The sequence below is a fragment of the Pseudomonas sp. SORGH_AS_0199 genome (assembly GCF_031453735.1).
GTDB lineage: Bacteria > Pseudomonadota > Gammaproteobacteria > Pseudomonadales > Pseudomonadaceae > Chryseomonas > Chryseomonas aestiva.
Genome location: NZ_JAVJAE010000001.1, coordinates 3,457,058 through 3,569,156 on the forward strand (window position 1 = coordinate 3,457,058; position 112,099 = coordinate 3,569,156).

General features: G+C 66.2%; 103 protein-coding genes and 2 pseudogenes (2 of these 105 cut by a window edge). 70 read left to right on the plus strand and 35 right to left on the minus strand.

The window, feature by feature from the left end; translation table 11 throughout:
* The 6 genes from QE444_RS16240 to QE444_RS16265 all read left to right on the plus strand — a co-directional run.
* Window positions 1–3: the 3' end of an ABC transporter permease gene (locus QE444_RS16240; protein ID WP_027602020.1), read on the plus strand. Its footprint begins 984 nt before the window's first position; only the last 3 of its 987 coding nucleotides appear in the window; its start codon lies beyond the left edge, outside the window; its stop codon occupies window positions 1–3.
* Between the two features lie 30 nt (window positions 4–33).
* Complete coding sequence (locus QE444_RS16245) at window positions 34–978, plus strand: ABC transporter substrate-binding protein (protein WP_133860903.1); 945 nt, start codon at window positions 34–36, stop codon at window positions 976–978.
* A gap of 14 nt (window positions 979–992) precedes the next feature.
* The gene (locus tag QE444_RS16250; protein WP_309739899.1) at window positions 993–2,009 is read left to right on the plus strand and encodes an aldo/keto reductase; all 1,017 of its coding nucleotides are present in this window, start codon (window positions 993–995) and stop codon (window positions 2,007–2,009) included.
* 111 nt (window positions 2,010–2,120) lie between these two features.
* A complete protein-coding gene (locus QE444_RS16255) occupies window positions 2,121–3,131 on the plus strand; it encodes a zinc-binding alcohol dehydrogenase family protein (protein WP_309739902.1) in 1,011 nt (336 codons plus the stop codon).
* A 38-nt stretch (window positions 3,132–3,169) separates the two neighbouring features.
* Complete coding sequence (locus tag QE444_RS16260; RefSeq protein ID WP_187979547.1) at window positions 3,170–3,508, plus strand: L-rhamnose mutarotase; 339 nt, start codon at window positions 3,170–3,172, stop codon at window positions 3,506–3,508.
* Window positions 3,509–3,572: 64 nt separating this feature from the next.
* Entirely contained in the window at window positions 3,573–4,280 is a 708-nt protein-coding gene (locus QE444_RS16265) for a FadR/GntR family transcriptional regulator (RefSeq protein WP_158897078.1), read from the plus strand.
* 23 nt (window positions 4,281–4,303) lie between these two features.
* Here QE444_RS16265 and QE444_RS16270 read toward each other — a convergent pair whose 3' ends face one another.
* Window positions 4,304–4,912 (minus strand): TetR/AcrR family transcriptional regulator, encoded by a 609-nt coding sequence (locus QE444_RS16270; RefSeq protein WP_309739907.1) that lies wholly within the window; start codon window positions 4,910–4,912, stop codon window positions 4,304–4,306.
* Between the two features lie 87 nt (window positions 4,913–4,999).
* Here QE444_RS16270 and QE444_RS16275 point away from each other — a divergent pair, with 87 nt between their 5' ends.
* Window positions 5,000–6,154 (plus strand): epoxide hydrolase family protein, encoded by a 1,155-nt coding sequence (locus QE444_RS16275; RefSeq protein WP_187979549.1) that lies wholly within the window; start codon window positions 5,000–5,002, stop codon window positions 6,152–6,154.
* Between the two features lie 102 nt (window positions 6,155–6,256).
* On the opposite strand, the gene QE444_RS16280 is transcribed toward QE444_RS16275, so the two are convergent.
* From QE444_RS16280 to QE444_RS16290, 3 genes are all read right to left on the minus strand, one after another.
* The gene (locus QE444_RS16280) at window positions 6,257–7,180 is read right to left on the minus strand and encodes a DMT family transporter (protein ID WP_309739911.1); all 924 of its coding nucleotides are present in this window, start codon (window positions 7,178–7,180) and stop codon (window positions 6,257–6,259) included.
* A gap of 213 nt (window positions 7,181–7,393) precedes the next feature.
* Window positions 7,394–9,196, minus strand: coding sequence for an ABC transporter ATP-binding protein (locus tag QE444_RS16285; protein WP_309739914.1), 1,803 nt, complete (start codon window positions 9,194–9,196; stop codon window positions 7,394–7,396).
* A gap of 84 nt (window positions 9,197–9,280) precedes the next feature.
* Window positions 9,281–10,588, minus strand: a complete 1,308-nt coding sequence (locus QE444_RS16290) for an ATP-binding protein (protein WP_309739917.1) — start codon at window positions 10,586–10,588, stop codon at window positions 9,281–9,283.
* Window positions 10,589–11,077: 489 nt separating this feature from the next.
* Here QE444_RS16290 and QE444_RS16295 point away from each other — a divergent pair, with 489 nt between their 5' ends.
* The 5 genes from QE444_RS16295 to QE444_RS16315 all read left to right on the plus strand — a co-directional run bounded on the left by QE444_RS16295 (window position 11,078) and on the right by QE444_RS16315 (window position 14,190).
* Window positions 11,078–11,395, plus strand: a complete 318-nt coding sequence (locus tag QE444_RS16295) for a hypothetical protein (protein ID WP_309739919.1) — start codon at window positions 11,078–11,080, stop codon at window positions 11,393–11,395.
* A gap of 61 nt (window positions 11,396–11,456) precedes the next feature.
* Complete coding sequence (locus QE444_RS16300) at window positions 11,457–12,524, plus strand: efflux transporter outer membrane subunit (protein ID WP_309739922.1); 1,068 nt, start codon at window positions 11,457–11,459, stop codon at window positions 12,522–12,524.
* A gap of 107 nt (window positions 12,525–12,631) precedes the next feature.
* Complete coding sequence (locus QE444_RS16305; RefSeq protein WP_133860929.1) at window positions 12,632–12,847, plus strand: hypothetical protein; 216 nt, start codon at window positions 12,632–12,634, stop codon at window positions 12,845–12,847.
* Between the two features lie 75 nt (window positions 12,848–12,922).
* Complete coding sequence (locus tag QE444_RS16310) at window positions 12,923–13,666, plus strand: BPL-N domain-containing protein (protein WP_309739926.1); 744 nt, start codon at window positions 12,923–12,925, stop codon at window positions 13,664–13,666.
* Between the two features lie 107 nt (window positions 13,667–13,773).
* Window positions 13,774–14,190, plus strand: coding sequence for an NUDIX domain-containing protein (locus QE444_RS16315; RefSeq protein ID WP_309739929.1), 417 nt, complete (start codon window positions 13,774–13,776; stop codon window positions 14,188–14,190).
* 49 nt (window positions 14,191–14,239) lie between these two features.
* Here the strand turns inward: QE444_RS16315 and QE444_RS16320 are convergent, their stop codons facing one another.
* On the minus strand, window positions 14,240–16,687 hold the full coding sequence (locus QE444_RS16320) for a DUF2309 domain-containing protein (RefSeq protein ID WP_309739932.1): 2,448 nt from the start codon (window positions 16,685–16,687) through the stop codon (window positions 14,240–14,242).
* Window positions 16,684–18,210 carry an NADH-quinone oxidoreductase subunit L gene (locus QE444_RS16325; RefSeq protein ID WP_273862170.1) on the minus strand — a complete coding sequence of 509 codons (1,527 nt, stop codon included), beginning with the start codon at window positions 18,208–18,210 and terminating at the stop codon, window positions 16,684–16,686. Before QE444_RS16325 ends, QE444_RS16320 begins: the two co-directional genes overlap by 4 nt.
* Before the next feature lie 103 nt (window positions 18,211–18,313).
* On the opposite strand from QE444_RS16325, the gene QE444_RS16330 reads away from it, so the two are divergent.
* Window positions 18,314–19,222, plus strand: a complete 909-nt coding sequence (locus QE444_RS16330) for a LysR family transcriptional regulator (protein WP_280306580.1) — start codon at window positions 18,314–18,316, stop codon at window positions 19,220–19,222.
* A 58-nt stretch (window positions 19,223–19,280) separates the two neighbouring features.
* Here QE444_RS16330 and QE444_RS16335 read toward each other — a convergent pair whose 3' ends face one another.
* Together QE444_RS16335 and QE444_RS16340 are read right to left on the minus strand one after the other, a co-directional pair.
* Window positions 19,281–20,150, minus strand: a complete 870-nt coding sequence (locus tag QE444_RS16335) for an NAD(P)-binding domain-containing protein (RefSeq protein ID WP_309739939.1) — start codon at window positions 20,148–20,150, stop codon at window positions 19,281–19,283.
* A 15-nt stretch (window positions 20,151–20,165) separates the two neighbouring features.
* Window positions 20,166–20,786: an RraA family protein gene (locus QE444_RS16340; RefSeq protein ID WP_133860938.1), complete on the minus strand. Its 621-nt coding sequence runs from the start codon at window positions 20,784–20,786 to the stop codon at window positions 20,166–20,168.
* Between the two features lie 97 nt (window positions 20,787–20,883).
* On the opposite strand from QE444_RS16340, the gene QE444_RS16345 reads away from it, so the two are divergent.
* Entirely contained in the window at window positions 20,884–21,783 is a 900-nt protein-coding gene (locus QE444_RS16345) for a LysR family transcriptional regulator (RefSeq protein ID WP_058790481.1), read from the plus strand.
* A gap of 75 nt (window positions 21,784–21,858) precedes the next feature.
* Here QE444_RS16345 and QE444_RS16350 read toward each other — a convergent pair whose 3' ends face one another.
* A complete protein-coding gene (locus QE444_RS16350; RefSeq protein WP_309739948.1) occupies window positions 21,859–23,232 on the minus strand; it encodes an MFS transporter in 1,374 nt (457 codons plus the stop codon).
* Window positions 23,233–23,591: 359 nt separating this feature from the next.
* On the opposite strand from QE444_RS16350, the gene QE444_RS16355 reads away from it, so the two are divergent.
* Window positions 23,592–25,607 (plus strand): U32 family peptidase, encoded by a 2,016-nt coding sequence (locus tag QE444_RS16355; protein ID WP_309739951.1) that lies wholly within the window; start codon window positions 23,592–23,594, stop codon window positions 25,605–25,607.
* A 495-nt stretch (window positions 25,608–26,102) separates the two neighbouring features.
* Window positions 26,103–27,248, plus strand: coding sequence for a mechanosensitive ion channel family protein (locus QE444_RS16360; protein ID WP_309739954.1), 1,146 nt, complete (start codon window positions 26,103–26,105; stop codon window positions 27,246–27,248).
* Between the two features lie 108 nt (window positions 27,249–27,356).
* On the opposite strand, the gene QE444_RS16365 is transcribed toward QE444_RS16360, so the two are convergent.
* On the minus strand, window positions 27,357–28,064 hold the full coding sequence (locus QE444_RS16365; RefSeq protein ID WP_309739957.1) for a glutathione S-transferase family protein: 708 nt from the start codon (window positions 28,062–28,064) through the stop codon (window positions 27,357–27,359).
* A gap of 306 nt (window positions 28,065–28,370) precedes the next feature.
* On the opposite strand from QE444_RS16365, the gene QE444_RS16370 reads away from it, so the two are divergent.
* Entirely contained in the window at window positions 28,371–29,003 is a 633-nt protein-coding gene (locus tag QE444_RS16370) for a pyridoxamine 5'-phosphate oxidase family protein (protein WP_280306568.1), read from the plus strand.
* A 38-nt stretch (window positions 29,004–29,041) separates the two neighbouring features.
* Window positions 29,042–29,602, plus strand: coding sequence for a DUF1993 domain-containing protein (locus QE444_RS16375; protein ID WP_309739960.1), 561 nt, complete (start codon window positions 29,042–29,044; stop codon window positions 29,600–29,602).
* A gap of 36 nt (window positions 29,603–29,638) precedes the next feature.
* Here QE444_RS16375 and QE444_RS16380 read toward each other — a convergent pair whose 3' ends face one another.
* Window positions 29,639–30,235 (minus strand): NUDIX domain-containing protein, encoded by a 597-nt coding sequence (locus QE444_RS16380; RefSeq protein ID WP_309739963.1) that lies wholly within the window; start codon window positions 30,233–30,235, stop codon window positions 29,639–29,641.
* A gap of 104 nt (window positions 30,236–30,339) precedes the next feature.
* Here QE444_RS16380 and QE444_RS16385 point away from each other — a divergent pair, with 104 nt between their 5' ends.
* The 3 genes from QE444_RS16385 to QE444_RS16395 all read left to right on the plus strand — a co-directional run bounded on the left by QE444_RS16385 (window position 30,340) and on the right by QE444_RS16395 (window position 34,186).
* Window positions 30,340–31,092 carry a DeoR/GlpR family DNA-binding transcription regulator gene (locus QE444_RS16385; RefSeq protein WP_309739966.1) on the plus strand — a complete coding sequence of 251 codons (753 nt, stop codon included), beginning with the start codon at window positions 30,340–30,342 and terminating at the stop codon, window positions 31,090–31,092.
* 72 nt (window positions 31,093–31,164) lie between these two features.
* Window positions 31,165–32,175: an alpha/beta hydrolase gene (locus QE444_RS16390; protein WP_309739969.1), complete on the plus strand. Its 1,011-nt coding sequence runs from the start codon at window positions 31,165–31,167 to the stop codon at window positions 32,173–32,175.
* A 352-nt stretch (window positions 32,176–32,527) separates the two neighbouring features.
* Entirely contained in the window at window positions 32,528–34,186 is a 1,659-nt protein-coding gene (locus tag QE444_RS16395; RefSeq protein ID WP_309739973.1) for a methyl-accepting chemotaxis protein, read from the plus strand.
* 120 nt (window positions 34,187–34,306) lie between these two features.
* Here the strand turns inward: QE444_RS16395 and QE444_RS16400 are convergent, their stop codons facing one another.
* The gene (locus tag QE444_RS16400; RefSeq protein WP_309739976.1) at window positions 34,307–34,678 is read right to left on the minus strand and encodes a hypothetical protein; all 372 of its coding nucleotides are present in this window, start codon (window positions 34,676–34,678) and stop codon (window positions 34,307–34,309) included.
* 337 nt (window positions 34,679–35,015) lie between these two features.
* Window positions 35,016–35,642, minus strand: a complete 627-nt coding sequence (gene rlmE, locus QE444_RS16405; protein ID WP_309739979.1) for a 23S rRNA (uridine(2552)-2'-O)-methyltransferase RlmE — start codon at window positions 35,640–35,642, stop codon at window positions 35,016–35,018.
* A 245-nt stretch (window positions 35,643–35,887) separates the two neighbouring features.
* Here rlmE and QE444_RS16410 point away from each other — a divergent pair, with 245 nt between their 5' ends.
* The 6 genes and pseudogenes from QE444_RS16410 to QE444_RS16435 all read left to right on the plus strand — a co-directional run bounded on the left by QE444_RS16410 (window position 35,888) and on the right by QE444_RS16435 (window position 40,607).
* The gene (locus tag QE444_RS16410) at window positions 35,888–37,537 is read left to right on the plus strand and encodes an NAD(P)/FAD-dependent oxidoreductase (RefSeq protein ID WP_309739982.1); all 1,650 of its coding nucleotides are present in this window, start codon (window positions 35,888–35,890) and stop codon (window positions 37,535–37,537) included.
* Complete coding sequence (locus QE444_RS16415; protein WP_273862190.1) at window positions 37,537–38,262, plus strand: RNA methyltransferase; 726 nt, start codon at window positions 37,537–37,539, stop codon at window positions 38,260–38,262. Before QE444_RS16410 ends, QE444_RS16415 begins: the two co-directional genes overlap by 1 nt.
* A 343-nt stretch (window positions 38,263–38,605) precedes the next feature.
* Complete coding sequence (locus QE444_RS16420) at window positions 38,606–39,034, plus strand: nuclear transport factor 2 family protein (RefSeq protein WP_187979577.1); 429 nt, start codon at window positions 38,606–38,608, stop codon at window positions 39,032–39,034.
* Between the two features lie 168 nt (window positions 39,035–39,202).
* Window positions 39,203–39,693, plus strand: a pseudogene (locus tag QE444_RS16425) (DUF4126 domain-containing protein).
* Window positions 39,694–39,762: 69 nt separating this feature from the next.
* Window positions 39,763–39,999, plus strand: a pseudogene (locus QE444_RS16430) (SDR family NAD(P)-dependent oxidoreductase); the annotation flags it as partial.
* 362 nt (window positions 40,000–40,361) lie between these two features.
* Entirely contained in the window at window positions 40,362–40,607 is a 246-nt protein-coding gene (locus QE444_RS16435; protein WP_208691586.1) for a hypothetical protein, read from the plus strand.
* A 138-nt stretch (window positions 40,608–40,745) separates the two neighbouring features.
* Here the strand turns inward: QE444_RS16435 and QE444_RS16440 are convergent, their stop codons facing one another.
* The 4 genes from QE444_RS16440 to QE444_RS16455 all read right to left on the minus strand — a co-directional run bounded on the left by QE444_RS16440 (window position 40,746) and on the right by QE444_RS16455 (window position 43,189).
* Window positions 40,746–40,967 carry a hypothetical protein gene (locus tag QE444_RS16440; protein WP_133860976.1) on the minus strand — a complete coding sequence of 74 codons (222 nt, stop codon included), beginning with the start codon at window positions 40,965–40,967 and terminating at the stop codon, window positions 40,746–40,748.
* Window positions 40,968–41,155: 188 nt separating this feature from the next.
* A complete protein-coding gene (locus tag QE444_RS16445) occupies window positions 41,156–41,839 on the minus strand; it encodes an LrgB family protein (protein WP_133860977.1) in 684 nt (227 codons plus the stop codon).
* Complete coding sequence (locus QE444_RS16450; RefSeq protein WP_187979581.1) at window positions 41,832–42,182, minus strand: CidA/LrgA family protein; 351 nt, start codon at window positions 42,180–42,182, stop codon at window positions 41,832–41,834. Before QE444_RS16450 ends, QE444_RS16445 begins: the two co-directional genes overlap by 8 nt.
* 386 nt (window positions 42,183–42,568) lie before the next feature.
* Window positions 42,569–43,189 carry a helix-turn-helix domain-containing protein gene (locus tag QE444_RS16455; protein WP_309739997.1) on the minus strand — a complete coding sequence of 207 codons (621 nt, stop codon included), beginning with the start codon at window positions 43,187–43,189 and terminating at the stop codon, window positions 42,569–42,571.
* A 144-nt stretch (window positions 43,190–43,333) separates the two neighbouring features.
* Between QE444_RS16455 and QE444_RS16460 the strand changes: the two genes are divergently transcribed.
* The 5 genes from QE444_RS16460 to QE444_RS16480 all read left to right on the plus strand — a co-directional run bounded on the left by QE444_RS16460 (window position 43,334) and on the right by QE444_RS16480 (window position 48,258).
* Window positions 43,334–44,596, plus strand: a complete 1,263-nt coding sequence (locus tag QE444_RS16460; RefSeq protein WP_405046437.1) for a serine hydrolase domain-containing protein — start codon at window positions 43,334–43,336, stop codon at window positions 44,594–44,596.
* 127 nt (window positions 44,597–44,723) lie between these two features.
* Entirely contained in the window at window positions 44,724–46,058 is a 1,335-nt protein-coding gene (locus QE444_RS16465; RefSeq protein WP_309740003.1) for an alginate export family protein, read from the plus strand.
* Between the two features lie 41 nt (window positions 46,059–46,099).
* Window positions 46,100–46,588: a DUF3237 domain-containing protein gene (locus QE444_RS16470; protein ID WP_187979585.1), complete on the plus strand. Its 489-nt coding sequence runs from the start codon at window positions 46,100–46,102 to the stop codon at window positions 46,586–46,588.
* Window positions 46,589–46,665: 77 nt separating this feature from the next.
* On the plus strand, window positions 46,666–47,838 hold the full coding sequence (locus tag QE444_RS16475; RefSeq protein WP_309740007.1) for an MFS transporter: 1,173 nt from the start codon (window positions 46,666–46,668) through the stop codon (window positions 47,836–47,838).
* A 165-nt stretch (window positions 47,839–48,003) separates the two neighbouring features.
* Window positions 48,004–48,258: a DUF2790 domain-containing protein gene (locus tag QE444_RS16480; protein WP_273862200.1), complete on the plus strand. Its 255-nt coding sequence runs from the start codon at window positions 48,004–48,006 to the stop codon at window positions 48,256–48,258.
* Between the two features lie 137 nt (window positions 48,259–48,395).
* Here QE444_RS16480 and QE444_RS16485 read toward each other — a convergent pair whose 3' ends face one another.
* Complete coding sequence (locus QE444_RS16485) at window positions 48,396–48,590, minus strand: hypothetical protein (RefSeq protein ID WP_187979588.1); 195 nt, start codon at window positions 48,588–48,590, stop codon at window positions 48,396–48,398.
* 230 nt (window positions 48,591–48,820) lie between these two features.
* Between QE444_RS16485 and QE444_RS16490 the strand changes: the two genes are divergently transcribed.
* A complete protein-coding gene (locus QE444_RS16490) occupies window positions 48,821–49,792 on the plus strand; it encodes an endonuclease (RefSeq protein WP_280306766.1) in 972 nt (323 codons plus the stop codon).
* Between the two features lie 56 nt (window positions 49,793–49,848).
* On the opposite strand, the gene QE444_RS16495 is transcribed toward QE444_RS16490, so the two are convergent.
* The gene (locus QE444_RS16495) at window positions 49,849–51,081 is read right to left on the minus strand and encodes a glutamate carboxypeptidase (protein ID WP_280306542.1); all 1,233 of its coding nucleotides are present in this window, start codon (window positions 51,079–51,081) and stop codon (window positions 49,849–49,851) included.
* Window positions 51,082–51,588: 507 nt separating this feature from the next.
* Between QE444_RS16495 and QE444_RS16500 the strand changes: the two genes are divergently transcribed.
* From QE444_RS16500 to QE444_RS16525, 6 genes are all read left to right on the plus strand, one after another.
* Complete coding sequence (locus QE444_RS16500) at window positions 51,589–52,365, plus strand: transporter substrate-binding domain-containing protein (protein ID WP_309740016.1); 777 nt, start codon at window positions 51,589–51,591, stop codon at window positions 52,363–52,365.
* Window positions 52,366–52,429: 64 nt separating this feature from the next.
* On the plus strand, window positions 52,430–53,107 hold the full coding sequence (locus QE444_RS16505; RefSeq protein ID WP_280306540.1) for an amino acid ABC transporter permease: 678 nt from the start codon (window positions 52,430–52,432) through the stop codon (window positions 53,105–53,107).
* Window positions 53,104–53,838: an amino acid ABC transporter ATP-binding protein gene (locus QE444_RS16510; RefSeq protein WP_309740019.1), complete on the plus strand. Its 735-nt coding sequence runs from the start codon at window positions 53,104–53,106 to the stop codon at window positions 53,836–53,838. Before QE444_RS16505 ends, QE444_RS16510 begins: the two co-directional genes overlap by 4 nt.
* 20 nt (window positions 53,839–53,858) lie before the next feature.
* Complete coding sequence (locus QE444_RS16515; protein ID WP_187979592.1) at window positions 53,859–55,094, plus strand: cysteine desulfurase-like protein; 1,236 nt, start codon at window positions 53,859–53,861, stop codon at window positions 55,092–55,094.
* Between the two features lie 36 nt (window positions 55,095–55,130).
* A complete protein-coding gene (locus QE444_RS16520) occupies window positions 55,131–56,000 on the plus strand; it encodes a MurR/RpiR family transcriptional regulator (RefSeq protein ID WP_158890436.1) in 870 nt (289 codons plus the stop codon).
* A 52-nt stretch (window positions 56,001–56,052) separates the two neighbouring features.
* On the plus strand, window positions 56,053–56,955 hold the full coding sequence (locus QE444_RS16525; protein WP_187979593.1) for an allantoinase PuuE: 903 nt from the start codon (window positions 56,053–56,055) through the stop codon (window positions 56,953–56,955).
* A 128-nt stretch (window positions 56,956–57,083) separates the two neighbouring features.
* On the opposite strand, the gene QE444_RS16530 is transcribed toward QE444_RS16525, so the two are convergent.
* Together QE444_RS16530 and QE444_RS16535 are read right to left on the minus strand one after the other, a co-directional pair.
* On the minus strand, window positions 57,084–57,533 hold the full coding sequence (locus QE444_RS16530; RefSeq protein ID WP_133860994.1) for a DMT family transporter: 450 nt from the start codon (window positions 57,531–57,533) through the stop codon (window positions 57,084–57,086).
* A 260-nt stretch (window positions 57,534–57,793) separates the two neighbouring features.
* Window positions 57,794–58,786: a dienelactone hydrolase family protein gene (locus QE444_RS16535; protein ID WP_309740025.1), complete on the minus strand. Its 993-nt coding sequence runs from the start codon at window positions 58,784–58,786 to the stop codon at window positions 57,794–57,796.
* 183 nt (window positions 58,787–58,969) lie between these two features.
* Here QE444_RS16535 and QE444_RS16540 point away from each other — a divergent pair, with 183 nt between their 5' ends.
* The 6 genes from QE444_RS16540 (at window position 58,970) to QE444_RS16565 (ending at window position 67,656) form a co-directional block, all read left to right on the plus strand.
* Window positions 58,970–59,938, plus strand: a complete 969-nt coding sequence (locus QE444_RS16540) for a helix-turn-helix domain-containing protein (protein WP_187979594.1) — start codon at window positions 58,970–58,972, stop codon at window positions 59,936–59,938.
* A gap of 65 nt (window positions 59,939–60,003) precedes the next feature.
* Window positions 60,004–60,930 carry a transporter gene (locus tag QE444_RS16545; RefSeq protein WP_187979595.1) on the plus strand — a complete coding sequence of 309 codons (927 nt, stop codon included), beginning with the start codon at window positions 60,004–60,006 and terminating at the stop codon, window positions 60,928–60,930.
* A 10-nt stretch (window positions 60,931–60,940) separates the two neighbouring features.
* Complete coding sequence (locus QE444_RS16550) at window positions 60,941–62,158, plus strand: MFS transporter (protein ID WP_187979596.1); 1,218 nt, start codon at window positions 60,941–60,943, stop codon at window positions 62,156–62,158.
* Window positions 62,159–62,179: 21 nt separating this feature from the next.
* A complete protein-coding gene (locus QE444_RS16555) occupies window positions 62,180–63,628 on the plus strand; it encodes an amidase (RefSeq protein WP_309740029.1) in 1,449 nt (482 codons plus the stop codon).
* A gap of 218 nt (window positions 63,629–63,846) precedes the next feature.
* On the plus strand, window positions 63,847–66,315 hold the full coding sequence (locus tag QE444_RS16560; protein ID WP_273862209.1) for a PAS domain-containing protein: 2,469 nt from the start codon (window positions 63,847–63,849) through the stop codon (window positions 66,313–66,315).
* 153 nt (window positions 66,316–66,468) lie between these two features.
* A complete protein-coding gene (locus QE444_RS16565; RefSeq protein ID WP_309740034.1) occupies window positions 66,469–67,656 on the plus strand; it encodes an NAD(P)/FAD-dependent oxidoreductase in 1,188 nt (395 codons plus the stop codon).
* A 27-nt stretch (window positions 67,657–67,683) separates the two neighbouring features.
* Here QE444_RS16565 and QE444_RS16570 read toward each other — a convergent pair whose 3' ends face one another.
* Entirely contained in the window at window positions 67,684–68,685 is a 1,002-nt protein-coding gene (locus QE444_RS16570) for a membrane dipeptidase (RefSeq protein WP_309740037.1), read from the minus strand.
* A 56-nt stretch (window positions 68,686–68,741) separates the two neighbouring features.
* Window positions 68,742–69,002 carry a hypothetical protein gene (locus tag QE444_RS16575; protein WP_309740040.1) on the minus strand — a complete coding sequence of 87 codons (261 nt, stop codon included), beginning with the start codon at window positions 69,000–69,002 and terminating at the stop codon, window positions 68,742–68,744.
* A gap of 260 nt (window positions 69,003–69,262) precedes the next feature.
* On the opposite strand from QE444_RS16575, the gene cydP reads away from it, so the two are divergent.
* From cydP to QE444_RS16610, 7 genes are all read left to right on the plus strand, one after another.
* Window positions 69,263–69,406 (plus strand): cytochrome oxidase putative small subunit CydP, encoded by a 144-nt coding sequence (cydP, locus tag QE444_RS16580; protein WP_166655895.1) that lies wholly within the window; start codon window positions 69,263–69,265, stop codon window positions 69,404–69,406.
* A 33-nt stretch (window positions 69,407–69,439) separates the two neighbouring features.
* Window positions 69,440–71,053, plus strand: coding sequence for a cytochrome ubiquinol oxidase subunit I (locus QE444_RS16585; RefSeq protein ID WP_273862213.1), 1,614 nt, complete (start codon window positions 69,440–69,442; stop codon window positions 71,051–71,053).
* Between the two features lie 10 nt (window positions 71,054–71,063).
* On the plus strand, window positions 71,064–72,203 hold the full coding sequence (gene cydB / locus QE444_RS16590; protein ID WP_273862214.1) for a cytochrome d ubiquinol oxidase subunit II: 1,140 nt from the start codon (window positions 71,064–71,066) through the stop codon (window positions 72,201–72,203).
* Window positions 72,204–72,228: 25 nt separating this feature from the next.
* A complete protein-coding gene (gene cydX / locus QE444_RS16595; RefSeq protein ID WP_007158843.1) occupies window positions 72,229–72,345 on the plus strand; it encodes a cytochrome bd-I oxidase subunit CydX in 117 nt (38 codons plus the stop codon).
* Window positions 72,332–72,628 carry a cyd operon YbgE family protein gene (locus QE444_RS16600; protein ID WP_133861251.1) on the plus strand — a complete coding sequence of 99 codons (297 nt, stop codon included), beginning with the start codon at window positions 72,332–72,334 and terminating at the stop codon, window positions 72,626–72,628. The genes cydX and QE444_RS16600 overlap by 14 nt, the downstream gene beginning before the upstream one ends.
* 216 nt (window positions 72,629–72,844) lie before the next feature.
* The gene (locus tag QE444_RS16605) at window positions 72,845–74,806 is read left to right on the plus strand and encodes a methyl-accepting chemotaxis protein (protein WP_280306513.1); all 1,962 of its coding nucleotides are present in this window, start codon (window positions 72,845–72,847) and stop codon (window positions 74,804–74,806) included.
* 435 nt (window positions 74,807–75,241) lie between these two features.
* Window positions 75,242–77,203: a methyl-accepting chemotaxis protein gene (locus tag QE444_RS16610; protein ID WP_309740065.1), complete on the plus strand. Its 1,962-nt coding sequence runs from the start codon at window positions 75,242–75,244 to the stop codon at window positions 77,201–77,203.
* Between the two features lie 72 nt (window positions 77,204–77,275).
* On the opposite strand, the gene QE444_RS16615 is transcribed toward QE444_RS16610, so the two are convergent.
* A complete protein-coding gene (locus QE444_RS16615) occupies window positions 77,276–79,261 on the minus strand; it encodes a sigma-54-dependent Fis family transcriptional regulator (protein ID WP_273862217.1) in 1,986 nt (661 codons plus the stop codon).
* 182 nt (window positions 79,262–79,443) lie between these two features.
* Between QE444_RS16615 and QE444_RS16620 the strand changes: the two genes are divergently transcribed.
* Genes QE444_RS16620 through QE444_RS16630 form a run of 3 tightly spaced genes read left to right on the plus strand, consistent with a single transcriptional unit; the run spans window position 79,444 to window position 82,227 of the window.
* Entirely contained in the window at window positions 79,444–80,460 is a 1,017-nt protein-coding gene (locus QE444_RS16620) for a Gfo/Idh/MocA family oxidoreductase (protein WP_309740071.1), read from the plus strand.
* 5 nt (window positions 80,461–80,465) lie between these two features.
* Window positions 80,466–81,254, plus strand: a complete 789-nt coding sequence (locus QE444_RS16625; RefSeq protein ID WP_309740074.1) for a TIM barrel protein — start codon at window positions 80,466–80,468, stop codon at window positions 81,252–81,254.
* A 46-nt stretch (window positions 81,255–81,300) separates the two neighbouring features.
* Window positions 81,301–82,227 (plus strand): sugar ABC transporter substrate-binding protein, encoded by a 927-nt coding sequence (locus QE444_RS16630; RefSeq protein WP_309740077.1) that lies wholly within the window; start codon window positions 81,301–81,303, stop codon window positions 82,225–82,227.
* A 143-nt stretch (window positions 82,228–82,370) separates the two neighbouring features.
* On the opposite strand, the gene QE444_RS16635 is transcribed toward QE444_RS16630, so the two are convergent.
* The 5 genes from QE444_RS16635 to QE444_RS16655 all read right to left on the minus strand — a co-directional run bounded on the left by QE444_RS16635 (window position 82,371) and on the right by QE444_RS16655 (window position 89,580).
* Window positions 82,371–82,985: a TetR family transcriptional regulator gene (locus tag QE444_RS16635; RefSeq protein WP_309740080.1), complete on the minus strand. Its 615-nt coding sequence runs from the start codon at window positions 82,983–82,985 to the stop codon at window positions 82,371–82,373.
* A 338-nt stretch (window positions 82,986–83,323) separates the two neighbouring features.
* Window positions 83,324–84,610, minus strand: coding sequence for a beta-ketoacyl-ACP synthase II (gene fabF, locus QE444_RS16640; protein WP_309740083.1), 1,287 nt, complete (start codon window positions 84,608–84,610; stop codon window positions 83,324–83,326).
* 65 nt (window positions 84,611–84,675) lie between these two features.
* The gene (locus tag QE444_RS16645) at window positions 84,676–87,774 is read right to left on the minus strand and encodes an efflux RND transporter permease subunit (RefSeq protein ID WP_309740087.1); all 3,099 of its coding nucleotides are present in this window, start codon (window positions 87,772–87,774) and stop codon (window positions 84,676–84,678) included.
* Window positions 87,771–88,886 carry an efflux RND transporter periplasmic adaptor subunit gene (locus QE444_RS16650; protein ID WP_309740089.1) on the minus strand — a complete coding sequence of 372 codons (1,116 nt, stop codon included), beginning with the start codon at window positions 88,884–88,886 and terminating at the stop codon, window positions 87,771–87,773. Before QE444_RS16650 ends, QE444_RS16645 begins: the two co-directional genes overlap by 4 nt.
* Before the next feature lie 76 nt (window positions 88,887–88,962).
* Window positions 88,963–89,580 (minus strand): TetR/AcrR family transcriptional regulator, encoded by a 618-nt coding sequence (locus QE444_RS16655; RefSeq protein WP_133861015.1) that lies wholly within the window; start codon window positions 89,578–89,580, stop codon window positions 88,963–88,965.
* 98 nt (window positions 89,581–89,678) lie between these two features.
* Between QE444_RS16655 and QE444_RS16660 the strand changes: the two genes are divergently transcribed.
* Both QE444_RS16660 and QE444_RS16665 read left to right on the plus strand, forming a co-directional pair.
* Window positions 89,679–91,130, plus strand: coding sequence for an efflux transporter outer membrane subunit (locus tag QE444_RS16660; RefSeq protein ID WP_309740093.1), 1,452 nt, complete (start codon window positions 89,679–89,681; stop codon window positions 91,128–91,130).
* Window positions 91,131–91,311: 181 nt separating this feature from the next.
* The gene (locus QE444_RS16665) at window positions 91,312–91,944 is read left to right on the plus strand and encodes a LysE family translocator (RefSeq protein ID WP_187979614.1); all 633 of its coding nucleotides are present in this window, start codon (window positions 91,312–91,314) and stop codon (window positions 91,942–91,944) included.
* Here the strand turns inward: QE444_RS16665 and QE444_RS16670 are convergent.
* Window positions 91,941–94,511, minus strand: a complete 2,571-nt coding sequence (locus tag QE444_RS16670) for an EAL domain-containing protein (protein WP_280306497.1) — start codon at window positions 94,509–94,511, stop codon at window positions 91,941–91,943. The two genes, QE444_RS16665 and QE444_RS16670, sit on opposite strands and share 4 nt — an antisense overlap.
* Before the next feature lie 312 nt (window positions 94,512–94,823).
* On the opposite strand from QE444_RS16670, the gene xdhA reads away from it, so the two are divergent.
* From xdhA to guaD, 4 genes are read left to right on the plus strand one after another with little or no spacing between them, the layout of a single operon-like run.
* Window positions 94,824–96,263, plus strand: a complete 1,440-nt coding sequence (xdhA, locus tag QE444_RS16675; protein WP_309740100.1) for a xanthine dehydrogenase small subunit — start codon at window positions 94,824–94,826, stop codon at window positions 96,261–96,263.
* Window positions 96,256–98,655, plus strand: coding sequence for a xanthine dehydrogenase molybdopterin binding subunit (gene xdhB, locus QE444_RS16680; protein ID WP_309740103.1), 2,400 nt, complete (start codon window positions 96,256–96,258; stop codon window positions 98,653–98,655). Before xdhA ends, xdhB begins: the two co-directional genes overlap by 8 nt.
* Window positions 98,652–99,476 (plus strand): xanthine dehydrogenase accessory protein XdhC, encoded by an 825-nt coding sequence (gene xdhC / locus QE444_RS16685; RefSeq protein WP_309740106.1) that lies wholly within the window; start codon window positions 98,652–98,654, stop codon window positions 99,474–99,476. Before xdhB ends, xdhC begins: the two co-directional genes overlap by 4 nt.
* 23 nt (window positions 99,477–99,499) lie before the next feature.
* The gene (guaD, locus tag QE444_RS16690; RefSeq protein ID WP_405046441.1) at window positions 99,500–100,804 is read left to right on the plus strand and encodes a guanine deaminase; all 1,305 of its coding nucleotides are present in this window, start codon (window positions 99,500–99,502) and stop codon (window positions 100,802–100,804) included.
* A gap of 213 nt (window positions 100,805–101,017) precedes the next feature.
* On the opposite strand, the gene QE444_RS16695 is transcribed toward guaD, so the two are convergent.
* Window positions 101,018–102,115, minus strand: a complete 1,098-nt coding sequence (locus QE444_RS16695; protein WP_133861022.1) for an NADH:flavin oxidoreductase/NADH oxidase — start codon at window positions 102,113–102,115, stop codon at window positions 101,018–101,020.
* Window positions 102,116–102,207: 92 nt separating this feature from the next.
* On the opposite strand from QE444_RS16695, the gene QE444_RS16700 reads away from it, so the two are divergent.
* Both QE444_RS16700 and QE444_RS16705 read left to right on the plus strand, forming a co-directional pair.
* The gene (locus tag QE444_RS16700; protein ID WP_309740110.1) at window positions 102,208–102,531 is read left to right on the plus strand and encodes a helix-turn-helix domain-containing protein; all 324 of its coding nucleotides are present in this window, start codon (window positions 102,208–102,210) and stop codon (window positions 102,529–102,531) included.
* Between the two features lie 256 nt (window positions 102,532–102,787).
* Complete coding sequence (locus QE444_RS16705; protein WP_309740113.1) at window positions 102,788–103,786, plus strand: SGNH/GDSL hydrolase family protein; 999 nt, start codon at window positions 102,788–102,790, stop codon at window positions 103,784–103,786.
* Window positions 103,787–103,855: 69 nt separating this feature from the next.
* Here the strand turns inward: QE444_RS16705 and uraH are convergent, their stop codons facing one another.
* The gene (gene uraH / locus QE444_RS16710; protein ID WP_273862232.1) at window positions 103,856–104,227 is read right to left on the minus strand and encodes a hydroxyisourate hydrolase; all 372 of its coding nucleotides are present in this window, start codon (window positions 104,225–104,227) and stop codon (window positions 103,856–103,858) included.
* Between the two features lie 216 nt (window positions 104,228–104,443).
* Here uraH and puuE point away from each other — a divergent pair, with 216 nt between their 5' ends.
* Genes puuE through QE444_RS16730 form a run of 4 tightly spaced genes read left to right on the plus strand, consistent with a single transcriptional unit; the run spans window position 104,444 to window position 107,389 of the window.
* On the plus strand, window positions 104,444–105,352 hold the full coding sequence (puuE, locus tag QE444_RS16715; protein ID WP_187979621.1) for an allantoinase PuuE: 909 nt from the start codon (window positions 104,444–104,446) through the stop codon (window positions 105,350–105,352).
* On the plus strand, window positions 105,349–105,861 hold the full coding sequence (gene uraD, locus QE444_RS16720; RefSeq protein ID WP_133861027.1) for a 2-oxo-4-hydroxy-4-carboxy-5-ureidoimidazoline decarboxylase: 513 nt from the start codon (window positions 105,349–105,351) through the stop codon (window positions 105,859–105,861). Before puuE ends, uraD begins: the two co-directional genes overlap by 4 nt.
* Window positions 105,862–105,884: 23 nt before the next feature.
* Window positions 105,885–106,892, plus strand: coding sequence for an allantoicase (gene alc / locus QE444_RS16725; protein ID WP_133861028.1), 1,008 nt, complete (start codon window positions 105,885–105,887; stop codon window positions 106,890–106,892).
* Entirely contained in the window at window positions 106,889–107,389 is a 501-nt protein-coding gene (locus QE444_RS16730; protein ID WP_133861029.1) for an ureidoglycolate lyase, read from the plus strand. Before alc ends, QE444_RS16730 begins: the two co-directional genes overlap by 4 nt.
* Here QE444_RS16730 and rarD read toward each other — a convergent pair.
* The 3 genes from rarD to QE444_RS16745 all read right to left on the minus strand — a co-directional run bounded on the left by rarD (window position 107,386) and on the right by QE444_RS16745 (window position 109,807).
* On the minus strand, window positions 107,386–108,294 hold the full coding sequence (gene rarD / locus QE444_RS16735; protein WP_309740125.1) for an EamA family transporter RarD: 909 nt from the start codon (window positions 108,292–108,294) through the stop codon (window positions 107,386–107,388). The genes QE444_RS16730 and rarD overlap by 4 nt on opposite strands.
* Window positions 108,291–109,142, minus strand: a complete 852-nt coding sequence (locus QE444_RS16740) for an EamA family transporter (protein WP_280306482.1) — start codon at window positions 109,140–109,142, stop codon at window positions 108,291–108,293. The genes rarD and QE444_RS16740 overlap by 4 nt, the downstream gene beginning before the upstream one ends.
* A gap of 74 nt (window positions 109,143–109,216) precedes the next feature.
* Window positions 109,217–109,807 carry a DUF3060 domain-containing protein gene (locus QE444_RS16745; protein ID WP_309740129.1) on the minus strand — a complete coding sequence of 197 codons (591 nt, stop codon included), beginning with the start codon at window positions 109,805–109,807 and terminating at the stop codon, window positions 109,217–109,219.
* Between the two features lie 172 nt (window positions 109,808–109,979).
* Here QE444_RS16745 and QE444_RS16750 point away from each other — a divergent pair, with 172 nt between their 5' ends.
* The 3 genes from QE444_RS16750 to QE444_RS16760 all read left to right on the plus strand — a co-directional run.
* A complete protein-coding gene (locus QE444_RS16750; protein WP_133861033.1) occupies window positions 109,980–110,870 on the plus strand; it encodes a LysR family transcriptional regulator in 891 nt (296 codons plus the stop codon).
* 65 nt (window positions 110,871–110,935) lie between these two features.
* Complete coding sequence (locus QE444_RS16755) at window positions 110,936–111,487, plus strand: peptidylprolyl isomerase (RefSeq protein ID WP_309740132.1); 552 nt, start codon at window positions 110,936–110,938, stop codon at window positions 111,485–111,487.
* A gap of 94 nt (window positions 111,488–111,581) precedes the next feature.
* Window positions 111,582–112,099, plus strand: partial view of an ABC transporter ATP-binding protein gene (locus QE444_RS16760; protein ID WP_280306478.1) — the start only. It continues 1,354 nt past the right edge of the window; only the first 518 of its 1,872 coding nucleotides appear in the window; it begins with the start codon at window positions 111,582–111,584; the stop codon falls past the right edge of the window.

A 112,099-nucleotide genomic window follows, 5' to 3' on the forward strand; every position in this document is an offset into this window, starting at 1 on the left:
TGAACCCTCGATAACAACAACAAGGAACGACCGATGAAAAACTTCAAGAAAGTGGTCCTGGGTGTCGCCCTCTCCGCCGCGACCTCCCTGGCGCTGGCCGGTAACGGCGAGATCGCCGTCATCGTCAAGAGTGCCAACTCCAACTACTGGCAGAACGTGCAGAAGGGCGTGCAGGAGACGGCCAAGCAACACACCAGCTACAAGGTCACCTTCCAGGGACCGGCCTCGGAATCGGCGATCGCCGACGAGGTGAACATGGTGGTCAATGCCGTCAACCGCGGCGTCTCGGGCATCGTGCTGGCGCCGTCCGACCCGGACGCCCTGGTGCCGGCCATCAAGCAGGCCTGGGAAGCCCATATCCCGGTGGTGCTGATCGACTCCTCGGTCGCGGAAAGCGGCGCGCCCTACTACCAGTCCTTTCTCTCCACCGACAACAACAAGGCCGGCGAGCTGTCCGCCCAGCGCATGATCGAGAAGGTCGGCAAGACCGGCAAGATCGCCATCATGTCCTATGTGCCGGGCACCGGCTCGGAAACGGGCCGGGTCGGCGGCTTCCGCAAATACCTGGAGCAGCATTCGCAGCTGACCGTGGTGGGCCCCTTCTATTCCCAGTCGCAGATGGCCAACGCCCTCAACCAGACCACCGACGTCCTGGCCTCCAATCCTGACCTCAAGGGCATCTACGGCGCCAACGAACCCACCGCGGTCGGCATGGCGCGGGCCATCGCCCAGTCCGGCAAGGCCGGCAAGCTGCAGGCCATCGGCTTCGACGGCAACGAAGATCTGCAGGGCTTCGTGCGCGACGGCACCCTGGACGCCATCGTGGTGCAGAGTTCCTATCGCATGGGCCTGGAATCGGTCGCCACGGTGATCAAGGTCATCGAGAAGCAGAAGGTACCCAAGTTCATCGACACCGGCGTCCTGCTCATCGACAAGGCCAACCTGGACAGCCCTGACGCACGCAACGTGCTCTATTGAGCGGAGGCCTGGCGATGAATCTCTCCGAACGGCGTCCCCTGGCGAAAAGCCCGCTGGCCCTGCCGGTGCTCGGACTCGGCTGCTCCCAGCTGGGCGGACTGTACCGGGACATGCCCCTGCAGCAGGCCGTCGACACCCTGGCCGGCGCCTGGCGGCAGGGCATCCGCTATTTCGATACGGCGCCCTTCTATGGCTATGGCCGCTCGGAGCATCGCCTCGGGGCCTTTCTCGACGAATTGCCGCGGGATGAAGTCGTGCTCAGCAGCAAGGTGGGCCGGCTGCTCGCGCCCAACGGCAGCGAGCGCGCCAACGACGACGGCTGGGCCCGGCCACTGCCCTTCAAGCCGGTCTACGACTACAGCTACGACGCCATCCTCAGGTCCCATGAAGACAGCCTGCAGCGACTGGGGCTGGCGCGGATCGACATCCTCTATGTGCACGACATCGGCCGCCGCACCCATGGCGAGCGGCATGACCGGCACTGGCAGGCGCTGACCCGCGGCGGCGGTTTCCGCGCGCTGGAGGAGTTGCGCAGCGGAGGCCAGATCCAGGCCATCGGCCTGGGCGTCAACGAATGGGAGGTCGTGGTCGACAGCCTCGACGAGTGCCCGCTGGACTGCACCCTGCTGGCCGGTCGCTACACCCTGCTGGAGCAGGAGAGCCTGAGACCCCTGCTCGATCGCTGCCTGGCCCAGGGCCACGCCATCGTCGCCGGCGGGGTGTTCAACTCCGGGATCCTAGCCGGTGGCCAGCACTTCGACTATGGCGCCGCGCCGCCAGCGGTGGTGGCCAAGGTGCGGGCCCTGCAGGCTGTCTGCGCCGATTTCGCGATCCCGCTGGCCGCCGCGGCCCTGCAATTTCCCCTGGCGCATCCGGCGGTCGCCTCCGCGGTCATCGGCGCGCGCAGCGCCGAGCAGGTGGCCAGCAACCTGGCCTGGCTGCAGACGCCTATTCCGGCGGAATTCTGGAGCACCCTCAAGCAGCGCGGCCTGCTGGACGCCGATGCCCCCGTGGCAGGAGCCCCGGCATGAAATTGCACAGCCCTTGCCGCCCCGCTCCCGGGCGCCGGACGCTGGCTGCCATTCCCGGCGCGCGCCGCACCATGAATCCAATGTGCATCCCGAGCGATGCGGAGTCTTCCTATGCTGACCGTCATCTGTGAAAAACCCGGCCTGCTGGTCTCCCGCGATACCCCCAAGCCCGCCCGTGGCGCAGGCGAAACCCTGATCCGTATCCGCCGGGTCGGCGTCTGCGGGACCGACCTGCACATCTACGAAGGCAACCAGCCCTATCTGGAATACCCACGGGTGATGGGCCACGAGATTTCCGGCGTCGTCGAGGAAACCGACGACAGCGGGCGCCTGCAGGCGGGGGACATCGTCTACGTGGTGCCCTATCTGTCCTGTGGCCAGTGCATCGCCTGCCGCCAGGGCAAGACCAACTGCTGCACCAAAATCGCGGTCCTGGGCGTGCATCGCGACGGCGCCCTGACCGAATACCTCAGTCTGCCCGACCGCTTCGTCTTCAAGGCCGAAGGCCTCACCCTCGACCAGGCGGCCATGGTGGAATTTCTCGCCATCGGCGCCCATGCCGTGCGCCGTTCGGGCCTGGGCCAGGCACAGCGCGTGCTGGTGGTGGGCGCCGGGCCCATCGGTATGGCGGCGGCGATCTTCGCCGGTATCGCCGGGGCCCAGGTCACCGTCCTGGACACCCGCAGCGATCGCCTGGAATTCTGTCGCCAGCACCTGCAGGTCGCGGCCACGGTCACCGTCGGTGACAGCGACAAGGACGAACTGGCGCGGCTGACCGATGGCGACTTCTTCGACGTGGTGTTCGACGCCACCGGCAACGCCCGCGCGATCGAGCGGGGTTTCGAATTCGTCGCCCATGCCGGCAGCTATGTGCTGATCTCGGTGGTCAAGGATCACATCCGCTTCGCCGATCCCGAGTTCCACAAGCGCGAGACCACCCTGCTGGGCAGTCGCAACGCCACCGCCGAGGATTTTCAGCACGTCGAGCGCTGCCTGCGCGAGGGCCTGATCCCGGACGCGGCACTCAATACCCACCGCCTGCAACTGGCCGAGCTGCCCAACCGTTTCGCCGAGCTGCTGGACCCGGCCCGGGGCGTCGTCAAAGCCATCGTCGAAATCTGAACGGTCTGATCGGCCGCCACCGGCCGAGGAGCAAGAACATGACACGCTACTGTCTGCTGCTGGACCTGCGGGACGACCCCGCGCTCATCGCCGAATACGAACGCCAGCACGCGGCGGTCTGGCCCGAGGTCATCGCCCACCTGCGCGAAGCCGGCGTCGCCAACATGACCATCTGGCGCCTCGGCTGTCGGCTGACCATGCTGCTCGAAGCCGGGCCGGGCTTCTCCTTCGACCGCCTGCACCAGCTGGAACAGCGCAATCCCAGAATCCAGGAATGGGAAACCCTGATGGCGCGCTATCAGCTGTCCTCGCCCGAGGCGGGATCGGAGAAATGGCAGCTGGCGACCCCGCTGTTCGAGCTGGCCGCCCTGCCCTGAGCCGCTGGCGCCGAACCGGGTAGCCCATGAGATACTGAAGCCCTTGAAGATGCAGGTTTCATCGATGACGCTGCCCACTGCCACCACCGAAAGAAAGCTCTACCAGAAGATCGCGGATCGCCTGCGCCAGCATATCCGCGAGGGCGCCATCGAAGCCGGTACCCGCCTGCCGCCGGAGCGCGACCTGGCGCTGTTGCTGGGCGTCTCCCGGCCGTCGCTGCGCGAAGCCCTGATCGCCCTGGAAATCGAAGGCAGCATCGAGGTCCGCCAGGGCTCCGGGATCTATGTGAACGCCGCGCTGCTGAACAATGGCGCCCGGACCTCCACCCTTGGCGAAAGTCCTTCGGAGTTGATGCACGCCCGGGCCATGATCGAGGGCGCGACCATCGTGCTGGCCTGTTCCCTGGGTGGCAAGGCCGATTACCGCTACCTGGCGAAGTGCATCCAGAACATGAGCGACAAGATCGCCCAGGGGCTTTCGCCCATGGAGGACGATCGCAAGTTCCACTGCCGCCTGGCCAGGATGAGCGGCAACTCCACCCTGGTGCGCATCATCACCTCGCTGTTCGACGAGCGTCACAGCCCCCTCTCCACCCACGTCGCCGAGCAGACCGAAAGCCAGAAGACCTGGGGCGTCGCCGTGGCCGAACACGAAGCCATCCTGCGTGCGGTGGAAGCCCGCGACCTGATCGGTGCCCAGACAGCCATGCGCCACCACCTGCTCTGTTCGGAAGCGCGCTGGCTCGAGGGCTTCGCCTCCAGCGAGGATTGAGGACCGTAGGCCGCCAGACATCCTCACCCCAGCAACAGCCGAATGGCCCGCTCGATCCGCTCCGCCGCCTGAGCCCGCAGTGCCCTGGGATCATCGCCCAGCAGCGCCCGCAACTGATGCGGCGCGAAGACCAGATCGATGAATCCCTCGAGCAGCCGCTCGACATCGTCCGGCTGATCCGGGCCCGCCTCGATGGCCTGTCGCACCCGCAGGCGACCCGCCTCCCAGCCGATCCGGGTCGCCTCGGCCGCTACTGCCGGAAAGCGATCGGCCGTGGCGATCACCAGGCGCATCATCGCCAGGGTCTCCTGCCGCGAGGCGTGCTCCAGCATGTCCTGACCGGCCAGCCGCAGACGCTCCGCGAGCGGCAGGCCGGAGGGCACGGGTTCGAGCTGCGGCAGGGTTGCCGAATGACGGCGGATCACCGCCTCGAACAGCTGATCCTTGTTGGCGAAGCGCGCATAGAGGCTGGCCTTGCCCGCACCGGCCAGCCGCGCCACCGCCTCGCAGGAGGTCCCGGCAAAGCCCTGGGCGAGGAAGAGTTCGAAGGCAGCGTCCAGCAGGCGGCGATCGACAGCGCCGGCCTCTTCGCGCCGGGGTCGCCCGCCGCGTGGTTTGGTCATTTCGGTCATGGGCAAACCTTAAGCGGATTGACAGCGCCTGTAAACTGAACGATAACGTTCAGTTATTCGACTGCGCCCTTCCTTGCGAGGCTCTCCATGACCGATCTCATCCAGCCCTTTCCCATCCACGTACCCCAAGCCCAGCTCGATGAGCTGGCGGCAAGACTCCGGCTTACACGCTGGCCCGACCGCGAGACCGTCCACGATGGCAGTCAGGGGCCGCAACGGGAGCGCCTGCAGGCCCTGGTGGAGCGCTGGCGCGGCGGGTACGACTGGCGGGCGGCCGAGACCCTGCTGAACGGCTGGGGCAGCAGCCGCACCGAGATCGACGGCCTCGGCATCCACTTTCTGCATGTGCGCTCTCCCGAACCGACGGCTACACCCCTGCTGCTCACCCACGGTTGGCCAGGCTCTGTGCTGGAGTTTCGCGACGTGATAGGGCCGCTGAGCGATCCAGTCGCCCATGGCGGTGAAGCCGCGGACGCCTTTCACCTGGTCATTCCCGCGCTACCCGGCTTCGGCTTCTCGAATCAGCCCAGCGAGCCCGGCTGGGGAGTGAGCCGCACCGCCCTGGCCTGGATCGAACTCATGCGCCGACTCGGCTACGGCGATCACTGGCTGGCCCAGGGCGGCGACTGGGGCGCCGCGGTGACCACCGCCCTGGCCCATATGCGCCCGGCGGGCCTGGCCGGCGTGCACCTGAACATGGTGATGTTCCAGCCCACTGCCGAGGAGGTCGCGGCGGCCACGCCGGACGAGCAGCGGATGCTCGCCGACGCCGCCCGCTACGAGCGTGAATACTCGGGCTACATGAAGGTGCAGACCACCCGCCCGCAATCGGTGGGCTTCGCCCTGGCCGATTCGCCGGTAGGCCTGGCGGCCTGGATCTACGCCCTGTTCCAGGACGTCTCGGACAGCGCGGGCGAACCGGAGTGCGTCCTGCCGCTGGATCATCTGCTCGATGACATCATGCTCTACTGGCTGCCCAATGCCGGCGCCAGTTCGGCGCGTTTCTACTGGGAGGCCAGGCGCGAGATGGCGAACGGCATGGCCAGCGCGTTGCTGCCCCTGCCCGCGGGCGTCAGCATGTTCCCTGGCGAGCAATTGCGGCTGTCGCGCCGCTGGGCCGAGCGGCGCTTCGCCGATCTGCGGTTCTTCGCGGAAGCCGATCGGGGTGGGCACTTCGCGGCGATGGAGAATCCGCGAGAATTCGTCGGTCACCTGCGGGAGGCCTTCCGGACGATGCGCTGAGGGCGCGCTCCATTGACTGCAAGCAGGGGATCTCGCGCATTGTCGCTACCTCACCCCAGGGGCACCGACAGACTCGATGCCCTTGAAGCCTAGGGCGCTGTTCTAAGGCTTTTCCTCTGCGCATGAAATGAGCACACCCGCGCTCAAGATCATCAACATTCCACCCCAGGTAAAGAGGTCTGGGATCTCCTGGAATAATAGATATCCCCATAGACAGGCGAAGACCAGATAGGCGTAGTCGAAGGTACCGACCAGCGCCGCCGGGGCGATCTGATAGGCTCTGGCGGTGGCCGTATTGATGAAGACCAAAGCCACGGCGTAGCAGACGATGAAGGCCATCTCCTCGCGACCAAGTGGCTGCCAGGGAGACAATAGAAAATCGGCCTGAGCAGCCACCGCCTTACTGACCGCGAGCGAGGCCAGACCTCCCAGGCAGGCCGCTACCAAAAAGGCGATATTCAATCCCAGGGCCAATACCAAAGGGTGTTCGTTGCGGCAGTGTCGACGCGTGACCACCATTGCGAGCGCGTAGAACAGCGCACCAATGACCGGTAGCAGCGTGGCAGGAGAAAAGGCGTCCGCGCCTGGGCGTAGTACCAGGGCCACGCCGGCAAAGCCGACGCCTACCGCAGACCAACCCAGCCTGGACAGGGACTCACCGCCATAGCAGGCCGCTAGAAGCGCGATGAAAATGGGGGTCGTATAGATAGCGACGGCCGCTACTGACAGAGGAATGAAAGGAAGCGCAGCGTAATAGCTGATCCACATCAGCAAGAGCAGAATACTTCTGGCCATCACCCAGCGGATCGAGCCTATCTCTAGGCGACCGGCCTTGAAGCGGCCGATCGCCCAGAAGCCCATTGCGGGCACCGAAAGGCAGGCTACTGCAAGAAAAAGCTGCCAAAGCGGTAGTCGAGCACTGAAGTATTTGACCGCAGCATCCACCAGGGACAGGACAAAAACCGCCGCGACGATCAGGCTGATTCCCTGGCGGACGCGGTCGTTGCCGACATCCTTTTGTGCCATCCGTAAGACCTCTCTCTGAAGCCGCGCCGCTAAGAAGCATCGCGTTCCAGAGATGCCTCATAGTGACTCGGGTCGCCCCTGGACACCATCAGTGGCGCACTATGAAAGTCCTTGTCTTTACCGTCGTTGCTGTCACAGCAAGGTACTTCCAGTGTATCCCGAGGGTGCCACGCCATGTTGGCGTGGGTGGCGGAGCGGTAGCTGCCGCGAGTGCTAGGCATTGCGCGCCATGACCGCATAGAGCCCACCCTGTTTCATCAACTCTTCATGGGTGCCCTGCTCCACCAGTTGCCCGGCCTGGATGACCAGAATCCGATCCGCCTGCCTGACGGTGCTGAGGCGATGGGCGATCGAAATCAGGGTCCGCGGCCCCTCCAGCGAGGCCAGGGCCGCGGCCATCGCCGCCTGGGTGCTGCTGTCCAGGGCGCTGGTCGCTTCATCCAGGAGAATGATCGGTGGATCACGCAGCAGCATACGCGCCAGGGACAGACGCTGGCGCTCGCCACCGGACAGCTGATAACCCCGGTCACCGACCCCGGCCCCCAGCCCCTCGGGAAGCCTGCGCACCGTGGCATCCAGTTGCGCCCTTTCCAGCGCCCACCAGAGTTCCGCCTCGCTCGCGTCGGGCCTGGCGAAGCGCAGGTTGGCCTCGATGCTGGCGTTGAGCAGGAAGGTATCCTGGGTCACGATGCCGACCAGGCTGGCCAGCGTCGCGAAGCTCAGCTCGCGGCTATCGATGCCGTCGTAGCGGATACACCCCTGATCGGCGTCGTACAGGCGCGCGAGGAGATAGGAGATGGTGGTCTTGCCAGAGCCGGTGGGGCCGACCAGCGCCGTGTGCTTTCCGGCCGGTATCTCGAACGTCAGATCCTTGAGTACGGCGCGGTCGCCATAGGCGAAGCTGACGTTCTCGAAACGGATGCCCTGCTGGAAATCCTGCCGCGCAAGAGTCGTCGGTGAGCTCGCCTCGACGACCGTCGCCGGCGTATCCAGATAGCTGAACACCCGCGCCAGCAAGGCGCGTCCCTTGGCGAATTCGATCCGCGTCTCAAAGATCTCCAGCAGCGGCCAGAGCAATTGCTCCTGTAAGGCGATAAAGGCCACCAGGGTGCCGATGGACACCTGCAGACCCAGGCCGATGAACAGACCGCCGCCCAGGAAGGTCAGCGCGGGCAGCAGATCCAACGCCAGGAAGACGAGCGCGAATTCCCATTGTCCCGCGGTGCTGGCCTGGGTTTCCAGGCGCGCCAGCTGCGCGGAGTCACGCTGAAAGCGCTGCACGAGATAGTGCACGCGGCCCAGGGTACGCGACAGGATGATGCCGCCGGCCGACAGGGACTCGGCGATGTTGGCGGAAAGGTCCGCCACCTGCTCCTGTTGCCGGTAGGTCACCCGCTCCCGCAGCTGGGCGACGCGGCCATTGATCCAGACCAGCAAGGGAATGACGGCGAAGGAGACACACGCCAGGCGCCAGTCCAGCAGCAGCATCGCCACCAGGGTCGCCGCCACGACGCTCAGATGCTTCGCCAGATCCGTGGCGGAGTGGGTCAACAGGGTCTGCAGACCGGCGATGTCGCTGGACAGGCGCGCCTGCACTTCGCCCGCGCGGGTACCGGCGAAAAACGCCAGCGAGAGGCTCTGCAGGTGGCCGTACAGGCGGGTCCGCAGGTCGTGCATGATGCTCTGGCCCACCCGAATCGCGACATAGGTCTGGGTCAGGTTGGCGATGGCATTGAACAGCGCCACCCCGACCAGACCGGCGGCCAGATAGACCAGCAGCGTCAGGTCCTTCGCCGGCAAGGCATCGTCGACGATGCTGCGGATCAGGAAGGGACTGATCACGCCGCTGATCCCGGCGACCGCGATCAGCAACACCACCAGCACCAGTGCGGCCCGGTGCGGAGCCAGTAGTTCGAGAATCCGCGCGAAGGTGACATGACGCCTGGCCAGGTCACCATAGTCGTCGAGGGTCTCGGTTTCAGCCGACGATCGTGGGGAAGAAGAGGAACTGGACATTTGTTTGCTTTCAGGTCGGTCAGAGGAAGGAACGGACTCGGGTCCGCGTCATCGGGTGCCAAGGAGGCCTTGAGCTGCTGCTGGTCAGGACACGAGGGCGTCGGTCAGCCGGATGTCGAAGCGCGCACCGCCTCTTTCGCTTTGCGCCAGCGCCAGCTGCCCGCCCTGCTTCTCTATGGCGCGACGGCTGATCGACAGCCCCAGGCCAAAGCCGCCGGTGGCGCGATCCCGACTGCGATCCAGGCGATAGAAGGGCTCGAACACCCGCTCCCGCTCGCCCGGCGGAATACCCTCGCCATCGTCCTCGACGGTGATCAGCAGGGTGTCGGCGTCGCGGCCAACGGTCAGCCAGACCCCTCGCTGGCAATAGCGCAGAGCATTGCCAATCAGGTTCTGCAACGCGCGCGCCGTGAGTCTAGGTGCCAAGAGGGCTTGCTCGGGCGCAGCGGCCATGTCCAGGCTCAGGGTGACGCCACGCCGTTCCTGTTCCTCGCTGAAATCCGCCAGGACACTGTCCAGGAAGGCACCGAGCTTGAGCGCCTGACGCTCGGGTGCCTGCTGACTGGACTGCAGGCGGGCGTAGGAAAGCAGCTCGTTCACCAGCGCATCCAGTTCGCGCACGTGGCGAATCTGCTGCTCCAGCTGTCGCTGTGTTTCAGCGGGCAGCGGGTCGGCCTGCATTAGGGCCAGGCCGAATTCCAGACGGGACAGTGGCGTGCGCAGCTCATGGGAGACCGCATTGAGCAGGTCGCGCTGCTGGACAATCAGGGTTTCGAGATCCTGGGCCATGTCATCGAAGGCCCGCGCCAGCTGGCCGATGTCCGAGCGCGGCGAGATCGCGGTACGCTCCTGCAGATGCCCCTTGCCCAGGCGCGCCGCCGTGCGCCTGAGCCGCTCCAGATCACGCCAGTGCGGCCGCAGCCAGACATACAGACAGATGAGCAGCGCCGCACCGATCAGGGCGTTCATGGCCCAATAGGTCAGGGCTATGTCGGTCGGAACCTCGGCGAAGCCGACCCAGAGGACGTGCCCGCCCGGCAGGGGGATCAGGGCCACGCTGGGATCGCCATCGTCGGTCAGGCGGACGCGCCGTTCGCCTTTGGCCAGACGGTGGCGCTCGGCGCTCGTCAACTGGGGATCGCTCTGCAGCCCCAGTTGCAAGGTGACGGGCGCGATGTCGGCGTTCAGCTCAGCCAGCAGCGCCGGCCAGTGGGCGAATGGCGTTTCCACGAAGGTCCGCTCCACCAGCTTCAGCGGGCCATTCATCTGCTCCAGACTGACGCGGCTATAGCGATCACTGAACATCTGCTGCAGGGCTTCCGGGACCAGATAGCTGGCTGCGCCATAGGTCACCAGCAGCACGCAATAGAGCCTTATCAGGATCTTGAGCATCTAGCAGGACTCGACGCCGCGGCGCGGTCGTCCCTGCGGGTCACATCCGGACCGTTTTGCCAGCCTGAACGACGGCCAGCACGAGCCGTGGCCCGCGCCTTCCTGGCGCGGGCCAGGCAAGGTCACGAACGCGTATCGGCGACGCTGGTCGGTGGCCACCGGCGCGGCAGGGGTGATGACGTTTTCGACGCTGAAAAAGAGTTTCACAGATAGGTCCCGGGGCAAGGAGGCGGCGAGCATAACGGAGCGCCAAGCCCTCAAGGTCAGCCCTTAACACTCTTTCACAAGAGACCTACAGACCTTTACAAGGCCGCCCAGGCGGGCCCTCTACCATGGCGTTCTCCACGAGGACGTCCGATGTTCCACTACCCACTCTTCCCTTCCTGCCAACCCGGAAAAAAGCGGATCCAGATGCCATCACGCACCTTGGCTCGGCCCCGCTGCCCATCCCTGTCCCTGGGCAAACGGCCCGCGGCAGGCAGGCTCGTCATGACAGGAGTGACCGTCCTGGCCCTGAGTGTCCTGCTCGCGGGTTGCTCCCTGGCACCCCGCCATGAACGACCGCAGCCGCCGGTCCCGGAGCGCTATCCCTTGCTGACGGCGTCCGCGGACCTGTCGCCTCACCGCCAAAGCCTGTTCGCCGATCCGCACCTGCACGCCTTGATCGATCAGGCCCTGGACGGAAATCGGGATCTGCGGCTGGTCGCGCTGGATATCCAGGAAGCGCGCGCCCGCTATCGCATCAGCCGTGCCGACCTCATGTTCGAACTGGGTGCCACCGCCAGCCGGACGCGGGAGCCTGGATAGCGCCTCGCGCACCGATCAGCAGCGAAGCGGCAGCCAGACGGCCAACAGATACAGCGTCGGGTTGGGTACGAATGCCTACGAACTCGATCTGTTCGGCCGGCTGGGGAATCTGCGCGATGCGGCCCTGGACGAGTACCTGGCCCAGCGCGATACGCGCAGCGCGGTGGAGCTGTCACTGATCGCCGAGGTGGCGACGGCCTATCTGAATCAGCGCGCCCTGGATGAGAGACTGCTCGTGAGTCGCAGCACTCTGGAAAGTCGCCAGCGAGGCCTCGCCCTGATGGAACAGCGCCATGCCGCCGGGGTGAGTTCGGCGCTGGACCTGGCCCAGGCTCAAACGGCGCTAGAGACCACCGAAGCCGATCTCGCCGTCCTGGAACGGAATCGGGCACAGGCGGACAACAGCCTGCGCCTGCTGCTCGGCGGAGAGCCGCGCGGCGACCTGCCCGCGCCCTTGCCGCTCGCGCGCCAGGGTCTCGACCTGCCCGTCCCGGCGGGCTTGCCCTCTGACCTGCTGCAACGCCGTCCGGACATTCGCGCGGCCGAATACCGCCTGCGGGCGGCCAACGCCAACATCGGCGCCGCTCGGGCTGCCTTCTTCCCGCGCATCACCCTGACGGCCAGCGCCGGCTACCTGAGTTCCGATCTGAACGGCCTGTTCAACCCCGGCAATCAGGTGTGGAGCTTCGTCCCCCAATTGCAGGTACCGCTATTCGACGGCGGTCGTAACCGCGCCAACCTAGATCTGGCGGAGGTGCGGCGCGATCAGGATATCGCTCGCTACGAGAAGAGCATCCAGGTCGCCTTTCGCGAGGTGGCCGATCAACTCGTCGCCGAGGCGCCCCTGAGACGGCAGCTCGCGGCCCAGCAGCGTCTGCATGACATCACCGCGCGCAGTGTCGAGCTGGCGAGCGAGCGCTATCGGCAGGGGCTCGACAACTACCTGAATCTGCTCGACAGCCAGCGCAGCCTCTACCAGGCCGATAACGCCCTGATCGAAATCCGGCTGCAGCTGATGATCGCCCACGTCGACCTGTTCCGGGCACTGGGCGGCGAATGGGAGCGGAGCGGCGAAGCGGATCTTCCCGCTCCACCCGCTGCGACCCCGTCGCCCATGGCCTCGCGTTAACACTTGTTTACCGGCCTTCATGAGGTTTTACACGGGCCGTTCTACCGATCGATATCCTGATTCACAGGCGCCATCCACCGAGCGCGCGCACACAAGAGGAGACGCTAGTGAGGCACGTCGTAAAAAGCATCGGCTTCATCGCCATGATACTGGGCGTGGCGGCCGTACTCGTGGGGTGGCTCATAGACCCTACCGTCTCCTTGAACAACGGCATCAAGCTGGTTTCGATAAAGCGCGAGTTCCTGCAAACCGACTTCTTTCTCTGGGGCGCCATGTTGTTTGCCGCCGGCTTCAATGGCTATTCACTGCATACCGATCTCTGAGACCGACGCGACCTTTCCTTGCGTCGATCCACGGGAATACGTCTCCGCTCCCAGGACATTTCACGAGCCTTGGCCATGCGCTCCTTCAGCGTCTCGATGATTTTGCTGCTGGCCTGCCTGTCCACCGTGCTCGGCCTGGTCGACCTCGACGAGGCCGACGTGATACGGATCGCCATCTATAGAGGTCCGGCCACGTGCGAGGGTTGTGCCGAGGCGGTAAAGGATGCCATCGAACGGCTTGGGTCGGCCTACCAGGTTGATTTCCTCGGCCCGGACGAACGCCTGGATGTTTCCAGCGCAAACCTGCAACGCTACGAAGCCTACGTCCAGCCGGGGGGTGGTCAGGACATACCGGCCGCCCTGGCCAGTCTGGGCGAGGACAGGATCGCTGCCATACACGCCTATGTCGCCCAGGGCGGTCAGTATCTCGGAATCTGCATGGGCGCCTACCTCGCGGATGCCGACAATCTCGGCCTGCTCGATGCCGAGCTGGATTCGGAGGTTGGTCGCCCGGGCTTCCCGGTCACCTCCGTCGACGACAGCGTGGTGCTCCTGAGGTGGGGCGGTCGTGAAGATCAGGTGTTCTTCCAGGATGGCCCCTATCTGCCGCCTGGATCGGGCGACGGTTTTCGCGTGATCGCCAGCTACGGCAATGGTGACATCGCTGCAGCGCGCTACCGGTTTGGCGCAGGCGTCGTGGTCTTGAGCGGCCCCCATCCCGAAGCCGATAAGTCCTGGTTTCAGGAGGCGCACCTGTCCATGAGCCGGTTTCCCAGAAGCGAGCCGTTCAGGACCCTGTTCGATGCCCTCGACCTCTGACAGCCACCACAGGCCCTCACGGGCAGGCTGAGCCAGGATTGCCGACGGTTGCCTTTCTGTCCGTCTCCCGGCACGGTGACCCGCCCACCTTGATCGGGACGCTCACCTTGACCCCTACCCTGCACATCGCCGCCGCCATCCTCCTGAACGACCGCCAGCAGGTGCTGCTGGTGCGCAAGCGGGGCACCACCGCCTTCATGCAACCGGGCGGCAAGGTAGACCCGGGGGAGCAACCCCTGGAGGCCTTGATCCGCGAGCTGGAGGAAGAGCTTGGCCTGGTCATCACGACAGAGGCTGCGACCTTTCTCGGCAACTACCAGGCGCCGGCCGCCAATGAACCCGGTTTCAGGGTCGATTGCGCGCTGTATCAGGTAGCCATGGGTGCGGGAGACCAGGCGGTGCCTGCCGCCGAAATCGAAGAGGCGGTGTGGGTAGCCGTAGACGAACCCGGCGAGCTGCCGCTGGCGCCCCTGACCCGCGACGTGATTCTTCCACTGCTGGAACGGCGACTGCTGCACCCTTAGCGAGCAGCCCTGCGCCTTGGCCCCGAATTTCATCTTTGCCGGGCCAGCGTCAGACCTTGGGCAAGGGCCGCCATCCCCCGGCCGTACGCACCTCGAGGCAAGCCGGCAGGCCATCCAGACGCAGCAGGTGCAACCAGCCGTTGCGCACCAGATCGCGCACTACGGACTGGTAGGCGATCACCTGATCGATCATCGCGCGCGGCGCCTCGATCACCACGTGCAACCGTAGCGGACGATGCATCCACTGCTGGCCGTCGTGCAGCGACTGACGCGCCAGCCCGATGCGCAGGTCGCCGCCGTTGCCTTCGAACACACCGATATGGCCGCCCACCACGTTGTGCAGCAACTTGTTGCCGCTGCCAAAGCGCAGGTTGTCGGTGGTCGAGGTGAAGTACTGCAGGTTGATCCAGTGCGCCACCACCATGGGCGCCGTCATGATCAGCTCCAGCACCCTGCCCTCCTGGTCTTGCCGCCAGTCGTAGTCGTGCAGGAAGACGCGGCCCTCCAGGTCCACCGCGCGGGTGCACGCCCGCGGCGCGGCAATGAAGGCGGCATTGCCGGCGAGGCCCCATTCCGGCCGGGTCTGCGCCCAGTCCCGAGCGCGCCGGCGCAGCTGGCCGAGCAGTCTGTCCGGCTGTTCCGGCAGCGGTGCCAGGCCCAGTTTGCCAGCCCGCTGCCGCCGCACCTCGGCGCTGGCGCTGTCCAGCGCCAGCCGCAGGCGCTGCCAGCTGGGCTGGAGCTCTGCGGGAAGCCCCTCGTACCCGAAGACCTGCACCTCATCCGTCGTGGTGTTGTGCAGCCCGGCCAGCACCTGGCAGTACGGCGGCAGGTCGAGGCCGCGCACCCGCAGCCCGTCACGCACCTCGGGTTCGTTGAGCAGGCCGGCCAGTAGCCGCGCATTGATCTCGCCGCTCTGGCCACAGCAGGCACCGCAGTCCAGACCCGCTGCCTGAGGATTATTGGCGCTCTGGCTGCCGTGGCCGAGCAGCACCAACAGGGACGGCACCGGCCCGTTGAGCCCCATGGCCTTGAGAATGCGCTCGGCCAGGTCGACCTGCTGCAGCCGGGACATCGCCGGTAGCTGTGGTTGCAGCTGTTGCCGTTCCTGACGACGCCAGGCGCTGAGTTCGGGCGAAGGCGCACCACCGGCCAGGCCATAGGTCCGTCCCAGCAGCGCCCCGGCGTAGCCCAGCCCAACGCTTTCCACCAGGGTGAAGGTCGAGGCCGGCAGCCGCTCGAACAGCCGCCAGCGGCCCTGCCGTGCCAGGCGCCCCTGACGCAGCTGTGCCAGCTGCCGATCCCGCGTGGCATCGCCACTGCCGTCACTGACCTGCAGTTGCGGCGCGAGCAGGCCCGGCAACTGCGGGCGCGTGGCATCGGTACCCAGCGGCGTATAGGCGATGGGCAGCCCGAAGAAGCCGGCGAAACCGCCGGTTTCCAGTGCCGGACAGGTCAGCTCCAAGGCACGCCTGAGGGGCTCGGAACGCACGTCGATGCAGAAGAACAGCTTGGCCAGCGGCACCGGGGGCAAGGCTGCCGGGATGCTCTGGCACAGCGCCTGCTGCAGGTGTTCCTGCCAGGCCAGCTCGTCGGCGCGCTGCCAGAGCTGCAGGGCCTGCCAGTTGGCCGAAGGCATCCGCTGCAAGCGCTCCTCCCAGGCCGCCCGCCAACTGTGCCAGCGGCTCTCGGCATCGCGCCGGCGATCATCCACCAGCCATTCCCAGGCCGCGCGGATGGCCAGCAGCTCCAGCATCGTCTGGTCGTCCTCGCCCTGCAGCCGGGCCTGCCAGCGCCGATAGGCGCACCAGGAGGCCCAACCCAAATTGCGCAGCAGCAGGCAGTCGAACCAGGCCGCCCAGTCTGGCGCTGGCAGTCCCAGGTGTTCGACCGCCGCCTCCAGGGCCGCTTCGGGTTGCGCCGGCAACGCTGCGATCCGCTGATGCAGATCCCGGCAGCCACTGAGGACGCTCAGGCCCCGGTCGGCCAGCAGGCTCGCGCGCCAGGTCTGATAGAGCCCGCCACCCTCTGCCGGACGCCAATCCGCCTGCTCGTGATCGAACCAGGCCGCGCAGCTCTGCCCGATCTGGTGGGTGATCAGCGCCGGCCAGCCCGGGAGCGGGATCCCCGGCTCGGCGAGGTCCTCCAGCAGCGGCAGACCGTGGCCGACCTCCGCGGGGGCCTCCAGTACCTCCAGCAGCCTTACCGGCTTGCAGGATTCCCCCTGCTCGGCCAGCGCCTGCTGCAGATGGCGCTCGGCGATGCGACCGTCCTGCCAGGCCTGGCGATAGTCGGCGGCGTCCAGGGTCAGGCGGCTGCCGGCGCGCTGCCAGAGCTGCGCGGCCACGCTCTGCCAGGCCTGATCGCGCCGCTCCCACAGCGGGTTGACGGCGATCATGCGATCCAGCGGCCAGGTCGGCGCGATGCGCGCACAGGCCTGGCGGGCCGCCTCGTGCAGCGCCTGGTGCTTGGGGCTGGAAAGCGTTTCGAAGGCAGTCATGGGCGGTCTCCAAGGGTTGCGCTCAGGGGCTGGGGCACACGCGCCGGCCACAGGCGAAAGGTCAGGCGGGTGAAGTGCTCATCCAGGTAGAAGCCGGCAAAGGCCAGCGGGTAGAGCCGTTGCGCCAGGGCGCCGCGCGGCCGGGCCAGCAGCAGGCCCTGCAGCAGGTAGAGCCCGACCAGCATGACCATCGCCACCAGGGCCAGCGGCAGCGGCGCCGCAGCGAGGTGCTGGCCGAGGATCCAGCCGGCCGCCTGATGCCACAGCAGGTAAGCGCCGAGCAGCAGGCCGAACATGAGCAAGCCATGGGCTGGCTGGTCGCGGCGCAGGATCCAGGGCGCCAGGCCGATCGCCAGCAGCGTCAGGGCCACCAGGGGCAACGCATGACCGGGCAGCAGCCAGGCGCAAAGCCCTTGCAGCAGCGCCAGCATCAGCGCGGCCACCAGCAGTGCGCGCAACAGCCCGCCCGGGTCGAGCGCCGCGGCCTGCGGCTGCAGGGCATGCTGGCGGGCGTGGGCGACCGTTTCACCCGCGGCCAGGAAGGCATGGGCCTTGTAGAGCGAGTGGGCCAGCAGGTGCACCAGCGCCAGTTCGTACAACCCCAGCCCGCATTCCAGCAGCATCAGGCCCATCTGCGCGCAGGTCGACCAGGCCAGGCGGACCTTGATGCTGATCCGGGTCATCATCACCAGGGCCGCGAGGACCGCGGTCAGGCCGCCGACCAGCACCAGCAGGCTCTGCGCCGGAACCGCGGCGGAAAACAGCGGGGCGAAGCGCAGCAGCACGAAGCCGCCCAGGTTGACCACCCCGGCATGCAGCAGGGCCGAGACCGGCGTGGGAGCCTCCATCACCTGGATCAGCCAGCCATGCACCGGCAACTGGGCCGATTTCAGGATCACCGTCAGCGCCAGCAGCAGCGCCGCGCCCTGCAGCTCCCAACCGAGCGCACCCCCCGCCTGCACCTGGGCGTTCACGGCGGCAAGGATCAGCGCGAGCTGGCTGCTACCGCCGGCCTGCACCAGCAGCAGGGTCGCCAGCAGCAGGCTGACATCGGCGAGGCGGCTGGCGAGGAATTTCTTGTGGGCCGCGACGACGGCCTGCGGGCGCTCGCGGTAGAAGGTCAGCAGCTGGTGCAGGCACAGGCTGGAGAGGATCCAGGCCCCGGTAATCAACAGCAGGTTGCCGCTGGTGACCACCGTCGCCACCGCCGCCAGGGTGGCCAGCAGGGCGAGCACGTAGCGCCGCTGCCCTGCTTCCCCCTCCAGATAGCGCCGGGAATACTCGATGATCACCAGCGCCAGCAGGCTGATGATTCCGGCCATCGCCAGGCCGAGGCGATCAGGATCCTGGGTGCCGACGAGCGCCTGTAGCCAGGCCGCCAGCACCAGCAAGACACCCAGATAACCCGCGACCCGCGCAGGTATCCAGAGTTGGCTCGGTGAAGCGAGGAACACCGCGGGCAACAGCGCCAGGGCATAGACCCAGGGCAACAGTGGGGCGAGGGAAAACAGCAGGCCAGACATCGTGCACACTCCATGAACACCAGATAGCGACAGTGTCCGGATGTGTACGAATTATTTAAAATAGATTGATCAGAACCTAACGTTCACTTTTAAAGAACGAAGCATGCGCCGACTCAATTTCCATCACCTGCACTACTTCTGGGCCGTCGCCAAGGAAGGCAATCTCACCCGCGCCGCCGAGGCGCTGCATGTCTCCCAGTCCGCCCTCTCCACCCAGATCCGCGTGCTGGAAGACCAGCTTGGCCATCCCCTGTTCATCCGCTCCGGACGGAGCCTGCGGCTGACCGAAGCAGGGCAGCTGGTGCTGGACTACGCCGACACGATCTTCGCCCTGGGCAGCGAGTTGCAGGACACCTTGCAGAACACCCAGGAAGCCAACCAGACACTGCGCATCGGCTCCGTGGCGACCCTCTCGCGCAACTTCCAGGAAAACCTGCTGCGCCCCTTCCTCGGTCGTGAAGACCTGGTGCTGACCCTCGAATCCGGCAGCGTGGACGAATTGCTGGAGCGCCTGGCCCTGCACAAGCTGGACGTGGTGCTGACCAACCAGGCGGTGAGCGCCGACAGCCAGCGCACCTGGCAATGCCGCCTGCTCCATCGCCAGCCAGTGTGCCTGATCGGCCCGCCGCGCCAGGACAGTCGCCCCTTCGACCTCCACCGGGACCTGCAACAGGCCCGCCTGATCGTGCCCGGGCGCAGCAGCGACGTGCGCAGCCAGTTCGACGTCTATTGCAGCGGCCAGGGGCTGACGCCGCGCATCTGCGCCGAGGTCGACGACATGGCCCTGCTGCGTCTGCTGGCCCGCGACTCCGGCGACCTGGCCCTGCTGCCCGCTGTGGTGGTGCAGGACGAACTGCGCAGCGGCGCCCTGCAGCTCTACGCCGAAGTCCCCGAGATCGCCGAACGCTTCTATGCGGTAACGCTGCAGCGGCAATTTCGCCTGAGTATTCTGAAGGAGTTGCTGGGGCGGGCGGCGGTGCCGGATGCGATCTCTGGGCCAGAGGCGCCTTGACCCCAGGTACTGAAATCGCCGAGCGGTCATAGCCGCTCGGTGCTTAATCAAGTACCCGCTACCTCACCACGCCATTGGCCTTGAACAGCCAGGCAAAGGCCTGGTCGAGAGTCGGCGATGCCGTGTCGACAGGCTCGCGTGCGAGCTGCGCGGCTGTCCGCGCAAACACTTCCCTGACCCCGGGCAGCACCGCCACCGGCAGCTCGGCAGCCCGCAGTTGGCGTTCGGCCTCTTCCACTTCCTTGAGACGGCGCGGAGCGTGGACGACATGCGTCCTGATCAGGGCGCCGAGAAAGTCCCTGAGCGAAGCCTGGTCGATATCGCTCAGAGCATCGTGGAGCTGTTCCGTGACGCCCTGCTTCTCGGCCGCCATGAAGCACTCGATGGTCAGGGCTTCCAGGCCTTTGGTGAACACGCTGCGCAGGATTTTCAGGGCGGCTGCATCGCCTGCGGCGCCTCCCTCGACCGGCTTGAGCGGTGCGCCGGCTTCCGCAAAGAGGACGACCGCGCGGTCCAGGCCAATGCCGGCGCCCAGCAGATTGGTTTTCGCGTGCGTCAACGCAATGGCCCCCAGGATGGCCACGTCCACATAAGAGATCGAGCGCTCGGCCGCGATGGCCGCGGCTCGCCTGATCTGCTGCGGATCCGCGGTGGTCATGTCGATGAACAGCGCACCCGCCTGCATAAGGGCAAGCGCCTGCTCGGCGACCGGGAGCGAGACGGTGCCGAAAACGCAGGAGACGACGACGTCACAAGCGGCCACCGCGTCCTCTATCGAGGTGAAGAGTGGCAGGTCGTGCGCTTTCGCGAAGGCCTGGGCTCTGGGTGAGGGCCTGAGGTCACACAAGAGGATTTCATGTCCCGCGGCCACCCAGGGGTACGCATAGGTAAGACCCACTTCGCCTGCGCCGATAATCGCTAGCTTCATTTGCTTCTTCCGTAATCAATGGGCCGCGTAGGCGCCCCGGTAGGTTCCAGCGGCAATCTGCGCGAGCATCTCCGCTTCCTTGCGCTCGGTCGCCAGGCAACGGTCGAGCAACTCCGCCGCCTGGGCGATGGGAAAGGCGACAATGCCGTCATGGTCACCCACGACGAGGTCTCCTGGTGAAACGATCATGTCGCCAATGCTCACCGGCACGTTGATCTCGCCCGGGCCGTTCTTGTAGGGCCCCCGGTGATAGCCCCCACGCGCGAAGATGGGAAAGCTGCCCTTGCTGATCGTCGCCAGGTCGCGGATCGCCCCATCGACGACGACCCCCGCGGCACCGCGCTTTTCCGCGATAGCCGCCATGATGTCGCCCATCAGGGCGCGACTCAGGTCGCCGCCGCCATCGACCACCAGCACCTGGCCAGGAACGAGAAGCTCCAGCGCCTGGTGGATCGCCCGATTGTCGCCGGCGGGTACTTTGACGGTGAGGGCAAGGCCCGCCATGGTGCCTTCGATCCGGTGGAAGGGTCGCAGCCGAGCGCCTGGAAGCCGGTCGAGACAGTCGCTGATGATCGAGGTGGAGGTGCGGGCGAAGGCTTCGACCAGCGCGGTCGGACGGGAAGCGATGACGTTCATGGGGGCTCCTCTTGTTGGATGACGTCGAGGATAGGCCGGTGGCCAAATAGAAAAAGCGATATTAAGATATGACCACTCATGCCCTGAAGGAATGCCAATGGTCACGCTACGGCAATTGCTGGCGCTGCACTGGATCGAACGTCTGGGTACCTTCGAAAGGGCTGCGGAACACCTCAACACCACCCAGTCGGCCATCTCGAAACGGGTGCAGGAGCTGGAGTCCTCCACCGGCCTGCAATTGTTCGATCGCTCGCAGCGGGGTGCCCGCTTCACCGCCGAGGGCGAGGAGCTGCTGGTCATCGCGCGGGAGATGCTCGATCTGAACGAACGCATCACCTCGCTCAAGGATGGCAAGCACGTCACCACCCGCCGCCTGCGACTGGGCGTTACCGAACTCACCGCCTGGACCTGGCTACCGCGCCTGGTCACGCGACTGGTCGCGGACTTCCCTGGGCTGACCGTGGAACCCGAGGTCGACATGAGTCGCAACCTGCACGAGCGGCTGATGGACGACCTGGTCGACCTCATCGTGATCCCGGACACCTTCACGGCACCTGAGGTCACCAGCGTGCCCCTGGCGACCGTGGAGAATGCCTGGATGGCTGCGCCGGGACTGGTGCGGAGTTCAGGCGTGGTGAGCCTGGCCGAGCTGGCCAAGTATCCCATGCTGATGCAGGGCAAGAAGTCAGGGTCCGGCCTGTTCGTGAACCGCTGGCTGCATGCACGCGGCATAGAGCTACCGAGGATCCTCTCCTCCGACAGCCTTACCGCCATGCTCGGCCTGGCCTCGGCGGGCCTGGGCGTCACCTATCTGCCGCGCGAGTGTTTCCGCCCGCTGGTGGACGAAGGCAAGCTCGTCATCGTCGAGACCGATCCCGAGCTGCCACCGGTTCCCTACATGGCGATGTACCGCAACGACCGGCCCTCGACCTTCGTCGCCGAGATTGCCACGCTGGCGACGCAACTCTGCGACTTCACGAAACAGTTGCAGCGTTAGTCAGGGACCGCTGCATCGCCCCGCGCGTAACTTTCGCGGGGCAATGGTCAAGACCTTGCCGGGCTACTCGACCCGCTAGGCACCCGACTCGCCGACAGGCGCGGTAGCCGGCTCGGAAATGGTCAGCACGAAGGCCAGCGCGGCCAGGGAGCAGACGCCGAGGAAGATGAACACTGCCGTCCAGCTGTAGCTGTCCAGCAGGAAGCCGGTGATCAGCGGCGCCATGGCACCCCCTGCCTGACCCGCGCTGTTGACCACGGATGCAGCCACCGGATAGGTCGTTCTGGTCGTCAGTCCCATCGAATAGACCGAGAACGACGAGTAGCCGATATTGAGCAGAAAGCCGGTACCGAACAGCAACAGACCGACCGCGAGCAGCCCATTGGGCGCGTAAACCAGCGCGACCATCATCACGCAGGTCGCTACCGCGCTGATCATCATGGTCGGTTTGCGACGGCGATCCAGAATACGATCCGACAGCCAGCCGCCGACGATGTTGCCAAGCACCCCGCCAACGAAGGGCAAGGACGCCACGAAGCCGACCTGCATCAGTTCGAAGTGCTTCACCTCACCCAGGTACTTGGGGAGCCAGGCCAGGAGCACGTTCACCACACCGGTCATGAGCAGGTAGCCCAGACCACACCCCCAGATGTTCCAGGATCTGAACACGGAGCGGGACGTATCCAGGACGGGGGTGCGCTCATAGCGCAGCGTGCGGTCGAGCCTGCCGAAATCCCGGTGCTTACGGACCGACTCGCTGTGCGCAGTCGTCTGGTCTTCGATGTGCTCGGCTTCGGCGTCACTGACCTGCTTGCAGGCCCGCGGGTCATTGGGGACGAGCCACCACCAGAGCAAGGCCAGCAGCACGCCTGGCAGGGCGAAGGCGATGAACATGGTGCGCCAGCCATCGAGCAGAATCAGCGCCGCCCCCAGTGGCGGTGCGATCACCGCACCCATCTTCGCGGCGGACAGGAACGCCCCGGTAGCCGTGCCCTTTTCCCGCGGCGGAAACCAGCGGTTGATGGTGCTCAGCATCGACAGCGGCAAGGCAGCTTCTGCCACGCCCAGGGCCGAGCGATAGAGCTTGAGCATGCCGATGCTGTGGGAGGTGCCGATCAGCAGCGTCACCAGCGACGTCAGCCCAATCGCTGCGGGAGCGACCACGCGTACGCTGACCTTGCTCAGCAGAAAGCCTGCCGGTATCTGACCCAGCGAGTAGAACAGGAAGAAGGCACTGACCAGCAGACCCACCTCGGCATTGGTCGCGCCGAACTCCTTTTGGATATAGGGCAAGGCGATGCCGATATTGGCCCGGTCGGCTGCAGCGAGCATGTACACGACCACGATGACCGCCAGTACCACCCAGCGATAGCGGGTCCTGGACCGCGTCTGTAGCGCTGACCGCTCCGCTACTGCCGGCGCCGGCTTTGAAGCCAGGGATTCGGTCATGAGTCCTCCGATTTTTATGTTTATTAAAGGTGACGGAGGTTTTACGACGACCCATTAATGGAAAAAAGCGATAAAGAGGAACAGGCATTCATTCCCCTTTGGAATGCGCTTACGCCATATCCGGTGGAATGTCGGTGCTTGAGCCCTTGGCAGCCGCAACTCCGTCTGCCCCGCCGCGCTCCCCTCACCGGGATGCCGGCCGGAAACACGGATAACCCTTAATCGGCAGACGAGTCTGTAGATCCTCTTTCCAGTTGGTGGACTGCCGCCAACCACCCAGCACCCCAGGCGTGCCCTCCTCCCCCTCGCCCGCTACAATGCGCGCCTTGCCGTGCCACGCCTGATCGAGAAGAACCGCCATGTCCCTGCCCAAGCACCATCTGGAATTGCTCAGCCCGGCCCGCGATGTCGGTATCGCGCGAGAGGCCATCCTGCATGGGGCCGATGCCATCTATATTGGCGGGCCGAGCTTCGGGGCGCGGCACAATGCCTGCAACGAGGTCAGCGAGATCGCCGAGCTGGTGACATTCGCCCGGCGCTATCACGCGCGCGTGTTCACCACCATCAACACCATCCTGCATGACGACGAGCTGGAGCCGGCGCGCAAGCTGATCCACCAGCTGTACGACTCCGGCGTGGATGCGCTGATCGTGCAGGATTTGGGCGTACTGGAACTGGACATCCCGCCGATCGAGCTGCATGCCAGCACCCAGACCGACATCCGCACCCTGGCGCGGGCCAAGTTTCTCGACCAGGCCGGCTTCTCCCAGCTGGTGCTGGCGCGCGAACTGAATCTGCAGGAGATCGCGGCCATCGCCGCCGAGACCGACGCGGCCGTCGAATTCTTCATCCATGGCGCCCTGTGCGTGGCCTTTTCCGGCCAGTGCAACATCTCCCATGCCCAGACCGGCCGCAGCGCCAACCGGGGCGACTGCTCCCAGGCCTGCCGCCTGCCCTATACCCTGAAGGATGACCAGGGTCGGGTGGTGGCCTTCGAGAAGCATCTGCTGTCGATGAAGGACAACAACCAGAGCGCCAACCTGCGTGCCCTTGTCGAGGCCGGCGTGCGCTCCTTCAAGATCGAGGGGCGCTACAAGGACATGGGCTACGTGAAGAACATCACCGCCTACTACCGCCAGTTGCTCGACGAGATCCTCGAAGACCGCACCGACCTGGCGCGCGCCTCCAGCGGCCGCACGGCGCACTTCTTCGTGCCCGATCCGGACAAGACCTTCCACCGCGGCAGCACCGACTACTTCGTCACCGACCGCAAGGTGGACATCGGCGCCTTCGACTCGCCGACTTTTACCGGGCTGCCGGTGGGGCAGGTGGAAAAGGTCAGCAAGCGCGACTTCATCGCCGTGACCGAAGAGCCGCTGTCCAACGGCGACGGGCTTAACGTGCTGGTCAAGCGCGAGGTGGTGGGCTTCCGCGCCAACGTTGCCGAACTGAAAGGTGAATTCGAAGAAGACGGGGCGAAGCGCTATCGCTATCGCGTCGAACCCAACGAGATGCCCGAGGGGCTGTTCCGCCTGCGACCGAATCATCCGCTGTCGCGCAACCTTGACCACAACTGGCAGCAGGCCCTGCTCAAGACCAGCGCCGAGCGCCGCATCGGCGTGCGCTGGCAGGCCGAGCTGCGCGAGCAGCGATTGCAGCTGACCGCCATCAGCGAGGAAGGCGTGAGCGTCATCGTTGCCCTGGACGGTCCCTTCGGCATGGCCAACAAGCCGGAGCAGGCGCTGGATGGGCTGCGCGATCTGCTGACCCAGCTGGGCACCACCGAGTACCACGCGCTGAACGTGACCCTGGATGCCCCCCAGGCCTTCTTCGTACCCAATTCACAACTCAAGGCGTTGCGCCGCGATGCCATCGAGCAGCTGACCGCGGCGCGCATCGCCGCCTACCCACGCGGCCGCCGCAAGGCCGAGACCAGTCCGCCGCCGGTGTATCCCGAGTCGCACCTGTCGTTTCTCTACAACGTCTACAACCAGAAGGCCCGCGACTTCTACCACCGCCATGGCGTGCAACTGATCGACGCCGCCTACGAGGCCCACGAAGAGCCTGGCGAGGTGCCGGTGATGATCACCAAGCACTGCCTGCGCTTCTCCTTCAACCTCTGCCCCAAGCAGGCCAAGGGCGTCACCGGCGTGCGCACCAAGGTCGCGCCCATGCAACTGGTCCACGGCGACGAGGTGCTAACCCTGAAGTTCGACTGCAAGCCTTGCGAGATGCATGTGGTGGGCAAGATGAAGGGCCATATCCTCGACCTGCCGCTGCCGGGCAGCCAGGCCGCGGCCAAGGCACTGGCCAGCATCAGCCCGGAAGACCTGCTCAAGACCATCCGCAACAAGCCGACCGGATACAGTCACTGAGCCCGGCAAGGCGCTCGGGACTGATCTGCACCAAGGTCTCGCACACCAGGTAATCACCCCCGGGGGCCCAGCCGGCCGGAACGCTGTCGGTCACCCAGTCGGGCCGCCACTTGCTGCTTCCCTGAGCGCGACCGGCGCTCGATCCTCCCGCCTGTCCCTTTTCTTTAGCACCTGCCGTCGAGGGTGGGCGAGCCCACTTTTTGTCACCTTGGCACCGGCCGCCGCAACCACCGGGCCAGAGGCGCTCGCGCTTGATAGCCGATTGATCGGCACGCGCCGAACGGTCCCGGACCCGGAAAAAAAGTGCACGGCACCGCCGCAATGGACTCCAACCTGGCTGATGCCTGCCGCGGTTTCCTGGCTGAATGGCCGAGCCGGCGGACGGCGTCCTGTGTTCCAGTTGACCAAGAGCGCGCTGGGATAAAACGAGTCGCGACCGCGCCTGCGCGGCCGAGTCGTGGCGATTTCTGAACCGGCTAGAAGACCCCCTGCTTTATGGATCTCGGATTTTTCAACACCCTGCTATCGACCAGTCTGCTCGGCATCTCGCTGGCCAACTGGCTCGCCATGCTGTGCATCATCCTGCTCAGCTTCACCCTCGCCCGCACCATCATCGGCTTCGTCCTGAGAAATCTGCGGACCCGCGCCGAGAAACCGGGTGCCCATGTCAGCCATATCGCCATCCAGGTGCTCTCCAGCACCAGCAATACCCTGCTATTGCTGGCCGCCATCCTGATCGGCGTGGGGATACTGGATCTCCCCGAGCGCTGGCTGACGCGGGTCAGCAGCCTCTGGTTCGTGGTGGCGGCCTTGCAGGCCGGGCTGTGGGCCAACCGGGCGGTGGCCCTGGCGGTGCACCACTACTTCGTCAAGCACAGCCAGGCCGACGTCTACCAGGGCAGCGCCCTGGCCACCCTGTCACTCTGGGGCGCCAAGGTGTTGCTCTGGGCCGTGGTCGGCCTGGCGATGCTGTCCAATCTCGGCGTGAACATCACCGCCTTCGTCGCCAGCCTCGGCGTGGGCGGCATCGCCATCGCCCTGGCGGTGCAGAACATCCTCGGCGATGTGTTCGCCTCCCTCTCCATCGCGGTGGACAAGCCCTTCGAAGTGGGCGACTTCATCGTCGTCGGCTCGCTGGCGGGCACCGTCGAGCACGTGGGCCTGAAGACCACCCGGATCAGAAGTCTGGGCGGCGAACAGATCGTCATGGCGAACGCCGAGATGATCGGCAGCACCATCCAGAACTACAAGAAGCTGCAGGAGCGTCGCATCGTCTTCAAATTCGGCCTGACCTATGCCAGCCAGCCGCAGCAGATCAGGCAGGTTACTGCCGCCCTGAAAGACATCATTCAACGGCAGGACAAGACGCGCTTCGACCGGGCCCATCTGCTGGCCTTCGGCGACAGCTCGCTGGACTTCGAGGTCGTCTACATCGTCCTGGATGCCAGCTACAACCTGTACATGGACATCCAGCAGGCGATCAATCTGGAGATGATGGAAGCCTTCGCCAAGATCGGCGTGCGCTTCGCCCTCTCCAGCAGAAGCCTGTATGTCGAATCCCTGCCCGGGAACTTCACGGCCGAGCGGGATCGGCAGGAAGAGAATGAGTCGGTTGGCCAGCACCGGCCGGTGATCCAGTAGCATTCCGCCAGGAACCCAGGGGTGCCGGCGCTGCCGTCGGGGCGTTCGTTATGGTGGACGCCTCGACGGCTGGCCCGGGCGAGCCGCCGGCTCAGGCGCGGCGGCGAACTACCGTTCGGCTGCCGCGGGTGTGTGGCGCGCAACGCCAGCGTAGGCGTCGAGCATCCGCTCGCACCAGGCGGTGATGGGATCGTCCTGAGCCAGCAACGCCTGGGGGGCACTGACGATCCGCGCCCACTGAAAGGCGCCGAAGACGATGTGATCGGCATAGGCCGGGGCTTCGCCGGCCAGGTAATCCTGCACCGCCAGGGTGCTGCGCAGGGGTTTCAGGACGTCGCGGAAGGTTTGCAGCGAGGTTTCGCGTTGCCCAGCCAGGGCCTCCAGCGACACGCCGAATGCCGCCTCGCGCGTCCGCTTGAAGTAGTCCTGGTCGGCTTCAGCCAGCACCCCATGGACGTCGGGCAGGATCAACCGTGCCAGCGCCGGATGGACACTGTCCGCGACCCATTGGTTGATGAAGCGCGTCGTTGCCTTGAGCGCGGCATCGCCCAACAGGGCAGGCCGCTCAGGGTACTGGCGATCCAGATACTCGGCGATGGTCCAGCTGTCACTGACGCACTGGTCGCCGTCGACCAGCACCGGCACCTTGCCCTGGCCGGAAAAGGCGATGGCCTCCTTCTCGTGGAAGCGCCAGGCCACGGTCTCCACCGGCAACCCCTTGTGCGCCAGTGCCAGCCGTATGCGCCAGCAATAGGGGCTGAAGCGGCAGCTGTCGTCGGCGCCGGTCAGTTCGTACAGGCGTAAGGGTTGGGTCATCAGGAGGTTCCTCTTAGTCAGCCAATGGGGGGGTTCGTGGGCGACTGTTGGAACAGGTACAGGCGCCGATCAGGTCTTCTGGGACAGCGGCAAACCGCTATAAGTACCCAGCCGCTTGCGCTTTCTTTGGGTCGCTATGGCGAAGACCCCTAGCCAAGCGACGCTCGCGGGAACCTGCCCACCGACCGGGCTCTGCTCCACCGTATCGGCTACAGTTCAGCCAACCCTTCGCCTGTCGCGAACGTTTGGCACCGGAAGAGCCACGCGTGAGAAGGCGCGCAGAGCACCTCAAACCAGGAGTCTTACATGGAGCAGGACAACCAGGAACAGGACTACATCACCTCGCTGGAATCGCTGGAAAGTCTCTACGGCGAGGTCGCGGCACCCTCGATCCTCAAGGAAACAGACCACATTCACCCTGCCTACCAGCCCTTCATCGAGGCGGCGTCCTTCGTGGTATTGGCCTCCTCCGGGCCCCAGGGACTGGATGCCTCGCCGCGCGGCGATGCGCCCGGCTTCGTGCAGGTCGAGGACGCCAGGACGCTCTACCTGCCGGATCGCCGGGGCAACAACCGCCTGGATACGCTGCGCAACATCCTCCAGGATCCCCAGGTAGCGCTGCTGTTCCTGATTCCCGGCATTGGCGAGACGCTACGGATCAATGGCACCGCCCGTATAGCCGTCGACCCGGCGCTGCTGGCGCGCTTCGAGGTCAAGGGCCAGCGCCCGCGGACGGTACTGGAGATCAAAGTCAGCAGTGTCTACTTCCAGTGCAGCCGCGCGGTGATCAGGGCCGGCTTGTGGGATGCCACCAGGCACCTGCCGCGCAGTGCCCTGCCCTCTCCCGGGTCGATCCTCAAGCAGCTATGTCCGACCCAGATAGACGGCGATGCCTACGACCGGGCCCTGCCGCAGCGCATCGCCAACACCCTCTACTAGACCGACCCACCCTGCTTCAGACCCAGCAAGGACCTGCCATGACCTTCACGGATATCCTCGTTCCCACCTACAGGAATCTGCTTGGCGCCCTGTCGGCCTGGCTCGGCAAGGCCGAGGCCCAACGGCCGGATGGCACGGCCGAGACGCTGCTGACCGCCCGCCTGGCGCCCGACATGTCTCCCCTCGCCACCCAGATCCGCTTCGCCTGCGTCCAGGCCCAGGAAGGAATGTTGAGACTGCACGACCAGGCCTTTCCGCCCGAACTGACCGACTTGCTCAACGAAGGCCGCAACGCCGGCGAACAACCGGGCACCCTCGCCCAGGCTCAGACCCGCATCCGCGAAACCCTGGACAGGATAGAGGCGATCGCAGGCACAGGCCGTCCCATCCAGGAAGGCGCACCGGTCGCCCACGAACTGCCCCAGGGCCTGGTATTCGACTTCACGACCGAACAGTACGTCCGCGACTGGACCCTGCCGCAGTTCTACTTCCACGTGATGACCGCCTACGCCATCCTGCGCGCCCAAGGCGTGGAGCTGGGCAAGGCCGACTATGTCGCCCATGTGCTGCCCTGCCTGCGCCCCGGGGCGTCGTCCTAGCCGCCAGGCGGCGAACGCCCGAGGTAGCCTTGGCGATCAGCTGATCGCCAGGCGCGGCATGAGCCTCAGGGCCGCGTACTGCAGCAGCATGATGGTCTTGCCGTCGCGAAGGGTCCCGGCATCGATCATCGCCAGCGCCTCCTCCAGCTCGACCTCGAGCACGGCGATGTCCTCGCCCTCCGCGACATTGCCACCTCCGGCGGACTTGCGATCGCCCGGGGCGTATTCGCCGACGAAGAAATGCAGCCGCTCGGTCACCGAACCGGGGCTCATGAAGGCATCGAACACCTGCCGCACTTCCCGCACCTGAAAGCCCGTCTCCTCCTCGACCTCAGCGCGGATGCGCACCTCGGGTTCGGCGGCGTCGAGCAGGCCGGCGGGTGCCTCGATCAGCAGGTCGTCGTGCCCATTGACGAAAGCCGGATAGCGCAGCTGGCGCGTCAGCACCACGGTGCGCCGCTGGGGATCGTAGAGCAGGATGGTCGCGCCATTGCCGCGATCGTAGGTCTCTCGCGATTGCCGCTGCCAGGTGCCGTCACTGCGCAGGAAGGCGAAGGTGGTTTTCTTCAGCACGAACCAGTCGTCAGATAAAACCTCGACCTCTTCGACACGAATACGCGGGGCGATGCTCATGGGCAGTCCTCTGGGTTGGCGAGCGGTGTTTACCGCCCTGGGGCTTCGCGGTAGAATTCGTGCAGTTTCGTGCAACGTCAAGAATTTTCGTGCAGGAGTCCCGGATGCTCACCCGTGAACGCAAGGCGCTTATCCAGCAGGTACTGCGTCAGGAAGGACGGCTGGTCGCCAAGACCTTCAGCCAGCAGCTGGGGGTCTCGGAAGACACCATTCGCCGCGATCTGCGGGAGCTGGCGGCTGACGGTGTGCTGCAACGCGTGCATGGCGGTGCCTTGCCGGCTTCGGCGGCGGTCGCGGACTACGCCAAGCGCGAAGAGGCTTCCACGGCCAGCAAGGTGGCCCTCGGCCGGGCGGGTGCGCGCTTGATCCAGCCAGGGCAGATCGTCTTTCTCGATGGCGGCACGACCAATGTCCAACTCGTCCGCCAGTTGCCCAAGGACCTCGAGATCACGGTGGTGACCCATAGCCCGAACATCGCGGTGGAGCTGGTCGAGCATCCGCTGATCGAGGTCGAGCTCGTGGGCGGCCGCCTGTTCAAGCATTCTATCGTCACCCTGGGGGTGGCCTGCGCGGAGGCCATCGCCCGGGTGCGCGTGGATAGCTACTTCATGGGCGTGACCGGCCTGCATCCGGAAACGGGCGCCACTACGGGCAATGGCGAAGAAGCCGCGATCAAGCGGATCATCAGCCGCCAGGCGGCGGAGACCTTCGTTCTGGCGACGCGGGAAAAGCTCGGCGCGGCCTCGCCCTACGGCATCATCCCGCTGGCCGACGTCAGTACGCTGATAACGGATGCGGCGCCTGACGATGAGGTGCTCGGCGCGCTGAGCGCTGCAATGTCCGTGATTCATGCCTGATGCCCGCCTACCGGAAGTGGCGACTCGCCCCTCCATCGCCGTCCCCCACTGGACCCAATACCGGAGTCGCTTATGGCCAAGGCCGTGACCACCCTTCCGTCTGAAGGCGTGTTGGTGCCGCAACGCATCGTGCCCTTTCCCACCTCGATCAGCGCGCCGGCGAGGGCTGCGCTGCAACGCCTGGTCACTGCCCAGGGGCTTCCGGTCAATGCGCTTCAGCCGCTACCGCCGTTAGCGGACAGGGCAGCCTGGCAAGCGCTCAAGGACCAGGTGAACGACCACTATGCGTTGGCGGTGAAAGGCATGGCGATCCACCCCCGCGCCAGTGTCGACACCCTGATCCTCGGTGAAACCGAAATCCATGTCGCCACGCCTGAAGGATCGGCACACCCCCAGCGAGCCTGTATCGACCTGCACGGTGGTGCCCTGTTGTTCGGCGGTGGCGAGGCCTGCCGCGTCGGCGCGCAGCAACAGGCCGACCGCTACGACGTTCGGTGCTTCGGCGTGGATTATCGCCTGCCGCCTGACTTTCCCTATCCTGCCGCGCTGGATGACTGCCTTGTGGCCTATCGGCATGTGCTGAGCCAGTACTCCCCCGCCGATATCGTTCTCATCGGACGTTCGGCCGGTGGCAACCTGGCGCTGGCGACACTCTTGCGCGGTCGCGACGAAGGTCTGCCGATGCCCGCCGGGCTGGTGCTGCTGTCACCCGAGGTCGACCTGACCGAGTCCGGCGACAGTTTCCACACCAACCGCCACGTGGATGTGATGCTGCCCCTCCCCCTGATGCCCATCAATCAACTCTATGCAGGCGACGCCGATCTCGCCCACCCCTATCTTTCGCCCTTGTTCGGCCAGCTTGAGGGATTGCCGCCTACCTTCCTGCAAACGGGTACCCGCGACCTGTTCCTGTCCAACGCGGCGCGCTTGCATCGTGGGCTGCGCCGCGCCCGGGTGCCTGTCGAGTTCTACCTCGGCGAAGGCATGCCCCACGGCGGTTTCATGGGCGGAACAGCAGAGGATGACGACCTGGCCCAAGAGATTCGCGGCTTCATCGAGGCCCTGTGGCAACACCAGGCATAAAGCCAGGTGCTGCCATCGCCGTCTGGCGCACGCGCCAAGGCTCACCGGCCAAGTCGGTCATGGACGAGGCGCGAGTGAGCTGTTCGGATGCGAAGATGAATGATCAGGCCAGCTGATCGATGAGTTCTCAGATCGCCGTCGCTACGTTTACCGCCTCCGGAAAAGCTATTGCAACAACGTTTATTGGCCAAACTTCAGGAAAGTTCGGCGAATTAGCTGCCATTTGTAAAAGCGGCAAAGAGCCACCATAAACTTCCAGATATTCGATCCGAAAGCCTGACTATTGACGTCACTATCCCGTCGTCGCCTGCAGCTAGCTGTGACCGCTAGTCCTTTTCCGAGGAGCTTTCAGATGTTCAAGAATTTCCGGATTGGCACCCGCCTCATCGTGTCCTTCATCGCCGTGGCGTCCATCAGCCTGGTGGTGGGATTGGCGGGCCTCAGCAACAGCAGTCAGATCAACGATCTCGCGACTCAGCTTTATCAGAACGAATTGCTCGGGCTTTCCTACATCAAGGAGGCCAATATGAATCTGGTCTTCATCGGCCGCGCGCGCAGCAACTACCTGCTGGCAACCTCCGAAGAGGATCGCACTCGTGCCCAGGCGGAGGTCAAGCTGGGGCTGGCCAATGTGCGGGACAATCTCGCCAAGGCCCGCCCTCTCTTTAGCAGCGAGGCATCGGCCGCCAATTTCCGGCAGATCGACGAGTTGCTCGGCAGCTATACCTCTCAGCTGGACCAGGCCATGGCGATCGCCGGCAAGCGGACGCTGCGTGATGCCGATCCTGAGCTGGACAGTCAGCTGGTCAGTGTTCGCCGTTTTGGCGACCAGGTAGGTGTGCTGATGACCGAACTGTCCAAGCGCAAGGAGCAGAACGCCAGCGACGCCAACGACCTCACCGACCAGATCTATGCCCGCAGCCGGGTCATGCTGATCGGCATCATCGCGGTGGGCGTGGCCTTTGGCATCCTGCTCGGCTTCCTGATGAGTCGCAGCATCACCCGCCCCTTGCGCGCGGCCGTCGCGATCGCCGATCGCCTGGCGGCAGGCGACCTCACCCAGCGCATCGACGCCGAAGGCCGGGACGAGACCGCCGCGCTGCTGCGCGCCATGGACGGCATGAATCAGCGCCTGTCGCAGATCATCAGCGACGTCCGCAGCGCCTCCGATGGCCTGGCCAGCGCCTCGGAGGAGATCTCCGCCACCGCCCAGAGCATCAGCCAGGCGAGCACCGAACAGGCCGCCTCGGTCGAAGAAACCAGCGCCAGCGTCGAGCAGATGTCGGCGTCCATCGCCCAGAACACCGAGAACGCCAAGGTCACCGACGGCATGGCCGGCAAGGCCAACCGCGAGGCGAACGAAGGCGGCCAGGCCGTCAGGGACACCCTGGTGGCCATGAAGACCATCGCGGCCAAGATCAGTATCATCGACGACATCGCCTACCAGACCAACCTCCTGGCCCTCAACGCCGCCATCGAGGCGGCGCGGGCCGGCGAGCATGGCAAGGGCTTCGCCGTGGTGGCTTCCGAGGTGCGCAAGCTGGCGGAGCGCAGCCAGGTCGCCGCCCAGGAGATCAGCAACGTCGCCCAGGGCAGCGTGGCCCTGGCCGAGCGTGCCGGCGCGCTGCTGGACGAGATGGTGCCCTCCATCAGCAAGACCTCCGACCTGGTGCAGGAGATCACCGCCGCCTCGGAAGAGCAGACCTCCGGCGTCGAGCAGATCAACGGTGCCATGCTGCAGCTCAGTCAGGTCACCCAGCAGAACGCCTCGGCGTCCGAGGAACTGGCCGCCACTGCCGAAGAGATGAGCAGCCAGGCCGAGTTGCTCCAGCAGCTGATGGAGTTCTTCACCCTGAACAGCGCCCTGGGCGGGCAGGACCTGACGCGCCCCGCTCCCAAACGCTCGGGACCGGGGCTGGCCAAGCGCGCCGCTGCGCGGGTCGACAGCTCGCGGCATGCCACCCAAGGCGGCATACCCGTGGGCTATGCCCGTTTCGAAGAGCCGGCCTGAGATCGGGCCGGCAATACGTTGCCCTTTGACGAGGGTGTTCACCCCGGGTGGGCACCTTCGCTGCCAAGGCGGCCGGCGGACGCATTCAGGATCCCTGGCCGCGCTATCGGCCTGAAAGTCTCAGCTGCGTACGCCAAGAAAGGCTTTCAGCTGAAGCACGAGAGGCGTGACCTCTTCTTTCGTGGTGAAGCCGATCCGCGGCCAGTCATAGCGAGTGTCGCGTTCGGTGGCGTGGCCACTGTCGACTTTCAACTGCCTGAAGAACTGGCGGGTTTCGACGATCCGTCGGCCCGCGCGCCTGGCGTGGGATTCGACCTCGAAGGCAATCTCGCCCAGATTGCCCTCGGCCAACCCGGCGACCGGTCGATACAGGAAGATCTGGCCGCGCTCGGCCTTTACGCACCTGAAGCCATGCCCGCTTTCCAGCTCGTACAGCGATCCGTAGACCTCCGTCAGCAATCTTCTGGCGGTCTCGAATACATAGCTATCCATCTCTTCCGCCCCCAGTTTTCGGCACAGGCTCACCGCAACCCCTGCTTGAGCGCAGATGAATAGGAAACCCTAGCAGTCGCCCGGGAATTAACTCCCGCCGGAAACATCGCTTCACAGTTGTGTGACCTGGACAAAGAGGAACGGCCGTCGGTCCTGGCCCTGACTATGGGGTTTTCAGCATCTCCTGAGAGGGGAATAGGTTTTCGCCGGACGCGCCGATGCGCTGCGCGCTGATCCAGCATCCGGCACAGACCCTCGGTGAGTAGCGGCAGGTATTAATACGGAGCGGACGATCAGCCCGGCGGGCCAGCGAACAGGCCCGCGCCGGCGGCAAGGGCTAGAGCTGGCCCTTGAAACCCTTGCCCACCAGATAGACCTCGCGCGAGCGGGGACGCGAGGCTTCGGGCTTGCGGATCGACACCTTATCGAAGGAGGTGCGTACGTCTTTCAGGAAGACATCGGAGCCTTCGCCCTGGAACACCTTGACCACGTAGTTGCCGCCGGGCTTGAGCACCTGGCGCACCATGTCCAGGGTCAGCTCCACCAGGTACATGGCGGCGGCCTGGTCGGCGGCCGCGACGCCGCTGATGTTGGGCGCGATGTCGGAGACGATCAGGTCGGGCTGGCGGCCCTCGAGCATGCCGAGAATCTTCTGGAAGACGGCATCGTCGGTGAAGTCGCCCTGGACGAAGTCGACGTTGTCGAGGGCCCCCATCGGCAGGATGTCGGTGGCCACCACGCGGCCCTTCTCGCCGACGATGCCGCCCGCCACCTGCGACCAGCCGCCCGGGGCCGAGCCCAGGTCCATGACCAGCATGCCGGGACGGATCAGCTTGTCCTTCTCGTTGAGCTCGATCAGCTTGTAGCTGGAGCGCGAGCGCAGGCCGTCTTTCTGAGCGCGTTTGACGTAGGGATCGTTGACGTGTTCATCCAGCCAGCGACGGCTGCTTTTGGATCTTTTCATGTTGGAACTACCACGGGAAAGCGGGTGAGAAGCGGCCGTTCGCCAGGTCTGGCCGGCCGCGAAGTGGCGGCGATTATAAGCCGATAACGCGGCTGGACGAATCGGCGATCGCCCGAGCGTCCGTCAGACCGCCCAAAGGAGCGCCCATCGTCCCGGCCTGACAGCGCCGGGGCCGCCGGGTACAATCGCCGCCCTACCCCTCCTCGTCCCTTCCTTTGCCGGAGTCACCGGCCAGGATTATTGCCATGATTCGCCTCAACGAACTGCAGCTGCCGCTTGACCACACCCCCGCCGAATTGCGCCAGGCCATCCTCCAGCGCCTGAAGCTGAGCGACGCCGACCTGCTCGATTTCACCGTGTTCAAGCGCAGCTACGATGCGCGCAAGAAGAACAGCGTCATCCTGTTCATCTACATCATCGACCTGGAGGTGCGCGACGAGGCGGCGGTGCTGGCGCGCCTGGCCAATGACCTGCACGTGCGCCCGGCACCGGACACCGGCTACTATCCGGTTGGCCAGGCCCCGGCGAACCTGGCCGAGCGCCCGCTGGTGGTGGGCTTCGGTCCCTGCGGCCTGTTCGCCGCCCTGCTGCTCGCCCAGATGGGCTTCAAGCCCATCGTGCTGGAGCGCGGTAAGGAGGTGCGCAGCCGCACCAAGGACACCTGGGCGCTGTGGCGCAAGAAGGTGCTGAGCCCCGAATCCAACGTGCAATTCGGCGAAGGCGGAGCGGGCCTGTTTTCCGACGGCAAGCTCTACAGCCAGATCAAGGATCCGAAGTTCTACGCCCGCAAGGTGATGCACGAATTCGTCCGCGCCGGCGCGCCGGAAGAGATCCTCTACGTCAGCAAGCCGCACATCGGCACCTTCCGCCTGACCGGCGTGGTGGCGGCCATGCGCGAGGAAATCATCGCCCTCGGCGGCGAAGTCCGCTTCGAAACCAAGGTGACCGATCTGCTGATCAACGACGGTCAGCTCGAAGGCGTGGTGCTGGCCAATGGCGAGACCCTGCACAGCCGCCACGTGGTGCTCGCCCTGGGCCACAGCTCGCGCGACACCTTCCGCATGCTGCATCGCCAGGGCGTGTACATCGAAGCCAAGCCCTTCGCCGTCGGCTTCCGCATCGAACACCCCCAGGGCATGATCGACCAGGCCCGCCTGGGCAAGTACGCCGGTCACCCGGAACTGGGCGCCGCCGACTACAAGCTGGTGCATCACGCCAAGAACGGCCGCGCCGTCTACAGCTTCTGCATGTGCCCGGGCGGCACCGTGGTGGCGGCCACCTCCGAGCCGGGCCGCGTGGTCACCAATGGCATGAGCCAGTACTCGCGCAACGAACGCAACGCCAATTCCGGCATCGTGGTGGGCATTAATCCCGAGCAGGATTTCCCCGGTGATCCGCTGGCCGGCGTCGAACTCCAGGAGCGCTTGGAATCGCGCGCCTACGAATTGGGCGGCAGCGACTATTCGGCGCCTGGCCAACTGGTCGGCGACTTCATTCGCGGCGTGCCCTCCACCGCCTTCGGTGAAGTCGAGCCCTCCTACAAGCCCGGCGTGCGCCTGGGCGACCTGGCGCCGTCGCTGCCCGACTACGCCATCGAGGCCATCCGCGAAGCCCTGCCCGCCTTCGGCAGGCAGATCCGCGGCTTCGACCGCCATGACGCCATCCTGACCGGGATCGAGACCCGCACCTCCTCGCCGGTGCGCATCACCCGCGACAACGACAGCCTGCAGTGTCTGAATCTGCGCGGCCTGTATCCGGCCGGGGAAGGCGCTGGCTACGCAGGCGGTATCCTGTCCGCCGGCGTGGACGGCATCAAGGTGGCCGAAGCCCTGGCCAAGGCGATGCTCGCGGAAGGCGACGCGCAGGCCGCACCGCTGGTTCGGGCCGCTGGCTGATGAAGCTCGACGACATCAGGAAGCTCCACCAGAAGAAGTACCGTGCCGAGTTCGGTCACTTCCTGGTGGAGGGCGAGCACCTGGCGCTGGAACTGCAAAAGGCTGCGCTGGGGAATCCCCAGCTGCAGCGGGCCGAACTCTATGTGACGGGCGCCTACGAGCACTGGCAGAGTCCGTTCCGGACGCACCCGATCAGCGACCGGCAGATGGCGCAGCTTGCCGATACCAAGACCCCACAGGGTATCCTTGCGGTGGTGCCCATGCCCCGGGAGCCTGTGGCAGCAGCGGTCGAGGGCGAGCGCGCCGTCTATCTGCACGAGATCCAGGACCCGGGCAATCTGGGCACCATCCTGCGCACCCTGGCCTGGTTCGGAGGTTTTCGCTGCCTGCTCAGCCCGGGCAGCGTCGACCCCTACAATCCCAAGGTGGTCCGCGCCAGCATGGGCGCCATCTTCCACACCCCGCTGGAGCTGGACGTCGACCTCGACGGCCTGCAGGAGCGCTTCCCCCGCCTCGCCTGCCTCGACATGCAGGGCATGCCGGTGCAGTCCGCTGCTTTCGCAGCCTTCGACTGCTACCTGTTCGGCAACGAAGCCCGCGGCGTTCCCCGTGAGCACCTCGCGGCCCTGAACGCCCAGCCCTTCACCATCGCCGGCTCGGGCGCCATCGAGTCCCTGAATCTAGCGGCCACGGTGAACATGTGCGCCTATGAGTTGAGTCGGTAGCGATCAGCCACGAGTACCAGGCGCATTGGCGCCTGGACGGCAGAGGACGAGCCACCCGTCCCCTTGCTGAGGTGAACGCGGCGGGATGGCCATCCCGTCGGCAGTACCGGCCTCTCGACTCGGCGCCACCTGGTGCACGCGGCAACAGGCCTCCGCGCAGACCGCTGTCCTGACCACCAGGGAACCGGCCTTCATACAGGCACTTTCCGGATAGCCACCCAGGACTGGTCTTGCGCCCTCCAGCCAGGCACAATCGAATAGTGATACGATGACAGACAAGAATTCATGATCTGTGGCTCTCGCCACCTGGCATTTCCGACAACGACAACAAAAGGATCCGAGCATGAAAAAATTGAAACTGGCGGTAGGCTTCCTCTGCCTGTTCAGTGGCTATGTCGCAGCAGCAACGAGTGATGAAAAGGACGTCGCCTCCGCCGTCGACCAGCTGACCCAGGCCATGTGGCACAAGGATATTGCGCAGCTCAAGGCGCTGACCGCGGACAACCTGACCTATGGACATTCGAGCGGCAACATCCAGGACAAGCAGGCGTTCATCGCCGACATCGAGACGGGCAAAAGCGCGTTCAACGAGCTGAAGATGCTCAACCAGAAGATCACCCTGTCCGGGGACGTCGCGCTGGTGCGCAACCACTTTTCAGCTCAGGCCGTAAACAGTGGCAAGGTAGTGCCGACCGAGATCGAGAACTTTCAGATCTGGCAGAAACAGAAAGGCCACTGGCTGTTGATCGGGCGCCAGGCATTCCGCTTCTGATCGACCCAGGCGTCAGTCGTTGTAGCGCCAACGTTGACTGAACGTCGCCAGGCCTCGGCGGCGTTCCTGCAACGTCACGCACGAGCCGCGAATGTCTGCGGACCCGGTAATCTGAACAGGCCCGCACACACCCGGTCCGTATTGGTATGACTACCGGGAGAATCGACCATGACGACAGCCAGCAATCTCTTGTGGGGCGCTTGGCCATTGGTGTGGTGACAGGCATGCGCAGCATGCTGGCGCCGACCCTGGTCAGCGCGGCGCTGGCGGGGCGTGAGGATATCGCGAGCGCTGACGAACCCGCACCTACCCTCGCGTCGTCTCGAGTACGGCAGTACGGGATACCCCTGGCTGCGGCGGAGCTCCTGGGCGACAAACTGCCCTTCGCGCCGGACCGCACCATTGCGCCCTCAATGCTGGTCCGTGCCCTGTCCGGTGGCATCAGTGCCGCGGCACTCGCCGGTGCGCAGCGGCAACCGCGACTGCTGCCTGCACTGATCGGGGCAACCGCTGCCTGTGTCGCCGCCAAGGTAGCGATCGATCTGCGCAAGGGCTACGCCCGCAACGCCTGGCTCAATGCCGGCCTCGGCCTGGCCGAAGACTGCCTGGCTTTCTCGCTGGCCAGGGCCGGGTTGCGTCGAGCACTGCGGGATAGCTAGGCGAGGACCAAAGCATCGCGCACAAGCCACGGGACGCAACAGGGTGCTTGGAGCCGGGCGGTAGCCGCCGCAGGCCTGTCGGAGTTCGCGCCGTTCGAGAGCATCAGCGGAGAGCACTTCGACCGGACCTTCGCGCTCAACGTGCGCGCCCTGCTCTTCGCCACCCAGGCAGCGACGGCGAGCATGCCCAATGGCGGCGCCATCGTATTGATCGACTCCATCGCCGCGCCGATCGGCACCCACGGCTATGGCGTCTATGGCGCAAGCAAGGCCGCAGTGCGCTCCTTCGTGCACCTGGGCCAATGAACTGGCACCCCGCAACATCCGCATCAACGTCGTTGCGCCGCGACCTCGGCGGAAGTATGGGAGCAGCTGAACAGGCTGATCCCGCTCGGCCGTATGGCACGTGTCGACGGTGGCAAGGCGTAGGTCTGAAAGGCATTGCCCCTGCATCCCAGGCAAAGGATCGATGCGTTGCTCCTGCACATCCGGGTAGAGGGTAGGTGCTCGGAAACAGGCATGGCATCAGGAGGGAGATCCAAGCCGCTTCACTGGCTTCCTGACCGCTCGTCTAGACAGGACCAAGCCAGCGGATCAATTATTGCGATATTCAAACGGACGAATCATAGTGGCCTTATGACCTCTGCCTGATCGAAGCCCGACGCCCTATGCACCCTGATCCCCAGAGCCACGCCCGCGAGGCGCTGCTTGGCCTGCATCGCCAGCTACAGGAAAACGCCAGGCGGCTGGGCACGGTGGACTGCGACGATCCGGACGTCCGCGCTGTCCTGCAGGCCGTGCAGGATCTCAATGAGCGGGTTGCCGACATGGTGGCCGAGACGGCCCTGCTGGCGCCGCTGCCGCTGGACCCGGTCGCAGGAAGCAGCGCTCACGACGCCACCGATCAGCGCTGATCCGCCGGACCTTTCTGCCTGAACGCGCCGCCGCCCTGCCCGGCGTTCGAAATACCAGACGGTGCGGCGTACGCCAATCGACAGAGCATCGGCAGACCAGGACGGCTGGTTGCGGAAACCGGGCCAGCACGCAGACGCCTAGCGGCCGGCGTCCTTACCCGGCAGGCGCTGGAAGGCACGGGCCCATTCGAGCAGGGAATTTTCCTCGTCGGTACGATCGTCCACCCCACACTCTTCCAGCACGGTCACCACGCGATTCATGAAGTCTCGATCAACGCGAGCCTGCTCCATGATCCGGTCCAGATTCAGCTGACCGAGTTGCTGGAGGGTGGTCTGAAATTCCTTGTCTTCCATGCCCATGACATCTGTCCCTGTAAGCACGGCTGCCGATCGCCGGCTGGCCTAGTGCTATCATCTTTCGCGCGGGCGTTATTCACATAACGGTTATCGCATGAAGTGTCGATAATGATGACTGAGCGGCAGTTGGCAGCACTCCGAGCTCGTCGACTCAGGGCTTCCGGTCGGCCCGCTCCTGGCGGCACTGGCGCTCAACCGAGCACCAGCGGCAGCACCAGAGCGGTAACGATCCCGAGCAGGATCATGCCCAGCGCCGAGAACGCCGCCGTCTCCTGGCTTTCCCGCAAGGCATGGGCGGTGCCTATGGCATGGCCGTTCATGCCGAGGGTCAGACCGCGGGCCGCGGGATCCTCGACCTTGAAGACCTTGAGCAGTGGCAGGGCCAGCGTGGTGCTGATGACGCCGGTCAGCATCACGATCACCGCGGTCAGCGGCGCGACGCCACCGAAATGATCCGCCAGGGGCAAGGCGATCGGCATGGTCACCGACTTCGGCAGCAGACTCATCAGCAGTGTCTCCGGCAGGCCGAACAGCCAGCCCAGGGCCAGGGTCAGGGAAACACCTACCACGCCGCCAACCGTGAGGGTTATCAGCAGCGGCGTGCAGAGTGCCGTCACGCGCTGGACGTTCTTGTAGAGCGGAACGGCCAGGCCCACGGTGGTGGGTCCGAGCAGCATCGCGAGCAGGCCGCTGGCGCTTCGATACCTGTCGTAGGGAATCCCGCCGATCAAGAGCACGGTCGCGACGATGGCGGTGGTGATCAGCACCGGTTGCAGCATGACCAGGCGCAGGCGCTGTTGCAGCACGAGCGCCAGCTGATAGGCCGCGAGCGTCAGGGACAGGGCCAGCAGGGAAGCGAGGGCCGGGTCAGACATGGTCTTTGCTTCTACCGATCAGGTACTGCAGCAGCCAGCCACACAGGGGCACGGTGACCAGCAGGGACAGGGCGATGACCAGCACCAGGCGCAACCACACCGAGGTGTCGAGGCCGCTGAAATCGACGATGCCAACCGCCGGCACCACGAGCATCAGGGGCAGATAACCAAGCAGATTGCCCGCCATCTTCTCCACCCCTTCGGGCACCCTGCGCAGCAGGATCAGCAGGGCGAAAAGCACGATGATCCCTATGACACTGGCCGGAATGCCGCCGATGAAATTCGTCATATAGGTGCCAAGCAGGTAGCAACCCACCAGTGTCAGGAAGCCCGTTACGTTCATAACCACCCCGAATGCCTTGTTATTCCAAACAGTCCGCACTATGCGCCCGCGCAGCCATGCCAGGCCCGCGCCAGCCGGACCGCTCCGTTGGCTGTCGCCCCTTCCGCAAGAGCGGTGATCACTGCCGGTCAGGCTGTCTGACGTTCCCCTGCTACGCGCGGCCTCACTATAGGCGCATCTGAAAATGGCTGGGCAAATCCATGCCGAGCTCAGCGAAAGATACCCATCCTGTTCGGCTCACTGCTGGGTTGGCGCCGCGATCCGCCTCGCCTTTCCCTGACCTCGCAATCGACTCGCCGGCTATCCCGTCACGTTCCCTGAGCGAGACCTGTCGAGACGCCAGCCGGTCCGGGAAGACAGCCAAGGCTGATGCAGCCACTAGCGCCTCACGCCGGTACCGCGCGCATGCCTTCGAAGATCAGGCGCGTGGTTTTGCGCACGGTGGCCGCGTGGCCTTCGCGATCCATCTCGTCACTGGCCGTCAGGCGCAGCAATTGCAGATGCGAGTAGTCGTTGAGCAGGAAGGCCGCCAGCTCCACGTCCAGATCGGCGCGCAGCTTGCCGGCGGTCTGCAGCTCGCGCAGCACACCGGCGATCTCGCCCTGCAGGCCGCGGTTCATCTGTCGGTAGGCCTGGGGCAGACCGCTGTCGCCCCCCACCAGTACCAGCGGCAGCAATTCGCGCCAGAGGGCGGCGGGCAGGACGTCCAGGGCGTAGCTGACGAGCAGGTGCTCCAGATGGCAGAGCGCCTCGACGGGGTCCGCGACGTCGCGGATGTGCCGGCGCACGTCGATCAGCGCCCGGCGATCGGACTCCTTGATCATTTCCAGGATGATCTCGTGCTTGCTGCCGAAATACTTGAACACCGTGGGCGCCGAGACGCCGGCCTCGCGGGCGATCTGCTCGACAGTGGTCTCGCGAAAGCCCTGACGCTGGAACAGCATGACCGCCGCGGCCGAGATGGCGGTGCGGCGTAATTCCTTCTGACGTTCGCGTAGGCCGCTCACCGTCGCTCCTGATTCCCTTGGGGTGCGATGGAGAATAGCTGGCGGGACTTGGGTATGAAAAATATTTTATTGACTAAAGAAATTAACAGGGTTAATTATTTTCCCGTACCTGCTCTACGCAGGGCCACTGCCAGGATGAGTCTGATGAACCAGAGCCTCGACCGCTCCCTGGTTTCCCGGAATCGGGGAGTCAGCGAGATGTACGACCAACAAGAACAAGAGCCCGTACTGATGCAGGGTTTTCCGGCCGAGCCGGACCAGCGCGTGACCTGGGCCAACTGGATGTCACCGCCGTTCAATCGCTGGGGCTTTCGCAACCTGGCGCGCCTGCGCCCCACCATCGAGGTGGCTGCCGGGCCGCGACCGGACAGGGTGCTGGCCCATGCGCCCGTGGCCCTCGAAGCGCTGAGGTTCCACAGCAGCTGCGGCCGCAGCGTCAGCGCCCTCGACCATCTGCGCGCCAGCAAGACCGACGGCTTTCTGGTGCTGCACCAGGGCCGCGTGGTGTACGAGCGCTACTTCAACGGCCAGGTCGCCACCGATCGCCACATCATGTTCTCGGTCACCAAGTCGCTGATCGGGGTGCTCGGCGAGCAACTCATCCACGACGGCGTGCTCGATGCCCAGGCGCTGACCCAGCATCATGTGCCGGAACTGGCCGGCAGCGCCTTCGGCGACGCCAGCGTCCGCCAGCTGCTCGACATGGCCGTGGGTGTCCACTACACCGAGCTCTACGACGATCCCACCTCGGCAAGCTCGCAATATGGCTATGCCTGCGGCTTCAAACCGGCCCTGCCCGACTACGCCCAGTACGAATCCCTGTACCAGTACCTGCCGTCATTGCGCAAAAGGTGCGAGCACGGCGGCCTCTTCCATTACGTGACCGCCACCACCGAGGTCCTGGCCTGGGTGATGGAGCGCGCCAGCGGCCTGGGCTGCGCCGAACAGTTGCAGCGGATCTGGCAGCACCTCGGCTGCGAGCGCGACGCCTACTTCATGGCCGATCCCTGGGGTCGCAGCGTCGCCGGTGCCGGCTTCAACGCCACCTTGCGCGACATGGGCCGCTTCGGCCTGATGCTGGCCAACGGCGGTCGGGTCGACGGCCAGCAGGTCATCGACCAGGCGGTCGTCGAGGCCATCGCGGCGGGCGGGGACCCGGCTCTCTATGGCGTGCACCAGGACTTCGCCGACTGGACCCCGGGTGCCTCATACCGCAGCCAGTGGTATGTCTTCAACGATCACAGTCCGGCCATCATGGCCAGCGGTATCCACGGCCAGTACCTGTTCGTCGACCGCGCCGCCGAGGTGGTGATCGTCAAGCAATCCTCGCTACCCGAAGCGGTCACCGAACTGGACATCGATACCGTACGGCTGCTGCGCGCCATCGCCGCCCAACTGCGCGGCTGATCCATCCCTAACGAGATCGACGAGCGCCGGCCCGCCAGCGCTCCCACCTGCTGCGCCAGGTATTCGGTGGTCGCCTTGGCCACCCTTCACTGCCCTGTAATACAAGAAAAATAGTCAGGAGCTCTCTATGTGCACAACCAAGCGCCTTTCCGGCGTGCTGCTGGCGCTCGGCCTGCCGCTGGCCAGCCAGCCGGCCCTGGCGGGCTATCCATTCGAAAACGAAAACCTCAAAGGCGAGTTCAACCTGACGGCGGGCGCCGGTTCCATCACCACCCGGGGCGTCAATTTCGGCGCCGGTCGCGTGGATGCCCGCAGCGGCAGGAACGACGGCAGCCGCGTTGCCTGGCAGGAGTTCTACGTCAAACCTGGCGTCACCCTCGACTATTCGCTCAGCGACAGGCTCCACCTGCTCGCCGGCGGCTCGGTGGTCGGCGCCGCCACCCTTGGCGACGGCGATGCCGGTGGCTTCACCCGCAGCTCCGACGGCCGCTTCGCCCCGGAAGAAGGCTACGCCGGGGTACAGGCAGGTGACTGGAAATTCACCGCCGGCCGCCAGAACTTCATGGTCGGCACCGGCTTCATCGTCATGGACGGCAATCTCGATCTGTTCGGCGATGGCGCCTACTGGCTCGGTCCGCGCACCGCCTTCCGCGACTCGGCGATCCTGGCGTGGGGGCATGGCGCGGCCCAGGCACAGGCCTTCACCCTGCGCACCGACGATCACTATGGCGATTTCCGCCTGAGCGGCGCCAACCTGGATTACGACCTCGACGGCCAGGTGACCCTCGGCGCCCTGGCCATGACGGTCGATACCCTGGCCAGCAACAACAGCACCACGGCACGTCGCGACGGCATGCGGGTGTACAACCTGCGGGCCCTGCGCGGTCACCTGCCGGGCCTGCCGAATCTCACCTTGAATGGCGAATACGCGGTGCAACGTGGTGGTGACGGCGCCCTCAGCTACGACGCCAGGGCCTGGTACGCCCAGGCCGACTACCAGTTCCAGGAACTGCCCTTCACGCCCACCCTCGGCTATCGCTACGCCGTCTTTTCCGGCGACGACAACCCGACCGACAACCGCCAGAAGGCCTGGGACCCGCTGAGCAAGGGTTTCACCGACTGGAGTACCTGGCTGATCGGCGACGTGGTGGGCAACTACCTGCTGTTCAACAGCAACGAGCGCGTCCAGCAGTTCTCGCTGAAGAACCGGCTCAGCGACACCCTCACCCTGGGCGTCATCCACTACCAGTTCTGGCTCGACCAGGCCAACTTCCGCGGCGCCGCGGTCAGCGATCGGCGCTTCGCCGACGAGACCGCGGTGTACCTCGACTGGACGCCCAACCGGCAGTTCTATGGCTCGCTTTCGTACAACTGGGTGCAGGCCAGGTCGGCCGCCCGCCAGGCGTTCGGCGACAACGATCGCTTCAGCGCCCTCGAGCTGTATTTCACCTATCGCTACTGACCACCAGTCACCATAGCCCCCGTGGGGCACAGGAGAGCGTGATGAATACCAAGACACCAACCGGGATCGCCGTGCCGACGCTGGAATGGGTGCTGAGCCTGCAGGTGCTCATCGACCCGGCCGATGGCCTGGGTGCCTGCACCGATGGCCAGCGCAGCAACTATCGAATCACCGGCGGGCATTTCGAGGGCGTGAACGTACGCGGCGAAGTGATCGCCGGCGGCGCGGACTTCTATCTGCTGCGCAGCGACGGCGTGGGCGAGCTGGACGCACGCTACAGCCTGCGCAGCGACCAGGGCGAGTGGATCAACATCCACAACACCGGCCTCATCACCCTCAGCGACAGGGGACAGGCGCAGGTCGCCCAGGGCCTCTGGCCGATCGCCGAGGAGGACTATCACTGCAGTTGCACACCGCGCTTCCAGGTGGCGAGCGGCAGACTCGACTGGCTGACCCGCAGCGTGATGATCGGCAAGGTGGGCTATCCCGCCGCCGACCAGGTGGCCATCCACTGCTATCGCCTCACCTGACCGGCCACCCCTCTTACAGCCAGGCTTTCTACTGAAGCGGCAGGCCACGTGGTGGCCGAGCCGGCAGGTAAACGACCATGACCATCGCCAAGCAAACCCTGGTGCGCACCGCGTGCATCGCCATCGCCGCCGCCTCGATTCTCGTCATCGGCGTGCAGCCGATCTTCATCGGACTGCTGACCGAACGCCTCGACCTGACCCTGGCGCAGCAGAGCTGGACCCTGTCCGTCGAGATGTGCGGCTCCATCGTCGGGACGCTGCTGTACCTGCCGATGATCCGCTTCCTGGGGCCGCGCACCCTGGCCCTGAGCACGGCCCTGCTGCTGCTGTTCGCCAACGCCGCGACCGCCAGCGTCACCGCCCTCGATCCGCTACTGGCCTTGCGCGGCCTCTCGGGAATCTGCTCGGGGGTGCTCTACTCCTATGCCATCTACTGGCTGGGCAGCATGCCGGGCCAGGACAGGTCCTTCGGCATCCTGCTGTTCGTGCAGACCGCCCTGTTCGCCAGCAGCGCGGTGCTCATGCCGATGATCGCCGAGTGGCAGGGTTTCGCGGGGGCGATCTACTACCTGGCCGCCTGGTTCGCCCTGGTCTGTCTGCTGAGTCTCTGCCTGCCGGCCAGGCAGAGCCCGGAAGAGCGACAGGTCTCCCCCGCACCGCTGCGGTCCGGGCTGACGGTGATCGGCGTCTGCTCGCTGCTCGGCATGCTGTTCCTGCAGCTGTCGATCTACTCGCTGTGGGGCTTCGTCGAAGGCATCGCCCGCGACGCCGGGGTGGCACCGGTGGACATCGGCTGGGCGATCAGCATCGGCCTGCTCGGCGGCTTGCCCGGTGCGGCCCTGCCCAGCGTGGCCGGGCGCCATCTGGGCCGCGTGCCGATGATCCTCACCGGCTCCCTGGCCGTGCTCGGCGCCATCTATCTGCTGGCCACGCGCATCCACACGGCGGCGGATCTCATGCTCGCGGTGTTCCTGATGAACTTCGGCTGGAACCTGGCGTTGTCCTACTACATGTCCTCGGTCGTGACCCATGATCCGAGCGGGCGCCTGACCAAGCTGGTCGGCGTGGTGCAGGTCGCCTCGGCCGCCGCGGCGCCGACCCTGCTGAGTCTGCTCATCGAAGGCAACGACCGGAGCAGTCTCTTCGTGCTGTCGGCGGGCGCCATCCTGATCGGCTGCGTCCTGGTGCTCGTCATGCTGTCCTGGGGACGCCGCCAGGTGCCGGGCAAGGCGCTGGACTGCTCTGTGTGAGCGGTGCGCGCACGCAGGGGCCGCGCGAATATCACGGCCGGCCGTGCGGCCAGGCGACAACCTCCATGACCGATTTGTCATCACCCGGTCAGCCTAGCGCCCCCCCTGTCCTCCTAGAGTGGTCCGGTCAGCGACTCGCTACCCACCCCTTCAAGAGGACTCTCCATGAAAGCGCTCCTGCTCGGTCTTTTCGGTCTGCTCGCCACCGGCTCCGCCCTGGCCGCTCCCGACCATCCCGCCCTGATCCATGACCAGCCCGGTTTCTTCGTCCCGCTCGACATCGCCAAGGTCGTCAGCCAGACCGACCTGGACGCCCAGTGCGGGATCGTGCCGGCCCGCCTCGACTATCTGGATCACGCCGGCCGGGAGCATGAGCTGGACTATCTGGTGTCTGGCAATGGCTGCTACAACCAGAATTGAGGCGTTATTCGACCCGGTACCGAAGCGCGGCGGCCACCGTCGCGCTAGCCGAGAGGCCTTCTGCATCGTCCTCTTCTGCCCCCGGAACCCAGGGATATCGGGCGGGTAGAGAACGCAACGGATCGGCGGGCGGACCGCTAGAAGAACCGATAGGCCTTGGCCAGTGCCCGCTCCAGCACGGCGATGCAGGCGTGGTCGTCCGCATAGGACAGGAACTGGCGCTGAACATCGGCCTGGGCCTCGGCCAGCCGCGTCTTGCGCTCGGCCAGCTCATCTTCCAGCACCAAGGTGCTCATACCGCCCAGATCACAGCAGGGGGTGGGGCCATTCATAGAAAACTCCGGACAGAAGTGCAGACTGCGTCATCAGACAAGTTTTTGAGATTTGGTTCACAAATCTTAGCGAATCCCATTGTTGCTGAAAGGTGCGTTTCGACCTGAGGTTGTCCAGCCCCCGAGCTAGAGCGTCTGCCCTGAGACTTGCGCACCCTGCACCCGCTATCAGCGAGGCAAAAGCTATACAATTCGGCGCCCTAATCGAGCTGTGAAGATACATGCGCCTTTTGCTTTCGCTCCTCCTGGCCACACTGGTGGCCTCCTCCGCGCTCGCCGCAGCGCCCGATACCTTTGTCGAGGCCAAGGTAATCGCCAGACAAAAAGTCTATTTCGATCAGAACACCAGCGCCCAGGGCGACCTCTATTGCGGCTGCAAGTGGGAGTGGGTCGGCAAGTCCGGGGGACGGCTCGATGCCGCCTCCTGCGGCTTCCAGGCGCGCAAGCAGGAAAACCGCGGCGAACGCACCGAGTGGGAGCACATCGTGCCGGCCTGGACCTTCGGTCATCAGCGCCAGTGCTGGCAGAACGGCGGACGGGAACACTGCGTGGCGGATGACCCGGTGTTCCGCGCCATGGAGGCCGACCTCTTCAACCTCTACCCCGCCGTAGGCGAGGTGAATGGTGACCGGGCCAATTTCAACTACGGCATGGCCCAGGGCGTGCAGCCGCAATACGGCCGGTGCACGACCAAGGTCGACTTCCAGGAACGCGCCGCCGAACCGCGCGACGAGGTCAAGGGCCTGGTCGCCCGGGTCACCTTCTATATGTTCGATCGCTACGGCCTGAACATGTCGCGCCAGCAGCAACAACTGCTGATGGCCTGGGACAAGCAGCAACCTGTCACCGCCTGGGAGCGCGAACGGGACAGCCGCATCGCCGCGGTGATGGGCCACGGCAACCCCTTCGTGTCCGGCGAGCGGCACTGGACGCTGGGCTACCAGCCGGTTGGCGACGGCATCGTCAGCCCCCTGCCGGTAGCCAAGCCAGCGCCGTCAGCGCCCTCAGCACCGGCCAAGACCGATAGCCCCGCCGCGGCCGGCCAGGGCGCGATCATCGGCAACCGCAACAGTCACGTCTATCACCTGCCGCAAGGCTGCCCGAGCTACGCCCAGGTGGCGCCGAAGAACCAGGTCAAGTTCGCCTCCGAAGCCGAGGCGAAGGCGGCGGGCTTCACCAAGGCGGGCAACTGCGCGCCCTGATCGCCAGCCCCGGGCGCTGACCGGCAGCACCCAGGGGTCCTGAGCCGCTTCGGCAGTTACTGCCCCTTGGACAGCTCCACCAGCATCCGCGTGAGCAGATAGATGCGCGGCGTCACGCTGTCCAGTTCCACGTATTCCTCGGGCGTGTGCAGCTTGCCGCCGACGATGCCGAAGCCGTCCAGGGTGGGCACGCCGGCACCAGCGGCGATGCTGGCATCCGCGGCGCCACCGCTGCCTTCGACGGTCAGGGTGCGGCCCAGCTCGCCATAGATGCCCTGGGCCATGGCCAGCAGCCGATCGCTCGCCGCGGTCTGCGGCATCGGCGGCAGGCCACGCTCCAGCCGCGTGGTCACCTCGGTGTCGGGGATCTGCTTGTTGGCAGAGATCCGCGCCAGGTCCTTTTCCACCCGGTCGAATTCCTCGGGCAACGCGGCGCGGACGTCGGCCTTGGCGACGGCGTGATCGGGGATCACGTTGATGCGCTCGCCCGCCTCGATCACGGTGAAGTTGACCGAGGTCTTCTTCTCCGCATCGCCCAGGTCGCTCAGCTGCAGTACCTGGTGCGCGACTTCGGTGGCGGCGTTGCGCCCCAGCTCCGGAGACACGCCGGCATGGGACGCCTTGCCCTTGACCTCCACCACGGCGGTGGCGCTGCCCTTGCGCCACACCACCAGGCCATCGGCCGGCCGGCCCGGCTCCAGATTCAGCGTCACATCATGCTGCTTGGCGGTGCTGGCGATCAGCTCGGTGGCGGCCTGGGAGCCGGTTTCCTCGCTGGCGTCCAGCAACAGGGTGATCTGCCCGTAGTCCTTGAAGTCGAGCTTCTTGAGAATCTCCAGCGCCGCCAGGGCGACCACGATGCCGCCCTTGTCGTCGGACACGCCCGGACCATAGGCGCGCTTTTCATCGGTGCGATACGGCCGGGCCTTGGCCGTGCCCTCCTTGAACACCGTGTCCATGTGCGCCAGCAGGAGAACCTTCGCCTTGCCGCTGCCCTTGAGCGTGGCGACCAGGTGCCGGCTCTGGTCCGGTGCGGTGTTGGGCACCTCTTGCACCGTGGCGCCGAGTTTCTGCAATTCCGCGCTGACGAGCTTGCCCACTTCGGTCAGGCCGGGCGCGTAGCCGGACCCCGAGTCGATGTTCACCAGTTGCTCCAGCAACGTGAGCGTCGGCGCCTTGGCCTGTTCCGCGGCGGTCTGGATGCGCGCGTCGAGCGCGGCGCTGGCGGGCAGGGCGATACAGCAGGTGAGAACGGCAGCGAGGGTGGTGCGCAAGAACGGAGCGGACATCGGACTTTCCTTGTTGGCCTTGTTGGATTAGTCAGACAACTGTAGTCGCAACAAGGACATAGGGGAAACCCGCGCATTTTCCCGGCCGTCCCGGGTAGACGATCCAGCCGTTGTCGCGGAAGGACCTGGCCGCTCCCGGGCTTCGTCAGCTACCTGGTGGCCCTGCGGACCAGCGGGTTGCGCCTTCTATCCGCCGCCGCAAAGCCCAGCCGCCGGACGGCATGCCCAGCGCCCCGGCGCGGCCCTGAGCCGAAGGCCCCGTGCCTCATTTTCAGGCACGGACTGCCGCGCGGGCCCAAGGCGTCTGGCGCCAACCTTTCCCCGGCGTCCCCGCTCAGCAGCCCCGTCCGCAACCCTGCCAAGGCGGCTTCCGCGGCAATTCTCCGCACGATTTTGGAGCAAAAAATCCAATAAAATTTACCATTGAATAAAATAATTCACTGCCTTACTCTCGATTCGACGTTGTAAGGAAAAGCCACTGACAGCACCGGAAAATAGGGAGTGAAGATGAAAGCGAAGATAGCGTTGGGCTTGCTCATGACCGCCGCAGTAGCCCTGCCCGCCTGGTCAGCCGACTGGACGGTGGGGGCCAACGTCGGCAACGTGCCCTGGGAGTTTCAGGACGCCAAGGGTGACTTCGTCGGCTTCGAAGTCGATGTGGTGAAGGAAGTGGCGAAGCGGGCCGGCAAGAGCGTGGATTTCGTCAACATCCCCTTCAACGGGCTGTTCAGCGCGGTGCAGTCGAAACGCGTCGACATCGCGATCTCGTCCATCACCATCACGCCCAAGCGCCTGGAATCGGTCGCCTTCGCTCAACCCTACTTCGACAGCGACCAGTCGCTTACCGCCCTGACCAAATCCAAGGTGAAGAGCCTCGAGGACATGAAGGGCAAGGTCGTCGGTGTCGATACCGGCTCCACCGGCGACATGTGGATCGGCCAGCACCAGAACGAGTACAGGTTCGCCGACGTCTCGCGCTACGAGGGGCTGTCACCGGCCATGCTGGACCTGGGCTCCGGGCGCATCGATGGCTACCTGAGCGATATCCCCGCCGTCCTCTACTACATCAAGGACAAGCCGCAATTCACCATCGTCGCCCGCATTCCCACGGGTGAACGCTATTCGCTGATGTACGCCAAGGGCTGGCCCATGAGCGACCAGGTCAACGACATCATCAGCAAGATGAAGGAAGACGGCACCCTGGGCGCCATCCACAAACAGTGGTTCGGTACCGAGGCCGCCAAGGAGTCGAGCACCCTGAAGGTCTCCGCCGCGCCCAAGTAAGCCCTGCCGCTGCTGCAGGCCCGGGGCGAGGTTCGTTCGCCCTGGGCCGTGACCGAGGTATCCCATGGATCTTCTGCAAACCTTCTTCAACTGGAACGTGCTGGTCGAATCGCTGCCCCTGATGATCCGGGGCCTGGGCGTGACCGTTCTGCTGGGCCTCGTGAGTATCGTCCTGGGTCTGGTCGGCGGGCTGTTGCTGGCCCTGCTGCGTCTGTATTCCTACGCGCCGGTGCGGCTGCTGGCGCGGATCTACATCGACATCATGAGGTCCATCCCGCTGCTGGTCCTGCTGGTCCTGATCTATTACGCGCTGCCATTCGTCGGGATCCGCCTGTCTTCCTTCGCGGCAGCGGCCAGCGCGCTTTCCCTCGTGTCCTGCGCCTACAGCGCCGAGATCTTTCGCTCGGGCATCGAAGCCATTCCCCGCGGTCAGTTCGAGGCGTCGGCCGCCCAGGGCATGAGCTTCTTCAACACCATGCGCGACGTCGTGTTGCCCCAGGCGATCCGCATCGTGCTGCCGCCCATGACCAGCAACTGCATCAACGTCATGAAGGACACCGCCCTCGCCTCGGTGGTGGCGATGCCCGACCTGCTCAAGCAGGCGACCCAGGCCCAGGCCCTGGCGGCCAACCCGACCCCGCTGGTGGGCGCCGCCCTGCTCTATCTGCTGCTGCTGTTGCCCATGGTGCAACTGGTCAGCTGGGTCGAAAGACGCAATGGCGTGGGAGGCAAGACCGCATGAGCACCCTGATCGACATCGAACACCTCGACAAGTACTACGGCAATTTCCAGGCGCTGAGCGACATCAACCTGCAGGTCGAGGAAGGCGAGGTGGTGGTCATCCTCGGCCCGTCCGGCTCCGGCAAGTCGACGCTGATCCGCTGCATCAACCTGCTGGAAAACTACCAGCAGGGCCATATCCGCGTGGCGGGCGAACGGGTCGAGAACGGACCCCGCCTCGCCGGTATCCGCAGCGAAGTGGGCATGGTCTTCCAGAGCTTCAACCTCTATCCGCACCTGAGCGTCCTCGACAACGTGTCGCTGGCGCCGATCCGGGTGCGCGGCCTGCACCGGCGCGAGGTCCATGCCCGCGCGCGGGATCTGCTGGTCAAGGTCGGCATGGGCGATCACGCCCACAAGTACCCGAGCCAGTTGTCCGGTGGCCAGCAGCAACGGGTCGCCATCGCCCGCACCATGGCCATGGAGCCCCGCGCCATCCTCTTCGACGAGCCCACCTCGGCACTGGACCCGGAGACGGTCGGCGAGGTGCTCGACGTCATGCAGAACCTGGCCCGCTCCGGCGTCACCATGGTCGTGGTGACCCATGAGATGGGCTTCGCCCGGCGCGTCGCCGATCGGGTGATCTTCATGGAAAGCGGTCGCATCGTCGAACAGAACACCCCGGAACCCTTCTTTACCGCCCCTCAGGAACCCCGCACCCGGGCCTTCCTGCAGGCCATCCTGCACCACTGATCCTGGCTGGAGAGAGTCGCGTGAATTCCCTCGATATCGCATACGTTCGCAAGCAGTTTCCCGGTCTGGCCGACGACTACGTCTTCATGGACAACGCCGGCGGTTCCCTGGTGTTGCAAGGGGTCGCCGAGCGGGTGGCCGACTATCTGCTCAACAGCAGCGTCCAGCTGGGCGCCTCCTACCCGCCCTCGGTCGCGGCCGGCGAACGGGTGATGCAGGCGCGCCGTTCGGTCATGCAGCTGATCAACGCGGCCCATCCCGACGAAGTCATCATGGGCGGCTCGACCACCCACCTGCTGCAGATACTCTGCCGCGCCATCGCACCCTCGATCGCGCCCGGTGATGAAATCATCGTCACCAACTGCGACCACGAAGCCAACATCGGCCCCTGGGTCCGGCTCTGCGAAGACCGCGGCGCCACCCTGCGCGTCTGGCAGGTCGATCCCGACAGCCTCGAACTGGAACTGGACGACCTGCAGGCGCTGCTCGGCGACAAGACCCGCTATGTGGCCGTGACCCACGCCTCCAACATCCTCGGCTCGATCAATCCCGTCGCCGAGATCGCCCGTCGCGTCCATGCGGTGGGCGCGCAGCTGTGCGTGGACGCGGTGGCCTATGCGCCGCACCGGCTGGTCGATGTGCAGGCCAGCGGCGCCGACTTCTATGTCTACAGCTTCTACAAGACCTTCGGCCCGCACTTCGCCGTGCTCTGGGGCCGTCGCGACCTGCTGCTGGAATTTCCCAGCCTCAACCACTTCTTCATCGGCCAGGACGTGGTGCCCTACAAACTGCAGCCCGGCAACGTCAACTACGAGCTGTCCTTCGGCTGCATCGGCATCTCCGACTATCTGCTCGACATCGGCGACCGACTGGGCGTCCAGGGTAGCGAGCGCGAGCGGATGCAGGCAGCATTCGACGCCTTCGAGATCCAGGAAGATGCCCTGGCCGAGCGACTGCTGGGCTTTCTGCGCCAGCGCCCCGGGGTTCGGGTCATCGGCAAGACCGGCGTCCAGGCGCGCGTACCCACCATCAGCTTCGTGGTGGAAGGCGTGCGCTCGGAAGCCGTGGTGCTCAAGGTCGACGAGCAGCGCATTGGCATCCGCTTCGGCGACTTCTATGCGCGGCGCCTGATCGAGGCGCTGGGCCTGGCGCCCCTGGGTGGGGTGGTGCGGGTGTCCCTGGCGCACTACAACACGCTCGAAGAGATCGATCGCCTCATCACCGCGCTGGATCAGGCAATCACCGAATTGCGCTGACCGGCGCCTCTCCTTTCCCTCTGCCGAGCGTTTTTCATGGCCTTACCGGAAACCCTTGCGGAGCTGCGCGACTGTCTAGCCGCCCAGCACGAGCACCTGTCGGAGCGGCTGCGCGACGCGGCCCGCTTCCTCATCGACAATCCGCACGAGATCGCCCTCAGCACGGTCGCCGAGCTGGGCCGGCGCTCCAACATCGCCCCGACGGCTTACATCCGCCTGGCCCAGGCGCTGGGCTTCGCCGGCTTCAAAGATCTGCAGCGGCTGTTTCGCGCGCCGCTGCAACAGGCCGCCGATACCCACAGCGAGCGCATCCGGCATTACGGCGGGGAAAAGCTGCTGGACGATCCCAGCGACGTCGGCGCCATCCTGCGGGAATTCAGCCAGGCCAATATCGTGTCCCTGGAACACCTGGCGGAAGGCGACCAGCAGGCCAACATCGAAGCCGCCATCGCCCACCTGCAGGTCGCGCGCACCACCTTCGTCATCGGCCTGCGCCGGGCCTTCCCGGTGGCCGCCTACCTGAGCTACGCCCTGAGCCGGGTGGGCCGCCGCGCCGTGCAGATCAGCGGCGGTGGCGGCACCCTGCCGGAACAGGTCAGCGCCATCGCCCATGACGATCTGCTGATCGCCGTGAGTTTTCCGCCCTACGCCCGGGATACCGTCGAGGCCTGCCGGCAGGCGCGCGAGGCGGGTGTGACGCTGGTGGCCATCACCGACACCGTGCTGAGCCCGATCGGCAAAATGGCGGAGACGGTCATAGAGGTCAACGATGCGGAGCTGCTCGGCTTTCGCTCCCTCACCGCCTCCTTCTGCATCGCCCAGACCCTGGCCATGGGACTCGCCTTCAGCCAGGGCGATACCGATGGCACCTTCGATCATGAACGACTGAAGGACATCGACTGTTGAGCCCCTGCGCTCACCTTGTAGTTCACAACTAGCACTTCAGGAGTAGACCCCGATGCTGTCACCTGCACGCGATTTGGTGGGTTATGGAAGACAACGCCCGCAAGGTACCTGGCCCAACGGCGCCCGTCTGGCCATCAGCCTGGTGATCAACTACGAGGAAGGCTCCGAGCGCTCGCTCGCCATGGGCGATCCGGACCAGGAGTCGATGACCGAATGGGGCAGCTACGCCATCCCCGCCGGCACCCGCAACCTGGCCATGGAATCCATGTATGAATACGGCTCCCGCGTCGGCATCTGGCGGATCCTCGATATCCTCGACGAACAGGCGGTGCGCGCGACCTTCCATGCCTGTGCGGTGGCCTTCGAACAAAATCCCGAGGTCGCCAAGGCGGCCGTCGCCGGTGGCCACGAGATCTGCAGCCATGGTTATCGCTGGGAAGAAGTCTTTCGCCTGAGCGAAGAAGAAGAGCGCGAGCACATCCGCCTCGCCGTCGAATCCTTCGAACGCACCTGTGGCAAGCGGCCGGTCGGCTGGTATTGCCGCTATGGCGCCAGCATCCACACCCGCCGGCTGGTGGCCGAGGAAGGCGGCTTCCTCTACGACTCCGACGCCTACAACGACGACGTTCCCTATTTCGTCGAGGTCGAGGGCAGGCGCCATCTCGTCGTGCCCTACACCGCCGACGTCAACGACTTCCGCTACTGGAACTCGCCCGGCCTGTCCCAGGCCTCGGACTTCTTCGAATACATGAAGGAAAGCTTCGAGGTCCTCTACGAGGACTCCGCGACCGGACCACGCATGATGTCGATCGGCCTGCACCCGCGCATGGTCGGCCGCCCCGGCCGGGTCCGGGCGATCAAGAGATTCATCGAATACGCCAGGCAGTCCGAGGGGGTGTGGTTCGCGACCCGCGAAGAGATCGCCCGCGCCTGGCTGGAAAGGGCTGACGGCTAGGCTGATCCCGAGCGCGTCTGGAGGCGCCTTGGCGGTCTCCGCGCTGTCGTCACCGTCCGGACGCGATGACGACAGCCGTCCCGGGGACAAGGGGACCGCCGCGTGCCGGCGACTAGCGGGGTGCCGCTTCAGAACCGCGCGATCAGGACGACCCCGGCAATCATCAGGAGCGCGCCCAGCAGCCGCCAGCCATTGACCGCATGCTGTTCCATGGAAAACAGGCCGAAGTGATCGATGGCCAGGCTGGCGATGAGGTTGGCGGTGATGGTGACGCCGTTCACCGGCGCCGCGCCGAGGCGCTGGATGAACAGCAGACCGGCGAATACCGCTACCGCGCCGGCGATGCCACCCAGGGGCGCCCACCAGGGCATGTCGCCGAGCTGGCTCACCGAGGGCAGCGGCCTGGGCATGCAGATGAACAGCCCGATCGCGACGAAGGTCACCATCACGAAGGACACAGAGGTCGCCAGCCAGGGATTGACCAGCGCCTTGTTGAGCGAGCCGTTCATGGCCGCACCGGCAGCCTGCAGGAATCCGGCAACGACGATAAGGATATAAGCCCAGTTCGCAGTATTCATCAGGAGTCGTCTCGGAGCGGAGCATGGAGGGGGCGCGGGGCCGATTCAGTGGCCGGGCGAGGCCTGAGTTACGACTGGACACATCTTGTAAAAGTGCCGTCTCGCTCGTGCCTGAAGGCTCTACCCCGGGATATTGGCCGCTTTTTCGACCAGCGGGCCTGACCAGCCGCCTGGATCGATGCCGGTTCCGTAAGGCGACTCGCGCGAGTCCTGGTGCGGTCCTGCGCCCTCCTCCGCCAGGGCCGATGGCGGCGTCAGGCCTATTTCACGATGGCCTTGACCGCCTCCAACACATCCCGGGTGGCCTGGCGGGTCGCCTCCGCATCAGGCCCGACCCTGGGACCCAGCACGACGCAGCTGTCCCGGTAGGAAAAGACCTTGCCGGTCTGCTGGTTGATCAACTCGCCCCTGGCGTTCTCGGCGATCCGGCAGTCACGCACGGTCTGGCTGCCCTTCGCGACCACCACCGGACTCCAGGCATAGGGGCTGTCGAAGCCATGCTCGGCATGGGGATAGGTATGCACCCCGAGGTCGGCCCCCTGCTGCTTGAGCGTCGCGAAATAGCCCTCGCAGCGGGAATAGGGATCGTAGTTGTCGGCCAGGCCGTGGTAGACCCGCAGCGGCTTGGCGATGACCTGGTCCTGCTCGCGAAAGGTGATCGAGCAGTCGGGGTAGAACGACAGGTAGCCGGCGAACTGGAAATCCTGGCTTTTCCAGCGCTTGTCGAAGCGCTCCAAGGCAGCATAGAGCGAAGCCTGCCCGCCGCGGGAAAAGCCCATGAGCAGGATCTTGCCCGGATCGATCCGCGCGTGCCGCGCGAGCAGGGCGCCGGCGCGATAGTCATCCAGGACGAAATTGAGCCGCCCCAGCTGGGCCTGATTGGTGGCGGTGCTGGTGATGCCCCGGCCCGAGAAGCCATCCACGGCGAAGGTGGCGATGCCGACCTGATTGAACTGCCGCTGCCAGTAGGTGATGTTGGCACCCACCCCGCCCGAGCCATGCTGGAGAATGACCACCGGCACTTTGCCCGCGCCTGGCGGCAGCGACAGCACGCCACCGAGCAGCACCTCGGTGCCGCCCTTGTCCCCCGTCAGGAATTGCTGATCGCTCAGGGTCAGCGAGGTGAAGGTCAGCACCTCTTGCCGAGCGGGGATATCGGTTGCCGGCGAGGTGGTCGCACAGACGGTGGCACTGGCAAGGCAGGCAATGGCCGCGAGCGCGGGGCGCAAAGATCCAGCGGACAGATGGGACATCGGTTGCATCCTTCTTGTAGGGTCCTCCCAGGGTAGCCAATCGGCGTCGCTCTGCTGGAGAGGCGGTGAGCAGAACCCGCCGCACTAGCCAAATTTGGCACCTTTGTCGCGTAAACCGGCCTTGAGGTACGAAACTTGTAGCTCCCGCGCCAACGGCCCTTTGCGACCCAAAAGGTTTCCCAAATGCACCAAGACGGCTCCCTCGCGTTACCGCCGCGCGTCCGGCATCGGTATACCGGTGACATCGACGAGCATGCGCTATGCGTCGAGGGCTGGCACATGCAATACGATCAGCTGTCGTCGGGTCGTTTTCAGGGCGAGCTCAGCGACCTCTGGCTGGACGACCTCAGCCTGCTGCGGGATCGCTCCAACCAGGCCATGCTCAAGAGCGGCGAGGCCCAGGGGAACACCCTGACCTTCAGCCTGCCCATGCGTGACGCCGGCGCCCTGCACTGCGGCGGCCATACCTTGCACGAGGCCCAGCTACTGGTGGCGCGTGGCGACAATCTGCCGGAGCTGCGTACCCCGGCCAATCTCGATCTGCTCTGCATCAATCTGCAGGAAGCCGAGATGGCGCGCCTGCTGGCCTGCCAGCACAGCGCTCTCGACGTGCGCGACCTGTCCGGCTGCTATCGCCTCCCTACCGGCTGTGCCCATGGGCAGCTGGCCGCCCTGGCCCATCAACTCTTCGCCCCGGAAGCGGAAATCCAGACCTGGCTGGACCATCCGCGCACCCGCGCGACCCTGCGCGACACCGTGCTGCTGCACCTGCTCGATCTGCTCGACACCAGCGAACCCCATGAGCTGGCACCTAGCGCGCGGCTGCGCATGGTGCGGCGGGCGCGGGAATACGCCCTGGCCCATCCGGACCAGCCGCCCAGTATCCTGGAGCTGTGCAATCGCGTCGGTGCCAGCCGCCGCAAGCTGCAGTACTGCTTCCAGGAGACGCTGGGCATCAATCCGGTCGCCTACCTGCGCACCCTGCGTCTTAATGCGGCCCATCGCGCGCTGCGCCGGGGAGCAGGCGAATCGGTGCAGGACGTCGCCGCCCGGTGGGGTTTCTGTCACCTCAGCCGCTTCGCTCGCGACTACCGGAGGCTGTTCGGCCAGTTGCCCTCCACCACCCTCAAGACCGCCACGCAGAAGTGCTGAATCTGGCTAACGGCGGATAACGGCTTTCCCTCAGGCTCGAGTGGCCAATAAGAAGAGGGAACTCCATGAACGTTACCCGTCCGCTCCACGCCCTTGCCGTCGGCCTCGCCGTCCTGGGGCTGACCGCCGCGACCCACGCCACCGAAAGCGGCTCGCCCACCACCGCCTTCGGCGTCTACGATTTCGGCGCCGGCTTCACCCCGCCGCCGACGCCCCACGGCACCCTGGGTCTGCGCAGCAACTTCTATCGCGCCACCTCCATCCGCGACAGCCACGGTCGCGACAACGGCAATGACTTTTCCATCGACGTCCTCTCCCTGGGCCTGGCCTACCTGAAGATGACCGATACCCGCGTCCTGGGCGCTCGCTATGGTTTCGGTGGGGTCCAGCCCTTCTTCAGGATGGACGCGGACCTCACCGTCAAGGCCAACGGCGTTCCGGTGTTTGCCGACAGCGCCACGCTCTTCCGCCAGGCCGACATCCAGGTCATTCCGCTGATCCTGCAGTGGGAGCCCTCGCGCAATCTGGGGGTGAACTTCTGGTTTCAGGTGCAGGCGCCCACCGGGGATTACGACAAGAATCGACTGGTAAATCCGGGCACCAACCACTGGACCGTCTCGCCGATGCTGAACCTGAGCTACATCAGCGATTCGGGATTCGAGGTGTCGTCCAGCTTCCAGACCGACTTCAACAGCCGTAACCCCGCCACCGACTACCGCAGCGGCACGGAATACCGCCACGAATTCGCCGTGGGTCAGCACTTCGGCCCCTGGACCGCGGGCCTGGGCGGCTACTACTACCGCCAGCTCACCGACGACGACGCCCCCGGCCTCACCCGCGGCAATCGCGCCCGGGTACTGGCGCTGGGACCGGCGCTGAGCTTCTTCCAACCTGGCCTGCCAGCGGTCTGGGTGCACCTCTACAAGGAGGTCGACGCCCGCAACCGCGCCGAAGGCTACGCCTTCGCCGTGCGGCTCTCCCACAGCTTCTGAGGATCCGTCCATGACCGCCACCGCCTCCCCCCGCCCCACCCCCGGCCGGCGCCAGGGTGCCGTGCTCCTGCTCGGCAGCAGCCTGACCATCATGGGTTCGGTAATGGTCGCCCCGATCATCCCCAAGCTGGGCGCCGAATTCGGTCCCGTCGAACCCCGCGCCGATCTGCTGATCCCCCTGGCGATGACCGGGCCGGCCCTGGCCATCGCCCTCTTCGCGCCCCTGGCCGGCTGGCTGGCCGACCGCCTGGGTCGCAAGCGGCTGCTGATCATCGCCACCTTCTGCTACGCCCTGCTCGGCATGCTGCCGGCGCTGCTGCAATCATTGCCGGCCATCACCCTCACCCGCCTGGTCTTCGGTTTGGCCGAGGCCGCAGTGATGACCTGTTGCGTGACCCTGATCGCCGACTACTGGCAGGGCAGCCGGCGGCTGGCCTACGTCAATGGCCAGGTCATCGCCATCAGCCTGGTGGGCTCGCTGTTCTATGTGGTTGGCGGCGCCCTGGGCGAGCACTCCTGGCGCACGCCCTTCTACCTCTATCTGCTACCGCTGCTGCTGGTGCCCTTCATGCTGCGGCTGCTGTGGGAACCAATCCGCGCCCAGGTCACCAGCGGCGCCGACGAAGGCCCCCAGCACAGTGCGCCGCTGCCCCTGATCGTCAACTACCTGCTGGTCTTCGCCGGCATGGTGCTCAGCGTGGTAGTGCCCATCCAGAGTCCGCTGCTGCTGGTGCAACTGGGCATCACCTCCAGCACCCTGATCGGCGCCTCGGCGGGCCTTGGCCTGCTGGCGACCCTGGGCGGCCCGCTGCTCTGGCCGCTGCTGCGCCGCCGGTGGGGCCTGGCCGGCTGCAACGCCGTGCTGCTGGCCTGCATGGGCAGCGGCCTCTGGCTGCTGGTGAACGCCCGCAGCTACGAAGCCGTGCTGGTGGCGGTGACCGTCCACGGCCTGGGCGTCGGCATGCTGGTGCCCAACACCATGGCACCGGTGATGGGCGCCCTGAGCGCCCGGGCCCGGGGCCGCGGCATGGGCGGCTACACCGGCTGCCTCTACCTGGGTCAGTTCGCCAGTCCCCTGGTGGTGGCAGTGCTCCTGCCCTTCACCGGCGATCTGCACCTGGCCATCCGTACCCTCGCCAGCGCCGCTTTGGTCGCCGCACTGGTCTGGGCGGCCGTCGCCCTGCTGCGGCGCAAGGCCGCCCTGCCCGCTCCGTCGCGCTCTTCCTGAATTCTGATCGAGGATTTTTCCATGCACAGCCTGCAATCCCTGCTGGACACCCAGGACGGCCACGGCCTGGCGACGCTGCTGCGGCAGCGCGAGATCACGGCGAGCGAATTGCTCGAAGCGGTCATCGAGCGCCTGGACACCGTTGAGCCCGGTCTCAACGCCGTGAGCGAACGACTCTATGACCAGGCCCGCGCCGCGGCCCGGGCGCCGCTCGATGTCGAGGCCCCCTTCGCCGGAGTCCCGACCCTGGTCAAGGACCTCTTCACCCCCCTGGCCGGCGCCCGCATGACCAATGGCTCCCTGGCCCTGGGCGAAGCCCGCCCGGATTTCGACTGTGAATTGGTCAGCCGCCTGCGCCAAGCCGGCTGCCTATTCGTCGGCACCACCACCTCGCCGGAATTCGGTACCTCCTACAGCACCGAATCGCGGCGCTTCGGCGCCACCGCCAATCCCTGGAATCCGGCCCACAGCGCCGGTGGCTCCAGTGGCGGCGCGGCTGCCCTGGTCGCCGCGCGGGTGGTGCCCTTCGCCCATGGCAACGATGGCGGCGGCTCGCTGCGGGTGCCGGCGTCCTGCTGCGGGATCTTCGGCCTCAAGCCCAGCCGCGGGCGGATGCCTTCCGGGCCCATGGTCGGTGAAGGCTGGGCCGGCATGGGCACGCCCCACGCCATGAGCCTGTCGGTGCGCGACAGCGCCCTGCTGCTGGATGCCACCGCTGGCGCCGACCTGGGCGCGCCCTATGCGGCACCGGCCCACGACGTACCCTTCGCCAGCCTGCTGGAGCGCGATCCCCGCCCGCTGCGCATCGCCCTGGTCGAGCACCTGGCACCCTGGCCGAGCGGACCCGAGGCCCTGGCCGCGGTGCGCCACACCGCCCGACTGTGCGAAAGCCTTGGCCACCACGTCGAGCCGGCGACCCTGCCGGTGGACCTGCCCCGCTTTCTCGACCAGGTGTTCGACATCATCGGTCCCAGCACCCGTCACTACCTGCAGGTGCTCGGCAAGATGCGCGGTGCCCCGGTCAGCGACGAGGAGCTGGACGCCCGTACCCGGGTGATCCTGCGCGAACGGGGCGACATCCCCGCCCATCGCTACGCTGCCGCGGTGGAAGGCCTGCATGCCCTGGGCCGGACCCTGGCACGCTTTCTCACCGACCATGACGTCATCCTCACCCCCACCCTGACCCGCGAACCGCCGCGGCTGGGCGAGCTGGATGGCGACCACCAGGAACGCTCGCTGGCCGAGGCCATCGCCGCCTTCCACAGCTATTCGCCCTTCACCGCCCTGTTCAACGCCAGTGGCCAGCCAGCCATGTCGGTGCCGCTCTGGTGGACCGCCAATGGCCTGCCACTGGGCAGCCACTTCGCCGCGCGCTTTGGCGAGGAAGGCACCCTGCTGGCGCTGGCCGCCCAGCTGGAGCGCGCGCAACCCTGGGCGGGACGGCGGCCGCCGCTGGCGGGCAGTCGCTGAGGCCCGGGGCGCACGGCAAGGCCCGCCACGGTCTCAGGTGAGAGACGGAGATGCCCATCGCAAACTGGCGGGCATCCCGTCACCCGCTTCGCTTGGATGCTCGCTATACTGGCCGCGCACGGCCTGTGACGAATCCCTCTGGCATCCGTGCCGGAGGCTTCAGACTGTCGCTCGCCATCTTCCCCGTTGCCCGGGCAGGGCACCGTACGAGCGACCCGATGAGCATCCTCACCTCGACTCCAGTCCCCTCGTATGGCCTGACCCAGGAAATCGATCTCATCGCCGAGATCGCCGCGGTACCCAAGATCCTGGATGTCGTCTGCCGGATGACCGGCATGGGCTTCGCCGCCGTCGCCCGGGTGACCGATGATCGCTGGATCGCCTGCAGCACCCTCGACCTGATCGGCTTCGGCCTCGAGTCCGGTGGCGAGCTGGAGCTCAAGTCGACCATCTGCGAAGAGATCCGCGATCATCGCCAGCCCGTGGTGATCGACGACGTGGCGCAGGACGACTGCTATCGCGACCATCACACGCCGCTGCGCTACGGCCTGCGCAGCTATATCTCGGTCCCCATCGTGCTGGACGATGGCAGTTTCTTCGGCACCCTCTGCGCCATCGACCCCAAGCCGGCCAAACCCAGTAGCCCCGAGATCCTCTCCGCCTTCGAACTCTTCGCTGGCATGATCGCGCTGGAGATCGGCGCCCAGCGCCGCTTTGTTGCCGCCCGCAACGTCCTGCACAGCGAGGGCTTTTCCCGCAGCCTGCTCCAGGCCAGCCTGGACTGCGTCAAGGTCCTCTCCGCCGGGGGTCATATCGAATTCATGAACGCCCAGGGCCTGGAGCTCAACCAGCTGCAGTCCGTCGATCAGGTGATGGGCCGCGAGTACGCCGCGCTCTGGCCCGACTTGGAGGTCGCGAAGATCCGCCACGCCGTCGCGCGTGCCGCTACCGGCCAGACCACCCGGGTCGAAGGTTTCTGCCCCACCGCCCGCGGCGAGCCGCGCTGGTGGGAGGTCTCCTGCTCACCCTTCGTGGTGGCCGGCACCGGCGAGGTGAAGATCGTCTGCATCTCCCGCGACATCAGCAGTCGCATCCTCGCCCAGCAGGCCCAGCAGGCCCGGGCCGAAGCCATCGCGGCGCTCAACGACGAGCTGGAGCGACGCATCTCGGAGCGCACCGCCGAACGTGATCAGATCTGGAACCGCTCCACCGATCCACTGTGCGTGGCTGACCTCGAGGGCTTCTTCGTCAACCTCAACCCGGCCTGGACGGCGACCCTGGGCTGGTCGCTCGAAGCGCTCAAGGCCCGCCCCTTCCTGACCTTCGTCCACGATGACGATCTCGTCGCCACGCGCCAGGCGTTCCGGGATATCAAGCAGGGCATCGCGCTAGCCAACTTCGAAAACCGCTATCGCCACCGCGACGGGTCCTACCGCTGGTTTTCCTGGAATGCCACGCGCAATGGCGACCTCATCTACGCCACCGTGCGCGACGTGACCCAGCAACGCCAGCAGACGCTGGATCTCGCAGCCGCCGAGGATGCCCTGCGCCAGGCGCAGAAGATGGAAGCCATCGGCCAGCTCACCGGTGGCGTGGCCCATGACTTCAACAACCTGCTCACCGTCGCCCGCACCTCCTGCGACCTGCTCAAGCGCCCCAACCTCAGCGACGCCCGCCGCGAACGCTATCTGGAGGCGATCTCCACCACCGTGGATCGCGCCGCCAGATTGACCGGGCAACTCCTGGCCTTCGCCCGCCGCCAGACGCTGGCTCCCGAAGTGTTTTCCGCCCGGGACAATGTCCTGGCCATGAGCGACATGCTGGAAACCCTGCTCGGCTCGCAGGTCGGCATCGCACTCGAGGTCAGCGACGACCCCTGCCTGGTCTATGCCGACCCCAGCCAGTTCGATACCGCCCTGGTGAACATCGCGGTGAACGCCCGGGACGCCATGAGCGATGCGGGGCGCCTGACCATCAGCGTCGGCACCGTCGCCAGCATTCCGGCCACTGCCACCCAGCCGGCCCTGGCCCTCCCAGCCGTGGCCGTCGCCCTGACGGATAACGGCAGCGGCATCGTCCGGGAGCACCTGGAACAGATCTTCGAACCCTTCTTCACCACCAAGAGAGTCGGCCAGGGCACCGGTCTCGGCCTGAGTCAGGTGTTCGGCTTCATCAAGCAGTCCGGTGGCGAGGTGCGGGTCACCAGCGAGGTCGGTCGCGGCACGACCTTCCACCTCTATCTGCCGATCGCGCCGGCAACCGGACAGCCACCGCCCCTGGATGATGCCGTGGCAACCGCCGATGGCGGCGGGGTCACCGTCCTGGTGGTCGAAGACAATCTCGAGGTCGGCAGCTTCGCCGTCGACCTGCTGAGCGATCTCGGCTACCACGCAGTGCTGGCCGCCAATGCCGAGCGCGCCCTCGCCCTGCTCGCCGACCAGCCTGGCCGGTTCGATGTGGTCTTCTCGGATGTCGTCATGCCCGGCATTAGCGGGCTGGAACTGGCCATCGAGATCAGACGCCTCTATCGCAGCCTGCCGATCCTGCTGACCTCGGGCTACAGCCACGTGCTGGCGACCCATGGCGCCCAGGGCTTCGAGCTGATCCAAAAGCCCTACTCGGCGGACGCCCTGTCTCGCCGGCTGCAGGAGATCCTCGCCGAGCGCGAGACGCACCTGACCACCTAGCGCGCGGCTGGCTGACCGCTACGCCCCGGGGGGGGGGTCGGGCGCGACGGCGTACCGGAACGCGCCGACAGCGGCCCCCCACCCCGCCCTGGCGATCGGGTAACATGCGCCGCCGCGGGCCAGTGGCCCTCTTTCTATCGGTAAGGAGTCGCAGTGTTCAATACCCAGGTCATCATCATCGGTGCCGGCGCGGCCGGTTTGATGTGCGCCCTGAGCGCCGCCGCGCGCGGGCGCCGGGTCCTGGTGCTCGACCACGCCAACAAGGCCGGCAAGAAGATCCTCATGTCCGGCGGCGGCCGCTGCAACTTCACCAACCTCTATTGCGAGCCCGCCAACTTCCTCTCGCAGAACGCGCATTTCTGCAAGTCGGCCCTGGCCCGCTATACCCAGTGGGAATTCATCGCCCTGGTGGCCAAGCACGGCGTGCCCTATCACGAGAAGAAGCTCGGCCAGCTGTTCTGCGACAACAAGGCCAGCGACATCCTCGCCCTGCTGCTGGACGAATGCGAGCGCGGCGGCGTCGACATCCGCCTGGAGACCTCGGTGCAGGAGATCACCCGCATCGACCCGGGCGGCTATCAGCTGCAGACCAGCCTGGGCCCGGTGCGCAGCGAGTCCCTGGTGATCGCCACCGGTGGCCTGTCGATCCCGACCCTGGGCGCCACCGGCTTCGGTTATCAGGTCGCCCGCCAGTTCGGCCATCAGCTGCTGCCGACCCGTGCCGGCCTGGTGCCCTTCACCATCACCGATCCGCAGCTCAAGGAATTCTGCAGCGCCCTGTCCGGCACGGCGGTGGAAGATTGCCGGATCAGCTGCAACGGCCAGAGCTTCGTCGAGAATCTGCTGTTCACCCACCGCGGCCTCAGCGGTCCGGCGATCCTGCAGATCTCCTCCTACTGGCAACCCGGCGACAGCCTCAGCATCGACCTGCTGCCGCACCTCGACCTGGCCCTATGGCTCGCCGAACAGCGCCAGGCGCGCCCCAACAGCGAACTCAAGACGCTGCTCGGCGAGCTGTTCACCAAGAAGATGGCCACCCTGCTCGCCGACAGCTGGTTCCAGTCCAAGCCCCTGAAGCAGTACACCCCCGACGAACTCAAGGCCATCGCCGCACGGCTGCACGACTGGCAACTGGTCCCGGCGGGCACCGAGGGCTATCGCACCGCCGAGGTCACCCTGGGCGGCGTCGACACTCGCGAGGTCTCGTCCAAGACCCTGGAGTCGCTCAAGTCGCCCGGCCTGTACTTCATCGGCGAGGTGCTGGACGTCACCGGCCACCTGGGCGGTTTCAACTTCCAGTGGGCCTGGGCTTCGGGTTATGCGGCGGCGCAGTACGTCTAGGCCAGGGAAAGCGCCTTGCGACTGGATTCAGGTAGCCGCAGACGGCCAGGTCTGGCTCGCGATGCGCAGGAAATTCCCGCCCAGGATGGCGTCGATGTCAGCGGTGGTGTAGCCCCGCCCCGCCAGTTGGCTTACCAGTTCAGGCAGCGCCTCGGGTTGCAGCTGGGTATGACCGTGCGGCTGTCCATAGTGGCGTGCCGGCCACCAGTCTTCAGCGTCGACACCCGCGGGAAGGTCATGGTCGGCCGGGCACAGCTCGGTATCCAGTCCGATGCCGATATGCCGGGTCCCGACCCGCTCCGCCAGGTAGTCGATCTGGCGGACATAGCTGGCCACCGAGGCCGTGGGATCGCCCAGAAAGATGCCTAGCCCGGTCAGGCCGATCACCCCATCCTGGTCGGCACAGGCGCGGATCTGCCGATCACTGATCGTCCGGGGATGGTCGTGGAGCGCCTTGATGTTGGTGTGGGAAAAGACCACCGGCCGCGTCGAGACCGCCATGATCTCCAGGCTGGCGCGCTCGCTGGCGTGGGCGCAGTCGAGGGTGATGCCCGCCGCATTGCCGGCCGCCACCACCGCGCGACCCAGCGCCGTCAGACCGCCGCCTGCGCCGTGGCAACCCCCGGCGCAGGCGTTATCGCGGTTGTAGGCGAGCAGCATCTGGCGCACCCCCAGGGAGGCATAGAGCCCGACCATCGCCGGGTCGTCGAGCAGCATGGTCGAGCCTTCGAGATCGAAGGAAACCGCTAGCTTGCCTTGCTCGCGCGCACGCTGCAGGTCGGCCACCGTGCCGACGGGACAGAAGTGCGCGTCGTGCCGGGCCAGCCAGGCGCGAAAGCCGGCGAGGGTGCGCAGCACCGTCGCGAAAGGCGTCATGTCCATGCCGACGTTGAGCGACACGTGATGGAAGCCGGCCTCGTGATAGCGACTCAAGCCGGACATATCCTGCCCCGGCACCAGTGGCAGGCAGGCATGCGCCTCCCAGCGTAGCGGCTTGAGTCCCGCTTCCCCGGCTGCGACCGTCTGCATCTTCGTCCCCTCTCCACCCGTCTCGAGGGATTCAACATAGCATGCAGACTGGGCCGCTAGCCGAAGGTCACGCCCCGCAACAGCGCCGGATCGACCGCCCGCGCCTGATAGCGCACCGCGGCCTGGCCATAGGCCTGGGGATCGAGCACCTGATCCCAGCGCGCCGGTGCCTGCTGCTGAACCGCCACGACTTCGGCTTGCACCGGCTTGGGCTGCAGCGCGGCCTGGGCGCGTCTTTCGTTGATCTCGGCAGCCATGGCGGTGTAGCTGGCGGTGCTGAGCAGGGCGAGTGCGGCCATCTTGTTGAAGACGTTCATGGTGGATTCTCCTGTCTTGAACACGGGGGCTGGCGTCGCCGCGGCAGGCGGTCCGGCGTCAGTCACGGTTCCACCTTGCGCCCAGGCGTCTTAACGCTGTCTTAACCCCTCTGAACCCGACCTGAACGGCTGCGACAACCTGCCCCAGGCGCTGGCCACTGGCCAATTGATCTGGATCAGTTTTGCCCAGGGCCAGCAGGCGCATCCTGCAGGCAGTCGCCACTCCGCCCCGGAGCGGCGCCACGGCTCACGAGGTCGCCATGAACGGACGCCTGGTCAAAGAACTCTTGGTCATCCTGCTGATCAAGCTGGCGCTGCTGATGGTGATCAGGAGCCTCTGGTTCAGCGCCCCCACGGTCCCGCCCGACGCCACCCAGGCGGTCAGCGCCCACCTGCTGGACTAGCACCCCTTCCTTTAGCTTGAGGAGATTGCCGGGATGATCTCGGAATCCGTCGTGGACCTGTCACGCCTGCAATTCGGCATGACCGCGCTGTATCACTTCATCTTCGTGCCCCTGACCCTGGGGCTGGTGGTGATCCTGGGGATCATGGAGTCGGTCTATGTGATGACCGGCAGACAGGTCTACAAGGACATGACCCAGTTCTGGGGCAAGCTGTTCGGCATCAACTTCGCCCTGGGCGTCACCACCGGCCTGACCATGGAGTTCCAGTTCGGCACCAACTGGGCCTACTACTCCCACTACGTCGGCGACATCTTCGGCGCGCCCCTGGCGATCGAGGGCCTGATGGCCTTCTTTCTGGAATCCACCCTGATCGGGCTGTTCTTCTTTGGCTGGGATCGCCTGTCCAAGGGTCAGCACTTGCTGGTCACCTGGCTGGTGGCCCTGGGCTCGAATCTATCCGCCCTGTGGATCCTGGTGGCCAACGGCTGGATGCAGAATCCGGTCGGCGCCGAATTCAACTACGTGACCATGCGCATGGAGCTGGTCGACTTCGGCGCCCTGCTGCTCAACCCCGTGGCCCAGGTGAAGTTCGTCCACACCGTGGCCTCGGGCTACGTCACCGGCGCCATCTTCGTGCTGGCGATCTCCAGCTACTACCTGCTCAAGGGTCGCGACATCGGCTTTGCCCGGCGCTCCTTTGCCGTGGCCGCCGCCTTCGGTACTGCCGCGGTCATCTCGGTGATCGTGCTGGGCGACGAATCCGGCTATCGCGTGGGCGAGGTCCAGAAGGTCAAGCTGGCCGCCATCGAAGCCGAGTGGAACACCGAGGCAGCCCCGGCCTCCTTCACCCTGTTCGGCATCCCCAATCAACAGGAGATGCGCACCGACTATGCGGTGAAGATCCCCTATCTGATGGGCCTGATCGCCACCCGCTCCACCACCGAACAGGTCACCGGCATCAAGGACCTGGTCACTCAATACGAGGCCCGCGTCCGCAATGGCGCCCAGGCCTACGCCCTGCTGGAGCGACTGCGCGCCGGCGATGACTCCGCCGCCACCCGCGCCGCCTTCGACGCGCGCAGGCACGACCTGGGCTATGGCCTGCTGTTGAAGAAATACGTCAACGATCCCGTCACCGCCACCCCCGACCAGGTCCGCCAGGCCGCGCGGGACACCATTCCCGGCGTCGCCAGCCTGTTCTGGACCTTTCGCCTCATGGTCGCCAGCGGCGTGCTGATGCTGGCGCTGTTCATCTGCGCCTTCTGGGCCTCGACCCGGCGCAACGAGCTGAAGAAGCCCTGGCTGCTGAAGTGGGCCCTGTTCAGCCTGCCGCTGCCCTGGATCGCCACCCAGACCGGCTGGTGGGTCGCCGAGCATGGCCGCCAGCCCTGGACCATCAGCGAGGTGCTGCCTACCCATCTGTCGGCCTCGACCCTGGCCGCGGGCGATCTGCTCGGTTCCATCGGCGCCCTGGTGATCTTCTACACCCTGCTGCTGATCGTGGAGATGTACCTGATGATCCGCTTCGCCCGCCTCGGCCCGAGCAGCCTGCACAGTGGTCGCTACTACCACGAACGCGCTGCCCAGGTCGGCGACGCCCTGCGCCAGGCCGCCGTGGCCAGGCCCGCCGCTCCGGCCAACGTCTGAGGAGACCGCCATGTTCGACTATGAAGTGCTCAAGCTCACCTGGTGGGTGCTGATCGGCGTGCTGCTGATCGGCTTCGCCCTCACCGACGGTTTCGACATGGGTGCCATGATCCTGATGCCCCTGATCGGCAAGACCGACAAGGAGCGCCGCGCCGCCATCAACAGCATCGCGCCGCACTGGGACGGCAACCAGGTCTGGTTCATCACCGCCGGTGGCGCCCTCTTCGCCGCCTGGCCGCTGGTCTATGCCACGGCCTTCTCCGGCCTCTACTGGGCGCTGCTGCTGGTGCTCTTCGCGCTGTTCCTGCGCCCGGTGGGCTTCGACTACCGCAGCAAGCTGGACAACACCCGCTGGCGCAGCGCCTGGGACTGGGGCCTGTTCACCGGCAGCCTGGTCCCGGCACTGGTGTTCGGCGTGGCCTTCGGCAACCTCTTCCAGGGTGTACCCTTCCAGCTCGACGACACCCTGAGATCCACCTACAGCGGCAGCTTCTTCGCCCTGCTCAACCCCTTCGCCCTGCTCAGCGGCCTGGTCAGCCTGGCCATGCTCTGCGCCCATGGCGGCAGTTGGCTGATGCTGCGCACCCACCAGGCGCTGGGCGAGCGCGCCCGTCGCGCCACCGGCCTGAGCGCCCTGCTCCACCTCGTCACCTTCGGTCTGGCCGGTGTCTGGCTGGCCTATGGCTTCGACGGCTACGTGCTGGTCAGCCAGGGTGATCCGGGCAGCGCCCTGAATCCCCTGCACAAGGTGGTGACCGCCGGCAATCCGGGCTGGCTGGCCAACTACCATACCCAGCCGCTGACCCTGCTCGCCCCGGTGCTGGCGGCGCTCGGCAGCGTCCTGGCCCTGCTCGGCAGCAGCTGGCGCCAGGCCGGCCTGGCCTTCACCGGCACGTCCCTGGCCATCGTCGGTACCCTCGCCACCGCCGGCTGCGCGCTGTTTCCCTTCGTGCTGCCGTCGAGCCTGCACCCGGCCTCCAGCCTGACGGTCTGGGACGCCGTCTCCAGCCACAAGACCCTGGGCATCATGTTCGTCGCCGCGGCCATTTTCGTGCCGCTCATCCTGGCCTACACCCTGTGGAGCTACGTGCGCATGTGGGGCAAGGTCGATGACCGCTTCATCGACGCCAACCCCCACGGCCTCTACTGATCACCGATCTCAAGGAGACTCCTTCATGTGGTACTTCACCTGGATCCTCGGTGTCCTGCTCGCCGCGAGCTTCGGCATCATCAACGCCCTCTGGCTGGAAAGCACCCGGGAGCTCGATGTCCATGACGATGCCGAGTGCTGAGGCCCTGCCCCGCGTCCACCCACTAGGACGGACGCTGTCCCTGCTGCTGGCGGCGCCCCTGGCGCTGCTGCTGATGATTCACCCGGGCTTGATGCTCGACGCCAGCGGCCACTACAGCCATCCACTGCTGATGGGGGTCATGCTGGGTGTCTCCGCCGGCCTGGTCCATGGCGTCGGTTTCGTGCCGCGGCTCTGGCTGTGGCGCCTGGTGTTCGGGCCGGTGCTGGGCTGGCCGCTGCTGATGCTCGGCTACGTTCTGCTCTTCCAGGCGCAACTGGGCTGATTGACGTCTGACGATAGCGCCCGGCCTTCCCGGGCGCCTTCTTCATCAGCCGCCGTACCGCCTGGCCGCGCTACTCGCGCCGCCTCACTCCCGTGGATGAATAATCTGACTATCAAGGTTCGTCTGCGGGTGCCGACATAACCGGAATCGATCTTGCCCGTGCCGGCTCCTCGCTTGCCGCCGGCGTACCCGCTGAACGCCTCAGAGAATGCCACGATGCTCAGGAATGCCCCCTTAAGTACCAAGCTGCTGCTGATCCTGCTCCTGCCGCTGGCTGGATTCCTGGTGATCTCCGGACTCTACACCGCCGACCGCTACGAAACCTTCAAGGATATGGAGCACACCGTTACCGCCAGCGCCACGGCGCAGCGCATCAGCGCCGTGGTCACCAGCCTGCAGCGTGAGCGGGGCGCCAGCGGCGTCTTCCTGGGCAGCGGCGGCAAGTCGATGCAGGACAAGCTCAAGGCCTTCCGCCAGGACAGCGACCAGGCCCATGGCGCGCTCAAGGCGGTGGCCAGCGGTAGCGATGCCGCTATCCAGAGCCTGCTGCGCGCCCTGGATGGTCTGGCCGATCTGCGCACCAGGGTCGACGCCCTGGCGCTCAACAGCACCCAGTCCGGTGCGGCCTATACCGATCTGATCAAGACACTGATCGGCTACACCCATTCGCTGGAAGCCGGTGTCGACGATCCGGCCATCCTGCGCGCCCTGGGCGCCCTCAACCTGTTCGTCGAGATGAAGGAACGCGCCGGCCGCGAGCGCGTGCTGCTGGGCCTGGCCTTCAACCAGAATCGCTTCGACGCCGGTCTGCTGTCGCGCTTCGCCCGCAACCTGGGCGAATTCTCCGCCTATGCCGACGCCTTCGAGCGCAAGGCCACGCCCGATTTCATCCGCCAGCTCGACGACACCTTCAAGCAACCCAGCGCCCAGGAAGTCAGCCGCCTCCAGCAACTGGCCTTCACCGTCCCCCTGGGCGACGCCCTGGGCGTCAAGCCGGAAGACTGGTTCAACCTGGCCACCCAGCGCATCGATCTGATGGGCAAGGTCGAGGCGGACCTCGGCGCCAGCGTCGGCGCCCAGGCCGAGCAGGCCCGCGCCAAGGCCAGTCGCGACCTCTGGATCACCCTCGGCCTGGTGCTGCTGGTGCTGGTGGCCGTCTCGGCCCTGGCCTGGGTGATCATCCGCAACATCAAGCAGGCGGTCGAGCAGGTCAACGCGACCCTCACCCGCCTCGCCACCCGCGACCTCACCGCCCGCTGCGCCTATCAGGGCCGGGACGAGTTCGGCACCATCACTGGCAACCTCAACCTGATGAGCCAGGAGCTGGGCCAGGTGATCCAGGAGATCGGCGCGGCTACCGTGCAGATCGCCACCGCCGCGGAAGAGGCCTCGGCGGTCGCCCTCCAGACCAGCCAGAACGTCGCCCAGCAGCGTCTGGGCACCGACCAGGTGGCCACTGCCATCGCCGAGATGAGCGCAACGGTCAAGGACGTCGCCCGCAGCACCACCGAAGCCGCCGAAGGCTCGCGCCAGGTAGAGGGCAACACCAGCCAGGGTCGCCGCGAATTGCAGGCCACCATCGGCCTGGTGCAGGGGCTGTCGGTGCAGGCCGAGCGGACCTCGGAGATCATCGGCGAACTCAAGCACGAGAGCGACGCCATCTCCTCGGTGCTGGACGTGATCCGCGGCATTGCCGAGCAGACCAACCTGCTGGCCCTCAACGCCGCCATCGAAGCCGCCCGCGCCGGTGAAGCCGGTCGAGGCTTCGCCGTGGTGGCCGACGAGGTGCGCTCCCTGGCGCAGAAGACCCAGCAATCCACCGGCAGCATCCAGCAGATGATCAGCAATCTGCAGAGCGGCTCCGACCGCGCCACCCAGGCCATGCAGGAGACCCTCGGCCAGGTACAGACCGGTGCCAGCAACGTGGTCCGCGCCGGCGAGCTGCTGGGTGAGATCGCCGAGGGCGTGACCCTGATCAACGACCGCAACATCCAGGTCGCCTCGGCCGCCGAGCAGCAGAGCCAGGTCGCCGAAGAGATCAGCCGCAACGTCAACGACATCAATGACCTGGTGATCCAGGTCAGCGCCGGTGCCGAGCAGACCGCCGTCACCAGTCGCGAACTGGCGCGTCTCGCCGAACAGCAGCAGGCGCTGGTCGGCCGCTTCCGGGTGGCCTGAACCCCCTCCCGGCGCTCGACCGCCAGAGCGGAGGACCGATCCAGGTCCTCCCCGCCATCCCTGCGCTGCAGCCGGCCGTTCCCGTTCTGCGACATCCTCTCCGCGCAGCCCAGTCGCCTGCCGCTGGGCGTCCGCTGCCTTCCTGCCCGTCACTGCCCCGGCCTCGCTCACCGCGACCCATCCGGACGTCAGTCGTCTGCGGCGGCCCAGCAGCCGTTCGCGCCGGCACCCGAAGCCTTCTACCGCTCTAGCACGCTACTTGCAGGCGTTTTGAGTGGACCTCCGCAGGCCGCTGCGACCCGGGTATTTCTGCCGTCGATAGCCCACCTTGATCACCTGATCCTTTCGGCCGGCGATGCCTGCGTGGTGACCGCTTCTGGAACTGAACCGTCGCGTCCCAGCAGGCGCGATGGTCCTCTCTCAAAGGACTGACCGATGCTGAAGAACGCCGCCCTGAGTACCAAGCTGCTGCTGATCCTGCTCCTGCCCCTGACGGGTTTTCTGCTGATCTGCGGTCTCTTCCTAACGGAGCGCTACCAGATACTGGAGAACCTGGATCACACCGTGACCGCCAGCGCCACGGCGCAAGGCGTCAGCGCCCTGATCACCCGCCTGCAGCGTGAACGGGGCGCCAGCGGCATCTTTCTCAGCAGTGGCGGCACGGCCCTGCGCGACGACCTGCGGACCTATCGCCAGGACAGCGACCAGGCCCAAGGCGCCTTGCGCGCACTCGCGGCCGGCGACGATGCCGCCCTGCAACCCGTGCTGAAGCTCCTCGACGGCCTGCCCGGTGTGCGCACCACCGTGGACGGCCTGACGATCAGCGGGACCCAGTCCAGTGCCGCCTATACCGAGATGATCCAGGCATTGATCGGCTACAACAGCAAGCTCGAAGCCGAGGTGGCGGATCCGGCGATCAAGCGCGCCCTGAATGCCCTGAATCTGTTCGTCGAGATGAAGGAACGGGCTGGCCGCGAGCGCGCGCTGCTGGGCATAGCCTTCAGCAGGAATCGGCTGGATTTGCCGATACTGGTGCAGATCGCGCGCACGCTCGGCGAATTCACCGCCTATGCCGACGCCTTCAGGCAGAGGTCCGCACCCGAGGTCGTCCAGCGGTTCGACAACATCCTCCAGCAGCCCGCTGCCCTGGAGCTGGCGCAATTGCAGCGGCGTGCGCTCTACACGACGCCGGGCAGACCGCTGAATGTGCAGCCGGACAGCTGGTTCGACCTGGCCACCCGGCGCATCGATCAGTTGGGCACGCTGGAAACGCAACTGGGCGCAGACATCATCGCCACCACCGAGCTGACACGCGCCGGCGCCAGCCGCGATCTCCGCACCACCCTCGGCCTGATGCTGGTATTGCTGCTGGCCGTCTCGGTGCTGGCGTGGTTGGTCATCCGCACCATCAGGCAGGCGGTCGAACAGGTCAACGGCACCCTCACCCGCCTGGCAACCCGCGACCTCGGCGCCCGTTGCGGCTACCAGGGCCGGGACGAATTCGGCACCATCACCGGCAACCTCAATCTGATGAGCCAGGAACTCGGCCAGCTCATCCAGGAGATCGGGGCGGCAACCCTGCAGGTTGCCACCGCCGCCGAAGAGGCCTCGACCGTGGCCATCCAGACCAGCCAGAACGTCGCCCAGCAGCGCCTGGGCACCGATCAGGTGGTCACCGCCATCGCCGAGATGAGCGCCACGGTCAAGGACGTCGCCCGCAGTACCAGCGAAGCCGCCGAGGGCTCGCGCCAGGTCGAGGCCAACGCCCGTCAGGGTCGCCGCGAATTGCAGGCCACCATCGGCCTGGTGCAGGGACTGTCGAGCCAGGCCGAGCGCACCGCGCAGATCATCGTCCAACTCAAGCAGGAGAGCGACGCCATTTCCCTGGTGCTGGACGTGATCAATGGCATCGCCGGGCAGACCAATCTGCTCGCTTTGAACGCGGCCATCGAGGCGGCGCGCGCCGGTGAGACCGGTCGCGGCTTTGCCGTGGTGGCCGACGAGGTGCGCTCCCTGGCGCAAAAGACCCAGCAATCCACCGGCAGCATCCAGCAGATGATCAGCCACCTGCAGAGCGGCGCCGACCGCGCCGCCGAGGCCATGCAGGAGACCCTGGGCCTGGTGCAGACCGGCGCCGGCAACATGCTCCGCGCCGGTGAGTTGCTGAGCGAGATCGCCGAGGGCGTGACCCTGATCAACGACCGCACCATCCAGGTCGCCTCGGCCACCGAGCAGCAGAGCCAGGTCGCCGAAGACATCAGCCGCAACGTCAGCGACATCCATGAACGGGTCATCCAGGTCAGCGCCGGCGCCGAGCAGACCGCCGTCACCAGCCGCGAACTGGCCCGCCTGGCCGAACAGCAGCAAGCACTGGTGGGTCGCTTTCACGTGACCTGATGCAGCCAGCGAGCGGCAGGCCGGGACGCGCTCGCCAGAACCTGGCTCGCTGCGGTCGGCCGCTGCCGGACTTCAGCGTCCTGGCCGGAAATCCGCCGGATTCAAGGCGTAGCGGCGCAGCTTCACATAAAGCCCGGCGCGCGAGATCCCGAGCCGGGTCGCGGTTTGACGAAGGTTGCCGCGGGTCTGCTGCAAGGTGGCACGGATCAGGTCCCGCTGCCCCGTTTCAAGGGGGGTGAGGCGCTCGCCCTCGGTATCCGTGGACAGCGTGTTGGCGACCAACGAAGGAGGCAGGTCTCCCGGCTGTATGAGCGGCCCCTGGGCCAGATTGACCGCCCGCTCGATGACGTTCTCCAGCTCCCGCACGTTGCCGGGCCAGCTATGGGCCAGCAGCAACGTCAGCGCTTCGTCTGCGATGGCCGGCGGCGGCCGTTCCAGATGACGGCTCAGCGCCTTGAGCAGAGTAGCCACCAGCAGCGGAATGTCTTCGCGGCGCTCCCGCAATGGCGGTACCTGCAAGGGAAGCACATTGAGGCGGTAGAAGACATCCCCACGGAAGCTCCCGCCGGTCACGGCCTGGGCCAGGTCGCGATGGGTCGCGGCGATGACGCGGACGTCCACCGCCTGGGCCTTCTTGGCACCGATCCGGGTCACCTCGCCCTCCTGCAGCACCCGGAGCAGGCTCGCCTGGGCCTCAAGGGGCATATCGCCGATCTCGTCGAGAAACAGCGTGCCGCCATCGGCCAGCTCGAACTTTCCCGCCGCACCGCCACGAGCAGCCCCGGTGAAGGCCCCCTCGACATGGCCGAACAGCTCGCTCTGCACCAGGTCGCGTGGAATGGCGCCACAGTTCACCGCAACGAAGGGGCCATGGCGACGGACACTGGCGTTGTGGATCGCCTGGGCGAATAGCTCCTTGCCTACCCCGCTTTCTCCCAGTACCAGCACCGTGGCTTCGCTGTGGCTGGCTGCCTGAGCCACGCGCAAGGCGTTCTGCAAGGCTGGCGAGCGACCCTGGATATCGTTGAAGCTGTAACGCGCCCGGGTGCCCAGCAGTTGGCGGGTGATCTCGCGGATGCGGCGGTTCTCTCGCAGCGACAGCACCCAGCCGCCCTGGGCGATGGGCGCGGCGGAGGCCAGGCACGGCAAACCGCTGCCGTCTGGTAGCAACAGGGTGAGGTCGCGGTCCTGGCGTTCCCAGCGACGATCCAGCCAGAGGTCGAGGTCAGTGTCCTGGGTGATGAGGCTGGCGAAGGGGCGCCCCCGCTGTGGATCGTCGAGCTGCAGCAGGCGCCGCGCATAGCCGTTCAGGCTACGGATGCAGCGGTCGTCGTCGAGCAGGATGACGCCTTCGTTGAGGACCTCCAGCACCCGCTGCTGCTCGTCCAGCAGCGCGGTGAGCGCCAGCTGGCGGGAGATCGCATCGGCCGCGGCCTGGACCGTGCCCAGGGTATGACAGTGGAAGTTGCCCACCGCCGCGGTGAGGGTCAGGGCGCCGAGCAGCCGTCCCTGGGTGTCGCGGACCGGTGCCGAGGCGCAGTGCATCCGCCGTTCGCGCAGCCCGCGCTTGAAATTCTCGCCCGCCAGGACGAACACCAGCCGCTGCTCGCGCAGGGCCAGGCCGGTGCAGTTGGTGCCCTGCACCGACTCCAGCAGACGACTGCCCAGCGGGGTGAGATCCAGCCCGCAGGCGGCCAGGGTCACGCCCTCGGCATCTGCCAGGTTGAGGTGCCCGTCCGGGTTGTAGCGCAACAGCTCGGCCATTACCGGCGCGGCGATGTCCAGCAGCTCGCGCTGCCGCTGCAGCCGGCGGGCCAGTTCCTGCGACTCGACGAATTCGTAGTGGAATTCCTCCGCGACGATGCCCGCCGCGCGGCTGCGCAGCCAGGACGCCCGGATCACCGGCCGCACCGGGACCAGTTCCGTGGCCCCCGCCAGGCAGTCGGTCCAGGCGGCATCCAGCTCGCGCTGGACACCTTCGGCGACCGACGACCGCTGCAGCTCGCTGACGAACTGCAATTCCCGCGTCAGCTCGCTCGGGGCGACCTTCTCCTGCATCTTCGGCTCCTCGTCCAATCTTTGGACATGTCCAGCTGGACATGTCTTTTTTATAGACATAAAGGCGGACTGGCAAGTCCCGTAGGCCGCGACCTGGCTGCCTTTCCTGCCCTGGCATGGCGGTTGCTCCCTCCCTGTAGGGCGCATCGCCCACGCCTATAACAACCACAAGAGAACGCCTCATGCCCCAGACGAACCCCTCCCTCGCCCTCGGCCTCATCGGTACCGGTCGCATGGGTACCTTCCATGCCACCGCCCTCGCTCGGCACCTGCATGGCGCGCGGCTGGTCGCCCTGGCCGATCCGGCGCCCGGCGCCGCTGCCCGGCTTGGCGAGACCCTGGACGTCGCCCATATCCACACCGACCCCCAGGCGTTGATCGAAGACCCCGCCGTCGAGGCCGTGGTCATCGTCGCCCCGGCCCGCAGCCATGCCGAGCTGGTGGTGGCCGCCGCCCGCGCCGGCAAGCCGGTGTTCTGCGAAAAACCCATGGCCGTGACCCTGGAAGAGGCCGACCGGGCCATCGCCGCCTGCGCGGAGGCCGGCGTGGCCCTGCAGGTAGGCTTCAACCGGCGTTTCGCCACCAGCTTCCGCAGCGCTCGGGAGCTGATCGTCCAGGGGCGGATCGGCACACCGCAACTGCTGCGCTCCCTCACCCGCGATCCGGCGCTGCACGATCCGGCGGCGGTGAAACCCTGGACCATCTTCCTCGAGACCCTGATCCACGACTTCGACACCCTCAACTTCTTCAATCCGGGTGCCCGCGCCGTGCAGGTCTACGCGGTGGCCGACGCCCTGGTGCGCCCCGATTTCCGTGACCGCGGTCTACTGGACACCGCCGTGGTGACCATTCGCTACGACAACGGCGCCATCGCCACCGCCGAGGCCAACTTCCAGGCGGTGTACGGCTACGACGTGCGCGGCGAGGTGTTCGGCAGCGCGGGGATGCTGACCGCCGGGGACGCCCGGACCAGCGAGCTGGTCTGCTACGGCGCCGAAGGCATCAGCCAGACCACCCAGCGCTCCGACGCCGAATTGCTGCGCGACGCCTACCTGGCCGAGCTGCGCGCCTTCGTCGATGCCGTGCGCGAGGGCACCCCGGTGCCGGTGGGCGGCCACGATGCCCGGGCGGCGCTGGCCATCGCCCTGGCCGCCATCGAATCGGTGCAGACCGGCCAGCCGGTCGCCGTCGCGGAGTGAAGCCCATGACCTCATCGCCCTTCATCCTGGCTGTCAGCGCCGAAATGGTCTTTCTCGACCTGCCCTTCGTCGAGCGGGTCCGCCGCCTGCACGCCCTGGGCTTCGCCGTGGAGATCTGGGACTGGACGCGCCACGACATCGACGCCCTGGCGGCCACCGGCGCGCGCTTCACCTCCATGACCGGCTATGTCGCAGGCGACCTGGTGAGCGCCGAAGGCCGTGCCGCCCTGCTGGCCAGTGCCCGGGAATCCCTGGCCGTGGCCGAGCGCCTGGCCTGCCCTTCGCTCAATCTGCATGGCACCGGCCTGGACCCACGCGGCCTGCCGGTCAAGCCGCTGGCCGAGGTGAGCGGCCATCACTGGCTGGCGGCGCGTGACACCCTCGCCGAGATCGCCCTCCTGGGCGAGTCCGCCGGCCGGGTCTTCCTGCTGGAGAACCTCAATACCGCGGTGGACCATCCCGGCGTGCCCTTCGCCCGCGCCGAAGACACCCTGGCCCTGATCGAGGCGGTCGCCAGTCCCTACCTGCGGCTCAACCTGGACCTCTACCATGCCCAGATCGGCGAAGGGAATTTGATCGAGCTGATCCGTCGGGCCGGGTCGGCGATCGGAGAAATCCAGGTAGCCGATGTCCCTGGACGCTGTGAGCCGGGGACCGGCGAGATTCACTACCCGGCCATTGCCCGGGCCCTCGCCAGGCTCGGCTATCGTGGTGTGGTCGGCCTCGAAGGCTGGGCTGCCGAAGGTGATACCGAGCGTGCGCTGGAGCGCTTCAGAATGGCCTTCACCCTGTAGTCCCCGCTAGATGTTTCCGCTCGCATAACAACAAGAGGAACTGAACATGCTGCTTCGCAACCTGCTGTGCGCCGCCTTCGCCTTCGCCCTGACGCCCCTGGCCCTCGCCGACTACCGTATCGGGGTCAGCATCGCCAAGGTCGACGACAACTTCATGACCTATGTCCGCCGCAATCTGGAAGAGGCGGGCAAGGCGGAAAAGATCAGCCTGCAATTCGAGGATGCCCAGGGCGACGTCGTTCGCCAGCTGAACCAGGTGCAGAGCTTCCTGGCGCAGAACGTGGACGCCGTGATCGTACTGCCGGTGGACACCGCCGCCACCGTCAACATTACCCGCGCCGCCACCTCGGCCAAGGTTCCGCTGGTGTACGTCAATCGGCGCCCGGACGATCCCAAGCTCCCCGCCGGGGTGGTCGCCGTGGCCTCGGACGACTTGCAGGCCGGGCAGTTGCAGGGGCAGTTCATCGCCAAGCAGCTGAACGGCAAGGGCAACATCGCCCTGATCATGGGCGAGCTGACCCAGAACGCCACCCGCGGCCGTTCCGAAGGCCTCAAGGAAGCGCTCAAGGCCTATCCCGACATCAAGGTGATCGCCCAGCAGAACGCGGACTGGGACCGCAGCAAGGGCATGGACCTGACCAGCAACTGGCTGACCGCCGGGACCCATTTCGACGCCATTGTCGCCAACAACGACGAGATGGCCATCGGCGCCGCCATGGCGCTGCAACAGGCCGGAATGGGCAAGGGTCAGGTTCCGGTGGTGGGGGTGGATGGTCTACCCGATGGGCAGGCGGCCATCAAGCGCGGACTGCTGGCCGCCTCGGTGTTCCAGGACCCACGAGGCCAGGCCGTGCAGGCGGTGCAATCCGCGCTCAAGATGATCCGCAAGGAACCGGTCCAGGCGGATGTCTGGGTGCCGTACGAGCTGATCACGCCCGGTAACCTGGCGGATTACACCGCTCGTTTCAAGTAGCGACCGGGAGCGCACCGGCCTGAACGGGGAAGCGTCCCCTCGAAGGCTGAAAACCAACGCCCGGGACAGCTCAGTACCGCGTCCAGTGGGAGCAAGGCGTCAGTGCCGGTCCCTTGCTCCGCTGGCGCGCCGCTCGTCCACCGTCAGGGCCAGTCCTTCACCAGCGACCTGAAGTAGAGGGTGAAGATCAGCCGTACATCCATGAGCGGCGCGAAGATGTCCTGGTCACGAAGGATGCCAGCCAGCGTGCCGCAAAACAGGCTATGCAGCTGTAGGCTGGCACTTCTCGGCGTCACCGCGGCCTCCAGGCGCTGCCGTTGGCCATCGAAGAGGCGCTCGACGAGCGCCACGAATTCGCGGGTCAGGGCATTTTCCCGCTGTTCGACTTCCTGCAGTTCCTGAGTGAATTCGCAACGGTGCATCAGGATGGTCATGACACGACGCTCCCGTCCCGGCTGAACGAATTTCTCCATGCACTCGACGCACAGTTCGTACAGCCTCATCAGGCAATCGCCCTCCCCGTCCGCGCTCAACTGCTGAGTGACTTCGTCAAGCGGAATGCGGATGCGATTGAGCATCTCGTGGACCAGCTGCGCCTTGTCCCTGAAGTGCCAATACACCGCTCCTCGAGTCAACCCGCACTCTCTGGCGATCATTTCGAGGCTGGTGCGTGAAACACCATTGGTAAGAAACAGCGCCTCGGCGGCATCCAGAATGGTCTGGCGTGTCTGCTCAGCGTCTTCTTTAGTACGGCGCATGGCTATCTCGTTTCAAAGGCGTCTGTTTTGACAGTCTAACGTTTAGCCTGTCTTTTACAAACATTCTTGCATGTATGCTTACATAGCGCATCTCTTCGGCACTTACACCGATGCGCACTCGTCTTTCCTGGGAGCTACGTGGGTGCCGGCTGCCCAGTCAGGTTTTGGACAGCGGCTGGAGAAAAACAGGAAGAGAGCCTTCTCTTCCTGGTGGACTCATTTCTTATCTGAAACGACGCAGGGAAACGCCCTTCCTACCGCTACGCGAGTCCAGAAATCATGTGCACCGCCGCGCGCGTGGCCGGCCGGGCTCCCCGTGCAAGCGCGTTCAGCAACTATCAGCTCCCCGTCCAACGCCTGAACAGCACGCTGGCATTCACCCCACCGAAACCGAAGCCGTTGGACAGGGCATATTCGATCGGTAGCTGCCGTGCCTGCAGGGCGACAAGGTTTAGGCCTTCCGCGGCGGGATCGGGGTGGTGCAGGTTCAAGGTCGGCGGCACGATCTGGTCGCGCAGGGCGAGCACGGTGAAGATGGCTTCCACGCCCCCCGCGGCGCCCAGCAGGTGTCCGGTGCTCGACTTGGTCGAGGTGATGGCCACCGGGGACGCATCGCCAAATACCGCGCGGATGGCCGCCAGCTCGCCCTTGTCGCCCACCTGGGTGGAGGTGGCGTGGGCATTGATGTGCTGAACCTGGGCAGCATCGATGCCGGCCTGGCGCAGGGCCTGCGCCATGGCGCGACGGGCACCGCTGCCGTCCTCCGGGCCGGCGGTGAGGTGATAGGCATCGGCGCTGGTACCGTAGCCCACCAGCTCGGCCAGGGGTGTGGCGCCCCGTGCCAGTGCATGCTCCAGGGTCTCGATCACCAGCAGCCCGGCGCCTTCGGCCATGACGAAGCCGTCACGCTCCCGGTCGAAGGGGCGCGAGGCCTCCTGCGGACGCTCGTTGGATCCCGTGGACAGCGCCCGGGCGACGGCGAAGCTGCCCAGGCTCACACGATTGATCGCCGCCTCCGCCCCGCCGCAGAGGGCGATGTCGGCCTCGCCGCTACGGATCAGCCGGGCGGCGTCGCCGATGGCCTGGACACCGGCGGCGCAGGCGGTGATGGGCGCACCCAGCGGACCGCGGAAGCCGTATTGGATGGAGACGTTGCCCGCCGCCATGTTGGCCAGGAACGACGGTGCGGTAAAGGGCGAGAGCCGCCGCGGGCCGCGGGCGTCGGTGGTCCGCACCGCCTCGGCGATGGCGCCGAAGCCGCCCACCCCGGAGGCGATGATGGTCGCCGTACGCTCGCGCTGCGCCTCGCTGGTCGGCTGCCAGTCGGCCTGGCCGAGGGCTTCCTGGGCCGCCACCAGAGCGAACTCGATAAAGCGATCCATCTTCTTCAGATCCTTGGCGGCGATGGCCACCAGGGGGTCGTAGCCCGCCTCCGGATCGTCGGCGCGGCTCGGCACCTGACCGGCGATGAGACTGCCCACCCCGTCGCTGACCGCGGGCGGCAGCGGACTTATGCCCGAGCGCCCCGCCAGCAGCCGAGACCAGACCCGGTCGGTGCCACAGCCCAGCGGACTGACCGTGCCCAGGCCGGTCACCACGATGCGTGTTCTGTCGTTGCCTTGCATTGCCTTACCTCTTCTCTCGATGGACGAGGCGCCCGCGGGCGACCTCGTGTCTTGTCCGCGCCCGATCAAGGCGCAATTGGCAGATCGGAGGACAGGGAATCACCGCGGACGGGTGGCCTGATCCTGAACCAGATGGCATACATGGCCGGCAGGAATACGAGGGTGAGCACGGTGCCCGCGAGGGTGCCGCCGATGAGGGTGTAGGCCAGGGTGCCCCAGAACACCGAATGGGTAAGGGGGATGAAGGCCAGCACCGCCGCCAGCGCCGTGAGGATCACCGGTCTTGCGCGCTGCACGGTCGCCTCGACCACCGCCTGGAAGGGGGGCAGGCCGTCCTGCTCGTTCTGGTGGATCTGCCCGATCAGGATCAGGGTGTTGCGCATCAGGATGCCCGACAGCGCGATCAACCCGACCAGGGCATTGATGCCGAAGGGTTGCTGAAACAGGATCAGGGTCGGTACCACCCCGATCAGCCCCAGGGGACTGGTCAGGAAGACCATGATCATCGCGGCCATGGAACGCACCTGCAGGATGATGATGAGCAGCGTCAAGGCGATCATCAGCGGGAAGATCGGCAGCATCGCCGCCATCGCCTTGCCCGACTCCTCGATGGCGCCCGCCTGTACGATCCGATAGCCCGCCGGCAAGCGCTGGATGATCGGCTGCAGCTGCTGGAGCACGGCGGTGGAAACGTCCGGCGGTTGCAGCTCTTCGGCGATATCGCCGCGCACGGTGATCGTCGGCACCCGATCGCGTCGCCGCATGAGCGGCTCTTCCAGCTGCACCTCCAGGTCGCCGATCTGCGACAGCGGAATGCGCTGGCCCTGGGCGCCGACCAGGGTGAGATCGCCCAACCGCGCCGGATCGAGGCGAACATCACCGGCCGCGCGCGCCACCACCTGGACGGTGCGAATGTCTTCGCGCACCGCCGTAACCGGCACGCCGCTGAGCAGGAATTGCAGCTGCTGCGCGACGGCGCTGGAGCTCAGGCCCATGGCCTGCAGGCGATCCTGCTGCAACCTGAAGCGCAGCACCGGCGTGCGCGTGCCCCAATCGCTGTTGACGGTACGCATCAGCGGACTGGCACGCATCACCTGCTCCACCTCCGCGGCCACCCGCCGCAGCACCTGCGAATCGGGACCGCTCACGCGAAAGGCGACCGGGAACGGCGAATAGGGCCCGAACACCAGTTGGGTGACCCGCAGCCGTGCCTCCGGCGCGAGTCCGGCGGCAATGGCGTCACGCAGCCGCATCTTGAGCGCTTCGCGGGCCTCGGGGTTGTCGGTGCGGACGATGATCTTGGCGAACGACGGATCCGGCAGCTCCGGACTCATGGCGAGAAAGAAGCGCGGCGCACCCTGCCCGATGTACGAGGTCACGATCCGGGCATCATCCTGCTGGGCAAGCCAGGCCTCGACCTTGGCGGTCGCCCGTTCGGTCTCGCTGATCGAGGTGCCATAGGGCATCTGCACCTCCACCATCACCTCGGGGCGATCGGAGATGGGAAAGAACTGCTTCTTGACGACAGCCATGCCCAGGATGGCGGCCACGAACAGGCCGATCACCAGCAGCGCGACCAGCCACTTGCGCGCGATCACCTGGCCGAGAACGCGGCGGAAGCGGTGGTAGCGCGGCGTGTCGTAAAGCGCGGTGTGGCCACCCTCGACGGTCTTGGTCTCCGGCAGCAGCTTGACGCCCAGGTAGGGCGTGAACACCACTGCCACGACCCAGGAGGTGATCAGCGCGATGCCGACGATCCAGAACATGTTGCTGGTGTATTCACCCGCCGCGGACTGGGCAAAGCCATTGGGCATGAAGCCCACGGCGGTCACCAGGGTACCGGCCAGCATGGGAGCGGCGGTGTGGCTCCAGGCATAGGCGGAGGCTTTGCCGCGGCTATAGCCCTCCTCCATCTTCACCACCATCATCTCGATGGCGATGATGGCATCGTCCACCAGCAGCCCCAGGGCCAGGATCAGCGAGCCCAGGGTAATGCGATCGAAATTCTTGCCGGTGGCGGCCATGACGAGAAACACCGCCGCCAGCGTCAGGGGGACCGCGGCCGCCACGACGATGCCCACCCGCCAGCCCATGCTGACGAAGCACACCACCATCACCACCAGCAGGGCGACAAAGAACTTGATCATGAATTCGTCGACCGACGAGGCGATGTTGACCGCCTGGTCGGTCACCTTGGTCAGACTCATGCCCAGGGGCATCTCAGCGTTTATGTTGCCGACTTCGCCTTCAAGTGACTTGCCGAGATCCAGGCCATTCCAGCCGTCGCGCATGACGATGCCCAGCAGCAGCGCCGGCTCGCCACCGCTGCGGATGACGAAGGTGGCCGGGTCTTCATAGCCACGCGTCACCGTCGCGACGTCGGCCAGTTTGAAGGTGCGGCCCTTGACGATCACCGGGGTGTCGCGGATGGCATCGAGCTGTTCGAAGGCGCCATCCAGACGGACGAAGACCTCGGGGCCGCGGGTTTCGATGGAGCCCGCGGGCGTCAGGGCATTCTGGGCATTGAGCGCGGCGAAGATGTCTTGCGGTGCCACGCCCAGGGTCGCCAGGCGATCGTGGGAAAACTCCACATAGATGCGCTCGGTCTGCTCACCCAGGATATTGACCTTCTTGACCCCCGGCACATGCAGCAGACGCTGGCGCAGCGTTTCCGCCTCGCGTGCCAGCAGCCGTTGCGGCTCGCCCCGGGCCTTGAGCGCGAAGAGCGCGAAGGTGACGTCGGCGTATTCATCATTGACCATTGGCCCGCTCACCCCGGCGGGCAGGACCTTGGCTTCGTCACTGATCTTCTTGCGCGCCTGGTAGAACTCCTCGGGCACCTCGGCCGGCGGTGTGCTGTCGAGCAGCGTCAGGGTGGTAAAGGCCAGGCCCGGACGGGTATAGGTTTCCGAGCGCTCGTACCAGCGCAATTCCTGCAGGCGTTTTTCCAGCTTCTCGGCGACCTGATCCTGCATCTCCTGCGCCGTGGCCCCCGGCCAGGCCGTGATGATGGTCATGACCTTGACCGTGAAGGCCGGATCTTCCGCCCGGCCCAGCTTGAAGAACGACAGTACCCCGCCGACCGAGATCAGCAGGATCAGAAACAGGGTGATGGAGCGCTCGCGGACGGCCAGCGCCGACAGATTGAATCGGCTGTCGCTCACGGCTGCTTACCTTCCAGGGCACTGTTGGCAGTGGTGGCCAGGCGGATCGCCTGGCCCTCGTGAAGGAGATGAACGCCGAGGGCCACGACCTTGTCACCCGGCAGGAGGGGGCCGTCCACCAGGGCGGTGTCATCCGACACCTGACGAATCTGCACGGGTACCCAGGCGACCTGCCCGGGCGAGCCCTGGATACGCCAGACCCCCGCGCCTTTGCCCGCGTCGTACAGGGCGCCCAACGGCACCTGCAAGGCATTCGCCCGATGCCCGGACTCTTCCGGAATGCGCAGTCTCACGGTGGTGCCCAGGGGCGCACTGGCCAGCGTCCCTTCGAGCACATAGCGCGCCTCGAAGGTACGCGTCTCGCGGTCGGTGCTGTCCGATAACTGGCGCAACCGAGCCGGTCCCGGCTGTTCCGCAGCGCTCAGACGGCTGGCTTGGGCCAGGGAGCCAAGCGTCGGACGCAAGGTCTCCGGCAGCTGGACGACGACCTCCCGGGCGCCCGCACGAGCCAGGCGCACCACGCTCTGTCCAGCGGCTACGACCTGCCCGGGCTCGGCCAGGGTATCGACCACGGTGCCCTCCGCATCGGCCACCAGGACGGTGTAACGGCTGGCGTTGAGGGCGACTTCCGCCTGGGCTTCGGCAGCCTTGAGCTGGGCCCTGGCCGTATCCGCCGCAGCCTTGATCTGATCGTAGCCGGAGACCGAGATCGCCCCCGTGCCCCGTAGATCCCGGTAGCGCGCCTCATCGTCCACCGCCTGGCGGGCCCGCGCCTGGGCCGCGGCCACGGCCTCGCGCTGCGCCTGCAGGGCCAGTTGCAGATCGATGGGATCAAGCTTCAGCAGCGGCTGCCCGCGCTTGACGGTTTCACCGATGTCCACCAGCCGTTCGGCGACCTTGCCGGCGACGCGAAAACCCAGATCGCTCTGCACTCGCGCGGCGACGATACCGGTAAAGGTCCGACCAGCGCGCTCGGCGGGCTCCGCCACCGCAGCTCGCACCAAAGGCGCCTGCGTGCGGGGATCGCCCTGGGAAGGGGCGTTGCAACCGCCAAGGGACAGCGGAAGGACGGTAGCCACCACAGCAATGGAAAGCAGACGGCGCGCGAACATGGAAGCTCCGAGAGGATGCCAGCAGAGCGCGCAATTTGATACCAGTGACCATTTTAGTCAATAGTCACAAAACAATTTAGGGCGAGAGGCTACGCAGCACCAGGTTGGCCAGCTGGGTAAGAGCGACATCGAAATGCTCGAAGCTGTGCTGGAGCATCAGCGGATTCAGATAGGGTCGCAACACGAGATAGGTCGCCATCGTCACGTCGTCGATCGGCGTCTTGCGCTCGAACTGTCCTTCCCCGCGGCCCTGCACCAGGATCTCCTTGAGCAGCTCCTGCATCCGCGCTTCGTAGCTGATCGTGGCCGGCCAGCGACCCGACGCCGCAGAAATGGCGATTTCGTAAAGCTTTCGATCGTCTGAAAACAGCCGCAGGGTTGCCGCCGGAAGGCTCTGAAACAGCCTTCTCAACTTTTCGGGGGCTTGGGTAGCCGAGGCCACCGCGGCCCTGGCCTCTGCCTCGATTCCGCTCAGGCAATCCGCACAGATGGCCTCGCCAATCGCCTGCTTTGAATCGAAGAACTTGTAAATGTAGGCCTTGGAAAACCCGATGCTCCGGGCGAGTTCGGACACCGTGGTCTTCTCGTAGCCGTAGTGGCTGAAGTGGTCTTTCGCAGCCACCATGATCTGGTGGCGAACGTCGTGCTCGGCCGGTCCACGAGCCTGGCCAGGGGAAACGGATTCGGTAGTCATGGGGTTGGGTGTTCCGGCAGTTGCAAAATGATGCGGAAGGTGACCAATATACACTTTAGTCACCAAAACCGTTCAGGCGTTGCTCAGGATAAAAGCCCATGCGCTCCAGACTCCAGATTATTCTGCTCGCCAGCGCCGCCCTGGCGAGCGGCTGTACGGTGGGGCCTGACTACCGCGCCCCTGAAGTTGCGCTTCCAGCAAACTTCCAGCGGGAGCCGGGGCCAGCGCCCCTGGCCGATCAGGCGCTGGCTGGCTGGTGGGACCGTTTCAACGATCCGCTCCTGAGCCGCCTGGTAAACCAGGCCCTCGCGCAGAATCTCGATCTGGCGCAAGCCAGCGCACGCATTACCCAGGCTCGCGCTGGCCTTAGGGCAGCCGATGCCGCGCTATTGCCGGCAGGCGATCTTGGTGGCCAAGCCGGTCGTGCCTATCAGTCGCTGGAAACACCGCTTGGACGGGTGCTCGATTCAGCGCCCGGCTACGCCAGGAGCGGTTCTTCCTATGAGGCCAATCTTGACTCAAGCTGGGAGCTGGATGTGTTTGGCGGTCTGCGCCGAGGTCGTGAAGCCGCCCGGGCCGACTACCAGGCCAGCGTGGCGGGTGCCCGTGCCGTGCGCCTTGCCGTGGCTGCCCAGACCGCCGATCTCTATGTCGACATCCGCGGACTGCAGACACGCCTGGCGATCGCTCGCCATCAGGTCGACACCCAGCAGGGCTTGCTGTCGATGGTCAGGCTACTGAACGGCAAGGACCTGGCGACCGACCGGGAGCTCCGCCAGGCCGAAGGAGGCTTGGCCGAGGTCCAGGCCTCGATACCCGGCCTGGAGTTCTCGCTGGAGCGGGCCATGAATGCACTGGACGTGATGCTGGCGGCGCCACCTGGCACCTGGCGTACCCAACTGGCTGGCGCCGCGTCCATTCCCGACGCCCCCCGCATCGAAACGGCAGGCACGCCCGCCGACCTGCTCCGTCGACGTCCGGACCTGATCGCGGCCGAGCGCCGCCTGGCCGCCGCCAATGCCCGGATCGGCACCGCAATGGCCGAGTACTACCCCAAGATCTCCCTGAGCGCTCTGCTCGGCAGCGCCACCACGATTTCCAGTGGCAATCTCTTCAGCCACGACGCCAATCAGGCGCTCGGTGCCCTGGGCGTACGCTGGCGGCTGTTCGACTTCGGCCGGATCGATGCGCAGATCCAGGCGGCCAAGGGACAGCGCGCAGAATCGCTGGCGGCCTATCGGCTGGCGGCATTACGCGCCACCGAAGACGTGGAAGATGCCCTGACCGGCCAGTTGAAGCGCGAAGAGCAGGTCACTCTACTGACGGCGGGCGAGGCTTCGCTCAGCCAGGCCCGCCAGGCCGCCGCCCTCGCCTACCAGAAGGGTGTGCTGCCCCTGGTCGACGTTCTGCAGGCCGATGAGCGCCTGCTCCGCACGGCCGATGCGCGTGCCCAGGCGCAAACGGCAGCCGCACAGGCGGCAATAAGCACCTTCAAGGCGCTGGGTGGAGGCTGGCAACCCGCTCCCCCCGCCGCCTTGAGTTTGCGATAGCAGAAGACGGCACCTGCTGCACCGGGCCAGTCCGAGCGGCTGTCCGGTACAAAAGCCGGGATTCTGCATCGCGACCCCTGCAAGCCGGCCGGCCATACTGGATACCCATGGCCGGCACCGGTCAGCTCCCCAGGTAGACAGCCATTCCGGTCGTCCCATGCCAGCAGGTTAAGACACGTCAATGCAACACTTCGCCCTCTACCTCCTGCTGTGCGGCCTCACCATCGCCAGCCCCGGCCCGGGCGTACTGCTCACGATCACCAATGCGCTGCAGCTGCGGCTGCGCGGCGCCCTGCCGGGCATCCTCGGGGTGGTGCTGGGCATACTGCTGGTGGCCATCCTGGCCAGCACCGCGCTCGGCGCCCTGGTGAGCAGCTCGCCAAGGACCCTGCAGGGATTGCAGCTGGTCGGCGCGCTCTACCTGGGTTGGCTGGGGCTGCGGCGTCTGCGCAGTCCCGCAGCCCAAGGCCGGCAGCCTGCCGCCACTTGGCCTTCGGTCAGCGGTGGCAGACACCTCCTGCAGGGCTTGCTGGTGTCCCTCACCAACCCCAAGCTGATCCTCTTCTTTCTGGCGCTGTTTCCGCCCTTCATCCAGGTGGATCGCCCGGTGTTGCCGCAGCTGGTGCTGCTGGTGGCGACCTTCGGCCTGATGAGCTTTATCATCCATTGCAGCTACGCCGGGGCGGCGACAGTTCTGAGTGCCCGCCTGACCTCGGATACCGCCCTCGCCCGGCTGCAGCGGGCGGCTGGCGCGCTCTTCCTGGTGTTCGCCACGCTGTTGCTGGGGGCGGCCCTGGGGTCCCCAGGCGCCTAGTGCGCGACCAGGGTCCGGCTGGCGTCGCTCGACGCTTCCCGCGGCTGAGACTGCTCCTGCCGCAAGGCCGCAAAACGCGCCGGGGACAGCGGTCGCTGCAGATGGAAGCCCTGCGCCTGGTCGCATTTGAGGTCGGCGATGCGCGCCAGCTGGCCGGCGGTCTCGATGCCCTCGGCCACCACCGTCAACGACAGGGCCCGCCCCATGCTGACGATGGCCTCGACGATGGCCGCATTGCTCTCGCTCACCTCGATGTTGGAGACGAAGCTGCGATCGATCTTCAGGCAGTCGAAGGGATAGGTGCGCAGATAGCTCAGTGAGGAATAGCCGGTGCCGAAGTCGTCCATGGACAGCCGCACGCCCAGGGCCTTGAGCTTCTTCATCAATTCCAGGGCACCGGCGGCATCGTCCAGCAGGACGTTCTCGGTCAGCTCCAACTCGACCCGCGCCGGGTCGATACCGGTGCGCAGGAGGACCTTGCTGATCCGCGCGATCAGGTCATCGCGCTGGAACTCCAGCGGTGACAGGTTGATGGACACGATCAACTCCGGCGCCCACTCCAGCGCCTGACTGCAGGCTTCCTGCAGCACCCAGTCGCTCAGCCCCAGGATCAGCCCGGTTTCCTCCGCCACCCCGATGAATTCGGCGGGCGCCAGCCGACCACGGACAGGATGATTCCAGCGCACCAGCGCCTCGGCGCCCAGCAAGCGCTGGCCATTGGCGGCGAAGCGCGGCTGGAAATCCAGCTCGAATTCCAGTCGCTGCAACCCCAGGCGCAACTCGGTCTCCAGTTGGCGCCGCTCGAGGATGCGCTGATTCATGGTGGGCTCATAGAACCTCAGGGTGTTACGCCCCGCCGCCTTGGCTTCGTACAGGGCGATGTCGGCATAGCGCAGCAGATCCTCGGCACCATGGCCATCCTGGGGCGCCCGGGCGATGCCGATACTCGCCCCGATGTTGATGTCGTGCTCGTCGATGCGCATGGTCCGGCCGATGCCCTCCAGCATCCGGTTGCACAGCACGCTCACCTGCTCGGCGCTCAGGCAGCCATTCACCGCGATGACGAATTCATCACCGCCGATGCGCGTGACCAGATCGCCTTCGCGCACGCTGGCGCGCAACTCCCGGGCGACCTGACAGAGCACCTGGTCGCCGGCGCCATGGCCGAGGGCGTCGTTGACCGGCTTGAAGCGGTCCAGGTCGAGGGCCAGCAGATGCAGCGGCTGACTGGCGTTGACGCCCTCGGCGAAGCGCTGCGCCAGGTAGCGGTGCAGTTGATGACGGTTGGCCAGTCCGGTCAGGGCATCGTGCTGGCTGATGTGTTCGATGCGCGCCTTGGCCTCGATCTCCTCGGTCACGTCGCACACGGTGCCGCGAAAGCCGGCCAGCAGGCCACCGCTGATGATGGGTTGCGCCGTCAACTGGCAGTACCTGAGCTTGGCCTGGGCGTCGCGCATCTCGCAGCGCAGGGGGCGCCGGGTCCGGCCGGCCGCCAGCGGCGTCCTCGCCACCTCTTCCACCTGGCTCGGCGGATAGCCGAGCAGTTCGTGCAGCGGGCGGCCCAGCCAGTCCTCGCGACTGAAGCCGGTCACCGCCACGAAGCGCTCCGAAAGATAGACCAGCCGCTGCTCGGCGTCGCTCTCCCAGATCCAGTCGGACGAGGCCTCGGAAACGGTGCGGAAGCGCTGCTCGCTGTGCCTCAGGGCATCTTCGGCCACATCCGTCTGCCGTGCCGCCAGGCCGATCCGGCGGCGCAGGTACCAGACCAGCAGCAGCGCCAGACCACACATCGCCGCCAGCAACGGCAGGAACTGCGCCAGCAGACCTTGCCCCATGCCATGCACCCGCCAGTGCAAGGTCACGGCGATACCCGGATCGGACTTCACCACCAGGGTCGGCCGCTCCACCACGGCGGGCAGCTCCCCTGGCTCCGCGGTCAGCCCGGGCAATTCGAAGGTCTGGCCGAGCTGGGCAAGCTTGTCCGGCGTGAGGATGTCGACGAAGACCATGTAGGACAGCCGCTTGAAGTCCTGGTAGGTGGCGTCCGGGCGGATGACCGCGGCCAGCACGCTGGCCGGCTTGCCCTCGATCAGGAAATAGCCCTGGGCATAGCCATCCTTGAGCGAGCGCTCCCGGGCCTGAGCCAGCAACGGCGCCTGGTCGTCGCCCAGCCAGGTATCCAGTTGCAGCTTGCTGCGACCGCCGCCGACCACGGCGTAGCGCGTGACACCAGAGGGCGCCAGGATGAAGGCTCCATTCACGCCATAGCCGCTGTAGAGGGATGGCCCGACGTTATCTTCTTCGTAGGCCCAGTTGACGTCGACCTTCTTGCCGGTCCGCGCATAGGCCTCGATCCAGAAGGAGTAATCGGTCAGCACCCGGCCCAGCTTGTCCAGCCGCGTCTCCAGCGCCCGCTGGGCATCCGCCTCGCTGTGATGGCGTTGCTGCTCGTCAATGCGCGCGCACAGGTCGAACAGCATCCATCCGGCCAGAGTGAAGATGAGGGTGACCAGTGCGAAGAAACCCAGGGAGGCCTGACGAGCGACGCGATTGAGTTGAGTAGGCACGATAGCGACCTGTGGCAACGGTTGTACGAGGGTGCTGACGGCAGGCGGCCAGGCCGTAATCGTCTGCCTTTATATCGGCACTGCTGTGATGGCCTTGAAGCGCCGGCATAAATATTCCGCAGAAACGCAGCTTAGAGCGCTTGTTTTGCACCATTGGCGTGCAACACGGCACTGGGCGCGCCAGGACGGCGCGGCCTTGGCCAGGCCGCTTGCCCAAAAACGACAGCAGCGCTCCACTCGACCGGGCAATTGTTGACCTATCGGTCAGCTTTACCCACCATCGAGACATTCGAGACCAGGTGGAGAGCGGCCGTGATCAGGTTTCTGCTGGACCAGGAGCTGCGCAGCGAAGAGCAGCTCGACCCCAACCTCACCGTGCTGCAGTACCTGCGCGAGCGCTGTGGCAAGACCGGCACCAAGGAAGGCTGCGCCTCGGGCGACTGCGGCGCCTGCACGGTGGTGCTGGCCGAGCCCGATGGCGACCGGTTGCGCTATCGCACCGTCAACAGTTGCCTGACCTTTGTCGCGGCGCTGGACGGCCGGCAGCTGATCAGTGTGGAGGACCTCAAGCACCGGGGCCGTCTGCATCAGGTGCAGCAAGCCATGGTCGACTGCCATGGCTCCCAGTGCGGCTACTGCACCCCGGGCTTCGTCATGTCGCTGTTCGCCCTGCAGAAGAACGTGGCCGCGCCGGATGACGCCGCGACCCACGAAGCCCTGGCCGGCAATCTCTGTCGCTGCACCGGCTACCGGCCGATCCTGGCCGCGGCCGAACAGGCCTGCGCCGGGCGGCAGCCGGATCAGTTCGATGCCCGCGAGCAGCAGACCCTGGAGCGTCTCCAGGCCCTGGCGCCTACGCCCGCTACGCGCCTGGAAGGAAACGGTCGACGCTGCCACAGCCCCACCAGCCTGAGCGAACTGGCCAGTCTCTACCTGGCCCATCCCGAGGCGCGCCTGCTGGCCGGCGGCACCGACCTGGCCCTGGAGGTCACCCAGCAGCATCGCCGCCTGGAGACCCTGATCTACCTGGGCAACCTGCCCGAATTGCGCGGCGTTACCCTGAGCGACGAGGTCATCGAGATCGGCGCCGCCACCCCGCTGGCCGATTGCGCCGCCGCCCTGGCCGCCGACTACCCGGACTTCGGCGCCCTGCTGCAGCGCTTCGCCTCCCTGCAGATCCGCAACCAGGGCACCCTGGGCGGCAATATCGGCAATGCCTCACCCATTGGCGACAGTCCGCCCCTGCTCCTGGCGCTGGGCGCCAGCGTGCTGCTGCGCCAGGGCGAACGGCTGCGCGAACTGGCCCTCGACGACTTCTTCCTCGACTATCGCCAGACCGCCCTGGAGCCGGGCGAATTCATCCAGGCGGTACGGGTGCCGCGGTCACGCGATGGCCTGGTGTTCCGCGCCTTCAAGGTGTCCAAGCGACTGGATGACGATATTTCCGCGGTCTGCGCCGCCTTCGCCCTGGAGCTGGAGCAGGGCCGCGTCGCCAGCGTGCGCATCGCCTATGGCGGCATGGCGGCCACGCCCAGGCGGGCAGCGCGCTGCGAACAGGCGCTGCTCGGCCAGGCCTGGAACGCCGCGTCCATCGAGCGCGCCGTCCAGGCCCTGGCCGAGGATTTCACCCCGCTGTCGGATTTCCGCGCCAGTCGCGAATACCGTCTGCTGACGGCGCAGAACCTGCTGCGCAAATGTCACCTGGAAACCACCCAGCCCGCGCTCGCCACGAGGGTCACCGCCCATGTCTAGCACCCTGCCCGCCCGTACCCCCGAGGAAATGGCCGCAGCCTTCGCCGCCGGCCTGGCCACCGGCGTCGGCAAGCCGCTCAAGCACGAGAGCGCCGACAAGCATGTCAGCGGCGAGGCCCTGTACATCGACGACCGCCTGGAGTTTCCCAACCAGCTGCACGTCTATGCGCGGATGAGCGAGCACGCCCATGCGCGGATCAAACACATCGATCTCGCGCCCTGCTACCAGATCCCCGGTGTGGCCCTGGCCATCACCGCCGCCGACGTACCCGGCCAACTCGACATCGGCGCCGTCTTGCCCGGCGATCCGCTGCTGGCCGATGGCGAGGTGCAGTACCTGGGCCAGCCGGTGCTGGCGGTGGCCGCGACCAGCCTCGACGCCGCCCGCCGCGCCGCCCAGGCCGCCCTCGTCGAATACGAGCCGCTGGAGGCCATCCTTGACGTCAAGGAAGCGCTGCGCCGCGAACACTTCATCTCCCCCAGCCACAGCCATCAAATCGGTGACGCGGCCGCCGCCCTGGCCGCCGCGCCCCATCGCCTGCAGGGCGAACTGGCCATTGGCGGCCAGGAGCACTTCTACCTGGAAACACAGGTAGCCTCGGTGATGCCCACCGAAGACGGCGGCATGCTGGTCTATTCCTCCACCCAGAATCCCACCGAGGTGCAGAAGCAGGTGGCCGAGGTGCTGGGAGTGTCGATGAACAGGGTCACCGTCGACATGAGACGCATGGGTGGCGGCTTCGGCGGCAAGGAAAGCCAGGCCGGCATGCCGGCGGCGCTCTGCGCGGTAATCGCTCATCTCACCGGGCGCCCGGTGAAGATGCGCCTGCCGCGATTCGAAGACATGCACATGACCGGCAAGCGCCATCCCTTCCACGTCGACTACGACGTCGGCTTCGACGACGATGGCCGACTGCTGGGCATCCGCTTCGAACTGGCGGGCAACTGCGGCTATTCGCCCGACCTGTCCAACGCCATCATCGATCGCGCCATGTTCCATGCCGACAATGCCTATTTCCTCGGCAACGCCCAGATCACCGGCCACCGCTGCAAGACCCACCTGGCGTCCAACACCGCCTACCGCGGCTTCGGCGGCCCCCAGGGCATGCTGGCCATCGAGAACGTCATGGACGCCATCGCCCGCCATCGCGGCCTCGACCCGCTGGAGGTACGGCGGCGCAACTACTATGGCAAGGAGACGCGCAACCTCACCCACTATCACCAGGTGGTGGAAGACAACCTGCTCGACGAGATGACCACGGACCTGGCGGCCAGCAGTGACTACCAGGCGCGGCGCGAGGTCATCCGCGACTTCAACCGGAACAGTCCGGTACTGAAGAAGGGCCTGGCGCTGACTCCGGTGAAATTCGGCATCTCCTTCACCTCCTCCTTCCTCAACCAGGGCGGCGCCCTGGTCAACGTCTACACCGATGGCAGCATCCACCTGAACCATGGCGGCACCGAGATGGGCCAGGGGCTCAACACCAAGGTCGCCCAGGTGGTGGCCGAGGTCTTCCAGGTCGACATAGCCCGCATCCAGATCACCGCCACCAACACCGACAAGGTGCCCAACACCTCGCCCACCGCGGCCTCCAGCGGCACCGACCTCAACGGCAAGGCCGCGCAGAACGCCGCCCAGACCATCAAGGACCGCCTGATCGACTTCGCCAGCCGCCACTTCCACGTCGGGCCTGAAGAGGTCGACTTCCGCAACGGCCACGTCAGGGTGCGCGACCGGCTGCTGAGCTTCGAGGAGCTGATCCAGCTGGCCTATGTCGGCCAGGTGTCGCTGTCCAGCACCGGCTACTACCGCACACCGAAGATCCACTACGACCGCGACCAGGCCCGCGGGCGGCCCTTCTACTACTACGCCTTTGGCGCCGCCTGCTCCGAGGTGCTGATCGACACCCTCACCGGCGAATACCGCCTGCTGCGCACCGACATCCTCCATGACGTCGGCGCCTCCCTGAATCCGGCCATCGACATCGGCCAGGTCGAAGGCGGCTTCGTCCAGGGTCTGGGTTGGCTGACCATGGAAGAACTGGTGTGGAACGACGCCGGCAAGCTGCTCACCGCCGGCCCCTCCACCTACAAGATCCCGGCGGTGAGCGATGTACCTCCGGATCTACGGGTGCGGCTGGTGGAGAATCGCCAGAATCCCGAGGCCACGGTGTTCCACTCCAAGGCCGTGGGCGAACCGCCCTTCATGCTCGGCATCTCGGTGTGGTGCGCGCTGCAGGACGCCGTGGCCAGCGTGGCGGATTACCGCTTCCACCCGGCGCTGGACGCGCCGGCCACCCCGGAACGGGTGCTCTGGGGCGTGGAGCGCATGCGCCGCCTGGCCGCCGAGCTGCAGACCGCCCCGGTCCCCACCACGGAGGAGCCCGCATGAACAGCAGACGTGGCTGGCTGGCCCTGCTGGCCGACTTCGAGGCGCGCGGCGAACCCTGCGTGCTGATCACCGTGGCCGACGAGCAGGGCTCCACGCCCCGCGAGGCCGGCACCAAGATGCTGGTGGGCCGGGAAGCGCAGCACCTGACCATCGGCGGCGGCCACCTGGAATACCGCGCGGTGGAGATCGCCCGGGAAATGCTCGCCGCCGGTACGCGCCAGCCGCGCCTGGAGCGTTTCTCCCTGGCCGCCAGCCTCGGCCAGTGCTGCGGGGGCGTCACCACCCTGCTGTTCGAACCCCAGCTGGCACAGGACGTCCCGGTGATCGTCTTTGGCGCCGGCCATGTCGCCCGCGCCCTGGTGCCGCTGCTGGCCGGACTGCCTTGCGCGGTGCGCTGGGTGGATTCGCGCGCCCAGGAATTTCCCGCCGTCCTGCCCGCCGGCGTGGAAAAGTGCCTGACCGACGAGCCGGTCGACGAGATCGCCCGGATGCCGGCGGGTGCCTACTACATCGTCATGACCCATAATCACCCCCTGGACCTGGAGTTGACCGACGCCATCCTCGCCCGCGGCGACCATGGCTATTTCGGTCTGATCGGCTCCCGGACCAAGTGGGCCAAGTTCCGCCACCGTCTCGCGGCGCGCGGCCACGGCGCCGAACGCCTGGCCACGGTGCGCTGCCCGCTGGGCCTGCCTGAGGTCCAGGGCAAGCTGCCGCTGGAGATCGCCATCGCCGTGGCCGGCGAGGTCATCGCCCACTACGGCCGCCAGGCCGAGCAGGCGGATCTGCCCCTGCGTCTGGTCACTGCCACCCCCAATTAGCTCTAGCCCTATTTGAGATCGTTATGACCGCCATCGCCCATCGCGCCGCCCTGCTCCACAGCCTCGCCGACCCGGCCGAGGTAGGGCTGGACGCCTCCTACGAATACCATGCCGACGGCCTGCTGCTGGTCGCGGACGGCCGCATCCAGGCCATGGGCCCGGCCACCGAGCTGCTGCCAACCCTGCCCGCCGGCACCCAGGTCATCGAGCATCCCGATGCCCTGATCACCCCCGGCTTCATCGACACTCATATCCACTATCCGCAGACCGGCATGATCGCCAGCTACGCCGAGCAACTGCTGGACTGGCTGGACACCTACACCTTTCCCACCGAGGGCGCCTTCGTCGATCCGGCCAAGGCCGCCGAGGTGGCCGAGGTCTTCGTCGGTGAACTGCTGCGCAACGGCACCACCACCGCCCTGGTGTTCGGCAGTGTCCATCCGCAGTCGGTGGATGCCTTTTTCGAGGTCGCCGAACGTTTCGACCTGCGCATGATCGCCGGCAAGGTGCTGATGGATCGCAATGCCCCGGACTATCTGCAGGACACCGCCGAATCCGCCTATGCCGACAGCAAGGCGCTGATCCAGCGCTGGCACGGCAAGGGCCGCCTGCACTATGCCGTCACCCCGCGCTTCGCCCCCACCAGCACCCCGGAGCAACTGGAAGCCGCCGGCCGCCTGCTGGCCGAATACCCGGACGTCTACCTGCACACCCACCTCTCCGAGAATCTCAAGGAGATCGACTGGGTGAAGGCGCTGTTCCCGGAGCGCAGCCACTACCTGGACGTCTATGACCACTTCCAGCTGCTCGGCCCGCGCTCGGTGTTCGCCCACGGCATCCACCTCTGCGACGCCGAGTGCCAGCGCCTGCACGACACCGGATCAGCGGTGGCGCACTGCCCCACCTCCAACCTCTTCCTCGGTAGCGGACTGTTCGATCTCGAACGGATGGAAGCCTTCAAGGTCAACGTCGGCCTGGGTACTGACGTTGGCGCCGGCACCAGTTTCTCGCTGCTGCAGACCCTCGGCGAAGCCTACAAGGTGCAGCAACTGCGCGGCCATCGCCTGCATCCCTTCAAGTCGCTGTACCTGGCCACCCTGGGCGGCGCCCGCGCCCTGCGCCTGGACGAACGCATCGGCAGCCTGGCCCCCGGCCACGACGCCGACTTCGTGGTGCTCGACCTCAAGGCCACCCCGCTGCTCGACTACCGCCTGCAACAGTCCAGGAGCCTGGAAGAAACCCTCTTCGTCCTCACCACCCTGGGCGACGACCGGGTGGTACGGGAAACCCATGCCGCCGGTCGCCGGGTACACAGTCGCGACGCCTGATACCCTCACCCCGTAGCGTGGAAAACCGCGCAGCGTTTTCCACGGGTGGAGCAAAACGGCACTGTTGGGCTTCGGCGATGGAGCCGCCTCAACCCAACCTACCCATTACCGTAGGTTGGGCTGAGCGCAGCGAAGCCCAACAAAACCCACCCCCATCCCATACGCACAAAAAACCGCCCCGAGGGGCGGTTTTCATGTTCAGCCTAGGCCGACTCAACTGGTGCGATAGCGCTCCAGCCAGTGGGCGTAGGGCGCCGGCAGCACCCAGGATGGCTGGTCGACACCCAGAGCCTTGGCCGCATAGTAGGGCCAGTGCGGATCGGCCAGGTGGGCGCGACCTACCATCACCAGATCCAGTTGCCCATCGGCCACCACCTGGTTGGCCAGCGCCGGGGTGTCGATGTTCCAGGCCGAGGCCACCTTGAGGCCGGTGGCCTTGCGTACCTGTTCGGTGACGGGTGCCAGCAGACCCGGTCCCCAGGGGATGTTGGCGGTCGGGGTGGAGAAGCCGATGCTGACACTCAGCAGGTCGAGGCCTTCGCGCTTGAAGCCCTGGGCCAGCTCGATGGATTCGGCCAGGGTCTCTTCGTCGCGACCGTCGTATTCGATCACGCCGAAACGCGCGGTCAGCGGCAGGTGCTCCGGCCAGACCTGGCGCACCGCGGCCAGGGTTTCCAGCAGGAAGCGGCTGCGGCCGGCGAGGTCGCCACCGTACTGGTCGTCGCGCTGGTTGGAATGCACCGAGAAGAAGCTCTGGGCCAGGTAGCCGTGGGCGAAGTGCAGCTCCAGCCACTCGAAGCCGGCCTCATAGGCACGCTTGGCGGCATCGACGAAGTCCTGGCGAACCCGGGCGATGTCGTCCAGGGTCATGGCTTTGGGCACCTTGGGCAGATTGGCGCCAAAGGCCACCGCGGACGGGGCGATGGTGTCCCAGCCACGGGCGTCGTCGGCGGCGATGTGGTCATCGCCTTCCCAGGGGCGGTTGGCGCTGGCCTTGCGACCGGCGTGGGCGATCTGGATACCCGGTACCGAACCGGCGGCCTTGATCGCCTGGACCACCGGCACGAAGGCCTGGGCGTGCGCGTCCGACCAGATGCCGGTGCAACCGGGGGTGATCCGGCCTTCCGGCGAGACCGCCGTGGCCTCGACGACCACCAGGCCCGCACCACCGCGGGCCAGGCCGGCATAGTGTACCTGGTGCCAGTCATTGATCACGCCATCGACGGCGCTGTACTGGCACATGGGCGGGATGGCGATGCGGTTGCGCAGCGTCACGTCCTTCAGGGTAAAGGGTTGGAACAATGCGGACATCTGAGCGGTCTCCAATGAGGCGGATGTTGTTTCGTTATTTCGATATTAATCGAACATAACATAATCGCCAACCCCCGGTGTATGATTAGCGCATGCGCCCTTTCAAACATCCCAGTCCCGACGAATTCTCCCTTGAGCGCCTGTTCCATGCGCTCAGCGACCCCGTGCGTCTGGACATCGTCCGCTACCTGGCGCGGGTCGCCGAGGCCACCTGTGGCGAACTTGACGGGGGCCGTCCGAAATCCAGCATGTCGCACCACTTCCGGGTTCTGCGCGACGCCGGCCTGGTGCATACCCGCAACGCCGGTACCACGCACATGAACCAGTTGCGGCGCGACGACCTGGATCAGCGTTTCCCCGGGCTGATGGCAGCCATCCTGGCGCAGTCCTCCGATCCCGTGATCAAGCCGGAATAGTCCCGCCGAGCGGCCAGCAAACACGGCTGCCATGGTTGCAAGACCCTGTACCCTGCTCGCCGCCCTTGGTATCCCGTGTTGGTCGTCGGCTGCCGCTCCGCCTGGTCCGGACGCCGGGAACTCCGACCTTGCTTTTCCGCTCTTCCCGGTATGAAGGTTGCAAAAGATAAAGGCAGCACCGACGCTGGACGCTGCCGGGAGGTAGACAATGGGCAAGCACTGGGGATTGGCGACCGCACTCGCAGGTGTCGCCACGTTGCTCGCCCTCGTACCCAGCCCTGAGCCCATCGCCGAGGCTCGGGGCATCCAGAGAGTCATCGCCTTTGGCGACAGCCTGATGGACTGCGGCACCTTCGGCCACATCTACGCAACCAACCCGGGACGCACCTACCCCCAGGAAATTGCCGACGCCTACGGTATCGAACTGGGCCCCAATCGTCAGGTGGAGGGCTATGGTCACGAGGGTCCGAGCGATCCCGACGGCCTCTGCTACGCCGAGGGCGGCGCCGTGACCGGCAGCTTCACCGAGCCGGGCTTCGACCACAACGAGGCGCCGCTGGCGTTTTCCCAGCAGATCCGCAATTTCGAGATGCAGCATGGCCGCTTCCGCCAGCAGGACCTGGTGCTGGTGCAGATCGGCGGCAATGACATCATCGGCCCCTTCTACGACAAGACGCTCAAGGCCGCGCTGATGGCCGATGCCCCGCTGACCCCGGAGGTACGCGCGCAGGTCGAGGCCCGGATCCGCCATACGGCCCTGAACGAGGTCAAGCTGCTGCGCTACCTGCTGAGCCTGGGTGCCCAGCGGCTGGTCGTGCTCAACAACACCGACTACGGCAAGGCGCCCTATCTCGAGCCCTGGACCGAGCAGGTGGCGCAGCGCAATCATGATCTGGTGAAGCTCTACAACGACACCCTGCAGGCCAACCTGCCGGCCGGAGACCGCCTGCTGCTGGTGGATGCCTACCGGGTGATGGAAGAGGTCTTCGCCCACTACGGCAACTATGGATTCACCCATGCCGAAGGCGATGCCTGCCTGCCCGGTCGCGAATTCTGCGATCCGGACAGCTACGTCGAACCGGGTGCTGACCAGGCCTATATCTTCGGCGCCCGGGGCCATTTCGCCAGCCGTACCCACAGCATGCTGGCCCAGGTGGTGCTGGAACGCATCGCCCAGACCTGGCCAGACAGTGCCGTGCCGGACCGACCGCTGCTGGCCAGCGCCCGGTTGGGCAGCGAGCCGACCTTCCACTAGCCTGAGCGGATCCACGCCCCAGGCTGGTGCCGGCTCACCCCTGCGCGCACCGCCGCAGAGCAGTCTTTCCTAACTGCCGCGATAGGTCGAATAGCTGTAGGGCGAAACCAGTAGCGGCACATGGTAGTGCGCCGCCTCATCGGCGATACCAAAGCGCAGGACCACGGTGTCGAGAAATGCCGGTTCCTCCAGCGTCGTCCCCCGTCGCCGATAGTAGTCACCCACCGCGAATTCCAGCTCGTAAGTACCCGCCGTAAAGGCTTCGCCCTGCAACAGCGGTACATCGCCGCGGCCATCGGCATTGGTCCGCACTTCGCCCAGCGCCTGCCGCGACACCCCATCCAGGCGGTACAGGCGGACGGCGATGTCCGCGCCGGGGCAGCCGCCGGTAGTGTCCAGCACATGGGTCGTCAGGTAACCGCCAGGGGATGAAACGGACATGGGAGAACTCCTGCAAGGGGGATGATCCAGCCTAGCAGTTTTCTACCCGCCGATTGTATACAGCTCCTTGCCCCGCCCTAACCTAGGGATCATCGTCCTCTAGCGCACCAAAGTCTTCAGACCGGTCAGACCAGTTGGGCAGGATTCTTGCTGGGACTCGGCAAAGGCCGCCAAACATTGTATACAAAACATCTCGACTGCCAGGATGCCCTTCCCATGACCTATCCCCGCGATCTCATCGGCTACGGTGCCCAGCCGCCCCACCCGCGCTGGCCGGGTGACGCCCGCATCGCCCTGTCCTTCGTGCTCAACTACGAAGAGGGTGGCGAACGCAACATCCTGCACGGCGACAAGGAATCCGAGGCCTTTCTTTCCGAGATGGTCGCCGCCCAGCCGCTGCAGGGCGTACGCAACATGTCCATGGAGTCGCTCTACGAATACGGCAGTCGCGCCGGCGTCTGGCGCATCCTGGAATTGTTCGCCAAGCACCAGGTACCCCTGACCATCTTTGCCGTGGCCATGGCCGCCGAGCGCCACCCCGAGGTCATCCGCGCCATGGTCCAGGCCGGCCACGAAATCTGCAGCCACGGCTATCGCTGGATCGACTACCAGTACCTGGACGAAGCCGAAGAGCGCGCCCATCTGCAGCGCGCCATCGAGATCCTTACCCGGTTGACCGGCGAGCGTCCGCTAGGCTGGTACACCGGCCGGACCGGTCCCAACACCCGGCGCCTGGTCATGGAGGAAGGCGGCTTTCTCTACGACAGCGACACCTACGACGACGACCTGCCCTATTGGGAGCCCGATACGCCAACCGGCAAGCCGCACCTGGTGATCCCCTACACCCTGGATACCAACGACATGAGATTCACCCAGGTCCAGGGCTTCCATACCGCCGAGCAATTCTTCCAGTACCTCAAGGACGCCTTCGACACCCTCTACGCGGAAGGTGCCAGCGCGCCCAAGATGCTCTCCATCGGCCTGCACTGCCGGCTGATCGGTCGCCCCGGTCGCCTGGTGGGTCTCAAGCGCTTCCTCGAATACGCCCAGAGCCATGAGCGCGTCTGGTTCGCCCGCCGGGTGGACATCGCCCGTCACTGGCACAGGGAGCATCCGCCGGCATGAGCGCCTTCCACACCGTCACGCCCAGCCAGCTGGATCGCGCCGCCTTCGTCGCGGCCTTCGGCGGCATCTACGAGCACTCCGCCTGGGTCGCCGAGCGCGCCTTCGACGAGGGCCAGCCGCTGCCGGACAGCGTCGACGCCCTGCATCAGCGCCTCGCCGCTCAGGTCGCCCGGGCCAGTCACGCCGAGCAACTGGCGCTGATCCAGGCACATCCGGATCTTGCCGGTCGCGCGGCCCTGGCCGGCGAGCTGACCGCCGCCAGCAGTGGCGAACAGGCCGGTGCCGGCCTCGATCAATGCACCCCGGACGAGCTCGAGCGCTTCACCCGCCACAACGACGCCTACCGCGCCAAATTCGGCTTCCCCTTCATCATGGCGGTGAAGGGCAGCAACCGGCATCTGATCCTGGCGGCCTTCGAAGAGCGCCTGCCCAACAGCCCGGAGCAGGAATTCCAGCGCGCCCTGGCCGAGATCGATCGCATCGCCCTCTTCCGCCTGCAGACCCTCTGACCCTTCCCCGACAAGAGCACTCCATGAAACGCACCTATGCCGCGCCCTTCGAGAAGTACCTCAACCTCGCCGACGCCCGTCTCGGCACCCGCGTCATCAGCGTCACCGACGACTGGTTCGCCGCCGCCGACCGCATGCTCCAGCCCCACGAGCCCGAGTGGAAGGAAGGCGTCTACGACGACAACGGCAAATGGATGGACGGCTGGGAATCGCGACGCAAGCGTTTCGAAGGCTACGACCACGCGGTGATCCGCCTGGGCGTGCCCGGCTCGATCAAGGGCGTCGACATCGACACCCGCTGGTTCACCGGCAACTATCCGCCCTCAGCCTCCCTGGAAGCCTGCTTCTGCGCCGAGGGCGATCCGGCCGAAGACGCTGCCTGGACCGAGGTGCTGCCGGCCATCGAGATGCAGGGCAATAGCCACCACTACCATGCCATCGCCGATGACCGCCCCTGGACCCACCTGCGGCTAAACATCTTTCCGGACGGCGGTGTGGCGCGCCTGCGCGTCTATGGCATTCCCCATCGCGACTGGTCGGCCCAGGCCGAAGACGAGGTACTGGACCTGGCTGCCGCGCTCAATGGCGGGCGCGCCCTGGCCTGCAATGACGAGCACTACGGCCGCATGAGCAACATCCTCAACCCCGGTCGCGCCGACAGCATGGCCGATGGCTGGGAAACCGCGCGCCGTCGCACCCCCGGCAATGACTGGGTGATCATCGCCCTGGGCCATGCCGGCACCGTCGAGGAGATCCTGGTGGACACCCTGCACTTCAAGGGCAACTACCCGGACAGCTGCCAGATCCAGGGCGCCTTCGTCCGCGGCGGTACCGATGGCCAGATCGAGACCCAGAGTCTGTTCTGGAAGGAGCTGCTGCCGCCGCAAAAGCTGCAGATGCACCAGGAGCACAGCTTCCGGGAGCAGGTCCGCGACCTTGGCCCCATCACTCACGTGCGCCTGAACATCTTTCCGGACGGCGGTGTCAGCCGGCTGCGACTGTTCGGCAAGGTGGCACGGGGCCAGGCATGAGTCGGCCACTGCGCATCGAGCCGCTGACTGCCGAGGGCTTCGCGCCCTTCGGCGAGGTCATCGAGACGGCGGGCCGGGACTGGTATCCGATCAACAACGGCTCGACCCGGAGATACCACGCTCTGGCCCGGGTCGCGACGGGACCGGCGGACGGCGCGGCGATCATCAGCATCTTTCGCGCCCGGCGCCTGGACTATCCGCTGACCATCGCCATGCTCGAACGCCATCCCCACGGCAGCCAGGCCTTCGTGCCGCTGCGCGGCGAACCCTTTCTGGTAGTGGTGGCGCCACCCGCAACGGAGCCGGATGCCCGCGCCATCCGCGTCTTTCGCGCCGATGGCCAGCAGGGCATCAACTACCACGCCGGGGTCTGGCACCATCCGGTGCTGGCCCTGCGCGACGAAGATGAATTCCTCATCGTTGATCGCGCCGGCAGCCTGCCCAACTGCGACGAGTTCTTTTTCGCCGCGCAGGAATGCCCGATCCTGGCGCTCTAGGGCGCCACCGGCGCGCGCCTGAGCTGCTTGCGCAGCAGGCGCGCACTGTCCAGGCAGACCCAGGCCACCGCCAACCAGATGGGACCATAGGTCCAGATCGCACCATCCGGCAGTTGCTCACCAAGCACATAGAGGGCGACGAACACCAGCAGCGCCGGCTCCACATAGCTGAGGATGCCGAACAGACTCAGCGGCAGCATGCGACTGGACGCCAGCATGGCGGCGAAGGCGATGGCACTGAGCAGGCCCAGGCCCGGCAGGAGCGCCCACAGCCAGGGCGTCTGCTGCAGGATGGCGCCGGGCGAGAACCAGTGCAGGGCGAGCAGCGCGAAGGGTAGCAGGCAGCACATCTCAAGTACGAAGCCCGACAGCGCATCCACCGCCATCCAGCGGCGCAGGACGAAATACGGCGGATAACCCACCACCGGCAGCAGGCTGACCCAGGACAGCGCTCCGGTCACCCAGACCTCGTTGACCACCCCCAGCAGCGCGCACACCACCGCTACCTGCTGCAGCGGCCGCAGGCGCTCGCCATAGACCAGGCGTCCGGTCAGCACGATCGCCAGGGGCAGCAGGAAGTAGCCCAGCGACATGGCCATGGCCTCGCCATTCATGGTCGCCCAGACGAACACCCACCACTGGATGCCCATCAGCAGCGCCGCCGCCGGGATGGCCAGGCACAGGCGGGGCTCGCGCACCAGCCGTTTGAGCGTGGCCCACAGGGCCCTGCCCTCCCGCAGCACCACCACCAGCAGCAGCACCATCGGCAACGACCAGACCACCCGCAGGGCCACGACCTGCAGGCCATCCAGCGGCGCCAGCCAGGCGAAGTACACCGGCATCAGCGCGAACAGTACCGATGACAGCACCGAAAGGCCCAGGCCCTTGCCGGACAGCACATTCATGACGGGCGCCCCAGACGATTGATGAACAGTGACAGCAGGATGATCCCGCCGCCCAGCAACAGCCTAGGCAGATCGGCCGGGTGCTGCCAGATCAGCAGGCTGACCAGCAGACCGGCCGGCACATGGGCCTCGTTCATGATCGCCAGGGTGCCGCCGTTGACCCGCAACGAACCCAGCGTCCACCAGTACAGGCCGAGCGCCGTGGCAAACACGCCCATCCACACCAGCACGCCCCATTGCAGGCCCGTGCTGGGCAGCCGCGCCGGATTGCCGAACAGCAGAAAGGACAGCGCCGCCACCAGCAGGGCACCGAGAAAGAACAGGCCGAAGTAGCGATGCAGGGCGCCCTGTCCGGCATAGGCATGGCCCAGGTGCTTGCACAGCACCTGGCCGGCGGCAAAGGTCAGGTTGGCCACCTGCAGCAGCAGAAAACCCAGCAGGTAGTCACCGGTCAGTGGCTGGAAACGGATCAGCGCCGCGCCGCCCACCGCCACCACCGCCGCCAGCAGCGACCAGAGGCGCAAGCGCCGCTGCCAGGCATCGTCCAGGAGGGTCACGTAGATCGGCGTGAGCACGGTGAACAGCAGCACCTCGGGCACCGTCAATACCGCGAAGCTGCGGTACAGGCACAGATAGGTGATGCCGAACTGCAGCGCGCCCGCCGCCATCAGCCCCAGGGCGAAGCGTCCCGGCACCCCGCGCCAGCGGGTGAACGGCAGGAACAGCACGAAGGCGATGGCCACGCGGACCAGCACGGCGAAGTCGCTGTCGACCCGACCGGCGAGGTACTCGCCGATCAGGCTGAAGGAAAACGCCCAGATGAGGGTGACGAGCAGGAGATAAGGCATGGCGGCGACGCACGAAAAAGGTGCGCGACCTTAACGTGCCCGTCGCCGGAGGGAAACCCCCGGCTCGTCGCCGGCTAGCGGGTGGCGTTGAGGCCCGAGGGCTCGCCGCCGCTGAGCGCCGCTACCGACTGATTGGCCTGCAGCACATTGTCGCTGCCCGAGACCATGGTCTTGGGTTCGGCCACGCCCGCGGCGCGCGACCAGTAGACCTGCTGATTGGAACCGCCCACGGCGATGTCGGCCTGGCTGAGCAGGGTCAGGCGCGCCTTGGCGCCGTAGCCATAGGTATCGACCTTGGCCAGGCCGTCGCTGCCGCGCACGTTGGCCTGCACCTGCTGGTAGCCACCGCCGATGCTCAGGCTGGCCACCGCGCCCTTGACCGTGGTGACGCTGCCCAGGCCATGGATGGTCAGCGCCTGGGCGACGTCGAGCACCAGCCGATGATGACTGCCGTAGACGGCCACCGTGCCGCACTGACCTTTCAACGTCAGGGTATTGCCTTCGCCGGACAGGGACACGTCCCGGCCTTCGCAGTCGAGGGTGCGACTGATGTTCATGCCGTCGATATCGATCGGCTCGGCCGCCACCGCGCGGGATTCCTCGGCCTGGACCAGCAGCGGCGCGATGACCAGACAGCAACCCAGCAATGCCTTGAATGACGACATGGAGACTCCTTGTCTTGCCTAGAGTGGGAAACTCATCGGCTGGCTTGGAGGGTGGCGCCGACGAGACATTTGCTCCTGCGGGCGGAATTTTTTCGTGCCGTGATGGACGCCGCGTTTTGCCATTGCCACCCTAGGCACTAACATGCGCCCTTTCGTGGCTCCAGAGCGCTCGATGAAGACTCCTCGCGTTTCCCTCGATCAGTGGCGAACCCTGCAGGCGGTGGTGGACCACGGTGGCTACGCCCAGGCCGCCGAGGTGCTGCATCGCTCCCAGTCGTCGGTCAGCTATACCGTCGCCCGCATGCAGGAGCAGCTCGGCGTGCCGCTGTTGCGTCTGGAAGGTCGCCGCGCCGTGCTGACCGATGCCGGCGCCGTGCTCCTGCGCCGTTCACGGCGCCTGGTGCAGCAGGCCAGCCAGCTGGAGGAACTGGCCTACCACATGGAACAGGGCTGGGAATCCGAGGTGCGCCTGGTGGTGGACGCCGCCTACCCGACCCGTCCGCTGCTGCTCTGCCTGCGCGAATTCATGCCCCAGAGTCGTGGTTGCCGCATACGCCTGCGCGAAGAGGTCCTGTCCGGGGTGGAGGAGGCCCTGCTCGACGGCTCGGCGGACCTGGCGATCACCGGCCTGGTGATCGCCGCCCATCTGGGCGCCTCCCTGGGCAACGTGGAATTCGTCGCCGTCGCCCATCCCGAGCATCCGTTGCACCTGCTGCAGCGCACCCTGGTGACCGCCGATCTGGAAGAGCAGCTGCAGATCGTCATCCGCGACAGCGGCCGCGCCCAGCCCCGGGATGCCGGCTGGCTGGCCGCCGAACAACGCTGGACGGTGGGCAGCATCAGCACCGCCGCCACCTTCCTGCGCGACGGCCTGGGCTTCGCCTGGCTGCCGCGGGACGCCATCCAGACCGATCTCGACGCCGGCCTGCTCAAGCCGCTGCCGCTGGAACAGGGCGCCCAGCGCTTCCATCCCTTCCAGCTCTACAAGACCCGCCAGCACGAACTGGGCCCGGCGTCGCAGATCCTCATGAACCTGCTGCGCAAGCATGCCCTGCCACGCTGACCGTGGCGGGGTGCCAGCCGGGTTGCTATCGTTCGCCAGTCGTCTCTGCCACTCAAGGATCCATCATGTTCAAAGCCCTGCTTGCCGCCTGCGCCCTGTTCGTCGCCTCCACCACCTGGGCCGCGGACAATCCGCACGTGCTCATCAGCACCAACAAGGGTGACATCGAGGTCGAGCTGGATGCGGCCAAGGCACCGGTCAGCACCGAGAACTTCCTGGGCTACGTCGACAGCGGCTTCTACAAGGGCACACTGTTCCATCGCGTCATCCCCGGCTTCATGATCCAGGGCGGTGGCTACACCCGCGACATGCAGGAAAAACGCACCAAGGAGCCGATCAAGAACGAAGCCGACAACGGCCTGAAGAATCTGCGCGGCACCCTGGCCATGGCGCGGACCTCGGACGTCAACTCCGCCACCAGTCAGTTCTTCATCAACGTCGAGAACAATGCCTTCCTGGACCACGGCTCGCGCGACTTCGGCTACGCGGTATTCGGCAAGGTCGTGCGCGGCATGGAAGTCGTCGACCAGATCGCCGGGGTGCAGACCACCCGCCAGGGCATGCTGCGCGACATTCCCCGTGAACCGGTGATGATTCTCGCTGCCAAACGGCTGTAGCCGACCCGTCCTGCCGGACGATCCGCTGGCGGTCGTCCGGTTAACCAGGCGAGGCCCCAGTGCGAGACGCCGTCTCCCCCCACAAGGACCCCGCATGATCTTTCGCCGCTTCGAACGCATCATCGATGCGTTTCGGGAAGCCCCCGATGAAATGCCGCCCACTGGGATCGGCGCCTTCTATCTCCACTTTCTCAAGCAAGCCTGGCCGGCCTTCGCCCTGCTACTGGCAGTGGGTCTCATCGGCGCCCTCGTCGAAGTCGCCCTGTTCAACTTCATCGGCCAGATCGTCGACCTCGCGGGCAGTGCGCCCAACAGCACGGTGTTCTTCCAGGAGCACGGTGGCACCCTGATCTGGATGGCGGTGGTCACCCTGGTCATCCGGCCCCTGTTCATCAGCCTGCACGACCTGCTGGTGCACCAGACCATCACCCCCAGCCTCACCACCCTGATCCGCTGGCAGAACCATCGCTATGTGCTCAAGCAGAGCCTGGGCTTCTTCCACAGCGACTTCGCCGGGCGCATTTCCAGCCGCATCATGCAGACCGGTGTCTCCCTGCGCGATTCGGCGGTGCAGGCGGTGGATGCCATCTGGCACGTGCTGATCTTCGCCGT

What these genes read in the sequence shown, in the direction of transcription:
- QE444_RS16245 (WP_133860903.1), top strand. Translation starts at nt 34, where the DNA reads ATGAAAAACTTCAAGAAAGTGGTCCTGGGTGTCGCCCTCTCCGCCGCG.
- QE444_RS16250 (WP_309739899.1), top strand. Translation starts at nt 993, where the DNA reads ATGAATCTCTCCGAACGGCGTCCCCTGGCGAAAAGCCCGCTGGCCCTG.
- QE444_RS16255 (WP_309739902.1), top strand. Translation starts at nt 2,121, where the DNA reads ATGCTGACCGTCATCTGTGAAAAACCCGGCCTGCTGGTCTCCCGCGAT.
- QE444_RS16260 (WP_187979547.1), top strand. Translation starts at nt 3,170, where the DNA reads ATGACACGCTACTGTCTGCTGCTGGACCTGCGGGACGACCCCGCGCTC.
- QE444_RS16265 (WP_158897078.1), top strand. Translation starts at nt 3,573, where the DNA reads ATGACGCTGCCCACTGCCACCACCGAAAGAAAGCTCTACCAGAAGATC.
- QE444_RS16270 (WP_309739907.1), bottom strand. Translation starts at nt 4,912, where the DNA reads ATGACCGAAATGACCAAACCACGCGGCGGGCGACCCCGGCGCGAAGAG.
- QE444_RS16275 (WP_187979549.1), top strand. Translation starts at nt 5,000, where the DNA reads ATGACCGATCTCATCCAGCCCTTTCCCATCCACGTACCCCAAGCCCAG.
- QE444_RS16280 (WP_309739911.1), bottom strand. Translation starts at nt 7,180, where the DNA reads ATGGCACAAAAGGATGTCGGCAACGACCGCGTCCGCCAGGGAATCAGC.
- QE444_RS16285 (WP_309739914.1), bottom strand. Translation starts at nt 9,196, where the DNA reads ATGTCCAGTTCCTCTTCTTCCCCACGATCGTCGGCTGAAACCGAGACC.
- QE444_RS16290 (WP_309739917.1), bottom strand. Translation starts at nt 10,588, where the DNA reads ATGCTCAAGATCCTGATAAGGCTCTATTGCGTGCTGCTGGTGACCTAT.
- QE444_RS16295 (WP_309739919.1), top strand. Translation starts at nt 11,078, where the DNA reads ATGACAGGAGTGACCGTCCTGGCCCTGAGTGTCCTGCTCGCGGGTTGC.
- QE444_RS16310 (WP_309739926.1), top strand. Translation starts at nt 12,923, where the DNA reads ATGCGCTCCTTCAGCGTCTCGATGATTTTGCTGCTGGCCTGCCTGTCC.
- QE444_RS16320 (WP_309739932.1), bottom strand. Translation starts at nt 16,687, where the DNA reads ATGACTGCCTTCGAAACGCTTTCCAGCCCCAAGCACCAGGCGCTGCAC.
- QE444_RS16325 (WP_273862170.1), bottom strand. Translation starts at nt 18,210, where the DNA reads ATGTCTGGCCTGCTGTTTTCCCTCGCCCCACTGTTGCCCTGGGTCTAT.
- QE444_RS16330 (WP_280306580.1), top strand. Translation starts at nt 18,314, where the DNA reads ATGCGCCGACTCAATTTCCATCACCTGCACTACTTCTGGGCCGTCGCC.
- QE444_RS16335 (WP_309739939.1), bottom strand. Translation starts at nt 20,150, where the DNA reads ATGAAGCTAGCGATTATCGGCGCAGGCGAAGTGGGTCTTACCTATGCG.
- QE444_RS16340 (WP_133860938.1), bottom strand. Translation starts at nt 20,786, where the DNA reads ATGAACGTCATCGCTTCCCGTCCGACCGCGCTGGTCGAAGCCTTCGCC.
- QE444_RS16345 (WP_058790481.1), top strand. Translation starts at nt 20,884, where the DNA reads ATGGTCACGCTACGGCAATTGCTGGCGCTGCACTGGATCGAACGTCTG.
- QE444_RS16350 (WP_309739948.1), bottom strand. Translation starts at nt 23,232, where the DNA reads ATGACCGAATCCCTGGCTTCAAAGCCGGCGCCGGCAGTAGCGGAGCGG.
- QE444_RS16355 (WP_309739951.1), top strand. Translation starts at nt 23,592, where the DNA reads ATGTCCCTGCCCAAGCACCATCTGGAATTGCTCAGCCCGGCCCGCGAT.
- QE444_RS16360 (WP_309739954.1), top strand. Translation starts at nt 26,103, where the DNA reads ATGGATCTCGGATTTTTCAACACCCTGCTATCGACCAGTCTGCTCGGC.
- QE444_RS16365 (WP_309739957.1), bottom strand. Translation starts at nt 28,064, where the DNA reads ATGACCCAACCCTTACGCCTGTACGAACTGACCGGCGCCGACGACAGC.
- QE444_RS16370 (WP_280306568.1), top strand. Translation starts at nt 28,371, where the DNA reads ATGGAGCAGGACAACCAGGAACAGGACTACATCACCTCGCTGGAATCG.
- QE444_RS16375 (WP_309739960.1), top strand. Translation starts at nt 29,042, where the DNA reads ATGACCTTCACGGATATCCTCGTTCCCACCTACAGGAATCTGCTTGGC.
- QE444_RS16380 (WP_309739963.1), bottom strand. Translation starts at nt 30,235, where the DNA reads ATGAGCATCGCCCCGCGTATTCGTGTCGAAGAGGTCGAGGTTTTATCT.
- QE444_RS16385 (WP_309739966.1), top strand. Translation starts at nt 30,340, where the DNA reads ATGCTCACCCGTGAACGCAAGGCGCTTATCCAGCAGGTACTGCGTCAG.
- QE444_RS16390 (WP_309739969.1), top strand. Translation starts at nt 31,165, where the DNA reads ATGGCCAAGGCCGTGACCACCCTTCCGTCTGAAGGCGTGTTGGTGCCG.
- QE444_RS16395 (WP_309739973.1), top strand. Translation starts at nt 32,528, where the DNA reads ATGTTCAAGAATTTCCGGATTGGCACCCGCCTCATCGTGTCCTTCATC.
- QE444_RS16400 (WP_309739976.1), bottom strand. Translation starts at nt 34,678, where the DNA reads ATGGATAGCTATGTATTCGAGACCGCCAGAAGATTGCTGACGGAGGTC.
- rlmE (WP_309739979.1), bottom strand. Translation starts at nt 35,642, where the DNA reads ATGAAAAGATCCAAAAGCAGCCGTCGCTGGCTGGATGAACACGTCAAC.
- QE444_RS16410 (WP_309739982.1), top strand. Translation starts at nt 35,888, where the DNA reads ATGATTCGCCTCAACGAACTGCAGCTGCCGCTTGACCACACCCCCGCC.
- QE444_RS16415 (WP_273862190.1), top strand. Translation starts at nt 37,537, where the DNA reads ATGAAGCTCGACGACATCAGGAAGCTCCACCAGAAGAAGTACCGTGCC.
- QE444_RS16420 (WP_187979577.1), top strand. Translation starts at nt 38,606, where the DNA reads ATGAAAAAATTGAAACTGGCGGTAGGCTTCCTCTGCCTGTTCAGTGGC.
- QE444_RS16435 (WP_208691586.1), top strand. Translation starts at nt 40,362, where the DNA reads ATGCACCCTGATCCCCAGAGCCACGCCCGCGAGGCGCTGCTTGGCCTG.
- QE444_RS16440 (WP_133860976.1), bottom strand. Translation starts at nt 40,967, where the DNA reads ATGGGCATGGAAGACAAGGAATTTCAGACCACCCTCCAGCAACTCGGT.
- QE444_RS16445 (WP_133860977.1), bottom strand. Translation starts at nt 41,839, where the DNA reads ATGTCTGACCCGGCCCTCGCTTCCCTGCTGGCCCTGTCCCTGACGCTC.
- QE444_RS16450 (WP_187979581.1), bottom strand. Translation starts at nt 42,182, where the DNA reads ATGAACGTAACGGGCTTCCTGACACTGGTGGGTTGCTACCTGCTTGGC.
- QE444_RS16460 (WP_405046437.1), top strand. Translation starts at nt 43,334, where the DNA reads ATGAACCAGAGCCTCGACCGCTCCCTGGTTTCCCGGAATCGGGGAGTC.
- QE444_RS16465 (WP_309740003.1), top strand. Translation starts at nt 44,724, where the DNA reads ATGTGCACAACCAAGCGCCTTTCCGGCGTGCTGCTGGCGCTCGGCCTG.
- QE444_RS16470 (WP_187979585.1), top strand. Translation starts at nt 46,100, where the DNA reads ATGAATACCAAGACACCAACCGGGATCGCCGTGCCGACGCTGGAATGG.
- QE444_RS16475 (WP_309740007.1), top strand. Translation starts at nt 46,666, where the DNA reads ATGACCATCGCCAAGCAAACCCTGGTGCGCACCGCGTGCATCGCCATC.
- QE444_RS16480 (WP_273862200.1), top strand. Translation starts at nt 48,004, where the DNA reads ATGAAAGCGCTCCTGCTCGGTCTTTTCGGTCTGCTCGCCACCGGCTCC.
- QE444_RS16485 (WP_187979588.1), bottom strand. Translation starts at nt 48,590, where the DNA reads ATGAATGGCCCCACCCCCTGCTGTGATCTGGGCGGTATGAGCACCTTG.
- QE444_RS16495 (WP_280306542.1), bottom strand. Translation starts at nt 51,081, where the DNA reads ATGTCCGCTCCGTTCTTGCGCACCACCCTCGCTGCCGTTCTCACCTGC.
- QE444_RS16500 (WP_309740016.1), top strand. Translation starts at nt 51,589, where the DNA reads ATGAAAGCGAAGATAGCGTTGGGCTTGCTCATGACCGCCGCAGTAGCC.
- QE444_RS16505 (WP_280306540.1), top strand. Translation starts at nt 52,430, where the DNA reads ATGGATCTTCTGCAAACCTTCTTCAACTGGAACGTGCTGGTCGAATCG.
- QE444_RS16510 (WP_309740019.1), top strand. Translation starts at nt 53,104, where the DNA reads ATGAGCACCCTGATCGACATCGAACACCTCGACAAGTACTACGGCAAT.
- QE444_RS16520 (WP_158890436.1), top strand. Translation starts at nt 55,131, where the DNA reads ATGGCCTTACCGGAAACCCTTGCGGAGCTGCGCGACTGTCTAGCCGCC.
- QE444_RS16525 (WP_187979593.1), top strand. Translation starts at nt 56,053, where the DNA reads ATGCTGTCACCTGCACGCGATTTGGTGGGTTATGGAAGACAACGCCCG.
- QE444_RS16530 (WP_133860994.1), bottom strand. Translation starts at nt 57,533, where the DNA reads ATGAATACTGCGAACTGGGCTTATATCCTTATCGTCGTTGCCGGATTC.
- QE444_RS16535 (WP_309740025.1), bottom strand. Translation starts at nt 58,786, where the DNA reads ATGTCCCATCTGTCCGCTGGATCTTTGCGCCCCGCGCTCGCGGCCATT.
- QE444_RS16540 (WP_187979594.1), top strand. Translation starts at nt 58,970, where the DNA reads ATGCACCAAGACGGCTCCCTCGCGTTACCGCCGCGCGTCCGGCATCGG.
- QE444_RS16545 (WP_187979595.1), top strand. Translation starts at nt 60,004, where the DNA reads ATGAACGTTACCCGTCCGCTCCACGCCCTTGCCGTCGGCCTCGCCGTC.
- QE444_RS16550 (WP_187979596.1), top strand. Translation starts at nt 60,941, where the DNA reads ATGACCGCCACCGCCTCCCCCCGCCCCACCCCCGGCCGGCGCCAGGGT.
- QE444_RS16555 (WP_309740029.1), top strand. Translation starts at nt 62,180, where the DNA reads ATGCACAGCCTGCAATCCCTGCTGGACACCCAGGACGGCCACGGCCTG.
- QE444_RS16560 (WP_273862209.1), top strand. Translation starts at nt 63,847, where the DNA reads ATGAGCATCCTCACCTCGACTCCAGTCCCCTCGTATGGCCTGACCCAG.
- QE444_RS16570 (WP_309740037.1), bottom strand. Translation starts at nt 68,685, where the DNA reads ATGCAGACGGTCGCAGCCGGGGAAGCGGGACTCAAGCCGCTACGCTGG.
- QE444_RS16575 (WP_309740040.1), bottom strand. Translation starts at nt 69,002, where the DNA reads ATGAACGTCTTCAACAAGATGGCCGCACTCGCCCTGCTCAGCACCGCC.
- cydP (WP_166655895.1), top strand. Translation starts at nt 69,263, where the DNA reads ATGAACGGACGCCTGGTCAAAGAACTCTTGGTCATCCTGCTGATCAAG.
- QE444_RS16585 (WP_273862213.1), top strand. Translation starts at nt 69,440, where the DNA reads ATGATCTCGGAATCCGTCGTGGACCTGTCACGCCTGCAATTCGGCATG.
- cydB (WP_273862214.1), top strand. Translation starts at nt 71,064, where the DNA reads ATGTTCGACTATGAAGTGCTCAAGCTCACCTGGTGGGTGCTGATCGGC.
- cydX (WP_007158843.1), top strand. Translation starts at nt 72,229, where the DNA reads ATGTGGTACTTCACCTGGATCCTCGGTGTCCTGCTCGCCGCGAGCTTC.
- QE444_RS16600 (WP_133861251.1), top strand. Translation starts at nt 72,332, where the DNA reads ATGCCGAGTGCTGAGGCCCTGCCCCGCGTCCACCCACTAGGACGGACG.
- QE444_RS16605 (WP_280306513.1), top strand. Translation starts at nt 72,845, where the DNA reads ATGCTCAGGAATGCCCCCTTAAGTACCAAGCTGCTGCTGATCCTGCTC.
- QE444_RS16610 (WP_309740065.1), top strand. Translation starts at nt 75,242, where the DNA reads ATGCTGAAGAACGCCGCCCTGAGTACCAAGCTGCTGCTGATCCTGCTC.
- QE444_RS16615 (WP_273862217.1), bottom strand. Translation starts at nt 79,261, where the DNA reads ATGCAGGAGAAGGTCGCCCCGAGCGAGCTGACGCGGGAATTGCAGTTC.
- QE444_RS16620 (WP_309740071.1), top strand. Translation starts at nt 79,444, where the DNA reads ATGCCCCAGACGAACCCCTCCCTCGCCCTCGGCCTCATCGGTACCGGT.
- QE444_RS16625 (WP_309740074.1), top strand. Translation starts at nt 80,466, where the DNA reads ATGACCTCATCGCCCTTCATCCTGGCTGTCAGCGCCGAAATGGTCTTT.
- QE444_RS16630 (WP_309740077.1), top strand. Translation starts at nt 81,301, where the DNA reads ATGCTGCTTCGCAACCTGCTGTGCGCCGCCTTCGCCTTCGCCCTGACG.
- QE444_RS16635 (WP_309740080.1), bottom strand. Translation starts at nt 82,985, where the DNA reads ATGCGCCGTACTAAAGAAGACGCTGAGCAGACACGCCAGACCATTCTG.
- fabF (WP_309740083.1), bottom strand. Translation starts at nt 84,610, where the DNA reads ATGCAAGGCAACGACAGAACACGCATCGTGGTGACCGGCCTGGGCACG.
- QE444_RS16650 (WP_309740089.1), bottom strand. Translation starts at nt 88,886, where the DNA reads ATGTTCGCGCGCCGTCTGCTTTCCATTGCTGTGGTGGCTACCGTCCTT.
- QE444_RS16655 (WP_133861015.1), bottom strand. Translation starts at nt 89,580, where the DNA reads ATGACTACCGAATCCGTTTCCCCTGGCCAGGCTCGTGGACCGGCCGAG.
- QE444_RS16660 (WP_309740093.1), top strand. Translation starts at nt 89,679, where the DNA reads ATGCGCTCCAGACTCCAGATTATTCTGCTCGCCAGCGCCGCCCTGGCG.
- QE444_RS16665 (WP_187979614.1), top strand. Translation starts at nt 91,312, where the DNA reads ATGCAACACTTCGCCCTCTACCTCCTGCTGTGCGGCCTCACCATCGCC.
- xdhB (WP_309740103.1), top strand. Translation starts at nt 96,256, where the DNA reads ATGTCTAGCACCCTGCCCGCCCGTACCCCCGAGGAAATGGCCGCAGCC.
- xdhC (WP_309740106.1), top strand. Translation starts at nt 98,652, where the DNA reads ATGAACAGCAGACGTGGCTGGCTGGCCCTGCTGGCCGACTTCGAGGCG.
- guaD (WP_405046441.1), top strand. Translation starts at nt 99,500, where the DNA reads ATGACCGCCATCGCCCATCGCGCCGCCCTGCTCCACAGCCTCGCCGAC.
- QE444_RS16695 (WP_133861022.1), bottom strand. Translation starts at nt 102,115, where the DNA reads ATGTCCGCATTGTTCCAACCCTTTACCCTGAAGGACGTGACGCTGCGC.
- QE444_RS16700 (WP_309740110.1), top strand. Translation starts at nt 102,208, where the DNA reads ATGCGCCCTTTCAAACATCCCAGTCCCGACGAATTCTCCCTTGAGCGC.
- uraH (WP_273862232.1), bottom strand. Translation starts at nt 104,227, where the DNA reads ATGTCCGTTTCATCCCCTGGCGGTTACCTGACGACCCATGTGCTGGAC.
- puuE (WP_187979621.1), top strand. Translation starts at nt 104,444, where the DNA reads ATGACCTATCCCCGCGATCTCATCGGCTACGGTGCCCAGCCGCCCCAC.
- uraD (WP_133861027.1), top strand. Translation starts at nt 105,349, where the DNA reads ATGAGCGCCTTCCACACCGTCACGCCCAGCCAGCTGGATCGCGCCGCC.
- alc (WP_133861028.1), top strand. Translation starts at nt 105,885, where the DNA reads ATGAAACGCACCTATGCCGCGCCCTTCGAGAAGTACCTCAACCTCGCC.
- QE444_RS16730 (WP_133861029.1), top strand. Translation starts at nt 106,889, where the DNA reads ATGAGTCGGCCACTGCGCATCGAGCCGCTGACTGCCGAGGGCTTCGCG.
- rarD (WP_309740125.1), bottom strand. Translation starts at nt 108,294, where the DNA reads ATGAATGTGCTGTCCGGCAAGGGCCTGGGCCTTTCGGTGCTGTCATCG.
- QE444_RS16740 (WP_280306482.1), bottom strand. Translation starts at nt 109,142, where the DNA reads ATGCCTTATCTCCTGCTCGTCACCCTCATCTGGGCGTTTTCCTTCAGC.
- QE444_RS16745 (WP_309740129.1), bottom strand. Translation starts at nt 109,807, where the DNA reads ATGTCGTCATTCAAGGCATTGCTGGGTTGCTGTCTGGTCATCGCGCCG.
- QE444_RS16750 (WP_133861033.1), top strand. Translation starts at nt 109,980, where the DNA reads ATGAAGACTCCTCGCGTTTCCCTCGATCAGTGGCGAACCCTGCAGGCG.
- QE444_RS16755 (WP_309740132.1), top strand. Translation starts at nt 110,936, where the DNA reads ATGTTCAAAGCCCTGCTTGCCGCCTGCGCCCTGTTCGTCGCCTCCACC.